The organism is Myceligenerans crystallogenes (assembly GCF_039529775.1).
Classification (GTDB): Bacteria; Actinomycetota; Actinomycetes; order Actinomycetales; family Cellulomonadaceae; genus Myceligenerans; species Myceligenerans crystallogenes.
In genome coordinates, this window is sequence record NZ_BAAANL010000004.1 from 114,983 (window position 1) to 230,325 (window position 115,343).

100 protein-coding genes and 2 tRNA genes (2 of these 102 running past the window's edge) are annotated in these 115,343 nt (G+C 71.2%); 51 read left to right on the plus strand and 51 right to left on the minus strand.

The features are described 5' to 3' along the window. Positions 1–3,711: the 3' portion of a DUF3418 domain-containing protein gene (locus ABD208_RS10790; RefSeq protein WP_425561096.1), read on the plus strand. 876 nt of this gene lie to the left of the window's left edge; the window shows 3,711 of its 4,587 coding nt (coding positions 877–4,587); its start codon lies off the left edge, out of view; the stop codon is at positions 3,709–3,711. Positions 3,712–3,807: 96 nt separating this feature from the next. Here the strand turns inward: ABD208_RS10790 and ABD208_RS10795 are convergent, their stop codons facing one another. The 5 genes from ABD208_RS10795 to hutU all read right to left on the minus strand — a co-directional run bounded on the left by ABD208_RS10795 (position 3,808) and on the right by hutU (position 11,499). Then, on the minus strand, positions 3,808–3,996 hold the full coding sequence (locus ABD208_RS10795) for a PspC domain-containing protein (protein WP_344102509.1): 189 nt from the start codon (positions 3,994–3,996) through the stop codon (positions 3,808–3,810). A gap of 203 nt (positions 3,997–4,199) precedes the next feature. Then, positions 4,200–5,531, minus strand: coding sequence for a hypothetical protein (locus ABD208_RS10800; protein WP_344102512.1), 1,332 nt, complete (start codon positions 5,529–5,531; stop codon positions 4,200–4,202). 212 nt (positions 5,532–5,743) lie between these two features. After that, the gene (locus ABD208_RS10805; RefSeq protein WP_344102515.1) at positions 5,744–8,137 is read right to left on the minus strand and encodes an esterase-like activity of phytase family protein; all 2,394 of its coding nucleotides are present in this window, start codon (positions 8,135–8,137) and stop codon (positions 5,744–5,746) included. Positions 8,138–8,353: 216 nt separating this feature from the next. After that, positions 8,354–9,853 carry a formimidoylglutamate deiminase gene (locus ABD208_RS10810; RefSeq protein WP_344102517.1) on the minus strand — a complete coding sequence of 500 codons (1,500 nt, stop codon included), beginning with the start codon at positions 9,851–9,853 and terminating at the stop codon, positions 8,354–8,356. Further along, the gene (gene hutU / locus ABD208_RS10815; protein WP_344102519.1) at positions 9,850–11,499 is read right to left on the minus strand and encodes a urocanate hydratase; all 1,650 of its coding nucleotides are present in this window, start codon (positions 11,497–11,499) and stop codon (positions 9,850–9,852) included. The genes ABD208_RS10810 and hutU overlap by 4 nt, the downstream gene beginning before the upstream one ends. Before the next feature lie 216 nt (positions 11,500–11,715). Between hutU and ABD208_RS10820 the strand changes: the two genes are divergently transcribed. The 3 genes from ABD208_RS10820 to ABD208_RS10830 all read left to right on the plus strand — a co-directional run bounded on the left by ABD208_RS10820 (position 11,716) and on the right by ABD208_RS10830 (position 13,858). Then, entirely contained in the window at positions 11,716–12,000 is a 285-nt protein-coding gene (locus tag ABD208_RS10820) for a WXG100 family type VII secretion target (protein ID WP_344098895.1), read from the plus strand. Positions 12,001–12,318: 318 nt separating this feature from the next. Further along, positions 12,319–13,407, plus strand: a complete 1,089-nt coding sequence (locus tag ABD208_RS10825) for a DNA/RNA non-specific endonuclease (RefSeq protein ID WP_344102521.1) — start codon at positions 12,319–12,321, stop codon at positions 13,405–13,407. Then, the gene (locus tag ABD208_RS10830) at positions 13,400–13,858 is read left to right on the plus strand and encodes a hypothetical protein (RefSeq protein WP_344102523.1); all 459 of its coding nucleotides are present in this window, start codon (positions 13,400–13,402) and stop codon (positions 13,856–13,858) included. The genes ABD208_RS10825 and ABD208_RS10830 overlap by 8 nt, the downstream gene beginning before the upstream one ends. Before the next feature lie 73 nt (positions 13,859–13,931). Here the strand turns inward: ABD208_RS10830 and ABD208_RS10835 are convergent, their stop codons facing one another. Together ABD208_RS10835 and ABD208_RS10840 are read right to left on the minus strand one after the other, a co-directional pair. Then, positions 13,932–14,813 carry an LLM class flavin-dependent oxidoreductase gene (locus ABD208_RS10835; RefSeq protein WP_344102525.1) on the minus strand — a complete coding sequence of 294 codons (882 nt, stop codon included), beginning with the start codon at positions 14,811–14,813 and terminating at the stop codon, positions 13,932–13,934. A 69-nt stretch (positions 14,814–14,882) separates the two neighbouring features. Next, a complete protein-coding gene (locus tag ABD208_RS10840) occupies positions 14,883–15,005 on the minus strand; it encodes a hypothetical protein (RefSeq protein ID WP_344102527.1) in 123 nt (40 codons plus the stop codon). Positions 15,006–15,144: 139 nt separating this feature from the next. Here ABD208_RS10840 and ABD208_RS10845 point away from each other — a divergent pair, with 139 nt between their 5' ends. The 7 genes from ABD208_RS10845 to ABD208_RS10875 all read left to right on the plus strand — a co-directional run bounded on the left by ABD208_RS10845 (position 15,145) and on the right by ABD208_RS10875 (position 24,523). Next, entirely contained in the window at positions 15,145–15,639 is a 495-nt protein-coding gene (locus ABD208_RS10845; RefSeq protein ID WP_344102529.1) for a nitroreductase/quinone reductase family protein, read from the plus strand. Positions 15,640–15,747: 108 nt separating this feature from the next. Continuing rightward, positions 15,748–16,914: an imidazolonepropionase gene (gene hutI, locus ABD208_RS10850; protein ID WP_344102531.1), complete on the plus strand. Its 1,167-nt coding sequence runs from the start codon at positions 15,748–15,750 to the stop codon at positions 16,912–16,914. Positions 16,915–16,978: 64 nt separating this feature from the next. Next, entirely contained in the window at positions 16,979–18,457 is a 1,479-nt protein-coding gene (locus ABD208_RS10855; RefSeq protein WP_344102533.1) for a hypothetical protein, read from the plus strand. Between the two features lie 110 nt (positions 18,458–18,567). Beyond that, a complete protein-coding gene (locus tag ABD208_RS10860) occupies positions 18,568–20,253 on the plus strand; it encodes a hypothetical protein (RefSeq protein ID WP_344102536.1) in 1,686 nt (561 codons plus the stop codon). A gap of 143 nt (positions 20,254–20,396) precedes the next feature. Beyond that, the gene (locus tag ABD208_RS10865) at positions 20,397–22,139 is read left to right on the plus strand and encodes a lysyl oxidase family protein (protein WP_344102538.1); all 1,743 of its coding nucleotides are present in this window, start codon (positions 20,397–20,399) and stop codon (positions 22,137–22,139) included. A gap of 129 nt (positions 22,140–22,268) precedes the next feature. Continuing rightward, positions 22,269–23,834, plus strand: coding sequence for a hypothetical protein (locus tag ABD208_RS10870; protein ID WP_344102540.1), 1,566 nt, complete (start codon positions 22,269–22,271; stop codon positions 23,832–23,834). Between the two features lie 98 nt (positions 23,835–23,932). After that, positions 23,933–24,523 (plus strand): GNAT family N-acetyltransferase, encoded by a 591-nt coding sequence (locus tag ABD208_RS10875; RefSeq protein WP_344102542.1) that lies wholly within the window; start codon positions 23,933–23,935, stop codon positions 24,521–24,523. A 103-nt stretch (positions 24,524–24,626) separates the two neighbouring features. Here ABD208_RS10875 and ABD208_RS10880 read toward each other — a convergent pair whose 3' ends face one another. Both ABD208_RS10880 and ABD208_RS10885 read right to left on the minus strand, forming a co-directional pair. Next, positions 24,627–25,013: a 6-pyruvoyl trahydropterin synthase family protein gene (locus ABD208_RS10880; RefSeq protein WP_344102545.1), complete on the minus strand. Its 387-nt coding sequence runs from the start codon at positions 25,011–25,013 to the stop codon at positions 24,627–24,629. A gap of 7 nt (positions 25,014–25,020) precedes the next feature. Next, a complete protein-coding gene (locus tag ABD208_RS10885) occupies positions 25,021–27,789 on the minus strand; it encodes an AAA family ATPase (protein WP_344102548.1) in 2,769 nt (922 codons plus the stop codon). A gap of 408 nt (positions 27,790–28,197) precedes the next feature. On the opposite strand from ABD208_RS10885, the gene ABD208_RS10890 reads away from it, so the two are divergent. Next, positions 28,198–28,950, plus strand: coding sequence for a sulfite exporter TauE/SafE family protein (locus tag ABD208_RS10890; RefSeq protein WP_344102552.1), 753 nt, complete (start codon positions 28,198–28,200; stop codon positions 28,948–28,950). Positions 28,951–28,996: 46 nt separating this feature from the next. Here ABD208_RS10890 and ABD208_RS10895 read toward each other — a convergent pair whose 3' ends face one another. Both ABD208_RS10895 and ABD208_RS10900 read right to left on the minus strand, forming a co-directional pair. Next, positions 28,997–29,575, minus strand: coding sequence for a DinB family protein (locus ABD208_RS10895; RefSeq protein ID WP_344102554.1), 579 nt, complete (start codon positions 29,573–29,575; stop codon positions 28,997–28,999). A 72-nt stretch (positions 29,576–29,647) separates the two neighbouring features. Continuing rightward, positions 29,648–30,022, minus strand: a complete 375-nt coding sequence (locus tag ABD208_RS10900) for a winged helix-turn-helix transcriptional regulator (RefSeq protein ID WP_344102556.1) — start codon at positions 30,020–30,022, stop codon at positions 29,648–29,650. Positions 30,023–30,110: 88 nt separating this feature from the next. Between ABD208_RS10900 and ABD208_RS10905 the strand changes: the two genes are divergently transcribed. Further along, positions 30,111–31,037 carry an NAD(P)-dependent oxidoreductase gene (locus ABD208_RS10905; RefSeq protein ID WP_344102558.1) on the plus strand — a complete coding sequence of 309 codons (927 nt, stop codon included), beginning with the start codon at positions 30,111–30,113 and terminating at the stop codon, positions 31,035–31,037. Positions 31,038–31,117: 80 nt separating this feature from the next. Here the strand turns inward: ABD208_RS10905 and ABD208_RS10910 are convergent, their stop codons facing one another. The 16 genes from ABD208_RS10910 to ABD208_RS10985 all read right to left on the minus strand — a co-directional run bounded on the left by ABD208_RS10910 (position 31,118) and on the right by ABD208_RS10985 (position 48,480). Next, positions 31,118–31,579: a hypothetical protein gene (locus tag ABD208_RS10910; RefSeq protein ID WP_344102560.1), complete on the minus strand. Its 462-nt coding sequence runs from the start codon at positions 31,577–31,579 to the stop codon at positions 31,118–31,120. 497 nt (positions 31,580–32,076) lie between these two features. After that, a complete protein-coding gene (locus ABD208_RS10915) occupies positions 32,077–32,748 on the minus strand; it encodes a hypothetical protein (protein ID WP_344102562.1) in 672 nt (223 codons plus the stop codon). Between the two features lie 197 nt (positions 32,749–32,945). Further along, positions 32,946–33,710, minus strand: coding sequence for a hypothetical protein (locus tag ABD208_RS10920; RefSeq protein ID WP_344102563.1), 765 nt, complete (start codon positions 33,708–33,710; stop codon positions 32,946–32,948). A gap of 356 nt (positions 33,711–34,066) precedes the next feature. Beyond that, on the minus strand, positions 34,067–34,576 hold the full coding sequence (locus tag ABD208_RS10925) for a DUF1016 N-terminal domain-containing protein (protein ID WP_425561098.1): 510 nt from the start codon (positions 34,574–34,576) through the stop codon (positions 34,067–34,069). Continuing rightward, positions 34,573–35,115: a DUF1016 N-terminal domain-containing protein gene (locus tag ABD208_RS10930; RefSeq protein ID WP_344102565.1), complete on the minus strand. Its 543-nt coding sequence runs from the start codon at positions 35,113–35,115 to the stop codon at positions 34,573–34,575. The genes ABD208_RS10925 and ABD208_RS10930 overlap by 4 nt, the downstream gene beginning before the upstream one ends. Before the next feature lie 304 nt (positions 35,116–35,419). Beyond that, positions 35,420–39,991 carry a LysM peptidoglycan-binding domain-containing protein gene (locus ABD208_RS10935; RefSeq protein WP_344102568.1) on the minus strand — a complete coding sequence of 1,524 codons (4,572 nt, stop codon included), beginning with the start codon at positions 39,989–39,991 and terminating at the stop codon, positions 35,420–35,422. Then, entirely contained in the window at positions 39,991–40,467 is a 477-nt protein-coding gene (locus ABD208_RS10940; RefSeq protein WP_344102570.1) for a pilus assembly protein TadG-related protein, read from the minus strand. Before ABD208_RS10940 ends, ABD208_RS10935 begins: the two co-directional genes overlap by 1 nt. 1 nt (position 40,468) lies before the next feature. Further along, complete coding sequence (locus ABD208_RS10945; RefSeq protein WP_344102572.1) at positions 40,469–40,918, minus strand: TadE/TadG family type IV pilus assembly protein; 450 nt, start codon at positions 40,916–40,918, stop codon at positions 40,469–40,471. Next, a complete protein-coding gene (locus ABD208_RS10950; RefSeq protein WP_344102574.1) occupies positions 40,915–41,352 on the minus strand; it encodes a TadE/TadG family type IV pilus assembly protein in 438 nt (145 codons plus the stop codon). The genes ABD208_RS10945 and ABD208_RS10950 overlap by 4 nt, the downstream gene beginning before the upstream one ends. Continuing rightward, entirely contained in the window at positions 41,349–41,660 is a 312-nt protein-coding gene (locus ABD208_RS10955; protein ID WP_344102576.1) for a hypothetical protein, read from the minus strand. The genes ABD208_RS10950 and ABD208_RS10955 overlap by 4 nt, the downstream gene beginning before the upstream one ends. Before the next feature lie 203 nt (positions 41,661–41,863). Next, on the minus strand, positions 41,864–42,799 hold the full coding sequence (locus ABD208_RS10960; RefSeq protein WP_344102578.1) for a hypothetical protein: 936 nt from the start codon (positions 42,797–42,799) through the stop codon (positions 41,864–41,866). Next, on the minus strand, positions 42,799–43,698 hold the full coding sequence (locus ABD208_RS10965; protein ID WP_344102580.1) for a type II secretion system F family protein: 900 nt from the start codon (positions 43,696–43,698) through the stop codon (positions 42,799–42,801). Before ABD208_RS10965 ends, ABD208_RS10960 begins: the two co-directional genes overlap by 1 nt. Next, positions 43,695–45,629, minus strand: a complete 1,935-nt coding sequence (locus tag ABD208_RS10970) for a TadA family conjugal transfer-associated ATPase (RefSeq protein WP_344102582.1) — start codon at positions 45,627–45,629, stop codon at positions 43,695–43,697. The genes ABD208_RS10965 and ABD208_RS10970 overlap by 4 nt, the downstream gene beginning before the upstream one ends. Further along, positions 45,626–46,501, minus strand: a complete 876-nt coding sequence (locus tag ABD208_RS10975) for a CpaE/TadZ family protein (protein ID WP_344102585.1) — start codon at positions 46,499–46,501, stop codon at positions 45,626–45,628. The genes ABD208_RS10970 and ABD208_RS10975 overlap by 4 nt, the downstream gene beginning before the upstream one ends. 4 nt (positions 46,502–46,505) lie before the next feature. Further along, positions 46,506–47,240, minus strand: coding sequence for an SAF domain-containing protein (locus ABD208_RS10980; protein WP_344102587.1), 735 nt, complete (start codon positions 47,238–47,240; stop codon positions 46,506–46,508). Between the two features lie 328 nt (positions 47,241–47,568). Continuing rightward, complete coding sequence (locus ABD208_RS10985; RefSeq protein WP_344102589.1) at positions 47,569–48,480, minus strand: sigma factor; 912 nt, start codon at positions 48,478–48,480, stop codon at positions 47,569–47,571. Positions 48,481–48,764: 284 nt separating this feature from the next. Here ABD208_RS10985 and ABD208_RS10990 point away from each other — a divergent pair, with 284 nt between their 5' ends. The 10 genes from ABD208_RS10990 (at position 48,765) to ABD208_RS11035 (ending at position 60,434) form a co-directional block, all read left to right on the plus strand. After that, positions 48,765–49,052: a hypothetical protein gene (locus ABD208_RS10990; protein WP_344102591.1), complete on the plus strand. Its 288-nt coding sequence runs from the start codon at positions 48,765–48,767 to the stop codon at positions 49,050–49,052. Further along, the gene (locus tag ABD208_RS10995) at positions 49,049–50,236 is read left to right on the plus strand and encodes a conjugal transfer protein (protein WP_344102593.1); all 1,188 of its coding nucleotides are present in this window, start codon (positions 49,049–49,051) and stop codon (positions 50,234–50,236) included. The genes ABD208_RS10990 and ABD208_RS10995 overlap by 4 nt, the downstream gene beginning before the upstream one ends. Before the next feature lie 20 nt (positions 50,237–50,256). Beyond that, a complete protein-coding gene (locus tag ABD208_RS11000) occupies positions 50,257–50,574 on the plus strand; it encodes a hypothetical protein (RefSeq protein ID WP_344102595.1) in 318 nt (105 codons plus the stop codon). Positions 50,575–50,629: 55 nt separating this feature from the next. Continuing rightward, on the plus strand, positions 50,630–51,244 hold the full coding sequence (locus ABD208_RS11005; protein ID WP_344102598.1) for a hypothetical protein: 615 nt from the start codon (positions 50,630–50,632) through the stop codon (positions 51,242–51,244). Further along, entirely contained in the window at positions 51,244–53,775 is a 2,532-nt protein-coding gene (locus ABD208_RS11010; RefSeq protein ID WP_344102600.1) for an ATP-binding protein, read from the plus strand. Before ABD208_RS11005 ends, ABD208_RS11010 begins: the two co-directional genes overlap by 1 nt. Next, positions 53,772–55,832, plus strand: coding sequence for a hypothetical protein (locus ABD208_RS11015; RefSeq protein WP_344102602.1), 2,061 nt, complete (start codon positions 53,772–53,774; stop codon positions 55,830–55,832). The genes ABD208_RS11010 and ABD208_RS11015 overlap by 4 nt, the downstream gene beginning before the upstream one ends. Then, complete coding sequence (locus tag ABD208_RS11020; RefSeq protein ID WP_344102604.1) at positions 55,832–56,452, plus strand: hypothetical protein; 621 nt, start codon at positions 55,832–55,834, stop codon at positions 56,450–56,452. Before ABD208_RS11015 ends, ABD208_RS11020 begins: the two co-directional genes overlap by 1 nt. Then, complete coding sequence (locus ABD208_RS11025; RefSeq protein ID WP_344102606.1) at positions 56,449–57,747, plus strand: M23 family metallopeptidase; 1,299 nt, start codon at positions 56,449–56,451, stop codon at positions 57,745–57,747. Before ABD208_RS11020 ends, ABD208_RS11025 begins: the two co-directional genes overlap by 4 nt. A gap of 147 nt (positions 57,748–57,894) precedes the next feature. Beyond that, positions 57,895–59,421, plus strand: a complete 1,527-nt coding sequence (locus tag ABD208_RS11030) for an MDR family MFS transporter (protein ID WP_344102608.1) — start codon at positions 57,895–57,897, stop codon at positions 59,419–59,421. Positions 59,422–59,486: 65 nt separating this feature from the next. Continuing rightward, a complete protein-coding gene (locus tag ABD208_RS11035; protein ID WP_344102610.1) occupies positions 59,487–60,434 on the plus strand; it encodes a ribose-phosphate diphosphokinase in 948 nt (315 codons plus the stop codon). Positions 60,435–60,474: 40 nt separating this feature from the next. On the opposite strand, the gene ABD208_RS11040 is transcribed toward ABD208_RS11035, so the two are convergent. After that, positions 60,475–61,932, minus strand: a complete 1,458-nt coding sequence (locus ABD208_RS11040; RefSeq protein ID WP_344102612.1) for a CCA tRNA nucleotidyltransferase — start codon at positions 61,930–61,932, stop codon at positions 60,475–60,477. Positions 61,933–62,073: 141 nt separating this feature from the next. Here ABD208_RS11040 and ABD208_RS11045 point away from each other — a divergent pair, with 141 nt between their 5' ends. From ABD208_RS11045 to trxA, 6 genes are all read left to right on the plus strand, one after another. Continuing rightward, a complete protein-coding gene (locus ABD208_RS11045; RefSeq protein ID WP_344102614.1) occupies positions 62,074–62,718 on the plus strand; it encodes an NUDIX hydrolase in 645 nt (214 codons plus the stop codon). After that, a complete protein-coding gene (locus tag ABD208_RS11050) occupies positions 62,715–65,042 on the plus strand; it encodes a DUF6049 family protein (protein WP_344102616.1) in 2,328 nt (775 codons plus the stop codon). Before ABD208_RS11045 ends, ABD208_RS11050 begins: the two co-directional genes overlap by 4 nt. Before the next feature lie 38 nt (positions 65,043–65,080). Further along, positions 65,081–66,727 carry a murein biosynthesis integral membrane protein MurJ gene (gene murJ / locus ABD208_RS11055; RefSeq protein ID WP_344102618.1) on the plus strand — a complete coding sequence of 549 codons (1,647 nt, stop codon included), beginning with the start codon at positions 65,081–65,083 and terminating at the stop codon, positions 66,725–66,727. Between the two features lie 180 nt (positions 66,728–66,907). After that, positions 66,908–68,779, plus strand: coding sequence for a hypothetical protein (locus ABD208_RS11060; RefSeq protein ID WP_344103232.1), 1,872 nt, complete (start codon positions 66,908–66,910; stop codon positions 68,777–68,779). 258 nt (positions 68,780–69,037) lie between these two features. Further along, complete coding sequence (gene trxB, locus ABD208_RS11065) at positions 69,038–70,000, plus strand: thioredoxin-disulfide reductase (RefSeq protein WP_344102620.1); 963 nt, start codon at positions 69,038–69,040, stop codon at positions 69,998–70,000. A gap of 43 nt (positions 70,001–70,043) precedes the next feature. Continuing rightward, positions 70,044–70,391, plus strand: coding sequence for a thioredoxin (trxA, locus tag ABD208_RS11070; protein WP_344102622.1), 348 nt, complete (start codon positions 70,044–70,046; stop codon positions 70,389–70,391). Between the two features lie 108 nt (positions 70,392–70,499). Here the strand turns inward: trxA and ABD208_RS11075 are convergent, their stop codons facing one another. The 8 genes from ABD208_RS11075 to rpmH all read right to left on the minus strand — a co-directional run bounded on the left by ABD208_RS11075 (position 70,500) and on the right by rpmH (position 77,738). Further along, on the minus strand, positions 70,500–71,801 hold the full coding sequence (locus ABD208_RS11075; protein WP_344102624.1) for a ParB/RepB/Spo0J family partition protein: 1,302 nt from the start codon (positions 71,799–71,801) through the stop codon (positions 70,500–70,502). Positions 71,802–71,897: 96 nt separating this feature from the next. Continuing rightward, complete coding sequence (locus ABD208_RS11080; RefSeq protein ID WP_344102626.1) at positions 71,898–73,601, minus strand: AAA family ATPase; 1,704 nt, start codon at positions 73,599–73,601, stop codon at positions 71,898–71,900. 334 nt (positions 73,602–73,935) lie between these two features. Next, positions 73,936–74,592: a 16S rRNA (guanine(527)-N(7))-methyltransferase RsmG gene (gene rsmG / locus ABD208_RS11085; RefSeq protein ID WP_344102628.1), complete on the minus strand. Its 657-nt coding sequence runs from the start codon at positions 74,590–74,592 to the stop codon at positions 73,936–73,938. Positions 74,593–74,833: 241 nt separating this feature from the next. Then, positions 74,834–75,457: a Jag family protein gene (locus tag ABD208_RS11090; protein WP_344102630.1), complete on the minus strand. Its 624-nt coding sequence runs from the start codon at positions 75,455–75,457 to the stop codon at positions 74,834–74,836. A 10-nt stretch (positions 75,458–75,467) separates the two neighbouring features. Continuing rightward, complete coding sequence (yidC, locus tag ABD208_RS11095) at positions 75,468–76,646, minus strand: membrane protein insertase YidC (protein ID WP_344102633.1); 1,179 nt, start codon at positions 76,644–76,646, stop codon at positions 75,468–75,470. A 125-nt stretch (positions 76,647–76,771) separates the two neighbouring features. After that, complete coding sequence (yidD, locus tag ABD208_RS11100; RefSeq protein ID WP_344103234.1) at positions 76,772–77,035, minus strand: membrane protein insertion efficiency factor YidD; 264 nt, start codon at positions 77,033–77,035, stop codon at positions 76,772–76,774. Positions 77,036–77,127: 92 nt separating this feature from the next. Continuing rightward, on the minus strand, positions 77,128–77,598 hold the full coding sequence (gene rnpA / locus ABD208_RS11105) for a ribonuclease P protein component (RefSeq protein ID WP_344102635.1): 471 nt from the start codon (positions 77,596–77,598) through the stop codon (positions 77,128–77,130). Positions 77,599–77,600: 2 nt separating this feature from the next. Further along, positions 77,601–77,738: a 50S ribosomal protein L34 gene (rpmH, locus tag ABD208_RS11110; RefSeq protein WP_046908686.1), complete on the minus strand. Its 138-nt coding sequence runs from the start codon at positions 77,736–77,738 to the stop codon at positions 77,601–77,603. A gap of 491 nt (positions 77,739–78,229) precedes the next feature. Between rpmH and dnaA the strand changes: the two genes are divergently transcribed. The 5 genes from dnaA (at position 78,230) to ABD208_RS11135 (ending at position 84,512) form a co-directional block, all read left to right on the plus strand. After that, complete coding sequence (dnaA, locus tag ABD208_RS11115) at positions 78,230–79,672, plus strand: chromosomal replication initiator protein DnaA (protein ID WP_344102640.1); 1,443 nt, start codon at positions 78,230–78,232, stop codon at positions 79,670–79,672. A gap of 746 nt (positions 79,673–80,418) precedes the next feature. After that, positions 80,419–81,552, plus strand: a complete 1,134-nt coding sequence (dnaN, locus tag ABD208_RS11120; protein WP_344102642.1) for a DNA polymerase III subunit beta — start codon at positions 80,419–80,421, stop codon at positions 81,550–81,552. Between the two features lie 96 nt (positions 81,553–81,648). Beyond that, a complete protein-coding gene (gene gnd / locus ABD208_RS11125; RefSeq protein WP_344102644.1) occupies positions 81,649–82,542 on the plus strand; it encodes a phosphogluconate dehydrogenase (NAD(+)-dependent, decarboxylating) in 894 nt (297 codons plus the stop codon). Positions 82,543–82,546: 4 nt separating this feature from the next. Next, entirely contained in the window at positions 82,547–83,878 is a 1,332-nt protein-coding gene (recF, locus tag ABD208_RS11130; protein WP_344103236.1) for a DNA replication/repair protein RecF, read from the plus strand. A gap of 88 nt (positions 83,879–83,966) precedes the next feature. Beyond that, on the plus strand, positions 83,967–84,512 hold the full coding sequence (locus tag ABD208_RS11135) for a DciA family protein (RefSeq protein ID WP_344102646.1): 546 nt from the start codon (positions 83,967–83,969) through the stop codon (positions 84,510–84,512). Positions 84,513–84,626: 114 nt separating this feature from the next. Here the strand turns inward: ABD208_RS11135 and ABD208_RS11140 are convergent, their stop codons facing one another. After that, positions 84,627–85,538 (minus strand): hypothetical protein, encoded by a 912-nt coding sequence (locus ABD208_RS11140; protein WP_344102648.1) that lies wholly within the window; start codon positions 85,536–85,538, stop codon positions 84,627–84,629. 353 nt (positions 85,539–85,891) lie between these two features. On the opposite strand from ABD208_RS11140, the gene gyrB reads away from it, so the two are divergent. From gyrB to ABD208_RS11160, 4 genes are all read left to right on the plus strand, one after another. After that, complete coding sequence (gene gyrB / locus ABD208_RS11145; protein ID WP_344102650.1) at positions 85,892–87,982, plus strand: DNA topoisomerase (ATP-hydrolyzing) subunit B; 2,091 nt, start codon at positions 85,892–85,894, stop codon at positions 87,980–87,982. Positions 87,983–88,111: 129 nt separating this feature from the next. Beyond that, the gene (gene gyrA, locus ABD208_RS11150) at positions 88,112–90,793 is read left to right on the plus strand and encodes a DNA gyrase subunit A (RefSeq protein ID WP_344102652.1); all 2,682 of its coding nucleotides are present in this window, start codon (positions 88,112–88,114) and stop codon (positions 90,791–90,793) included. Continuing rightward, on the plus strand, positions 90,793–92,208 hold the full coding sequence (locus ABD208_RS11155) for a DUF3566 domain-containing protein (RefSeq protein ID WP_344102654.1): 1,416 nt from the start codon (positions 90,793–90,795) through the stop codon (positions 92,206–92,208). The genes gyrA and ABD208_RS11155 overlap by 1 nt, the downstream gene beginning before the upstream one ends. A 123-nt stretch (positions 92,209–92,331) precedes the next feature. After that, a tRNA-Ile gene (locus tag ABD208_RS11160) sits at positions 92,332–92,405 on the plus strand. Between the two features lie 62 nt (positions 92,406–92,467). Here the strand turns inward: ABD208_RS11160 and ABD208_RS11165 are convergent. From ABD208_RS11165 to ABD208_RS11210, 10 genes are all read right to left on the minus strand, one after another. Beyond that, complete coding sequence (locus ABD208_RS11165) at positions 92,468–93,574, minus strand: tyrosine-type recombinase/integrase (RefSeq protein ID WP_344102657.1); 1,107 nt, start codon at positions 93,572–93,574, stop codon at positions 92,468–92,470. Next, positions 93,574–93,810, minus strand: coding sequence for a helix-turn-helix transcriptional regulator (locus ABD208_RS11170; RefSeq protein WP_344102659.1), 237 nt, complete (start codon positions 93,808–93,810; stop codon positions 93,574–93,576). The genes ABD208_RS11165 and ABD208_RS11170 overlap by 1 nt, the downstream gene beginning before the upstream one ends. 148 nt (positions 93,811–93,958) lie before the next feature. Further along, positions 93,959–95,995 (minus strand): hypothetical protein, encoded by a 2,037-nt coding sequence (locus tag ABD208_RS11175; RefSeq protein ID WP_344102661.1) that lies wholly within the window; start codon positions 95,993–95,995, stop codon positions 93,959–93,961. After that, positions 95,992–96,363, minus strand: a complete 372-nt coding sequence (locus ABD208_RS11180) for a WhiB family transcriptional regulator (protein ID WP_344102663.1) — start codon at positions 96,361–96,363, stop codon at positions 95,992–95,994. Before ABD208_RS11180 ends, ABD208_RS11175 begins: the two co-directional genes overlap by 4 nt. 73 nt (positions 96,364–96,436) lie before the next feature. After that, positions 96,437–96,850, minus strand: coding sequence for a hypothetical protein (locus ABD208_RS11185; RefSeq protein ID WP_344102665.1), 414 nt, complete (start codon positions 96,848–96,850; stop codon positions 96,437–96,439). A gap of 144 nt (positions 96,851–96,994) precedes the next feature. Next, positions 96,995–97,426, minus strand: coding sequence for a hypothetical protein (locus tag ABD208_RS11190; protein ID WP_344102667.1), 432 nt, complete (start codon positions 97,424–97,426; stop codon positions 96,995–96,997). 2 nt (positions 97,427–97,428) lie between these two features. Next, the gene (locus ABD208_RS11195) at positions 97,429–98,532 is read right to left on the minus strand and encodes a helix-turn-helix domain-containing protein (RefSeq protein ID WP_344102670.1); all 1,104 of its coding nucleotides are present in this window, start codon (positions 98,530–98,532) and stop codon (positions 97,429–97,431) included. Positions 98,533–98,535: 3 nt separating this feature from the next. Next, positions 98,536–100,806, minus strand: a complete 2,271-nt coding sequence (locus ABD208_RS11200) for an FtsK/SpoIIIE domain-containing protein (RefSeq protein WP_344102672.1) — start codon at positions 100,804–100,806, stop codon at positions 98,536–98,538. Next, positions 100,806–101,012: a hypothetical protein gene (locus ABD208_RS11205; protein ID WP_344102674.1), complete on the minus strand. Its 207-nt coding sequence runs from the start codon at positions 101,010–101,012 to the stop codon at positions 100,806–100,808. The genes ABD208_RS11200 and ABD208_RS11205 overlap by 1 nt, the downstream gene beginning before the upstream one ends. Before the next feature lie 13 nt (positions 101,013–101,025). Further along, positions 101,026–101,355 carry a DUF6284 family protein gene (locus ABD208_RS11210; protein ID WP_344103238.1) on the minus strand — a complete coding sequence of 110 codons (330 nt, stop codon included), beginning with the start codon at positions 101,353–101,355 and terminating at the stop codon, positions 101,026–101,028. Positions 101,356–101,450: 95 nt separating this feature from the next. Here ABD208_RS11210 and ABD208_RS11215 point away from each other — a divergent pair, with 95 nt between their 5' ends. The 7 genes from ABD208_RS11215 to ABD208_RS11245 all read left to right on the plus strand — a co-directional run bounded on the left by ABD208_RS11215 (position 101,451) and on the right by ABD208_RS11245 (position 107,264). After that, positions 101,451–102,299 (plus strand): GntR family transcriptional regulator, encoded by an 849-nt coding sequence (locus ABD208_RS11215; protein ID WP_344102676.1) that lies wholly within the window; start codon positions 101,451–101,453, stop codon positions 102,297–102,299. Then, the gene (locus ABD208_RS11220; protein ID WP_344102678.1) at positions 102,296–102,967 is read left to right on the plus strand and encodes an HAD family hydrolase; all 672 of its coding nucleotides are present in this window, start codon (positions 102,296–102,298) and stop codon (positions 102,965–102,967) included. Before ABD208_RS11215 ends, ABD208_RS11220 begins: the two co-directional genes overlap by 4 nt. A 446-nt stretch (positions 102,968–103,413) precedes the next feature. Beyond that, positions 103,414–105,057 (plus strand): beta-1,3-glucanase family protein, encoded by a 1,644-nt coding sequence (locus tag ABD208_RS11225; RefSeq protein WP_344102681.1) that lies wholly within the window; start codon positions 103,414–103,416, stop codon positions 105,055–105,057. A gap of 201 nt (positions 105,058–105,258) precedes the next feature. After that, positions 105,259–105,378, plus strand: a complete 120-nt coding sequence (locus ABD208_RS11230) for a DLW-39 family protein (RefSeq protein ID WP_211341653.1) — start codon at positions 105,259–105,261, stop codon at positions 105,376–105,378. A 35-nt stretch (positions 105,379–105,413) separates the two neighbouring features. Next, positions 105,414–105,486, plus strand: a tRNA-Ala gene (locus ABD208_RS11235). 74 nt (positions 105,487–105,560) lie between these two features. Further along, positions 105,561–105,941, plus strand: a complete 381-nt coding sequence (locus ABD208_RS11240) for a helix-turn-helix transcriptional regulator (protein WP_344102686.1) — start codon at positions 105,561–105,563, stop codon at positions 105,939–105,941. 3 nt (positions 105,942–105,944) lie between these two features. Next, positions 105,945–107,264, plus strand: a complete 1,320-nt coding sequence (locus ABD208_RS11245; RefSeq protein WP_344102688.1) for a tyrosine-type recombinase/integrase — start codon at positions 105,945–105,947, stop codon at positions 107,262–107,264. Here ABD208_RS11245 and ABD208_RS11250 read toward each other — a convergent pair. Together ABD208_RS11250 and ABD208_RS11255 are read right to left on the minus strand one after the other, a co-directional pair. Then, positions 107,236–108,342 carry a ParB N-terminal domain-containing protein gene (locus ABD208_RS11250; RefSeq protein ID WP_344102690.1) on the minus strand — a complete coding sequence of 369 codons (1,107 nt, stop codon included), beginning with the start codon at positions 108,340–108,342 and terminating at the stop codon, positions 107,236–107,238. The genes ABD208_RS11245 and ABD208_RS11250 overlap by 29 nt on opposite strands. Then, a complete protein-coding gene (locus ABD208_RS11255) occupies positions 108,332–109,195 on the minus strand; it encodes a hypothetical protein (protein ID WP_344102692.1) in 864 nt (287 codons plus the stop codon). Before ABD208_RS11255 ends, ABD208_RS11250 begins: the two co-directional genes overlap by 11 nt. A 244-nt stretch (positions 109,196–109,439) precedes the next feature. Here ABD208_RS11255 and ABD208_RS11260 point away from each other — a divergent pair, with 244 nt between their 5' ends. After that, positions 109,440–110,528 carry a helix-turn-helix domain-containing protein gene (locus ABD208_RS11260; protein WP_344102694.1) on the plus strand — a complete coding sequence of 363 codons (1,089 nt, stop codon included), beginning with the start codon at positions 109,440–109,442 and terminating at the stop codon, positions 110,526–110,528. A 24-nt stretch (positions 110,529–110,552) separates the two neighbouring features. Here ABD208_RS11260 and ABD208_RS11265 read toward each other — a convergent pair whose 3' ends face one another. Further along, positions 110,553–110,804: a toxin gene (locus ABD208_RS11265; RefSeq protein ID WP_425561099.1), complete on the minus strand. Its 252-nt coding sequence runs from the start codon at positions 110,802–110,804 to the stop codon at positions 110,553–110,555. After that, complete coding sequence (locus tag ABD208_RS11270; protein ID WP_344102696.1) at positions 110,801–111,064, minus strand: ribbon-helix-helix domain-containing protein; 264 nt, start codon at positions 111,062–111,064, stop codon at positions 110,801–110,803. The genes ABD208_RS11265 and ABD208_RS11270 overlap by 4 nt, the downstream gene beginning before the upstream one ends. Before the next feature lie 245 nt (positions 111,065–111,309). On the opposite strand from ABD208_RS11270, the gene ABD208_RS11275 reads away from it, so the two are divergent. From ABD208_RS11275 to ABD208_RS11295, 5 genes are all read left to right on the plus strand, one after another. Then, positions 111,310–112,056 (plus strand): hypothetical protein, encoded by a 747-nt coding sequence (locus ABD208_RS11275; protein ID WP_344102698.1) that lies wholly within the window; start codon positions 111,310–111,312, stop codon positions 112,054–112,056. A gap of 27 nt (positions 112,057–112,083) precedes the next feature. Further along, a complete protein-coding gene (locus ABD208_RS11280; protein ID WP_344102700.1) occupies positions 112,084–112,977 on the plus strand; it encodes an aminoglycoside phosphotransferase family protein in 894 nt (297 codons plus the stop codon). Continuing rightward, positions 112,974–113,420, plus strand: a complete 447-nt coding sequence (locus ABD208_RS11285) for a class I SAM-dependent methyltransferase (RefSeq protein ID WP_344102702.1) — start codon at positions 112,974–112,976, stop codon at positions 113,418–113,420. Before ABD208_RS11280 ends, ABD208_RS11285 begins: the two co-directional genes overlap by 4 nt. Before the next feature lie 82 nt (positions 113,421–113,502). Beyond that, positions 113,503–114,324, plus strand: coding sequence for an alpha/beta hydrolase (locus tag ABD208_RS11290; protein WP_344102704.1), 822 nt, complete (start codon positions 113,503–113,505; stop codon positions 114,322–114,324). Between the two features lie 58 nt (positions 114,325–114,382). Then, positions 114,383–115,343 carry the 5' portion of a helix-turn-helix domain-containing protein gene (locus ABD208_RS11295; protein ID WP_344102706.1) on the plus strand. It continues 266 nt past the right edge of the window, so the window shows 961 of its 1,227 coding nt (coding positions 1–961); the start codon lies at positions 114,383–114,385; its stop codon lies off the right edge, out of view.

Below are 115,343 nucleotides of genomic sequence, written 5' to 3' on the forward strand. Positions count from 1 at the left end.
TACCGGCCGCTCGCGCCGGACGCCGCGCCCGCCGACGACGACGCCGGGGAGGCCGGCGCTGCCCGGAGCGCCCGGCGGCCGCCGTCGAAGACGGACCGCGCCGAGGAGAAGGACCTCGTCACGGGGATCATCGAGGCGTGCGACGAGCTCACCCGCGAGGGCCCGGGCGACATCCTCGTGTTCCTCTCCGGCGAGCGCGAGATCCACGATGCCGCCGACGCCCTGGAGGGCCACCTCAAGGACCGCGCCCGCGACCCGAAGCACCCGCAGTACACCGAGATCCTGCCGCTGTACGCGCGCCTCTCCAGCGCCGAGCAGCACCGCGTCTTCCAGACGCACTCGCACCGGCGGATCGTGCTGTCGACCAACGTGGCCGAGACGTCGCTGACGGTGCCGGGGATCCGGTACGTCGTCGACCCGGGGACCGCGCGCATCTCGCGCTGGTCCAAGACGACCAAGGTGCAGCGCCTCCCGATCGAACCCGTCTCCCAGGCCAGCGCCAACCAGCGCGCCGGGCGCTGCGGGCGCGTCGCGGACGGGATCGCGATCCGGCTCTACTCGCAAGGTGACTTCGAGAGCCGGCCGGAGTTCACCGAGCCGGAGATCCTGCGGACGTCGCTGGCGAGCGTCCTCCTGCAGATGGTGTCGGTAGGCGTCGCCGGTTCGCCCGACGACGTCGCCCGCTTCCCCTTCGTCGAGCCGCCCGACACCCGGGCCATCCGCGACGGCGTGCAGCTCCTGACGGAGCTGGGCGCGCTGGAGACGGTCACGACGGGGGTTCGCGGGGACGACGCCGCCGAGAGCCAGGACGAGCGGAGGCGCGCCGTCACACGTCTCACCCGGATCGGCCGGATGATCGCGCAGCTGCCGATGGACCCGCGGCTGGCGCGGATGGTGGTCGAGGGCGACCGGCTCAAGGTCGCCCGTGAGGTCGCGATCATCGCCGCCGCCCTGTCCATCCAGGACCCCCGCGAGCGCCCCGCCGAGGAACGCGAGCAGGCGGATCAGCTGCACGCGCGGTTCCGCGACCCGTCGTCGGACTTCCTGACGTACCTGAACCTGTGGGAGTACGTCCGCGAGCAGCAGCACGAGCTGTCGAGCTCGGCGTTCCGGCGCCTGTGCAAGCGGGAGTACCTCAACTTCCTCCGCATCCGCGAGTGGCAGGACGTCGTCGCGCAGCTGCGCGAGATGTCACGTCCCCTGGGGATCGAGATGGCTTACCGGCAGCCGGCGCCGGACCTCCTGGGCCCCGGCGAGTCCCCTGACGACGCGGAGGTGCGGCGGGTCTGGGACGCGGACACGATTCACCGGGCCCTGCTGGCCGGGCTGCTGTCGCACCTCGGGATGCAGGACACCGGGGAGGTCAAGGCTTCCGCCGTCGCGCATCTGAAGGGGGAGGCCCGGGAGCGGGCCATCCGGCAGGCGAAGAAGCGGGCCCGGAACGAGTACATCGGGGCCCGGGGGGCGCGGTTCGCGATCTTCCCCGGGTCGCCGCTGAGCAAGAAGCCGCCGGCCTGGATCATGGCCGGCGAGCTGGTGGAGACGTCGCGCCTGTGGGCGCGGGACGTGGCGCGGATCAAGCCGGAGTGGGCCGAGGAACTGGCCGGGCCGATCGCGCGGCGCACCTACTCGGATCCGCACTGGTCCTCGCGGCAGGGCGCCGCGATGTGCACGGAGAAGGTGCTGCTGTACGGGGTGCCGATCGTCGCCGACCGCAAGGTGCTCTACTCGAAGGTGGATGCTGCCGCCGCGCGGGAGATGTTCCTGCGCCACGCGCTGGTCGAGGGGCAGTGGACGACGCACCACACGTTCTTCGCGGAGAACCGCCGCCTGCTCGACGAGGCCGGTGAGCTGGAGGCGCGCACGCGGCAGCGCGGGATCGTGGCCTCCGAGGACGATCTGCTCGCGTTCTACGACGAGCGGGTCCCGGAAGACGTCGTGTCGGCCGCGAACTTCGACAAGTGGTGGAACGCGGCCCGGCGCGAGCAGCCCGATCTGCTGACGTTCACGATGGACCTGCTGGTCGGGGACGCCTCCGTGGACACCGAGGGCTTCCCCGAGACGTGGCCGCAGGGCGACCTGAAGCTGCCGCTGACCTACCAGTTCGCGCCTGGATCCGGGGCCGACGGCGTCACGGTGCACATCCCCGTCTCGGTGCTGCCGCGCGTGGTGCCGGACGGGTTCGACTGGATGGTGCCCGGACTCCTCGAGGAGCTGTGCACCGCCACGATCAAGTCCCTCCCCAAGGCGGTGCGGCGCGACCTGGTCCCCGCGCCGGACTGCGCCCGCGAGGTCGCCGCCTGGCTCCGCGCCGAGTCCCCCGCCTGGGAGGACATGGCCCGAGCCGGCGACATGGCCGAGCCGTTCACCGTCGCCTTCACCCGCGCCGTGCGCGCCACCCGAGACGTCCTCGTCCCGGACGAGGTCTGGGACGACGCCCGCGTCGAACGCCTCCCGCACCACCTCCGCATGACGTTCCGCGTCTTCGAGCCGCACCGGAACCGCGGCAACGAACCGGTGGTCCTCGACGAGTCGAAGGATCTGGTGCTGCTGCAGCGGAAGCTGGCCAAGCGGTCGGAGTCGGCGGTTCGCTCGGCCGTGCGGGGCGCGGTCGGTCAGGCCCTTGCCGAAGCCCAGGCCGCGGCGGGAGCGAGAACGCCGGCCGATGTCCCCGCCGGGGCGGAGCGGGCCACGCCCAAGGCCGTGGCGCGGCCCCAGAGCAACGGGAAGCCGGCGGGCGGCGTCGTCGGGGAACGCGACCGGGTCTCCGGATGGCCCGAGGGCCTGCCCGGCGGGGAGTTGCCCGCCGTCGTGTCCACCGACGTGGGGGCGGGCGTCGTCGTGCGCGGGTATCCGGCGCTCGTGGCGGAGCGCGCGGCGAAGGTGCAGGGGAAGGCGCGGGAGACCGTCGTGAGCTTGCGGATCCTCGCCGACGAGTCCGCGCGGGACGCCGCGCATGCGGCCGGGGTGCGGCGGTTGCTGCTGCAGGCGACGGCGCTGCCGACGGCGCGGATCACGTCGCGCTGGACCGCGGCGCAGTCGCTCACGATGGCCGCGAGCCCGTACCCGGACACGGGGTCGCTGGTGACGGACCTGCAGCTGGCCGCCGTCGTCGGGCTGACGACGCCGGACGCCGCGCGGCGCTACGACACGCCTACGGGCGGGCCCGACGCCGCCGCGATCCGCAGCGCCGGGGAGTTCGAGGCGGCGCGGGAGCACGTGCGGCGGCACCTGGAGGACGAGGTGTACCGGGTGGCCGGGCACGTGGTGGCGGCGCTCGCCGCCTACCGGACGCTGGAGGGCGAGATCCGGGGGTCGAGCAGCCTGGCGCTGCTGCAGGTGCTCCAGGACCTGCGCGAGCACGCGGCGTCGCTGATCGACGACGGGTTCGTCACCGCGACCCCGCCGCAGAAGCTGCCGCACCTGGTGCGGTACCTGCGCGCGTCGTCGCACCGGCTGGCGAAGGCGAACGAGAACCCGAACCGGGACGCGGACCTCGCCTGGCGGGTCGGGGATGTCACCCAGGCCTGGGAGAAGGCCCGCACGGCCTACGAGGCGGGCGCGCCCGACGTGGCCCGGGCGGGTCAGCTCGCGGAGGTCCGCTGGATGCTGGAGGAGTTCCGGGTCTCCCTCTTCGCCCAGCAGCTGGGCACGGACGGCCCGATCAGCGAGAAGCGCATCCGCAAGGTCCTGGCCCCGGGCGGCTGGTGAGGACCACGAGGTTTCGTGTGCGAGAACGAGGTTCCCGGGCATCGCCCAGGAGGGCGCGACGGAAACCTCGTTCTCGTACGGAGACCTCGTGATCGATCAGTCGTCGTTGGGCATGACGACCCAGAGGACGATGTAGGCCAGGACCTGCGGCCCCGGGATGAGGACCGAGAGTGCGGTCAGCACCCGGACCGTGGTGGTGCCCCACCCGAATCGGCGTGCCACCCCCGCGCAGACCCCGGCGATCATGCGGCCCTGACGAGGACGAGAAAGTGTCGATGCGCTCATGCGGCCACACTATGCGCCCCCGACCCGACCCGGTATCGGGCACTCCCCCGATCTCACCCCGGGTCCGCCTCGCCCCGAGGAAGTACTGCCGGCCGGTGCATGTACTCCCCGGACCGACAAGTAGCCATGATCCGCCGCAGCCTGGTCCTACGCTGCGGCGCATCATGGCCACTCCTCGGTGCCGGCCCGATGACCCGAACCGATCAGCTGATGACCGAGGTCCGGTAGCTCGTGACGTTCTTCGTCGTGTAGCCAGACCTGGAACCGACCACCGTGACCGTGAGCCGCTTGCCGCGGGCGCTCGATGGAATCACGAAGGTCTTCGTGGTCTTCGTAGCGATCTTCACGCCGTTCGCCTTCCACACGTACTTGACCGACGACGGCGACGGCGTCCACGTCCCCCGGTCCACCGTCAACGTGGCTCCTACCCGCTTCGTCCCGGAAATCGTCGGACGCGGGGCCGAGAACGTCCCACGCGCGACATCGCTGGTCGCGGCGCTGGTGGCGGAAGCTGTCGCGTAGTACTGGCGGGAGCCCTTGACCGTCACCTTGATCTTCTTGCCCGCCGCCGACGCCGGGACCGTCAGCGTCCTCGACGTGGCACCGTCGATGACGACGCCGTCCGCCCTCCACACGTACGTGAAGCCCGTGGCAGCGGGCGACCAGGCACCCGGCGACGCCGTGAGCGTCGAACCCACCTTCGCGGTCCCCGTGATCGCCGGAACGGGCTTCGTGGCAAAGACACCAGAATCGACGGTGACTGTCTTCACCTGCCGAGACGGCAGGAATCCGTAGCCTCCGCCGAACACGACCGAGATCTGGTAAATGCCGGGGACAGGTTCATCCACCGGCCAGAGCTCGATCACATTGCGATTTGAGTCGCTTAAGCTCGAGCCGTGCCCGAACTGACTCCCGTCCGAGAACTCAAGGTGAAGATCACCGGCCCATGTGGTCTCGACCCCTTCGTGAGTCACCTCGACCATGGTCTCGCGAGGCATCGCACCGTAGTTCCACGACGACGTCAGATCACTGTCGACATGCGTGACGGCCGGAGGAAGGACATCGAACTGCCCGTCCCACGAGACGGAATCCACCTCACTCTGGCCCTCGTAGTCGAGATGCACCTTGTAGTGGCCTGGCTCGAGTTCGGTTTCCAAGGGATCCAGGCACACCTGGGGAATACCGTAGGGAGGCCCGATCATGTAATGCGTCCAGGTGGAACCATCCTCACCTGTCACCTGCACGACAGCCGGATTGCTGCCCTCCGGCCACCAGAACGTCGCGTCGGGTTCCGTCGGCACGATTTTCAGGCAAAGGCTTGTTTTCGCACCCTCGTGCCAAGTCGTCGGGCCGGACTGCAGCACGATGACCGGACTGGGTTCGCTCGCGGTCGCCAGAGAAACGGCTGACGAGTCGACCTCGGACGGCGCGGCACCGGCAGGCGCTACACCCAGTCCGAGTGCAAGACCGGAGGCGAACAGCACCGCGCCCGGCCGAACGGCAGCCAGACGTTGTAGTGAAACCGTGGTCGGCATCGAAAGCTCCAGTCGAAAATGGCGCATGCTCGTGCGCAAGAAAGAACCAGCGCGAATCTATCCGGGCGGTGGCCGTGCCTCTAAACAAAAATGAGGGCTGGCCAGTGATTTCACCCTCTCGCTCTGGACACCGAGCAACACTGCGGCCCGCACGCGCCGTGCGTGCGGGCCGCAGTTGTCTACCGCCGCGGAACGATCGGATCAGGTGATGGTCAGCGGAAGTACCGGTCCGCCGGGCCCAGGTCGAGGAAGACCGTCTCGCCCGTGGCGTCGTCGACGCCGTCGTTGTCCGTGACCGCGTAGGCGCGGCCGTCGGTGCCGATCGTGAAGCCTTCCAGCTTCTCCTGCGTCCAGCCGTTCGTGGCCCGGAGCCTCGGCAGGACGTCGATCGCGAGCTGCTTCCGCAGCGGCGCCACCGTGCCCGCGGCCGGGTCGCGCTTCGGCAGGTTCACCGTGTACACGCCCTTCAGCGCCGCGGCCGGCCCGTTGAGCTTGTCGCGCTCGATCACCGCGAGGGTGTCGCGGTCGACGACCGTCACCTCGGACAGCCCGATCCAGTCGCCCGACGCCGTCGGCGCGGACAGCGGGTACGCGAACCAGGTCCACGCGCCGGTGGCGACGTCGTAGCGCCCGATCCGCGCGGACCCGCCGAGCCCGCCCGCGTCCGTGGTCAGCCCGCGCTGCAGCGCGACGAACAGGTGCTCGCCCTTGCGGTCGACGACGCCGGCGACGCCCTCGATACCCCACTTGCCGAGCCCCGCGGCCACGTCGGCCGGCAGCGCCACGCGCTCCTGCACGACGCCGTCCGCCGAGACCCGCACCAGCGCGTTGCCCGCACCGGTCGCACCCTCGGAGCCCAGCCAGAACCCACCGGTGCGACCCGGCCGCGCCCACAGGCCCTCGACGTCGAACGAGGCCGGGGCCCCGCCCTCGGTCACCGCGATCTCGCGGTCGATCACCGCCGGCCGGCCCTTGCCCGCCAGGCGCAGCGAGTACAGCGAGGTCGGCGTCCTCGCGGCGTCGGACGCGGTCCAGAGCCGGCGCTCGTCCCGCGGGTCGGCCGACAGCGCGCCGAGCGCCGTCCAGCCGATCGGCGCCCCGGCGCCGTCGTCGGCGGAAACCACCGACGGGAACCGCGGCGTGCCCGCGGAGCGTGCGAACGCGTCGCCGCGGCCGAACACGCTGACCGTGGCGCGCACGCCGTCCTTGGCGGCGTCCTCCTCGGAGGACACGACGAGCAGGTCGCGCTGCGGCACGGGCAGGATGCCCTCGGGGCCGTTGGTCGTGGCCAGGACCTGCGTGAACCTGGGCGAGGCCGGGTCGCTCAGATCGTAGACCGCGACGAAGTTGGAGCGCTCCGAGCCGACGAACGCGTACCGCACGCCGCCGAGCTCCCCGACCGAGAGGCCCTCGATCTCGACGCCCTTCTTCTCCACGCGGCCCTCGTTGTGCAGGCCCACGCGCGCGGCGAGGTGCTCGAGCGTGTTCCCCGCGTCCCACACGACGTCGCCGTCGGTGTCGAAGATCGTCCAGCCGCGCGTGCCGCCCTTCCAGTCGCCCTCGTTGGCGGTGGCGAACCGGGTGTCGTCGATCCAGGCGACGGAGTCGGGCTCGCGCGGGGCGGCCTCGAGCGAGCCGGTGAGGGTGATGTCGCCGTCCTCGACCGTGTCGACGCCGGTCAGCGCGACCTCGCCGGCGGAGAAGACGTCGGTGATCTCGCCCGAGGCGAGGTCGATCAGCGCGATGCCGTTGTTCTCCTGGAGGGTCACGACCGCAGTCGTGCCCGACGGGTTGACCGAGACGTACTCCGGCTCGACGTCCTGCGGCGTGTCGATACCGGCGTCCGCGACGACCGGCAGCGGGGTACCGTCCTCGGCCGCGAACGCGACCTTGCGGGTGCTCCAGGCGGCCGGGTCGGCGCCGGGCAGGTCGAGGAGCTGCACGAAGCCGCCGGGGGCCTGGGGCAGGTCGCCCTCGTCCCCTCCCTCCGGCGTGAACTCCTCGTCGCGCTCGTTCTCCATCGCGATGACGGCGCGCGAGCGGTCCTTCGAGAGGCTGATCGAGTCGGGCTGGCCGCCGAGGTCGATCGACCGCACGCGCGTGCGCGTCGCGAGGTCGACGACGTCGAGCCGGCCGCTCGGGTCGGCGTAGCTCTCCGAGGTGTTCACGACGACGAGCACGTAACCGCCCACGACGACGACCGACGTCGGCTCGTCCTCGGCGTTGCCCAGCTCGGCGAGGCTCAGCGAGCCCGCGCCCCGCGGGTTCGCGGGGTCCGTGATGTCGACGAAGCCGATGCGCTTGCCGGCGGCGTCCGTGTAGATCACCGTGTTGCCGTCTTCGCTGACGGTGGAGATCTCGGCGACGGTCTCGTCCGCCGGGTCGACGCCCGCGGGGACGTTCCCGAAGACGGGGTAGGTCGCGAGGCGGTGGAACGCGGCGCCGGGCTTCGGCTGCGTGTACGGGGTGGACTGTCCGGCGCCGGGCTTGCGGTGCTGGCCGAGTTCGTTGGCCACGACGGGCACGAGCGCCGTCAGGCTGAGTGCGAGCGCGGCACCGGTCGCGATGAACGCGCTGGTGCGGCGGGAGGGTTTCTGGGTGTGCACGAGGGGCAGGCTCCCGCCGGAGGGTTGACCGGGGGTCTCCGTGGGATGGCCGCCGGGTGTCGCGCGCGTGAACTGGCCCGTGAACCGGGCTTTCGGGTTTCGGCGGCGTCTCACCAGGTGAGGCGATCGGCCCCGCCGGGTGCCGCCGGCCGTGCCCGATCAGGCCGCGAGCGGGATCGGCACGGCCGGGTCGATCGGCCGGGTCAACCGGCCGGGTCAGTCGGCCAGGAGCGCCCGGATCGCCGTGTGCAGCGCCGCCGCGGGCTCCTCGATCGACCGGTGGGCGCCGTCGCGGACGATGCGGCGGCCCGCGACGATCACGTCGGTGACGTCCGACGCCGTCGCCGCGAACACCACCTGGTCGAGCAGGGCCCCGGGGGTCCACCCAGCCAGGCGGACCGACCCGAGGGACACGACGGTCAGGTCCACCAGGTCACCCACCCGGATCCCGCCGGCCCTCCCCCGGGACGGCGGCGCGGACGCCGGCGGCGCGGCGCCGTCGTGCCGCGGCCAGCCCAGGGAGGCGTACCCCTCGCGGGTCGCCGTCTCCAGGAGGGCCGACGACGCCAGGTGCCCGCGGCGCAGGGTCCGCACGCGCTCGTCGAGCTCCAGGGCCCGGGTCTCCTCGAACGGGTCGACGACGGCGTTGCTGTCCGACCCGATCGTGAGCCGGATCCCTGGCCGGCCCGGCGCCGCCGCCGGATCCGCCCGGCCGCCGTCCGCCGGATCCGCCGGGCCGTCGTCCGCGGGATCGGGTCGCGCGGATTCCGCCGCGACGAGGTCGCCGAGGCGGGGCGCACCGTCCGCCAGATCGCGCTCGGTCGTCCGCGTGACGCAGACGCGGGCGCCGGACCGCGCGAGGCGGTCGACGTCGTCGTCGGACAGATGCGTCGCGTGGACCGCCGTCGTCAGCGGTCCGAGCGCCCCGGACTCGTCGAGCAGCGCCGCCGGCGAGCGCCCGTGGGCGTCGAGGCAGTCCTGGTTCTCGCGCGGCTGCTCGGAGAGGTGGACGTGCAGCGGGGCCTCGTTCCGCCGCGACCACTCTGCGACGGCCCGGATGCCGGCGGGCGGTACGGCCCGCACCGAGTGCACGGCCGCGCCGATCCTGACCAGCTCGGATCCCCTCAGGGCGCCGGCTCTGCCCGCCCAGCCCGCCGCGTCGCCGTCGGAGAACCGCCGCTGCACGCCGCTCGGCGGTTCACCGCGAACCCCGGCCGCCAGATAGCACGTGTCCAGCAGCGTGAGCCGGATCCCGGCGTCGTCCGCCGCGGCGATCAGGGCCGCGCCCATCGCGTTCGGATCCGCGTACGGGCGGCCGCCGGACGCGTGGTGCAGGTAGTGGAACTCGCCGACGACGCCGTAGCCCGCCAGCACCATCTCCACGAACACCGCCCGGGCGAGCTGGTGGTACGTGTCCGGGTCGAGGCGCTCGGCGACCCGGTACATCTGCTCCCGCCAGGTCCAGAAGGAGCCGGAGCCGCGCGCGGCGGCGGCGTCGGGCACGAGATGCGTCCTGCCGCGCAGGGCGCGATGGAACGCGTGCGAGTGCCCGTTGGCGAACGCGGGCAGGGTGAGCCCGCGCAGCCGGGTCGCGCCGGCGGGCGGGCCGGCGACGCCGGGCTCGACCTGGGTCACCCGGCCGCCGTCGGCCCTGATCACGACGTCGGACGCGACCTCGCCGCCCGCCCACGCGAACTCGCAGAACCAGGTGCTCATGGCGCCGGGATGGTCACGCCCCGGGTCGCGGCGACCTCCGAGGCGCGGTCGTAGCCCGCGTCCGCGTGGCGCAGGACGCCCAGGGCCGGGTCGTTGGACAGGACCCTGGCCAGTTTCCGGGCCGCGAGCGGCGTGCCGTCCGCGACCGAGACCTGGCCCGCGTGGATCGAGCGGCCCATGCCGACGCCGCCGCCGTGGTGGATCGAGACCCAGGTGGCGCCCGAGCTCGCGGCCGTCAGGGCGTTCAGCAGGGGCCAGTCCGCGATCGCGTCCGAGCCGTCGGCCATGGACTCGGTCTCCCGGTACGGGGAGGCGACCGAGCCCGCGTCCAGGTGGTCGCGGCCGATCACGATCGGCGCGCTGACCTCGCCCGAGGCCACCAGGTCGTTGAACGCGAGCCCGGCACGGTCCCGCTCGCCGTAGCCGAGCCAGCAGATCCGGGCCGGAAGACCCTGGAACGCGATCCGCTCCTGGGCGCCGCGGATCCAGCGGTGCAGGCGGTCGTGGTCCGGGAAGAGGTCGAGGATCGCGCGGTCGGTCGCGGCGATGTCGGCCGGGTCGCCCGACAGCGCCGCCCAGCGGAACGGGCCCTTGCCCTCGCAGAACAGCGGCCGGATGTAGGCGGGCACGAAACCCGGGAAGTCGAAGGCCCGCGCGTACCCGCCCTGGCGCGCCTCGTCACGGATGGAGTTGCCGTAGTCGAACACCTCGGCGCCGCCGTCCTGGAAGCCGACCATCGCCTCGACGTGCCGCGCCATGGACTCCCGGGCCCGCTCGGTGAACCCGGCCGGGTCGCGCTCGGCGGCGCCGGCCCAGTCCTCGAGCGCCGTGCCCGCCGGCAGGTAGGACAGCGGATCGTGCGCCGACGTCTGGTCCGTCACGACGTCGAACTCCACGCCCCGCGCCAGCAGGTCCGGGAACACCTCCGCGGCGTTCCCCACCACCCCCACGGAGTACGCGCGCCCCTCCCGCTTCGCCGCGAGCGCCCGCGCGACGCCGTCGTCCACGGAATCCGCGACCTCGTCGAGGTACCGGAGCTCCGCCCGGCGCGCGAGCCGCGCGGGGTCGACGTCGACGATGAGGCAGACGCCCCCGTTGAGCGTGATCGCGAGCGGCTGCGCGCCGCCCATCCCGCCGCAGCCGGCGGTGAGGGTGAGGGTGCCGGCGAGACTCCCGCCGAACCGCTTCTCCGCGACGGCGGCGAACGTCTCGTACGTGCCCTGCACGATCCCCTGGGTGCCGATGTAGATCCAGGACCCGGCCGTCATCTGCCCGTACATGGTCAGGCCGAGCTTCTCGAGCCGCCGGAACTCGGGCCACGTCGCCCAGTCCCCCACCAGGTTCGAGTTGGCGATGAGCACGCGCGGCGCCCATTCGTGCGTGGTCAGCACGCCGACGGGCTTGCCGGACTGGACCAGCAGGGTCTCGTCCTCGCGCAGGTCGGTGAGGGTGGCCACGATGGCGTCGTAGGCGGGCCAGCTCCGGGCGGCGCGGCCCGTGCCGCCGTAGACCACGAGGTCGTCGGGTCGCTCGGCGACGTCGGGGTCGAGGTTGTTCATGAGCATCCGCAGCGGGGCCTCGGTCTGCCAGCTGCGGGCGGTGAGTGCGGTGCCGCGGGTCGCGCGGACCGTTCGTGCTCCATCCATGAACCGAGGTTACGGCCCTCGACGCCGGGCGAGCAGGAGGTGGGGGCCGACGACGCCGGGCCCGTGACGACGCCCGTGCGGTCGCCGGCATGGGTACTACCTCATGGGTAGCTCTGCCCATTCCGCGTTCGCCGGAGATTCTGGTTGAGTACGGGATGTCGAACCAATGAGGTGCTGCATGAGACGCATGTGGGGCCGTGAGATAAGGAGTTGAACATGGTCGCAGAAGGTGGCAACGTCTTCGGTCTCGATGTCGAGGCAGTCCGGCAGCTGGCGAACGTCCTGCGTGAGCAGGCCGAGCAGGTCCGCACGACGGTCCAGACGGTCACGTCGCAGATGGGCCAGACCGAGTGGAACGGCCCGGACGCCGTGCAGTTCCAGGAGGAGTGGGACGGCACCCACACCGTCAAGCTGAACGAGATCGCCTCCGCGCTCGACGAGTACGCCACGACGGCCGACAACAACGCCTCGATGCAGGAGGACACCTCGAACCAGTACTGATCCTCACCGATCGGTACGCGGTTCAGAGGTCCTCCCCGGCCGGGTCGAGGACGACTCCCCGGCCGGAACAGCCGAGGGTGCGGCATCCACGGATGCCGCACCCTCGGCTGTCGTCGTTCCTGCCGATGATCCCGCGATCTGTCGCGCCAAGGGGGCGCGACAGGTCGCGTTTCCTTCCTCCCGGCCGACGCCGCCGATGGGGAGGTCTGCCCATGTCGGGCGCGTGGTGCGGGCTGGTTGAGTCCTCCTCGGGAACGGGCCGCCGTTCCGGCCGATGCCGCCGACCGGTGGCACCCACAACTCGTCCGGGGGACAGCTGTGAGCGGAGGGATGTACGGCGCCGACGTCACGGCGCTGCGCACGCTTGCCGACCAGATCGACCGAGGAAGTGAGCTGCTCGACGGCACGGTGACGACCGTCGAGGCGGCGATGCCGGACCCGTTCGCCTGGAACGGACCGGACGCCGAGGGATTCCGCACCGCCTGGGAGGGCGGGCACGCCGCCCGCCTCCGCGCGACCGCGGCCGTGCTGGGCGAGGTCGCCGCCAGGGTCCGGGCGAACGCCGACGCGCAACAGGCCACGTCGGAGGACCTGAGCGGGACCGGCGGCTCGGGCGGCTTCCCGCGCGAGACCTCGCCCGCCGCCGAGGGAGCCGCGGAACTCCGGTTCCGCCCCGTCGCGTTCGTCGCCGGCCGGCAGGACCCGGGGGCCGGGGCCGGCGCGGCCGCCGACACCGCCGACATGGCCGGCACCGGCACCGCCGCCGAGCAGTATCCGCCGCCCGACGTCGAGCGGACCGTCCGGGTCGACGAGCCGCCCGAGCGGACGGCGTTCGGGGCGAGCACCGGCCTCGAACCGAACACCGCCTACGAGGTGACCGATCGCGGCACGTTCTACACCGACGGCTCCGGCCGCGTGGTGCACGTCGAGACCGGCTACGGCCGCACCGGCGACCTGAACCACGACCTCATCGAGCCGCAGCCGGACGCGACCTACGTCGTCGGCGACGATCACGTGTTCCGCACCGACGGCCAGGGGCGCACGGTCGAGGCCCACGCCACGGACCTGGGGTTCGGCGAGGCCGACCGGTCCTCGAGCATCCAGCAGCGCATCGGCGACCAGGGCGGCGACGGGTACGACGGCGGCCACCTGATCGGCAACCAGTTCGGCGGCGGGCCGGAGGACATCAACCTCGTGCCGATGCTCGAGGAGATCAACCGCGGCTCCGGCGACACCTTCTACGCCACGGAGATGCGCCTGCGGGAGGCGCTGGAGGGCGACCCGCCGTCCGACGTCGAGCTGCACGTCTACCCCGGGTACGGCGACGACGGGCCCGTACCGAGCACGATCGCCGTCGAATACAGCATCGACGGCGAGTCCGAGCGGAAGGAGTTCGACAATGACTGAGGTACCGCCGATGATCCGGCAGGGAGAACTCGTCGACGAGATCGGGCGGATGGTCGCGCGGAGCGCGTCGCTGGGCGGCGACTGGGAGTCGGCGACGCTGCACGTCCGCAGGCTCGCGCCCTACGGCGAGACCCAGATGGTCGTGCTGCGCCCGTCCGGCCGCGGCACGACCGAGGATCGCTCCGCGCTGCCGAACCGCTCCGTCGGGCGGCTGGTCAAGGAGCTCCGCGACGTCATGTACTGGCCCGGCGCCGGGACGTGGCTCTCGATGGAGCTCACGGTGTCCCGCACGAGCGGCAAGGACCAGGCCGACGCCCGCTTCAACTACGACGACCGGCCGGCCTGGACCGACGCGCCCGCCCCGGCGCTCTACTCCAAGGAGCTCCACCGGTACCCCCGCGACCCGGACCACATCCCCGCCTGGCTCCGGGACCAGCTGAACGCGGGGTAGCACCCGGCGAGCGGCCCCTGACCCGCCGCGGCCCCGGTGCCGCGGCGGATCGGAGCCCTCGACCGCGGGCCGGTCAGCGCAGCAGCGGGGCCACCTCGGTGCCGAGGACCCGGATCAGGCGCTCCGGGTCCGGCTCGTCGTCCAGGGGCTGCACCACCAGGGTGTCGGCACCCAGGCCGGCGAACCGCCGCAGGCCCTCGGCGATCTGCTCGGGGGTGTCGCCCCAGACGGCGTAGTCGGCGGGTTCGTCCGCCGGGAGCGGCCAGGTCGGGAGCCACGCACGCACGCGCTCCTCGGCGCCGGGGCCGATCGCCGTCGGCACGGTGACCGAGGTCAGGAAGGCGTCGGTGCGCCCGGCGTCGTCGTACGCCGCCCGGACGGTCTCCAGGGCCGCCTTCAGCCGGGTGTACCCGTTGCCGCCGTCCAGGGCGACGCCGTCGGCCAGCTCCCCGACCAGGCGCAGCGTCTTCGGCCCGGCCGCGGCGCTGATCACGGGCGGCGGCGTCACCGGCGGCCAGTCGAGCGCGACGTCGTCCAGCGACACGTAGCGACCCGACACCGTCAGCCGTTCGCCCGCGAGCAGCGCGCGCAGCGCGGTGAGGTACTCGCGCAGCAGCGTCAGCGGCGACGCCGGCTTCGCCCCGACCTGCGCCATCCAGCTCTGCACGCCGTGTCCCACGCCCGGGACGAGCCGCCCGGGGAACATTCCCTCCAGCGTCGCGATCTCCATCGCCGTCAGCGCCACGTTGCGCAGCGGCACCGGCAGCACGCCGAGCTGCACCCGCAGCCGCTGCGTGCGGCCGAGGATCGCGCCCGCCGCGGCGAGCGCGGACTCCTTGAAGCAGTCCTCCCAGAGGACGATCTCCGCCAGGCCGGCGTCGTCGGCCGCCCGGGCGAGCGTCAGGTACTGCTGCGGTGAGAAGGACGGCAGGAGCGCGCAGGCGAGGGTCGTCATGCCGTCGAGCGTACTGAGCGGCGGTTCCGTCGTCGCCGGGATATCCGGCGACGACGGACGGCCCGCGGTTCAGTCCTTCCGGATCTTCCTCGAAACGGCGGAGACCAGGGCCGTGACGCCGATCGCCACTCCGATCAGCACGATCGCGATCACCACGACGGCGATCACTGCGAAATTGTCAGGCGAGATCATCGACGAGCCTCCTTTGGCCGGACGGCCGGAATGCTACACCTTGACACCGGGGCCTCAGGAGGCTCTCGCTGGTGCAACCGCGCGGAAGTTCCGTCGTTGTTCTTCCCCGCGAAACTCCGGGCTGGTTGACTCGGGTGCCATGACCTCCTCAGATGCCACCCCAGCCGCGAACCGCCCCGGCGGGACGCTGCACCATCCGGCCGGTTTCCTCACCCGTAAGGTCATCAACCCGTTCGCGGTCGCGCTCTCCCGGCGGGGGATCAGCGTCCGGGGCAGCCTGATGATCGAGGTGGCCGGACGCAAGTCCGGCGAACCGCGGCAGACCGTCGTCAACCTCGTGGAGCTCGACGGCGTCCGCTACGTCGTCGCGCAGCGCGGCGTCACCCAGTGGGTCCGCAACCTGCGCGCGGCCGAGGGCGCCTGCGCCCTCGTGCTGGGCAGGCAGCGCGACGAGTACGCCGCCGAGGAGATCACCGGCACGCCGCAGACGGTGCCGGTGCTCCGCAAGACCCTCGCGGAGTGGGGTTTCGAGGTGAGCCAGTTCTTCCCGAAGGACATCGACAAGAGCTCGTCCGACGCCGAGCTCCAGGCGATCGCGGGCGACTACCCGGTGTTCCGCCTCACCCCGGGGTAACCCGCCCCTGCGGCGCGTACCGGGGATCGTGCGCGCGATCCGCCACGGCACCGGCCCGCCGGCCGCCGCGGATCGCGCGCACCCGACCGGCCCGGTCAGACTGGGGCCGTGAGCCTTCTTCTGCGGGGTATCGGGGAACTGGTGACCAACGACCCGGCCCGGGGCGCGGTGGGCCCGGGCGGGCTGGGGATCCTGCGGGACGCCGCCGTCGTCGTCGAGCACGGGCGGGTGGCCTGGACCGGGCCGGCCGCCGCGGCGCCCGCCGCCGACGAGGCCCAGGACCTGGGCGGGCGGGCCGTGATCCCGGGGTTCGTGGACTCGCACTCGCACCTGGTCTTCGCCGGCGACCGCGCCGCCGAGTTCGCGGCCCGGATGACCGGGCGCCCCTACTCGGCCGGGGGGATCCGCACCACGGTGTCGGCCACCCGGGCGGCGTCGGACGACGACCTGCGCGCCAACGCCCGCCGCCTCGTCGCCGAGATGCGCCGCCAGGGCACCACGACCGTGGAGATCAAGTCGGGCTACGGGCTCGACACCGCGCACGAGGAACGCTCGCTGCGGATCGCCCGGGAGTTCACGCCCGAGACGACCTACCTGGGCGCGCACGTCGTGCCGCAGGGCCATGACCCCGCCGGATACCTCGACCTCGTGACGGGCGCCATGCTCGCCGCCTGCGCCCCGCACGCACGGTGGATCGACGTGTTCTGCGAGCGCGGGGCGTTCGGCGCCGACGCCGCGCGGGCGGTCCTGCGCGCCGGGACCGCCGCCGGGCTCGCGCCGCGGATCCACGCCAACCAGCTCGGGCCCGGCCCCGGGATCGAGGTCGCCTGCGAGACGGGGGCGGCGTCGGCCGATCACTGCACGTTCGCGTCCGACGACGACGTCCGCAACCTCGCCGACTCCGGCGTCGTGGCGACCCTGCTGCCCACGATCGAGTTCTCGACCCGGCAGCCGTACCCCGACGCGCGGCGGTTCCTGGCCGCCGGCGTGACCGTGGCGCTCGCGACCGACTGCAACCCGGGGTCGGGGTTCTCGTCGTCGATGCCGTTCGCGCAGGCCCTCGCGGTGCGCGAGCTGGGGATGTCCCCGGCGGAGGCGCTGTGGGCGGCCACGGCCGGTGGCGCGGCGGCGCTGCGCCGGGACGACGTCGGCCGGCTCAGCCCCGGTTCCCGGGCGGACCTGGCGGTCCTCGACGCCCCCAGCCACCTCCACCTGACGTACCGCCCGGGCGTCCCGCTGATCAGGGCGGCGATGCTCGCCGGATCCTGGACCTGACCGGCGATCCCGCCCGGGGGGCGTGGTTGACACGGATCCCCCGGGGCGCGAGATGATCCCTGGCGTGACCACCGACTCCTTCGTCGCGGCCGGGCTCGAACGCTACCTCCGCTCGCGCGGGCGCGAGGGACTCGAGGAGTTCCTCGTGAACAACCCGCTGATGCACCTCAAGATGCACCAGTCGTACGGGGACCTCGTGCTGGACGCGCTCCAGCCCGCGACCGTGGAGTTCGGCATCCGGCGGCTCTCGACGCCGCACGTCCAGGTGCTCGCCGCGCTGCTCCGGCTGAACCCGTACGCCACCCGCGCCGCCGTCGTCGAGCATCTCGCCGAGCTGACCGACGCGCCGGCCGAGCAGGTCGAGGACAAGGTGGTCGAGTCGCTGAACGACCTCATCGGGTACGCGTACGCGTGGCCGCTGGACGTCGCGCAGGCCCGGTCCGATCCCGACGACGCGCTGCTCGCGGTCAACCCCGGGCTCGACATCGCGATGTTCGCCCGGGTCGACACGAGCCGGTTCGACGTCGAACCGCCGGAGTTCACGGAGCCCGCCGGTTCTCCCGTGGACGACGACGCCGCCGCGCTCGCCCTGGCCGCCGTGACCGACGCGGCCCTGTCCGTCTGCCGGCGGCTCGACCTGCGGCCCTTCCCGACCCGCGACACCTCGCCGGACCTACGGGAACAGGACGAGCTGTGCCGCGAGGCCGGCGTCGACCCGAGGATGGGCGAGCTCGTCACCGGCGTGCTCCAGCTGTACGGCGAGATCGTCTCGGAGGAGACGCCGATCGGGTGCCTGCTCAAGGCCAACCCGGCCGGGCTGTGGCTGCGGGTGTCGCGGGCGTCGTTCGCGAAGCATCTCGGGAGCCAGTGGTTCCGCGGGTTCGACGTGCCGGAGCTCCCGCTGAACGCGATCGTCGACGACGTCCCGGACGGCCTGCGGATCCGGTCGGCGGGCGCGCTGCAGCGCTACCTGGAGTGGGCCCACCCGTTCGACGCGTACTGGGAGGACGCCGACGGCGACGGCGCGCACCATCCGGAAGGGCCGCGCCGGCCGGGCGACGTCGGGCACGGCCCGACGGCGGCCGCGCGGTACCTCGAGATCGCGACCGCCGTCGGCATGATGCGCGACGGCGCGCTGACGACCTACGGCCGCGCCATGGTCCGGGACCGGGGACTGGCGGGGGTGGCGGTCTCCAGCATGCTCGGCGGGGACTCCGCGCCGCTGCTCCTGGGCGACGACCTCACGGCGACCGCGATCGCGGAGCTGCCCGCCGAACTCGTCAGGGTGCTCGACCTGGCCGCCGAACGCCGCCCCGGTGAGGAGACGCCCGTGTGGGTGTTCTCGGAGGACTCGCTGGTGCGGGCCGCCGAGCTCGACCTCCCCCCGCTGGAGGTGCGGCGCGCGCTGGAGCAGACCGTCCAGGACGAGGTCCCGACGCCGCTCGACGAGCTGATCAGCGCCGTCCACAACGGCGTCCCGGCCGACGACGAGCCGGAGACCCTGATGTGGGAGTACCAGATCTCCCGGATCCTCGCCTCGTGACGGGCGTGCCGGAAGCCCCCTGACCGGACCCCACAGGCTGGGGCCTCGAAGTTGTCGCATCCCTCCAAGGGGATTGCCGGATCAGCCCAGGTCACACTAGGTTTTTCGGGATGTCCGCCGCGCACACGTCCGTCTCGGCACCCACGTGGTGCGCCCACTTTCCCTGGCTCCGCCTCCTGGGCCCCGCGGGCGACCCGGACGGTCCCACGCGCTGGGACGAGCCGATCCCCGCCCAGCTGCCGCAGCTCGACGTCCCGCCGATCTCGGAGCTGGTCGACGTCGTCGTCGACGACCTGCGCGCCGTGCCCGTCGGCACCCTGTTCCCGCGGATCGACCGGGCGACCCCGCTCCTCGACTGCCACGTCCCGCCCAAGCGCGTCGCCCTCCTGGCCCCGCACGGCATCGAGCGCTTCGGCGACCTGGCCGACCGCACCGTCGGCGAGCTCGCCTTCATCCCGCGCATGGGGCCGAGCATCGCGCGCAAGACCATCGGCGCGTTCATCCGCACGTCACGGACGCTGCCGCTGACCTCCGCCGCGCCGTCGTCCGCCGCGCCGTCGTCCGCCGTACCGTCGTCGTCGTCGGCCGCCTCGCCCGACGACGCGGACGTGCCCCGCGCCCGCGCCGCCGTCGGGCACCTCGAGAAGCCGCTGGCCGCACGGCTCGACTCCGTGATCCGGGCGCTCGACGAGTACTCGCGCGACGTCTTCCTCGCGCGCCGCCTGCCCGCCGAGACGCCCACGTTCGGCGAGATCGCCGCCCGCTACGGCTACCCCGACACCCGGGTCGCCACGAGCGACGCCCGCACCGCCCGCCTCGTGCGCGACGCGGTCGTCAGCCCCGTGCTGCGGCAGGCCCTCGACGCCGTCATCCCCGAGCCGGGCGCCACGCTCCCCCTCGGCGACCTCCTCGCCGCGATCCCCGGCCTCACCGACCTCGTGCCCGCCTTCGACGGCCGGCCCGCCTGGACCCTGGTCGCGGACCTCACCGGCGCCTTCGTCGTCGAGGACGACGTCGTCCGGAACACCGTCCCGCCGCCGGCGCCGCCCCGGCCCGTCACCCGCCACGAACTCGTCGCCGCGGTCCTCGCCCGAGCGGCGGAACCCCTCGAACCGGGCGAGATCTACCGGTTGCTCACCGAGACCGGCACCCCGCTGCGCACGAGCGCCGTGAACAGCACCCTGACGAACTCGGACCTGTTCGTCCGCGTCGACCGGCGGCGCTGGGCGCTGGCGGCCTGGAAGCCGGAGCGCCTCTACACCGGCACGCGCGACGTGATGCGCCGCATCCTCCTCGAGTCCGGCGACGGCGAGCTGCCGCTCGCCCGCCTCGCGGCCCGCATCCAGGCCGAGTACGACGTCGCGCCCGCGACCGTGCGGCACTACGCGAAGCGCCCGCCGTTCGAGCTGGCCGACGGCGTCGTCCGGTTCACCGGCGGGACGTACCGCGGCGCCCGGCAGCCGCAGGGCATGTCGCTCGGCGCCTCGCGCCGGATGGTGCGGCGCGCCGACGGCTGGGCGTACCAGGTCGTCGTCTGGAATCCGGCGAAGCGGCAGCGCGGGCTCGCCGTGCCGAACGCCGTGCACACGATCCTGCCGCCGGTGGCGGAGGACGGGACGGTCGAGCTGCCGTCGCGGCTGGGGCCGCAGCGGGTGCTGGCGTCGTGGGACCGGCTGCGCCTCGCACCGATCGAGCGGTTCGTCGCGGACCTGGGGCTGCGTCAGGGCGACCGCGCCTGGGTGATCTTCAAGGACGACGGCACCTTCGACGTCGAACGCGCGGACGCACCGGGATGACCTGCGCAGCTGCGTGAAGGGACGCGCGCAGTTGAGAAGAAGCTGTGCAGTTCACAGGTATTTCCCCAGGCCCACAACCTTTCGGGGCGCAGTCTCGTCGTGAGTGGCGAATGCGTCATCACCCAACCCCCCGGAGGTTGTTCATGAACAAGCGAATGTCGTCCAGGAGCCGGCTCACAGCCGTCGGCCTGGCCGGCGTCATGGCGCTCGGGCTGTCCGCGGCCCAGCTGACCGGCGCCTCGGCGGCCGAGGATGCCGCGGCGCCCGCCGCAGCCCCGGAGAGCGACCTGAAGATCATGGGTCCCAAGAACGTCGACGCCTACGCCTACCCCGGCGAGAACTTCGCGTTCCTCGACTCGGCGCGCTATCTCGCGGCGCCCGAGCTCGGCTACGAGTTCGCCACCCAGCGCACCTCGTACGGCGCGACGCCCGTGATGACCGTGACGACCGTCGACGGCAAGCAGCGGGGCAAGACGGTCACCGTCCCGCAGGAGCTCGTCGACGGGATGAACGGCCTCAAGGACGGCCTGCGCGTCAAGATCGTCAACTCGCAGGGCAAGGTGCTCTTCGACGACAAGCGCACGCTCTGCACCGGCGGTTACGACACGCAGCGCGTGGCGCCGACCGGCCCGGGCGAGCCGAGCTACCCCACGTGGTGCGGCGGTGACTGGTTCACGCGGTCGGTGGTGTTCGGCATCGACCAGGGCTGGGCCGCGAACCTCGACGCGTTCGTCGACCTCAACGGCGTGAAGATCGGCCACAAGCTCACCATGACGACGGCGATCACCAAGCCGGTCGCCCAGTTCCTCGGGATTCCCGAGGACCAGCGGGTGCTCAAGCAGAAGGTCACCGTGCGCAACGCGTGCACGTCCTACGAGTGGGGCTGCGAAGGCATGGCCGGCGAGCCCCGGGAGGGCTTCAGCACCGTGGGTGCCGACGTCGCCGAGCTGATGCAGGACGTCTCCCCGGAGACCGCCGCCATGGGCGGCATCCAGGACCCGGGCGTCGCGGAGCGCACCCCGAACCTGTTCCTGGTGGACGAGCTCGAGGCCGAGGCCGACGCGAAGGCCAGCAGGGAACCCGGCACCAACGGCGCCGCCCCGAAGGTCGCGGCCCCGAAGGCCGACACGCTGCCTGACCTCGTCGCCGAGCCCGCCTGGTCCGTCGGCGCGGAGCGCCAGGGCGGCAAGGACCGCCTGACCTTCAACGCGCACGAGTGGAACGCCGGCCCGGCCCCGCTGGTCGTGGAGGGCTTCCGCCGGCCGAACAGCGCCGTCATGGACGCCTACCAGTTCTTCTACGAGGAGGGCGAGCAGGTCGCCAGCGCGAAGACCGGCACCATGAAGTTCCACGCGGCGCCGGGCCACAACCACTGGCACTTCCTCGACTTCGCCCAGTACGACCTGGTCAAGACCAACGGTGACCTCGTCACCTCCAGCGGCAAGCAGTCCTGGTGCCTGGTGCCGACCAACGCGGTCGACATGCTCGCCGAGGGCGCCGTGTGGCGGCCCGAGTCGATCGGCCTGGACAGCGCCTGCGGCGGGAAGGAAGCCACCTGGATGCGCGAGACCCTGCCCGTGGGCTGGGGCGACACGTACTCCCAGTACCAGACCGAGGCGTTCGACCTCACCGGTGTCCCCAACGGCACCTACAAGATCCGCATCACGGTGAACCCGAACGGCAACCTGCACGAGGTGACCGCGGACAACAACGTGAGCCACCGCAAGGTGATCCTCGGCGGCAAGCCGGGCGCCCGCACGGTCAAGGTCCCGAAGATCGACGGGGTCGACACCGAGCTGTACGCCGAGATGGCGTTCGAGGCGGACACGGCCCGCGCGGCCGTGGGGACGACGACGTCGTCCACCACGCTGTCGCACGACCACTGACGACAACCTCTGACCGGTAGTTCCACGGACGACGACGGTGCGGCTCACCCCGCGCCGTCGTCGTCCGTTGTCGTCGGTCCCGGGGACCTGGTGTGACAGCGGCACGCCGGCTCCCCTAACCTCACCCGCATGAGGAGAGCACTCGCGCTGGTCCCGGTCGTCGCCCTGCTCATGGCCGGTTGTTCCTGGTCCCTGGTGCCGGAAGTCACCGTCAGCGAGCCTCCCGAGGAGGAGCAGGTGGCGCCCGCCGAGATCCTGACGGGCGAGCCGGTGGAGCCGGTGTGGCGCCTGGAGGGCAAGCCCGTGGGGCAGCCGGTGGCGGTCGACGGCGTCGTCGTCGCGATCGTCGTGGCCCGGCAGGACGAGATGGACGTCGTCGGGATCGACGCGAAGTACGGCGACGAGCTGTGGCGCTTCCCGTACAGCCCCGGCAGGTTCGGGACCGGCGAGGTGCATCCGCTGGTGACGGCGTCGCGCGAGGAGAAGCAGTACGTCGTCTTCCAGCGGGCCGGGCAGGATCTCGGCAAGGGTTCCGGGTTCACGCTGCCGCTCGTGGCGGTGGATCCGGTCTCCGGCGAGAAGGTGGCGGAGTCGAGGCCGCTGGAGCTCCCGGCGCCGCTGCGCACCTGCCCGGACGGGATCGACGCGTGCGTGCCGATCGAGCACGAGCGGGACGAGAACGGGCTCGAGCTGCCCTCGAAGTACCTGCGGCTGGACCTGTCGGGGCTGGAGCTCCGGGAGGTCGGGCCGATCTCGGCGTCGTACCCGCCGGGGGCGTCCGAGCTCGCGCCGGGCGAGCTGTACTGGCGGCCGGAGGCGCAGGGCCCGGGCGTCGTCGGGCGGATGGACACCGCCGATCCGCTGTGGGAGGTCCCGGTCGCCGACGCGTTCGGCGAGGGGTTCTCGCCGCGGTTCGGCAGCAGCCTGCGGTACGACGAGGAGAACGCGCTCTTCTACGGCGGGCTCGCGCAGGGCACGCCGGCCGATCGGGCGGCGTACGACCAGGGGCGCACGCTCGACGTCGACCTCGGCAAGAACGTCGAGGCCGGGATCGACGCCGAGTCGGGCGAGGTGCTGTGGACGCAGGAGGGCGTGTCCTCGGCCTGCGGGCTGGGCGCGCGGCCGCTGGCCGCCGAGACGCTGGAGCCCGGCAAGCCGTGGATGCCGGCGCAGCCGGTGTGGTGCCGGCTGCTGGGCACGGAGCAGCGCAGCAAGGCGGACGGCTGGACGCGCTCGGTCACGAAGCTCTCGATCGAGCGCTTCGACCTGGGCACGGGCGTCGCGGAGTGGACCGTGGACGTGGACCTCGCCGAGGGCGACCGGCTCCTGAGCGGCGACGACCTCGGGCCCGGCGAGCACGAGGTCCTCGTCGCGGGCGGCCGCGTGGTCCGCACCCCGGCGCAGGAATGGCGCCTGGTCACGTTCGCGGACGGCACGCAGCACGAGATCCCGGAGGGCTTCGCCTTCCTCTGCAAGGGCCGCGGCGAGGACCTGCGGTACGGCTACGCCGTCCCCTTCGAGGGCGGATCCCCGACGACGACGGTCGCGCCGTTCCCCTACCCCTGCACGGCCGACGGCGAGCCGACGACGAACCAGCTCACCCGGGGTGCGGTCCAGGCGGGCGCCATCGACGCCGGGAGCGGGCGGTATGTCTACGCCACGGCGGACGGTCTGCTCGGCTACGACTTCGAGTGACGGGGATCCCGGGCGGTGGGCATCTCGGGGGACGGCACGGCGGCGGTGCGGCGCCACGGCGTCGTGACAATTCGGTCCGGGTCCGTGAGGCTGGGGGCATGAGGACCGACCGGGATCCGCTGGACTCCCTTGACTGGCCGTTTCGTACCGAGCGCCTGACGATTCGCCGCTGTGCCGCCGGGGATCTCCGCGAGATGTGGCGGTACCGGCACCTCGCGGAGACGACGAGGTGGACCCCTCTGGACCCCGTCGACGTGGACCACTGGGAGTCCTACATGAGCGACCCCGGCCGGCTCGCGCGCACGCTGGTGATCGAGCAGGACGGCGTCGTCGTCGGCGATCTCATGCTGACCGTGCAGGACTCGTGGGCACAGCGCGAGGTCGCCGAGCGGGCCCGTGGCACCATGGCCGAGCTCGGCTGGAGCCTGGACCCGGCCCGGTCCGGCCAGGGGATCGCGACCGAGGCCGTGCGCGAGCTGATCCGGATCTGCTTCGAGGACCTGGGCCTGCGCCGCGTCATCGCCCAGGCGTTCGCCGACAACGAGCGCTCGTGGCGGCTCATGGAACGCGTCGGCATGCGGCGCGAGCTGTACACCCGCAAGGATTCCCTGCACCGGGACCTCGGCTGGCTGGACGGCGTGTCCTACGGCTTGCTCGCCGAGGAATGGTCCGCGAATGACCAATGCTGACTGCGATTTACGTCGGCGGTGGCTCTGGCGCTACGGTGAGAGGGTAGCCCGCTGCCTCAGCATTCCCCCTTGCTACTGAGGCGGCGGGCTGCGTCTTCCGCATTCAGCGTTCCCCCGGGCGGTAGACCGCGGACGTCTTGGGCGTCTCGTCGACCCGGACGGCCGTCAACTCGGGCAGACGCGTTTTCCACAGGTCGAAGATCCATGTGCACAAGTTCTCGGCCGTGGGAGCAGACCCCCCCCCCATGGCCTCGTTCATCGCCTCATTGAGGTGACGGTGGTCGAGGGTGTCGTCGATCCAGCGCTTGAACGCGTCCAGCTCACGGTAGTCACGGACGAAGCCCGGCCCCTTCAGATCCTCCTTGCGGGCCGACAGCTCCAGCGCGACGACGTAGTTGTGCCCATGCATACGCGCACACGGATGCCAGGTCGGCAGGCCCTCGATGACGTGGCTGGCCGAGAAGTGGAATTCCTTGGTGATCCTCAGCATGGCGGATTCAGTGTCCCACTCCAGGGGCCGGCTCCAGGCCACCCGCAATGGCAGCGTTCAGCGGGACGCCGGTCCGGAACCGCTCGCGCAGGGCCGCGTCAGGGAGCGTCGCAGCCTTACGGCGCACCTCGATGCGCGCACGCTGGAGCAGGTCGGCGGCGTCGTCGGCAAACCCTGCAGCGTTCAGCACCACGGCCGCATGAAAGTAGACCTCCTCCGACCGCAGCGCCGGCATGTCCCCCACCTCGTCGAGGATCCGGACCGCGGTCCGGGCGTGCTCGACCGCCGCCCCCACGTTCCCTAGCCGCGTCTGTACCCGGCTGCGCAGGGAGAAGCCGGCGATCCGGCTGCGCACCATGCCGCTCCTGCCGGTTTCCTCACAGGTCTGGGCGGCCAGCCGCTCGGCCTGCTCCAGCCGCGCGGATGCCGGGGTCATCCGGTCGGATCCCAGCAGAAGCGTCTCGGCGTACAGGTTCCGCACGATCGGCACCAGGTTGACCAGCCATGTCCGTTGCGTCTCACCCCACGCTTCCGCGGCCAGGGCCAAGGCATCCTCCCCGTCACCGGACCCACGCTCCATCAGGAGCCGCGCCAGCAACGCCTGGTTACACGCGTGCCAGCCGCTGTCCCCGCCCCGGTCCTCCTCGAGAAGCAGCGCCTCGCGTAACGCCCGCTCGGCGTCGTCGTGCAGACCGAGACCCAGGTAGATCTGCGCGAGGTAGTTCAGTGCGATCGGGAGTTCCGCGCTGAAGCGCTCGCCACGCAGCCGGTCGACGCAGCTCCTCACACGCTCCAGCGACTCGCCGAGTTCACCGCTGTCGTAGAGGTTGATGCCGAGCTGCATCTCACCCAGGTTGCGGGCATGCTCGAGGATCGGGTCGCCGGGACCGGCCTCCCGCGTGATCGTCTCGTACAGCCGCTCTGCACGGCGGAGTTCGGCAAGGCCCGCGGCCAGGTTCTGCTTCGGCAGCTGCCGTCCGTGCTCGACACGGGCGATGTACTCGACGACGACGTCACCGTGTGCCTCCGCCATGTCGACCGCCTTGCCGAGCTTGGCCAGGGACGGTGCGACGCCCTGCGTCGCGAGCAGGGTCTTACCGCGCTGCAGGGTGGTGCGGATCAGCAGGCCCGGATCGGCAAGTCGCTCGGCCGCTTGTTCTGCCTCCTCCGCGAGACGGTCGACGTCGGCACCGCCCGCCGGCTGGTGCATGCCGCGCCAGCGCACCTCGGTCAGGGAGAGCAGGAGCTCGATGGCCTTGATCAGGCGAGCGTCCCTCAGGTCCTGCGGCTCCTGGCGGTTCGTGAGGGATCGGGCTGTGTCGATCGCTGTCGAGGCGTGATCCTCCGCCTCCGCGAACGACAGGCCGCCGACGACCTTCTCGCCGACCCGGCGGCCGACCGCGGCGTCGTACGCAAGGTCGTAGTGCGCCTGGGCGGCCTCGACCAGGCATTCCCTGCCCCCGGCGCGCAGGTGTCGCGCGATCTCGACGCGGCGCGCGAGCGGAAGGTCACGGACCGGGCCCCAGGTGAGAGCCTGTGCGATCTGGGCGTGGCGCCGCTTGCGCTGGGTATCGGTCTGCTTGGTGGCGACGAGCTGCCACAGAGCGCGGTGTTCGAACCTGTACACGTCGGAGGCCTCGGCGTCGTCGCCGTCCATCCAGGCGGGGAACTCGGCCTCGGGTGCCGGTTCGATGAGGTTGCCCTGGCGTGAGATCGCGGCCAGGCGGGCGAGGACGACGTCGTGCGAGACGCCTGCCGCCTGCGCGACGTGCGCGGACAGGAAGACCTGGCCCTGGATGGCCGCGGCGGCAAGGATCTCCAGGTCCTGCTCGCGGCCCTGCCCCTCGAACCGAGCGAGGCGTTCCGCGGCGAGGGCGCGAGTACCACCCTCGGGGAGCCGGAACTCGGCGCCGTGGACCGGCTCCCACGCCTCGAGAAACATGGTGACGAACGCAGGGTCGCCCTGAGTGTGCTGGTAGAGGGCCCGGGAAAGGTCGGCCGGGGCGTCCGCACGGCTGTGGCGGACCAGTTCGTCGACGGCCTCTGCGGGCAGGCCCGCCAGGTCACGGCGCCGGACATGAGGCCTGCCGTCGGCCCACATCCGCAGGACGGACGCCACCGCGGCCGACGCGGTCGCGGTGGATCCGCCGTCGACGGCGTGCGTGACGACGACGCCGAACCGCTCGCCGACGATGTGCCGCATGAGCTCGTCAAGCACCTCAAGGCTGGTGAGGTCGCATTCCTGGATGTCGTCGACGATGAGGACGACCGGCTTGCCGTCGCGGGCGGCCTTGACCAGGCCCTCGGCGAGGTACCGGGCCTGACCGAGAGCGAAGGGGCGGAGACTGTCGGCGGGCGTGACACCGGGACCGATCGAGGCCTGGACGATCGCTTTCCCCGCCGAGTACATGGCACCACCCGCGGGGATGAACATCGACATCACGTCGGGAGCAGCCTGGTCGGCGGCGCGGGTCAGCAGACCTCGCACCTTGCCGAACGCCGAGGGTTCCCGCTGGGGCGGAAGGAGCTTCTCCGCGATGCGACGGAACACGCCGCCGGGGATCCCGGGGCCGATCAGCGAGCTGCAGGTCACGAGGATCACGCGGCATTCCTGCTCCCGGCGCAGGAACTCACGGACCAGAGTGGTCTTTCCCATGCCCGAGACTCCGTCAACGATCAGCACGCGGCCCCGGCCGGCGACGGTGTCCGCCGCAAGCGCCCGGAGCTCCTCCATCAGGTCGACCCGATCGACGAACAGCTCCGGTCCGTCGCTCACGGAATCGTCGACAAGTCCGGTCCGGTCCACGGTTCCCCCAGGTGACAGTTGGTTTCCGACGTCTGCCTCTCCCGAGCGACCCTAGCCGAGCTCAGCCGAAGACGGATGATTGTCAGGGCGTTTTGCGAGGAGGGCGATGCGTGACACCGAAACCATCTGTGGACATCCCTGCAGTCGTGGACGTGCGGTGGCCTTGCGCAAGACGGAGAGATCCTGAGCGCCCTTGCTTCAGCCCCCGCATCGACGGGGGCTGATGTGGGTCTACGGTAGCCAGAGCCTGTCGTGAACAGGAACCTCGTCGAGAACTGACCAGAGCCGCAGGACAGCTCGAGCGTTCTTCGCCGTCGGCGCGCTGGACCAGATCGAGGCGCCGGCGCCGGTGGTCGCGTGGCCCCATAGGGTGAGGGCATGCTCCTCGGTCTGCTGGTTCTCGCGATTCTGGTCGGCGGGGCGTTGCAGCGGGTGACGGGGATGGGGTTCGGGCTGGTCGCCGGGCCGTTCGTGGTGCTGATGATCGGGCCGGTGCAGGGCGTTCTGCTCGTGAACGTGGTGGGCGCGATCATGGCGCTGATCCTGGTCGGGCGGCTGCTGCGCAGCGTGGACTGGTACCGGTACGCGATCCTCGCCGCGGCGTCCGTCGCCACCTCCGTTCCGGCCGCGCTGCTGCTGCGGGGTGTGAGCAGTTCGGCGCTGGACGTGATGGTCGGGCTGATCATCGTCGGGGCGATGACGCTCGCGCTGGTCGCCGGCCGGCTGCGGGCCTCGGGCGAGGGCTTCGGGCGTGCGCCGCTGCCGCTGGTGATCACCGGCGTGGCCAGCGGGTTCGGCAGTGTCGCGGCCGGCGTCGGCGGGCCCCCCGTCGCCGTCTACACGGTTCTCGACCGCTGGGACCCGCGCACGTTCGCCGCGACCGCGCAGCCGTTCTTCATGACCAACGCGCTCGCCGCCGCGACCGCCAAGATGACCGTCGGCAGGGCCACGCTGCCGACGCTGGCCTGGTGGCAGTGGGTGATCATCGCGGTCGCGGTGCTCGCGAGCCTCGGCCTCGGCGAACTGCTCGCGCCCCGGATCTCGCGCGAGGCGACCCGGCGCGTCCTGATCGTGCTCGCCTACGCGGGCGGCACCGCGACGCTGGTGCGGGGCGTCGTCGGGCTGGTCTGACCGGCCACGCCCGGACGACGCCGGGCCGCGGTGCGCGCCGGCGGCCTCACTGACCCACGCGGCCGTCGACGGCCTCCCGGAGCAGGTCCGCGTGGCCCAGGTGGCGGGCGTACTCCTCGATCATGTGGACCAGGATGTCCCGGATCGGGGACTGCTCACCGCGGTGCGTGACCGTCGCGCCGAGATCCTCCTCGGGGAGGGCGTCGAGCCAGGCGTCCGACGACGCGACGCGGTCACGCCAGGTCGCCCAGGCCTCGGCGACGACGGCGGGGTCCGCGACGGCACCGTTGAAGTCGCCGTCGTTGTCCTCGGGGGTGTCGTAGATCTGCTCGACGGCCGGCTGCTGCTTGAGCACGCGCTCGAACCAGTGGTTCTCCACCTGCGCCATGTGGCGGACGAGCCCGAGCAGCGACATCGTCGACGGCGGCACCGAGCGTCGCGCCAGCTGCTCGGCGTCGAGGCCCTCGCACTTCAGCTCCAGCGTCAGGCGGTAGTGCCGGAGGTAGTTGACGAGGGTCGCCTTCTCCCCGACCGGGTTGGCGAGCGACTGCCGCGGGTCCTGCTCCCTCGCCATCCAGTCGTAGGGATTGTCACTCCGCGTCCAGCGATCCGGCGTCGTCGTCATGGGGCCAGCCAACCGCCCCGACGCGGCCGGGGCAAGCCCATGCGGAGCCGCGCCGCGACGGGACACCGCGGGTCACGGAACGGCACGGCCCGCGGGCACGGGGGTGACCTCGAGGTCCTCCCGGCGGAGGCGTTCGCGGCCCCAGGCGCCCAGGGGGGCGAGGGCCTTGTTGAGGGAGGCGCCCGCCTCGGTGAGGGAGTACTCGACCCGCGGCGGGACCTCCGCGTAGACCTCCCGGTGGACGAGGCCGTCCGCCTCCATCTCGCGCAGGTGCTGGGTGAGCATCTTCTCGCTCACCCCCGGGAGGGCCCGGCGGAGCTGGGCGAACCGGAGCACCCCGTGGGTGTGCAGTTCCCAGAGGACAAGGCCCTTCCACTTGCCGCTGACGACGTCGAGCGCGGCGTCGATCCCGCAGATGTACGGCCCGGACCGCGATGCCTTCGCCACTGCCGACCCCTCTACCCCACTAAGAGGTAAGTACCCCAGTAAAGAGTGGGTACTTCCCGATGAGCTGATTCTTGCTCAGCATGGCCGTATGACATCCACGTCCGCAACCCCCGGCCCCAGCACCCCGCCCGTCACCGTGATCGGCCTCGGCCCCATGGGGCAGGCGATGGTCCGCACGCTGCTCGGCGCCGGCCATCCCGTCACCGTGTGGAACCGCACCGCGGCTCGCGCCGAGCAGGTGGTCTCGGCGGGGGCACGGCCAGCCGCCTCTCCCGCGGAGGCTGTCGAGGCAGGCGACCTCGTCATCCTCAGCCTGACCGACTATCAGGCGATGCACGACATCCTGGACGGCGCGGCAGCGTCACTGCCGGGGCGCACTCTCGTCAACCTCAGCTCCGACACGCCGTCGGCGACGCGGGACGCCGCGACCTGGGCGCGGGCCCACGGCGCAGCCTTCCTCACCGGCGGCATGATGGTGCCCGCGCCGATGGTCGGCACGGATCGCTCGTACCTGTACGTCAGCGGCGACGAGGAGGCGTTCGAGGCGCACCAGGCGACCCTGGGCCGCCTCGGCCAGGTCAGGTTCCTCGGCGAGGACCCGGGCCGCTCCCAGCTCATGTACCAGGCACATCTCGACGTGTTCCTCACGGCGCTGTCGGGATTCGCGCACGCGACGGCGCTGGTCGGCTCGGCGGGCATCACCGCGGAGGAGTTCCTCCCGGAGGTGGTCGAGCTGTTCCGCGCGATCCCGGACATGATCGCGGCCGACGGCATGGACGCGCTCGGCGCGCGGATCGACGCCGGCGACCACTCCGACCGGGGCAGCAACCTCACCATGATGGGCGCGACCGCCGACCACGTCCACGCGGCCAGCGAGGCGGTGGGCATCGACACCGCCCTGCCGCGAGCCGTGCAGGAGCACTACCACCGGCAGCTCGTGGAGGGCCGCGGCGCGGAGGGCTGGACCCGGATCATCGACGGCATCCGCGCGCCGCGGAAGAACGCCTCCCGGTAGGCCCGCGGGCCGCGATGTGTCGCCGTGGCGAACCGGCCATTGCGACACATCGCGGCCGCTCGTGGGTTCCCGTGCGGGGCTCAGTCGAGGATGGCCTGGGTCTCGCCGATGCGGATCTGCGTGGTGCTGGAGGGCGGGGTCACCGGGATCGTGCCCTGCTCGCCGTTGGTGGCGGTCCAGTTGACGACCCAGTGCGCCGTGGCCGTGATCGTCAGGGTGCCGACGTTCGTGTTGAAGCCGGCCGGGAAACCGCAGGGGGGCGGGAGCTCGGGGTCGCGGCCGTCGTAGGGGGTGCCGCCGGCGTTGGTGCCGCGGCAGGTGGTCATCGCCACGTCCTGGCCGTCGCGGCTGACGCGCCACTCGGTGCGGTCCAGACGCGCGGAGACGACGACGCGGAGGTTGCCCGCCTCCGCCTCCTTGTCGTTCGGACCGACCGTGTTCTCGTTCCGGTCCGTCACCCAGAGCCAGATCGGCAGGCCGAGCTGGCCCATCGCATCGGGGTTCGTGGACAACGACGGCGGTGTGGTGCCGATGTTTCCCATGGAGAGATTCATCTGGGCGAAGGCGCGGTCGGCCAGTTCCTGCGCCGAGACCTGGGGGGCGGCAGGTGCGTCGGGAGCCCACTCGAGGTGCTGGTCCGCGCACGCTGGGCCGGTTCCCCCAGCGATAGCACAGGCATATGGCGTTACCTCGACGATGACACCGTCGCCTGGCTCGTGGCCCTCCCAGTAACTCGAATCCGGCGGCGGCTGCGGGCTCGCAACACGAACATAGCTGCCGATACCATCCCACGATCCGAACTCCGTCGAGCAGGGGACTTCTTCTCCCTGAAACGTGCAGGTTGGATTACCACCACCCCCGCCTTCACCCCCACCACCGCCACCTTCGCCACCGCCTGGACCGCCCGGCCCATCGCAGTCGAGGAAGAAAGAGCCGTCGGGCATCGGGACCTCCGTGCAGTCCCCTTCGGCCGCTTGCACTGACGCGGCTGGTCCGCCAATAAGCAGCGCAACGCCGAGCAGCGCCCCAACGATCCGTCTCAGCATTCCCGCTCCCGATTCGGCTCCTCCGAAAGCACAGCCCAGTCGTTGCCCTCACCCTGGTTGCGCATTTCATAAATGAACATGTATTGGAGCGGGATTGAGGCGTCCCGCGGAATCATCTTTCCTTTACTGTCAAAGGTCTTGACATTGTTGAAGTCGATGCACGCCGTGAGCTCGACTTCCTCAGATCCAGGTTCGAACGGACGATAATCGGTCGCGTCCATGGACACGACCTCAGCCGCACCCTCGGTGCGGTTCCCGCTCTGCTTGGCGAGCTGGTAGGCCTCGCCCTTCGCGGCTCCCACCGACAGTTTTCCCCAGAAGGGGTAGAGCTTGCGTTCCCAGTCGCGGTAGCCGTCGTTGGCGACCTCGGCCGTCGTCGCGTAGTACTCGACCAGCCGCTCCTTCGCCTCGGCGATGTTCTTCTCCTTGAGGGACATCGACCTCGAGGCCGAGGGCGACGGGGAGGCGGCGTCCGGCGTCGTCGGCGAAGCACTCGGGGAGACGGACCGGGAGACCGAGGGGTCCGGGCCTGCGCCGAGGGCGCCCTGGATGCCCCAGCGGCCGTCCTCCGGGCCGTAGAGCACCACGATCCCGGCCGCGACGATCGCGAGCACGACCAGCACCGCCGCGCCGATGCGCAACGGGGTACTGAGGATGTTCGCCATGTACGTGGCCTCCGGCTTGGGGATCGGGCGGCATGTCGCTCGTTTCCTGCTTCCAGTGTCCAACCGGTGCGCAGATGCGCCAACCGAACACCGCCTACCAGGATGGATGTCCGACCGAAGTCGGGGCAATACCCAGCGGGTCACACTTCACAACATCTTGCCACCGGCGCAACCGGCGCATGACCTCAGCCGAGCGGCTACTGCCAGACGCGGAGGTGCAGGGTGAGGTTGTCGTCGGTTGCCTCGGCGAAGACGGCAGTGATGCCGCCCTGGTCGGTCACGCCGCAGACCCATTGGCCGCCCCGGAGGTCACGGCTCGCGATCGAGTCGACGACGAGCGTCTCGGACTCGCAGTCGGACTTCATCGGCTCGGCGTCGACCACCGTCATCGAATGCAGTTCCAGAAGATCGTCGCGGAAGCAGAGGTCCTGGCCGTCGAGCGCGTAGTAGAGCTCGCTCGCGTCGCTGCTGAGTCCCCAGTCCGCTGCGCCGCTGTCCAGGTCCAGGCAGTATCCGGGGGCGATCCCGACCGCGCTCTCCTCGCGGAGCACGCCGGTGGAGGCCGATGGAACCGTCGTGTCCGACGACGCGTCTGCAGGTACCTCCGAACCGGCGCCGAGCCGGGCGTTCTCCTCCTCGAGCACAGCGACCTGGCCGCGCAGCGCGTCTGCCTCGTCCTCGGACGCGGCCAACTGCCGCTGGAGGCGGTCGACGTCGTCGGACAACTCGCTCGACGACTTCTCGGTGACCGTCTGGCGGACCTCGAGCCAGTTCGTGGCGACGGCGCCCGCGATCGTCGACGCCACGGTGAGCGCGCCGACGATCAGAGCGGCGATCACCTCGCCGGAGGCGACGACGTCGCGGATCCGGCGGCGTGCCGGGCGGAGTGGTGCAGGTGAGTGCTCTGCTGCGGGCTGCGCCGAAGCGGGCTCTCTCAGGGCGGTGCGCTCGTCATCCTTCACGGACTACCTTCCGCGGTCACGTACCGGGCATCTCGATGCATCAAGCCTGGCACAGGCACCATGGCAACGGCAGCCGACCCACGGATACGGCCCCACCGGTTTCACGACCGGCACCCGATCACGGGTTCGACCGCCCGGCCGAGCCACGTCGGCTCGTCGCGCCGCACGGTCTCCAGGACGCGGTGGAGCGTCTCATTGTTTGGCTCGGTCGACAAAGGCGCTTCTGAAAGAAGAACGGCCCCGAAGAGTATCGCCGAAGATACTATCTCCGGTAATAGTATCTTGGCGTATACCCTTTGGCGGGGCCATCCGGCGGAACGCCGGCCTCCTGCAGAGACTCGTCCCAGGCGTGGTTCTCAGGGGCCCTGGGCATCGTGGTCCTTCGTCGGTGGTTCCAGGGCGTCCAGGAGTTCTCGGACGCAGTGGTCGTAGGCGTGGAAGCCGCTCAGGCGGAGCCCGTCGGGGGTGGTGTCGGCCGTGGCGCCGTCGAAGGTGGCCTGGATGGCCCTCAGTTCGTGGATCACCTCGGCGACGCGGGTGCTGTCGACGGGCAGGGCCGCCGTCGTGAGGTCTTCCACGAGCTGCCTGGCCAGGCGTTCCAAGGGCTCCAGCTCGCGGCGGACCCTGGCGGCGACGCGTTCCGTTTCCCGGGGGCTCCACCCGTGCTCGCGCTTTCGGACGAGCACGTCGCGCCCGGCCTGCCAGTAGAGCCGGATCATCTCGGCGTTGACCTGCCGCGCGGCCCGCTCGCGGGTCTCCTGGACCCGGGTCCGCAGATCCGCGCAGAACTCGTCGTACCCGGCCGGCACCGGGCTGCCGTCGCGGCCGGCCCGGCGCCGGACGTGCCTGACCGGCATCCTGCTCACTCGAGGTTCCCCTCGTCGTCCTCCAGGTTCTTCCCCTCGCGCCGCATGAGCAGGCATTCCGTCAGCCTTCCGCGCGGCTCCTGCTCGATCGCGTGCACGAGCGTCGTCACCGACCAGCCGTTCCTGACGGCCTTCTCCGCGAACCGCTCCCGCGCCTCCCGGCAGTCGAGCAGGTCGAGCAGGACGCCGACGTGCTGCCACGGCAGCTTCCCGACGTCGCCGTCGGCGATCGCGCCCGGATCCGGCCAGGACTCCGCGAACTGCCGCATCCGCACGATGTCCTCGACGGCCCAGCCCTTGGCGGTGAAGTCCCGGTGGACGTCCTGCGAGATGCGGCGGGCGGCCTTCGTGCCCCAGCCCGTCCTGCCCTCGCGCTCGATCAGGTCGGCGCCGGTGCGCCAGTAGACCATCAGCAGCTCGAGGTTCATGGCCTGGGCCGCGCGGTGGCGGCTGTCGCGCAGTCGGTTGCGGAGGTTGTCGTAGAACTCCTGGTATCCCACGGGCTCCTGGGTGGCCGGACGGGTCGTCGTCAGCGTCATACCTCCATACTGATAGCAATCTAGCCAGCTCGCATCCTAAGTACCGATCCGCAACGTTGACTGCCGCTAGGTAACGCTGCTCTGGTCGAGTGGCTAACTCTGTGACATGGAGGTTCGGCTGTGAGCGTACGCCGGCTCACGGGACCATCCTGATACCAGTCCGCCCGGCATGCAGCGAAAGTACCGATCCGCAACATTGTTCGCGGATTCCGGCCGGAAAAAGCCGACAGCGCCGCGCACGGCGAGCACCGCTGCGGCGGTGCATCGCTGGTGCGCGACGCTGCTCGTGATCTGCGGGAAAACCTCAGGAACGGTGCCGGTTGGCCGCGTCGATCTCGTTGATGAGGTCTTCCGTCTCGGGTTCCGGTTCCATGTCGAGCTGTTCGAGGTGGTCCCGGAGGCGGTCGATGAGGCGGCCGGCCGCGTCCATCCGGCCGCTCGCGTACTCCGTGCGGATCGAGTTGCGCCACGAGCGCTCGTCCGCCGGGTCGGCGATGCGGCCCACGCGGGAGGCCTCGCGGGCGGTCGCGAGGTCGCCCTCGGCGAGCGCCCGGCGCGACACCTCGTGGGCGACGTCGACCACACCCGCCGCCATGTCCTGCATCAGCACCTCGGCCCAGACGTACTTGCGCGCCGGGGTGTCCTGGAACGGCACCCCCCGCACCAGCTCCAGCGCCCGGCGCAGGTCCGCCAGCGGCGTCGTCGTGATGTCCGGGCCGACCAGCTCGTTGAACTGGTCCCAGTCCGTCGTCACGCCGCGCAGCCGGTAGCCGGCCTTCTCCTGGTCCACCTGCGATCCGTCGTCGGTGGACCAGTACCGCGGCAGGTACTCGAAGCCGTAGGCGTCCGTGCCGAGCCAGCGCCGCGCCCGCGACACCGCGCTGCGGCGCGTGGCCAGGTTCGGGTCGCGCGACGGCCACAGCGCCCGCGAGATGTCCGAGCCCCGGGCCCCCGGGTTGAACGCCAGGTACGCGACGAGCTCCATGGCCTGCCGCTGGTGGCTCGCGGGCAGCTCGACGCCGGCGCAGCCGGCCAGCTCGACCGTGCCCAGCACGCGCACGACGGGCGTCGCCGCGGGCTGCGGTTCCTCGGGAGCCTCCAGCGCCTCGTCGACGACGGCGGCCAGGGCCGGGTCGGATCCGGGGCCGTCGCCGGACGATCCCTCGTCGAGCGCGACCACCCACGGGTTGGAGCCCTCGTCGTCCCAGCCCCGGCCGCCACCCGGGGAACCCGGGGCACCCGGGCCGGCCGGGCCCGCGGGCCCGCCGGGCGCGGGCGCCGTCGTCGGCTCACCGACCAGATCGACCGACGCTCCCGCGGACCCCGACGGCGCCCGCAGTGCGGCGGGCCCGCCGACACCGGCGCCGACCTCGACCGCGACCTTCTCTCCCAGCGGAGCTTCCACGACATCCCCTGCTTCGACCGCTTGTGTGGTGGTGCTGGTGCCGGAGATCTGATTGAAGTCCGGCAGCAAGGCCGGCTCGATGAGTTCCGGCTCGGCGGCCGGGATGTTGCGGGCCCACTCCGGCCCGGCGACCGGCTCCGGGTCGCCGAGGAGCTCGAGCGCCTGGAGATAGGTCTCGGCGTCGAGCTGCTGCGGGCGGACGGCGATGTAGGCGGGGACCAGCACGCCACGCGACGTGTCGCCGCCGGTGAGCTCGCCGGTCAGGTCGAGCATCCACTCGCCGATCTCCGCGCGCGACGTCACCGCCGCGATCCCGACGCCCGGCACCCGCTCGACCAGGCTCTCCAGCCGTGAGCGCTCGGCGCCCGCGAGCGCCTCGCCGACCAGGAGGATCTCGGGCGTCCACGCGTCCATCGCGAGCCCACGGCCGCGGGCCTCGGCCAGGTTCGCGGCGCCGACCTGCGCGAGCGTCCGGTCGACGTCGGCGGCGCGGGCCTCCAGCTCGCGGACGATGCCCGCGACCGACGGCACGTGCCGGATGCGGCCGGTGTTGCACACGCCGGGCAGCTCGCTGAGCGCGCCCACCACGGTGACCTGCAGGTCGTCCGCCCACAGGGACGTCGCGAGCTCGACGGCGAGCGCCGCGAGCGTGGCCTGGGCGTCCTCGTCGGTGCCGCGGATGTCGAGGCAGCCGATGTTCTCCAGGTCGACCATGAGGTGCGCGTTCTCGTCGTCGTGCCCGAGGGTGACGAGCGACGGGTAGGGCGACTCCATGAGTTCCGGGGTGGCTCTGTCGCTGGCCACGGCGGGGTTCTCGCCCGCGGGCAGCTGCCAGACGTAGCGGTCCGTGGTGCTGATCCACGGGGCCGGGAGCTCGGCGGCGCGGTCTAGGTAGAGCTCCACGAACTCACCGGCCTTGAGCCGCGCGACGCGCACGCCCGGCAGGGCGAGCCCGCGTTCGCGGTGCCAGCCCGCGAGGGTGCGCAGCGCGATGTCGACCTGGGCGCGGCCGAGCTCGTCGGCGACGGCCCGCAGGTCCGTCTCGAGGAGGGCCGACGGCGAGCCCGGGTCGGGCATCCCGATCCGCTCGCCCGGCTTGCGGCGGCGGCGCGCCCGGTCGCGGCGGCCGGCGAGCAGCGCGAGGATGCCGGCGGCGAGCAGGCCGCCGATCCCGGCGGCGGTGCGCACGTCGAACGCCTCGAGCAGTTCGTCGGAGAGATCGGCGTCGGTCAGCGCGGCGCTGACGGCGGGAGCCGTCGGCTCCGCGGTGGGTGTCCCGGGGACGACGGCGTCCGGGCGGGCCGCGCCCTCCGCCGAGACGGCGCCCTCGGCGGAGGCGGCCCCGCCTGCCGGGACCTCCTCGGCGGCCTCGGTCGCCGTGCCCTCGTCCGCCAGGTCGGCCGGGCCGACCTCCTGGTAGGAGCCGGTGGGGGCGTCGGCGGACTCGGTCGGGTCGTCGGGCATGGACGGGCCGGAGCTGCCGCCGTCGGTGGCGGGACCGCCGCCGTCGATCGCGGGCGGGGCCGACTCGTCGATGTCGGGCGTCTGCGTGTCCGACTCCTCGACCGGGTCCAGCGGGGTGCCGGGGGCCGGCGTGTCGTCCGGCGCCTCGGTCGCGGTACCCGCCGGGGTGTCGCTCTCGGGCTTCTCCGCGCGCTGGGCGCCGCGCGTTATCGGGGCGGACTGCTCCTCGGCGGGTGGCTGTGCCGGTTCCGCCGGAGCCGGGTCCGCGTCCTTCTCGACGCGGTCACCCGCCGTCCGTTCGGGGGCCCGGTCGCCGGGCTGCTCGGCCGGGAGCTCGTCCGACGGGCCTCCGTCGGGAGTGTCCTCGACCGCGTCCCCGGGCGGGGTGCCGCCCGACGCCGGCTCGTCGCTCGGCCCGGCGGACGGTTCGTCGCCCGAGCCCGTGGGTTCCGCGGAAGGCACCTCGGAGGGGGCCTCGGCCGGAGCTTCGGTCGGGACGTCGGTCGCGGTGTCGTCCGGCGCGGCGGTGCCGCTCGCGTCGTTCCCCGGCTCGGCCGGGCTCTCGCCGCCGGGCGCCTCGGCGCCGGCCGCGTCGTCGTCCCCCGCGTCGCCGCCGGGAGCGCCGGATTCCTTGCCGTCGCCACCGGGAGCCGGCCGCGAGCCCGCGGCGTCGTCGGATCCCTGGTCGCCGGCCGACGGCGCCTCCGCGCCCGGGACCGTCACCTCCCAGCCCGGGTGGATGAGGTCCGGGTCGGTGAGGCGGCGCCCGTCCGGCTGCGTCGTGCTCTTCGTGGCCTCGTACAGCTCGGGGTAGCGCGTACCGTCGCCGAGCTCGTCCTCGGCGATCTCCCACAGCGTGTCGCCCGGGACGACCGTCACGTCGTGCTCCGGGCCGCCGGGAGCGGCGACGTCGGCCGCGGCACGCTCGACCACGCCGGGCCCCGACGCGTCGTCGGGCAGCGTCAGCACCCATCCCGGCCGCACCCAGTGCGACCCGTCGAGCGACTGGCCGTCGGGCTGCGGCACGCCGTAGTTGAGGTGGGCGATCTCCTTGAACCGCGTCCCGTCCCCGAGCGTCGCCTGCGCGATCCGCCACAGCGAGTCGCCGGGCATCACGTCGTAGGACTTGTTCGTGTCCGACGCCGCCTGCCGCACGCGGTCCGCCTTGGCGTCGGCACGGGTGCGCGTGGACCGGCTCGCGCCGCTCTCCGCGCCGGCCTCCGCCGAGCCGGCGGTGCTGTTCCCGGTGAGCGCGCTCCCCCGGGTGTCGGCTCCCGCCGAGGTGGTCGTCGCGGTCCCGCTCGGGCCGCCACCTGCCCCGGCCGGGCCGGAGCGGCCGGTCGCGGGGGTGCCCCGGCGTTCGCCGTCCGGCGACGTCGTCGTGCCGTCCGGCGTACCCGGCGACGTCGGAGCCGACGACGACCCGCCCGCCGGCGACGCCGTCGCCCCCGGCGACGCGGCACCGCCCGGCACGGATTCCAGCACGCTCGTCGCGGCCGGGTCCGTGCCCTGGCCGTCGACCGGATCCACGGCCTGGCCCGCGGCGGCCGCCTCGCCCGCGCCCGGCGTGCTCAGCGCCATCGCCACGACCGCGCCGACCAGCGCCGCCGCGACCCGCTGCTGCAGCCCGAGGCCCGCCAGGTGCGGCGCCCGCACCCCGCGCAGCGCCGAGACCAGCTCGACCACGACGGCGACCGCGAACGTCGCCCACGCGAGCCAGCCCACCACGGTCATCAGGCTGAGGAACACCTCGCCGGTGACGTCCGGTGCGGACATCACCGAGAGGAACTTCTCCCACGACAGATCGCCGCCGAGCGGCATCACGCCGAAGGTCCACAAACCGATGGGGATCCCGACGACGAGCACCACGAGCAGGAGCGCCGCGGACAGGCCGCGCAGGATGCGCCCCGCCGTGCTCCCGGACGCGTCCGCGGCGCCGGTGCCTGGTGCCCCGCCGGAGGATGTGGCGGATGGTGCCGTTGCCTTGCGTTCGGTCGAGGTGCTCATCAGGATCCCTCCTCGGTGATGCCGCGCACGGCCCGGGCGTCGGCTGATCCCTCAGCGGACAGTGAGCTGATGCCGATCAGGGCAAGGAACTTCGTCTCGTGGGTGACCGTCGTGCTGACGCCGATGGTGGCGCCCTCGACGTAGTCGACCCGGCCGGTCACGCCCGCCGCGGCCAGGTGGGCCTCGGCGGCCGCCGCTGCCGCCTCCGGGACCAGCGCCGGCGGGAGGCCGTACTGCGCGGCCCGGTTGTCCTGCTCCTGGGCGCCGGCGCGCGCGGCCTGCTCGGCGGCGTACTGCGCCTCGTCCGCGGCCTGGAGCTGCCCGCCGCCGTCGACCACCAGCCCGATGGCGATGATCAGGGCGGGAACCAGCCCGGCCACGAGGATGTTGACCTCCCCGCGCTCCGCCGCGGGGCGGCGCCGCCCGCGCGACGTCCGCGGGGCGCCGCCCGGTGCAATCAGGGCAGGGAGGCTCATGTCAGGACCTTCCTCGGTAGGCGTCCAGGACGCTCGTGCCGGTCGCGGTCATCTCGACCGCACCGGGCGCACCGGGCAGGCCCAGGTCCGCCAGCGGCACCGTGCAGAGCACCTCGATGCGCACCTCGCCGACCGTGCCGAGCGGCAGGAGGAACGCGTCGAGCAGCGGCGTGACCTTGGTCGAGGCGCAGAAGACGCCCGAGTTCTCGAGCGTGCTGACGGCCGTCTGCGACGCCGAGACCTCCGCGGTGGAGGCGGTCCGGCTGATCGACGCCGATCGCGCCGCCTCGTTGGCCGCCGCCTGGACCGCCCCCTGGGCCAGGACCATGCGGCCGGCCATGATCAGCAGGGCGCCGATGAGCAGGAGCATCGGGAGGATCACGGCGGTGTTGATCGCCATGTTGCCCCGTTCTCCCGGGCCGGGCGCCGTCGTCACAGGTATGCCGGTCATGGGCCCACCGCCGGGGTGAAGCGCTCGACCGGGCCGGTGGCGGTCTGTTCGATGCGCAGCCCGCGGAAGCCGGGGACCAGTGACGGCGCCAGGCCGACCACGGTCGCGGTCGCGACCTCGGGGCCGCGTTCCACGACGACGTCGACGGTCGTGAAGGCGTCACGTACCCGGTCGAGCCGGTCGCCGGCGGCGGCGTAGCCCGCCGCCTCGGTGCCGGATTCGAGGCGGGCGGCCTGGACCGCCCCGTTCGCGACCGACCGCGCGATGTTCTGCGCGTGGAAGTAGAGCACGCCCTGCACCATCGCGAAGACGAGCAGGAGCACCACGGGATACACGATGACCGTCTGGATGGAGGCAACGCCACGCTCCCCGTCGGCCACCGGCCGTGCCGGTGCCCGCAGGGAGACGGGTCGAGGCGTGCGCTCCCGCATCATCCGCCGCGATGCAGATCGGCCATGTAGCTGTCGACGAGGCCCTTGATCGCCAGCCCGAGGCCGGCCGCGATGCCGAGGCCGACCACCGACAGCACGACAACCTCGATCGACTCGAGGCCGGCGTCCTCGGGCAGGCCCTGGCGGCGCGCGTCGAGGCGCGCCCGCAGCTCGGCGGTGCGCTCCGTGAGGCGCGACGTGGTGCGGTCCATCAGGCCGCGCACGGCGACGCCGCGCAGGTGGGTTCGGACGACGACGCCCGACGCCGCGGCGCCGAACCCTCGCCGTGACTGGTGCTGCTCTGTGGACATGGCGACTCCTGGGGTGCTCTCGATACCAACAAATGGACAACGTCGGGTTCGTGTGACACGTGCGACACGAGTCTTCGCGGAAATTCCGCTGCTGGGAAGTCCCGCCGACGATCTTTCGCCGGATGTTCGCCGACGGCGGTCACGTCAGACGGCGCCCGGCCCCGCCGCCGGCCGGTGGCGGGGCCGCCCGCCGGCCCGGGGAATCACGGCAGCTGCTCGAACATCGTGACGCCGATCGGGAAGATCAGCATGAGGAAGTAGACGAACACCGTCATCGTCCCGGGCACCGTCATCCGGACCGTGGCGTCGTGCGCGATCTGCTGCTCGACGTCGAGCTGCGCGTCGCGCATCGCGGCGGCCTTGGACTGGAGCTGGTCGTGGATCGCGGACCCCTGCGTCCCGGCGAGCTCCACGATCGACGCGACCTCGCCCAGCGCGTCCACCTGGACCTCGCGCCCGAGGTCCCGCAGCGCCGTCCAGGGCGGCTCGCCCTCCCAGCGCCCGCGTTCCAGCGCCTCCGAGATCCGCCGGAACGGCCACGAGTGCGCGACCTGCGCGGCGGCGAACGTCGCCTGCGTCGCCCCCGCACCCGAGATCCGCTCGATCGCCAGCAGCTCCAGGTACGTCGAGACGGCGCGCGTGAACTCCTGCCGCGCCTTCTTCGCCTTGCCGCGCGCCTCGAGGTCCGGGAGGAACCACGCGCCCACGGCCAGGAGCAGCCCGGCCCCGAACGGCAGGCCGAAGGGCAGCCCGAGCTGCATCAGGTTCACCATCAGCCCGATGAACGGGACGCCGATCAGCACCACCACCGCCCCCAGCGCCTTCGCGCCGTAGTGCTCGGTCGCGGTCTTGCCGATGAGGTCCAGATCCGCCGCGGTCGGCCCGGCCCGCACGAGCAGCGCCACCGGCAGGCGCCGCTGCGCCCAGGCCCCGAACCGCTGGGTCAGCTGTTCGGTGCGGCTGCGCCCCGCGCCGTCGTCGTCGGAGATCTCGATCGTCTCGAGACGGTCGTCGCCGCTGAGCCTGTCGAGCGCGGACTGCAGGCCGGGCTGCACGGGGACGAGCGCCCGGATGACGAGCCACAGCCCGAGCCCCGCGACCGCGCCGGCGATCACCGACGGCCAGATGCCGTAGAACATCAGGAGCCTCCCGACGGGTGTCCGTGCGAGACCGGCAGGAACCGCGGGATCGGCTGCCCCATCGAGATGCGGCGCATCCACAGCAGGCAGACGCAGTACGCGGCGAACAGCGCCACCGCCACGATCTGGCCGAACGGCGACGCGTAGCCGTCGAGATAGCCGGTCATCGCGGTGGCGCCCAGCACGACCAGGGTCACGATCGTCACCCAGCGGACCGTCGCGCGGCCCGTCGAACGCTCGGTCTCGATCTCGCGGCGGGCGCGCGCCTGCGCCGACAGCGACTCGGCGAGCTGCTTGAGGGCGGGCGCGATGGCGCCGGTGCGGTTGTCGGACTCCAGGATCAGCGCGGAGGCGATCATGTCCGACGAGTAGTCGTTCATCTCGTCCGCCCAGCGGTACAGCGCGGGCTTGATGGGCTGACGCGCCTCGAGCCGGGCGACCAGCCGCGCCAGCGACGGCCGCACCGACGGCGCCGCCGACGGCAGCGTCGCCGCGATCCCCTGCTCCAGCCCGACCGCGCCGCCGCTCAGCACGCCGATCAGCGAACGCACCCAGGCCGTGAGGTCGATGAGCTTCTCGACCTCGCTCGACGTCGTCGTCGTCCGGAACAGGGCCGGCAGGCCGACCAGCATGACCGGCACGATCACGGTCAGCGACCACCATCCCGTGAAGATCCCGACCACGAGCCCGATCCCCGCGCTGACCAGCACGGTGCGCCGCTTCTCGTGGAGCGGCCCGCCCTCGTCCAGCCCGAACAGCCGCAGCACGCCCTCGAACGGTCTCGCCGACGACGCCGGCCGCGGGCGCGGGTTCTCGTCGCGCCGCAGCGTGCCGACGATCACGCACCAGATCCCGACCCCCACGCAAAGGCCGGCGAGCACCGCGATGAAGGTGGTCATTCCGGCACCTCCCACAGGCCCTCGGGGAAGTTGAGCAGGTTGATGTCGAAGCCGGCGCGCTCCAGGTCCTCCAGGAACGACGGCGAGTGCGCGGGGACCGCGCGGCCGTGGCGCCCGGGCCGGAAGACGTCGGTGATCGCCACCGGGTTGCCTGCCTCGCCGCGGGTCACCTCGATGATCTCGGAGACGTACCGGGTGCGCAGGCCGGTGGCGGGGTTGATGTCGACCCGCAGGAACACGATCAGGTCGATCGACTGCGCGACCTGCCGGTACGCGTAGGTCTCCGACAGGGTGCTGTCCTGGACGGCCATGCCGACGAGGCGTTCGACGACGTCGCGCGCGCCGTCGGCGTGCACCGTGGACAGCGAGCCGTTACCCATCTGCATCGCCTGGAACATCGAGACGATCTCGGGGCCGCGGACCTCACCCACGATGACGCGGGAGATGTTGTGCCGCAGGGACTCGTAGACGTTGATGTTCGTGTCGATCTCGCCGACCCGGCGGCCCGACGTGTTCATCTCGCCGGAGCCCTCGCGGGTGCGCAGGGCGACGACGCGGCGGTGCTTCTCGGGCTCGAGGTGCAGGTAGAGCTCGTAGTCCGTCTCGATCGTGGCGACGGACTCCCAGGGGTCCAGCGCCGCGCAGAGCGAGCGGAGCAGCGTGGTCTTGCCGGACCCCTGCCCCTGACCGGACACGACGACGGACTTGCGGGCGCGGACCGCGGCCGAGAGGAACTCCTCCAGGACCGTGTCCACCGTGCCGTTCTCGCGCAGGACGCCCAGGTCGACCGACTGCAGGCGCTGGAGACGGATCGTGACGCGGGGGCTGGGCACCACCCAGCCGACCGCCGCGAGACGCACGCGGCCCGGGAGGTCCAGGTTGAGGAACGGGTTGGCGCGCGTGAACGAGCGCTCGTTCGCGGGGTCGCGGGCGGCCAGGAACTGCAGGAAGTCGATCAGCTCGGCGTCGGAGTCGGCGATCGGCTCCGTGTAGACGGTGCGGCCGTCGCCCATCAGCAGCAGGACCGGCTGCGTGCCCGTGATCTCGATGTTCTCGATGTCGGGCGTGTCGATCAGCGGCTGCAGGCGGCCCAGGCGGAACAGGGCGTCGAACAGCGCCCGGGTGATCTCGACCTGGTACTCGGGGGTCCACGGCCGCTCGCCGCCCGACAGCATCGCGTCGTTGTGGTCGCGGACCACCTGCTGGATGAGCTCCTGGCCGAGGGCCTCGCGCTCCTCCTCGTCGAGCTCCCGGGCCGCGAGCGCGTTGGTGAGCCGGGAGGAGACCTCGCCGCGCAGGCTGTTGACCTGGCGCCAGAACTCGGCGTCGCGCATGCCGCGGCGCTGGACGCCCCGGGCGGGGCGCGGGGCGCGGTTGCCGGCGCCCACCCAGGCGGCCGCGCCACCACCGGGGTCGCCGGGGGCCGCACCCGGGCCGGCGGATTCGCCGCCCCAGGTGTCCGCCGGGCCGCGGGGGTCCACGTGACCGGGAAGGGCGGCGGGGCCGTGGCTGTCCACCAGGGCCTGGGCGTCGAGACGGGCGTCGGCGCCAGCCGGGGCCTCCGCTTCCGCCACCGTGCGGGCCACCGGGATGGCGCCGGTCCACGGACCGGCGTTGGGACGGCGCTCGCCCGGCTGGATCTCGGCGGGGCGGGCGGCGGCGGGGGCCGGCCGGCGCGCCGCCCCGCCCGCGGCCACCGCACCGACGGCGCCGCTCAGGCTGCCCGGCGCGGCAGGCCCGCCGGGGCGGACCACGCCGACCGTGGCGCCGCGGTTGTCGCGCGGCCGGCGCTGCGGGGCGTCGTCGGACGCCGGACGGCGCGGGGCGGCGCCGTCGTCGGGCACCGGACGACGCGGGACGCGCCCCTGCGCGGACCGGTCGCCGTCGTCGTTGAAGATGGGCAGGCCCTCCAGGCCCGTGGGATTGCTCATCGCCGCCCTCCCGACGCGCCGACGCGGCCCGGGGCCGCGGCACCCGGCTGCTGCCCGGGACCCGGCCGGCCCGTGCCGCCCGCGGGCGCGCCGGTCGAGAAGCGCTCGCGCCGCGCGGCCGTGCGCTCCTGGATCGCGGTGATCACCGGACCCGCGCTGCGGACCAGGGCCGACGACGTCCACTTGCGGCCCGACGGCGACCCGACCGACAGCACCTCGGCACCCGGCGGGTCCCACGCGATCGAGCCCGCCGAGCCGAGGCCCAGCGTCCGGGCGATCTCCCTCGCGTCGTACGGCCGGCCGGGGCCGATCGTCAGCGCGGTGAGGTTCGTCAGGTCCCGCGCGGCGGCCTCGACCGCCGACGTGCGGGACTTGACCAGTTCGCGGGTCACCGCGATGTCCGGCAGCCGGGAGCCCGTGGTGACGAGCACCTGGTCGGCCAGGCGGATGAGCGGCTCGCGGTCGTCGCGCCCGCCCGGGCTCATGCGGCCGAGGTCCACGAGCACGTCCATGCCCCCGCGTTCCATGGCGACGAGCTGGTTCGCCAGCGCGCCCCACAGGTTCGCGACGGACGGCGCCAGGTGCGGCGACACGATTCCCGGCAGCAGTTTCTTGTCCTGGTTGTGCTGGACGAGCGTGAGGGTCTGGTCCCACAGCGAGGTCTCGAGCTCACCGTGGTTGTGGGCGATGGCGAGCTTGCCGAGCCCGCGGTCGTGGGCGAGCTGTCCCCGGAAATATCCCGCGAGGATCGAGCCCCCGGCCAGGTCCGCCTCGACGAGGAGGACCGGCCGCGGCCAGGAGATCGCGAGCACGAGCGCTGTCGTGGTGGTTCCCGGCGAGCCCTTCGCGTTCGCGAGTGCGACGAGGGCCACGGGATCACCCTTCCCCGGTGGGGAGGGCCGGGTCGATGACGAGCGCCACCCGCCCCGTCGCCGCACGCGCCGCGAGCGCCGCCGCCTTGTCCTTGGCCACCTCGACGTCGACGACGGTCTGGTCGCCGATCGTGGCGGCCTGTGACGTGACGACGACGGCGGGGATGCTGAGCGGCTCCTCGGGCGGCGCGTCACCGCCCGTGACCGGGGTCTCGACGATGCGGACCACGTCCCCGGCGTTCAGGGCCGTGCGGGGCATCTGGTTCGGGGCGAGCGCGATGCCGACGATGGACCGGCCGACGGCGGGCTGCAGCGCGTCCTGGAAGGAACCGGGGGTGAGCAGCGAACCTGCGGGCAGATCGGCGGCGGCGACCTTCTTGCCGCCGATCTCGCGGATCAGCTCCGCGTCGACCGGCTTGAGCAGGGTGGGGCCGGTCGGGAGGTCGACGGCCGTGAGGTCGCCCGACGTGATCGTCTCGCCGCGCGCGACGTCGTTGGTGACGGCCAGGACCTGGTGCGTCTGCCCGAGCGTCGTCGTCAGGTAGACCGACGCGAGGACGCCGAGCGCGACGAGCGCGAGCCCGAGCGCGATGACGGCGGGCCTTCGGCGTGCGCGGGTGGGTTTGGCGGGCGCCGGCACCGTGGCACCGGTGATGCGTGGCTTGGTGCCGGCGGACGGCGGGTTCACGCCTCCGCCCACGCCGGTGCGTCTCGCACCCACGCTCGTGTCACTGCTCACTGACGTCCCCTCCCGGTCGGTTGCTCCCGCAGCAATCCTCATGCACGCGGGCGAACCCGGCAGCATGAACGGTAGCTGGACAACTCCGGGCAAGGGAAGGTCAACGGCGGCCACAGAAGTTCACATGCTGTGGAGATGCCTTGGATGACAGGTAAACATCAGCAGGGTTCTGACCTGCGATGACGTACCGGGTGAAAGTATCGCCCGCGCCCTGGGGCGGGTGGCACGGATGAGCACCGGCCCGTGCGGATGAGCACGGGGGGCCGCCGACTGGAGGCGGACGACCCCCCGCGCCATGGAGAGGGTTGAAAGTGGAAACCCCCGAGAGTCACGCACCCCCCAGTGGTTCTCCCGATGTCGTTCCACGACCCTCTTCCTTCCGCCCGTCCGGCGATCCCCCAGACAGACCCCCGGTGCGGACGGCTTCAGCCAAGCGGCGAACAGCGCGGCTCGCTCGCTGGCGAAGTGTGGCGTGCGGGATGCCCAGTTCCAGGGCAACCCGCTTCTGATATGTACCCCGCCCGGTGCCGAGCTCGGCATACTCGGGCAGCTCTGGATCTGGAGCGTAGACGCGAGTGAGCAAGCTCGCCTCCTGGGCTGTGATAACGCCCCTGTCGAGGCCCCAGGCGATGACGTCGAGCACCTCGCCGGTGGCGCCGAGCGACGCGCTGGCCAGCGAGTACACCGCCGTCGTGCCCGGTTCCTCCGGCTCGGGGCGCTCGAGGTGCGGCAGCACGGCGGCGTCGGTCGGGATCTCCTCGACCCGGGGCGCGCGGCTGGCGCGCGTCCCCTGCGCGAACGGGGCGCGATCGCCCACGACCCGCGTGAGGGTGTGCCCCTGCAGCCGCATCGCGACCTTCTCCGTGCGGCTCAGGTCGAAGCGGCAGATCGCGTCCCACATGGCCGCGGCCGCCTCCTGCTCCAGGTCCTGCACGTCGCGGTAGTGGCGGCGCGACCGGCGCACGATGGCGCGGACGGCCGGCAGCATGCACTGCAGCACCACCCGGCCCGCGGCGAAGTTCCCCCCGGCGTACTCGACGAGGAGGGCGTGCAGCACGGTGTCGGCGTCGTCCGCCGTGAAGCGCACCGGCTGGCCGTCCGCCAGCCCCGAGAGCTGCGGGAAGCGGCGGGAGAAGCGGTCGATCTCCTCGGCGAAGGATCGCGTCGCGACGAGCTCGGCCCAGTCCTGGTCGAGCTCGGTCATGAGCGTGCCCGAGGCGGACGGCGACATGCCTGGCATGGACGTTGCTCCTCAGGTCTGGGACGGGACGGGTCCTGCGCGGCAGCCGCAAGGCATGTTGCCGGAGCGCCGCGTGAGCGCCTGATGCCCAAGTTCAGCCGGGGAGTGTTGCCCGCTACTGTTGCCCGTCGATTTACCCTTGGTGTGATCTGGGTCACATTGGCGACTTGACGGGCCATCGGAAGGTCACACGAAGCCCTGCCCGGCCATTTGTTCGGGGTGACGAAGCAAAGAGAGAAGCAGTGGGACACAGACAACCCGTACCGGTGACTGGGAGAAGCGAGATGAGCCAAGAACCAGCCCCTGAGCTCCACCACCAGCTCCACCACGACGACGTGACAGTGGAGCTGCTGCGGGACACCGCCGAGGTGCACGCCGTTCGTGGTGAGGTCAGACCGGTCATCGACGCCCTGGTGGCGGCCCTGAAGCAGGACCCGCTGGGCGACGACGACACCGCGCACCGCCTCGCCGACGCGCTGGAGAGCCCCCGGACCCGCAGTGCCCGGGCCGCCCGCGCGCGGCTCGCACGTGATCTGTCGAACGACCTGTCGGACGAGGTGCGCACCAGATGAGCTCCATCCTGACCGGGCGCAACAAGAAGCACCCGGACTCCCCCTCGGCCCTCCCGGCGCATCCCCAGCGCGCCGCGGACGCCACCGGCGCGCCGTCGGACAACCCCTGGCAGCTCGCCGGGGGCGCGGCGCAGGGGGACGCGGACACGGGATCGTCGTCGTACGGCGACACCCCGCCGCCGCAGGTGGTCGAGTGGTCGCAGGGCCCGGCGCTGGCCTCGAAGGCGTGGACGATACTGCTGGTGCTCGCGCTGCTGGCCGGGCCCGCCGCGCTCGTGTGGACGGCGCTGCGGCCCGAGGCCGAGCCGGTCACGGCGGGTATCTCCGCCGCGGACCAGGCCGCCGGGACGGCCGCGACCGAGCGCGCGATCGAGCTGACCGAGACGTGGCTGCGGGCCGACCGGAACGACCAGGCCCTGGTCGAGTCGCTCACGGACGCCCCGGTCGGCACGCTGCCCGCGACGGGCATGACGATCCGGGACAGCTCCGTGGCGCAGGTGGTGCCGGGCGAGCCCAGCCCGTTCGGCACGACGTGGATGATCACCGTCGGCGTCGACGTCGCCGAGCCCGTGCCGGGCACCGGGGCACCCGCGGAGGAGGACGGCGGGACCGCCCCGTCGCCGGGCTCCGGCAGCTCCGGGAAGGAGGCGGAGGAGCCTCTCCTGGTCTGGGTGCGCCGCTACTTCCAGGTGCCGGTGACGGTCCAGCAGCCCGCGGACGAGGACGAGCCGATCGGCGTCGCCGCGCCGGCCTTGCCCGCGCCCGTCGCGGGCCCGGCCGCCGCGGACGCCCCCGAGCTCGACTACCCGCAGACGATCGCCGTCACCTCCGACGCCGGCGAGTCGATCCGGGCGTTCCTCGCCGCCTACGCCACCGGCGACGGCGAGATCGCGCGCTACCTGAGCCCGGGAACGAACATCGGGGCGATCGTCCCGGCGCCGTACACCGAGGTCACCGTCACGGCGATCGGTGGCTCGCACGAGATCACCGACGCTCCCGCCGACGGCGCGGGCACGCACGCCCTCGTCACCGCTGAGTTCACCCGTCCCGACGGGGAGAAGACCACCGCCCAGTACCTCCTGACGCTTGTCGCGCGGGACGGCCGCTGGGAGGTGTCCGGCCTGGACCAGGCCGTTCGTACCGAGAGCCCGGTCGCCGGTTCCGGCGAGTCCGGCACCGAGTAACCGATACGCAAGGAGAGATCATGCTCACCGAGATCATCACCGCCGCGCCGGAACTGGCCGCGACCGCGCAGACCGTCCGCGCCGAGGGGTTCCTGGACCTCATCACCGTGAAGTCCGAGGAGGTCAAGGTCGCGATCGAATCCGTGACCTTTGTGATCGTCATCCTCATGGTCGTCATCACCGCGGTGAAGACCAAGATGTCGATCGCCGCGATCCTGATGTCGGCCATCGTGGGCGGCGTCGTCCTCTGGCTGGTCAACGGCGGTATCAATGTCACCAAGGACCTCACCGACGACGAGTTCAGCATGCCCGCCGTCGTCAGTACGACAAGCGTCTGACGCCTGCTGACGCGTGCTGCGCGCGCAGCACGGCAACAAGGAGGGGGTAGGCCCGGTGGACGAACCGGAGCTGGAGACCGCGAAGTTCTACACCCGCGCACGGCGCATCCCCATGCTCGTGGGGAAGATGCCGAGCGGCGGGCGGATCTGGGGCGGTCCCTACACGATCACGCAGATCGGCGCAGGATTCCTGGTGGGATTCGTGCTGTGGCAGACGGCCCCCTTGTGGGCCCGCCTCGGCGGGTTCATGGACGTGGTCGTGGCCGCGGGGATCGTGATCGGCACGGTGTGGATCACCGGCAAGATCCCCAGCACCGGGCGCAACCCGGCCACCTGGGTGATGGACGCGCTCAACCTGACCTCGAGCCCGGGGCGCCTGTCCGGCGGCCGGCTCGCGGTCGCTCGCCCGCGCGCGGTCAGCCACCGCGTGATGGTGCTGCTGCCCGACGGCGACCCCGCGGCGCGGGCCGAGCGCACGCGCGGCTGGTCGGGCGCCGACCTGGTGCCGGTGGACGACGTCGACCGGCGTGAGGTCGCCACCGGCACCGGCGAGGTACCCCTTCCCCCGCTCACCCCGACCGATCTGGTACGCCCCGACGACAGGGACACCGCGTCCCTCACGGGCGTCGGTGAACTTCTGGCAGGCAAGCTCCGCAGGAAGGACGGCTGATGCTCAGCCACATCTCCGCCCTGACCGACGGCCTCATGTGGACCCGCTCCGGGACCGTGTGGGCCGTCTGGCGGGTGTCGCCCATTCCCTACGCGTACCAGCCGGACGACAAGAAGCATGCGGCGCGGCGCCACCACACCGCGCTCTACCGCGCGTTGCGCGGCGAGTCCCTGCACCTGGGCCTCGTCGCCGCGACCGACCCGGTCTCGGTGGTGGAGGCGATGGTCGACGGCGTCGACCTGGCCGCCCACGAGGCCTGGGCCGCGGAGTGCAACGCCACCCTGGACTTCCTCGAGAACATCGAGATCGGGCGCCGCGTGTACTGGATCGCGGCTCCCCTGCCCAACCCGGGCGCGAAGGCGGTGCTCGAACCGTTGCAGGCGAGCTGGGCCGGGCTGAAGGACCAGCTGATGCTGCCGCGCGCGGTCCCGTCGCGGCACGCCATCGGCGAGCGCGCCGCCCAGGCCGAGGCGCTGCGCAAGGAGATGCCGGGCGCGTTCGACCCGAGGCCGGCGTCGGTGGCGGAGATGGCGTGGATGTTCGGGCACGCGATGCAGCGCGGCCTGGGCCTGGACACCGACGTGCCCGTGCACGGGTCGCTGGACGCGGAACTGCACCTGACCGGGGCGTCCGTGCTCCCGGCGGTGCTCGTGGACCCGGCCGGGCAGACGGACTCGGCCAAGCGGCTCACCCCGATGCAGATCCTGCAGCGCCCGTACGTCAAGGTGATCGACGCGGAGTCGCCCGAGCGGGCCTCGTACCAGTCGACGCTGGTGGTCAGCGACACGCCGTCGGGCGGGATCGTCTACCCCGGCTGCGAGTGGATCGGCCGCGTGGACGAGTCGAGCGTGCCGTGCGACTGGGCGATCCGCATGACCGTGCGCTCCCGGGAAGAGGTCACCGGCCGCAACCGGCGCGCCGTGCGCACCCTGAACGACCAGTTCGACCAGCGCTCCGAGGAGGAGCGCGCCGGGTCGTCGCTGGACGGCACCGCCCGCGCCCTCGGTGAGTACCAGGCGGTGATGGACGCCGACGAGCTCGAGGTCGAGGTCGACGCCACCACGATGTTCACGGTCTCGGGGCCGACGGCGGAGCGCGTGCTCGACGACGCCCGCGACCTCACCAAGTACTTCGCGGCGATGCAGTTCAAGCTCCGCACCGACCCGACGGTCCAGCCGCAGCTGTTCGACGCCACCCTGCCCGGCATGCCGACGCCGCGCGCGGTGCGCGAGTACTCGCAGATCACCACGGCCCGCTACTTCGCCGCGGCCGTCCCGTTCGCGACGACGGACCTGGGCGACACCTCGGGATCGCTGTTCGCGCTGGAGATCAGCAACGGCGCCTCGCGCCCGAACCCGGTCTTCGTCAACCTGGGCGGCGCCTCCGACAAGCTCGACGTGGCCCTGGCGATGGGCTTCGTCGGCGAGCTCGGGTCCGGGAAGTCCGTGTCCATGAAGAGCGTGGCCATGGACAACGTGGACCGGGGCGCGACCCTCATGGCCGTGGACCACACGGAGATGGGCGAGTGGTGCATCGCGGTCTCCGAGATCCCCGGGTCCCAGGTCGTGGAGATCTCGGAGAACGCCGAGCGCTCCCTCGACCCGTTGCGGATCCTGCCGCCGGCGCAGGCGCCACGGGTGACGCGGGCGTTCCTGTCCGTGCTGCTCAGCGTGCAGACCAAGTCCGAGCAGAACGTGCTGTTGTCCAAGGTGCTGCAGCAGAACTACATGACGCGGTACGGCATCACGTCCCTGGGATCCCTCGCCCGGCACCTCGAGGCCGAGTGCGAGCTTCCCGGTGCGGGAGTGCTCGCCGACGAGATGCGGATCTTCTCCGAGCTCGACTTCGGCAGCGCGATCTTCGACGACGCCGTCCCGCCCGTCGACCTCACGGCGCCCGCGATCGTGCTGCACACGCACAAGATGCAGCTCCCGTCGAAGGCCGACATGGAGCACGGGCACCTGTTCGCCGAGCTCAAGGCGGAGAAGGTGTTCGGGCGCGCGGCGTTCGCGCTGATCGCCGCGCTGGCGCGGTACCGGTGCTTCGCGGACCGCACCCGGCTCGACATCTTCGCCGCCGACGAGGCGTCGAAGACGATGTCCTCTCCGGAGGCCGCCGAGGAGATCGGCATGTTCATCCGCGACGGCCGCAAGCACAAGGCCGCGCTCCTGCTCGGCAGCCACGACGCCGAGGAGGACTTCGGCAACGAGGTCGTGCGCGGCCTCATCCCGTTCCGGGTCCTGCTGCGCCACCGCGACGAGAACCTCGCCCGCCGCGGCCTGCGCTGGCTGCACGGCCTGCCGCAGAACGCGCCGGTGGATCCCCTGCTCGTCAAGCTGGTCACCGAGGGCACCGCCCCGGTCGTCGACGCCACCGTCGGCGTGCCCGAGGAGCGCCGCGGCGAATGCCTCGTGCGCGACTTCCAGGCTCGCTACGGCCGCGCCAAGGTCATGGCACCGCTCGTCGAGACGCGGGCCGTGACGGTCAAGACGACACCCACCAGCTCGACGGGAACGGTGGTCCACTCATGAACACCTCGCTCATCGACCAGGTCGTCCACAGATCCGCCGAGCTCCTGTACGCCGCGGGCGGCGGCCTCGGCTCCGCCGTGCGAACCGCCGACGAGACCGGCGGCTCCCCGACGGGCACGGCGAGCCTGCAGCTGGAGGACACCAGCGGCGTCTCGACCGAGCGCTTCGTGCTGCAGTGGGACACCGGTTCGGCGTGGAACCCCATGAACGTGGACTCGGAGATCTTCTCCACGCTCGCCGGCATGTTCTGGTCCTGGTACCGCGACATCGTCGCGGTGCAGATCTGGGTGCTCGACTGGGTGCTCGGCATGGACTGGCTGGACTACATCCTGTCGCCGCTGGCCGGACTCGGCCTCGTGGTGCAGTCGATGGTCGCCCAGATCGGCCTGCTCAACCTGACCCTCATCATCCTGGCGTTCGTGGTCGGGTTCTGGCTGCTCAAGGGCCGCTACGCGGGCGGCTTCATGGAGCTGCTGATCGGCTGCGTCATCGCGGCGCTGGCGACCGGCTTCCTCGCCGACCCCATGGGCGTGATCGGCGGCGACCGCGGCGTCATCATGTCCTCGCGCGACGCCGGGATGGACATCGCCACCGGCTTCGCGACCGAGGGCGCCTCGTTCGAACGCGACGCCGTCGTGATCCGGGAGGGCCTGAAGGGCCAGCTCGTGGACACCCTCATCCGCACGCCGCACCAGATCATCAACTACGGCTCGATGATCGACGGCACCGGCTGCGAGGGCACCTACACCGACACGGTCGGCACCGACGACGCCGTCGAGCGGATCGGCGGTTGCGACGACCGGTACGCGGAGGCCGTGAAGCAGATCGACGCGCCCAAGGTGGTCTCCACCCTCAGCCTGCTGAGCACGGGCTTCGTGTTCCTGCTGCTGAGCGTGGTGATCGTGGGCGGCACGCTGTTCGCCGTCGTGCTGCTCGGCTGGTCCGCGATCAAGCTGCTGTGGCAGCTGCCGGTCGGCGTGGTCTCCAGCGGCACGCGCGCGCAGCTGTTCCGCACGTTCGCGAGCATCGGCCTCGGCTGCATCCTCGTGGCGATGGCGACGATGTTCCTCGTCGCGTGGATGAAGATGCTCCTCGGCTTCTACGACGCGACCGACGGCATGCCGTTCCTGGTGCGCCTGTACCTGTTCAACACGCTGGTCGTGGCGGGTGCGGTCTTCTACGTGCTGATGGGCACGAGCGTGCGCGCCGGCCTGCGCGGCCTCGCCGACAAGCTCGCCGCGGCGGGCGTGCCGTCGCAGGTGGGCGAGCCGCAGGCGATGCCGTGGGCCAACGGCGCCCGGTGGACCGAGCGGTACGACAAGGCGAAGGACTGGGCCGGCATCGGCCTGGGCCCGGCGCCCGCGGAGGCCCCGGCCGGCGGATCCGGCGGCGGATCCGGCGATTCCGGCGCGGCCGACGCCGCCGCGGCGGCGCCGAACCCGGCCGCGCTGGACCAGGCCAGCCGGGTGGCCGACGCCGGCGGCACGGGGGCGGGCGCGGGCATCGCCCTGGGCGCTGCTGGCGCGGCGGCGGGCGCCGCGGCAGGCGCCCTCGCCGGGAACGGGGACGACGACGCCGGGCGTGCCGCGACCGGTGGCCGGCCGGCGGGCGAGTGGACCGACGCCGCCAACACCCTGCGCGAGCAGGACCGGGACGAGGTCCCCGCGGTCGTGGGCGAGCAGGCCGCGGCCGGTTCGGACGCCAACCTGCACGACAAGCACACCGACCAGGTCCCGCCGCGCTCCGAGTCGGAGAAGCTCCGGGAACGCATGACCAACGCGGCACGCAGCGTCACCCGCACGGGCCTGCAGATGGGGGCCGCCGCGGCGACGGGCGGCACCTCGGCCGCGGCGGTCGGCGGCTCGCGCGCGCTCGGCTTCGTCCGCAAGGCCCGCAAGGTGACCGGCGCGGTGCGCGGCGGCGCCCGCGCGCTCGCCCAGCAGCGGCGTCGTGCCGAGCTGAAGCGGCGCCTCGACGAGGGCGCCCGCCAGGCGGGCGGCGCGCCGGGGATCGTCCACAACCCGAGCGCCGGTGATCTGAGGAGGCTGGGTCGCTGATGCGCAGGTGGGTGGTGGGCGTGCTGACCGCCGTCGTGCTCGTCGTCGCGGCGTGGATCGGCTGGCCGCGAGAGGACACGGCGACCGACGACGCCGCCGGGACGGTGCAGGACGGCGTGACACAGGGCGAGGACGGGGACGACGGCGGGGTGGCGGCTCCGGCCACGAGTACGCCCGCACCGCCGTCGGACGTCGTGGAGGACGGTGACGTCGACCCGGGCGAGCCCGCCCGGGAGGTGGTCGAGGAGCCCGAGTTCGACGCGGACGAGAAGCCGGCCCAGCAGGTCGAGGCGACCTGGGACGACGACGTGCGGCTGGCCGCCCGCGAGGCCGCTGTCGCCGCGGTGGCCGCGTTCGCCGCCGTCGACAAGTCGGCCGAGGCGTGGTGGGACGACCTCTCGCCGCTGCTCACGCCGCAGGCGCGGGCCGTGTACGAGGACGTCGACCCGCGCAACGTGCCCGTGCGTGACGTGACCGGCGCGGCGAAGATCACCGACGAGTCGTCGACGCTGCTCACCGAGGTCCAGGTGCCCACCGACGCCGGGGACTACACGGTGCTGCTGGTGCGCGCCGACGGCGGTTCGCCCTGGCTGGCGGAGCAGATCAGGCCGTCGTCGTGAGCACGTCGCAGCTGGCAAGGCAGGGTGGCCGGCTCGCGGCGAAGGCGCTGGGAAACGCGGCGCGGCGGGCGGCGTCGGGCAAGGGCCCGAAGAAGGACGACCACACCCGGCGGGCCACGCTCGTCCTGGTGGTGCTGGCCGTGGCGACGCTGGCGCTGCCTGCGGCGCTCGTCGGCATGGTGGTGCTGATCGGCGGGATGATCGGCGGGCAGCAGACCCTGACCGCGAGCAACTGCGGGGCGGGCACGGGTGCGGTGCAGGCGGGCGGTGCGGGCGCGGAGGTCGCGGCGGGCGGCTTCACCGCGGAGCAGCTGCAGAACGCGACGGTGATCGTGCAGGTCGGGGCGGAGCGCGGGGTGCCGGCGAAGGCGCAGGCGATCGCGATCATGACGGCGCTCGGCGAATCGGGGATGCGGAACCTGAACTACGGCGACGACCGCTTCGGGGTGCGGAACCCGGACGGGACGCTGACCAGCTCGATCGGGATGTTCCAGGAGCAGAAGTGGTTCGGGTCGGTCGCGACGCGGCTGGACCCGGTGGCGTCGTCGGGCCGCTTCTACGACCGGCTGCTCGCCGTGACGGGCTGGGAGGCGATGGAGCCGACCATCGCCGCGCACAAGGCCCAGCGGAACGCGGATCCCTACCACTACGCGCCCTTCTGGGAGCGGGCGCTGCGGGCGATGCAGCTGGTGAGCGGGGCCGAGAAGCAGGATCTCGAGGCCCTGTCCGCGGCGGCCCAGGGCGGCTCGGCCGCCGCGCCGTGCATGACCGGGACGGCCGCGCAGGCGGCGGTGAGCGCGGGCGGCTGGGCGAACCCGGCGGTGGGGACGAAGGCATCCGGGTTCGGGCCGCGCAGCACCGGGATCGCGGGCGCCTCGCGCTACCACCTGGGGCAGGACATCGCGGCGTCGTGCGGCACGCCGGTGTACGCGGCCGCGGCCGGGCGCGTGGTGATCTCCGGCGGGACCGGCTGGGGCACCGGGAACACCGTCCGGATCGAGCACGGCCTGGGGCTGGACTCGACCTACGGGCACCTGCTGACCGGGACCAACCTCGTACGGGTCGGCGACGTCGTCCGGGCAGGGCAGCAGATCGCGCAGATGGGCGGCGACTCGCGGATCGACCCGGCGGGCGCCGGGACGTCGTCGGGCTGCCACCTGCACTACGAGGTGCGGATGAACGGGACCGCGATCGACCCGGAGCCGTTCATGGCGGGGCAGGGGGTGACGCTCGGGGTGGCGGCCACGGCGGGCCGGCCGGAACCCGCGAGCAGTTCGGTGGGCGCGGAGCGATGAGTTCTGCCGTCGGCAGACGTCTCAATAAACAGGTCGCGCCCGGGGCAAGGAATATTCGATCATGGGCGTGCGTCGTATGACGTAGGTCGTGTGCAAGGAAGCTCGCGGTCTCGACCCCCGTCTTGACTCCTTGGGAGGGACCCCGGCATGCCCGCACGCACCGACACCATCGAAGATCATCCCTACGGACCGCCGGGCGGCGTCGCCGCCGTCGAGCACCCGGATCACGTCGACCCGGAGCCGTCGGAGGCCGAGGCCGCGACCAAGCTCGCGCCCGGTCACTTCCGGGTGATCGCCCTGCTGATGGCCTCGGCCTTCACCGTGATCCTCAACGAGACCACGATGACGATCGCCCTGCCGTCGATCATGACGGACCTCCGGGTCAGCGAGACCGTCGGCCAGTGGCTCACCACGGCGTTCATGCTGACCATGGCCGTGGTCATCCCGGCCACCGGCTATCTGATCAACCGGCTTGGTACGCGGAACGCCTACATCCTGGCGATGGCGGTGTTCTCCGCCGGCACGCTGCTCGGGGCGATCGCGCCGAACTTCGGGGTGCTGGTCGGGGCGCGTGTGGTGCAGGCGATGGGTACGGGCATCATGATGCCGCTGCTCATGACCACGATCATGACGATCGTGCCGCCGCAGATCCGCGGCCGGGTCATGGGCAACATCACCCTGGTCATCGCGCTGGCGCCCGCGAGCGGGCCGGCGATCTCCGGGTTCGTCACCGACCTGTTCGGGTGGCGCGCGGTGTTCGCCGTCGTCGTCCCCGTGGCCCTGCTCGCGCTGACCGCGGGCATCGTGTGGATCCGCGACGTCGCCGCGAAGGACGAGCACCCGATCGACCCGCTGTCGATGGTGCTCTCGCTGGTCGCGTTCGGCGGGATCGTCTGGGGGCTGTCCGGCCTGGGCGAGTCCGCCAAGGGGACGGCGATCGTGAGCCCGTACGTTCCGCTCGTCGTCGGCGTGCTCGTGCTCGGGCTGTTCGTCTGGCGGCAGCTCGCCCGGCAGCGCACCGACTCGGCCCTGCTCGACCTGCGGACCTTCCTGTCGAGCAACTTCCGGCTGGCGGTCGCCGTCATGGCGATCTCGATGATCGCGATGTTCGGCGCGATGATCCTGCTCCCGCTGGTCCTGCAGAACGCGATGGGCTACACGCCGACGGAGGCCGGCCTGGTCGGGGTTCCCGGTGGCGTGGCGATGGGCCTGCTCGGGCCGCTCGTCGGCCGGCTCTACGACCGGTACGGTCCGCGGCCCCTGATGATGCCGGGGCTCGCCGCGGTCACCCTGTCGGTCGCGCTCCTCGCGACGATCAACGTGGCCACCCCGCTGTGGCTGATCGTGGTCTCGCAGTTCGTGCTGATGGTCGGGCTGAGCTTCACGTTCACGCCGCTGTTCAGCGCGGCGATGGCGGAGCTCGCGCCGCACCTCTACTCGCACGGATCGGCCACGATCAACACGGTGCAGCAGGTGGCCGGCGCGGCGGGCACGGCGCTGTTCGTCGCGCTCATGACGATCCGCTCGACGGCGCTGTCCGACGACGGCGCCGGGGAGGCCGAGTCGCTGACGGGCGGGGCGCGGCTCGCCTTCCTGGTGGGTGCCGTGGTGGTCGCGACGGCGATCTTCCTGGCGAGCCGCATCAAGCGGGTCGAGGGCTCGACGGCTCACTGAACTCGTGCCCGCGAGGGTCCCCGGGACCCTCGCGGGCACGGATCGCGGTGCATATACTCCTGTGCATGGCCGAGGTACGGGTCTTTGCCGGCACCGCGGGGCAGCGCTTCGCGCAGAAGATGTGTGCTGACCTTGACGTGCCTCTGAGTCCCGTCAAGATCAGCCGGTTCGCGAACGACTGCCTGCAGGCGCAGTTGCTGGACAACTGCCGGGAGCGGGACGTCTACCTGGTTCAGCCCATCATCACTCCCACGCAGGAGAACCTGATGGAGCTGCTGATGATGATCGATGCGGCCAAAGGGGCCTCGGCGCAGCGGATCACCGCGGTCATGCCGCACTTCGCCTACGCACGGTCGGACAAGAAGGACGCGCCGCGGATCTCGATCGGCGGGCGTCTGGTCGCGGATCTGCTGGAGACGGCCGGGGCCAACCGGATCCTGACGATGACGCTGCACGCGCCGCAGGTCCATGCGTTCTTCCGGGTGCCGACCGATCAGCTCAACGCGCTCCGCGAGCTGGCCTCGCACTTCACGTTGAACGACCTGTCGAAGACCACGGTGGTCTCCCCCGACCTGGGCAACGCGAAGCCTGCCAGTGCGTTCGCCAAGATGCTCGGGGTGCCGGTGGCGGCCGCCGCCAAGGAACGGTTCAACGACCACGTCGAGATCACGTCGCTGATCGGCGATGTCGCCGGGCGGGACATCATCGTGCTGGACGACGAGATCGCGAGCGGCGGGACGATCATCGCGATCCTGGACCTGCTGCGGGAGCACGGTGCACGGGCGGTCCGGGTGGTGTGCACGCACGGGATCTTCGCGGGTGACGGGCTCTACCGGATCGCCGCCGATCCCGACGTGGTGGAGATCGTCACCACGGACACGATCCCGTCGACCGAGATGATGGCGCACGACAAGCTGACGGTGATCAGCGTCGCGCCCGCGTTCGCGGAGGCGGTACGGCGCATTCACTCCGGGGAGTCGGTCAGCGCGTTGTTCGACCCGACGCACGTCTGACTCCCGGGCGCCCGCCCGCACTGGGTTCCCCGCCCCGACCTCAGGCGTCGCGGGCGGCCCACCACTTCCGGAGCTCGTCCGTCGCGCGATCCTCGCCGAGTGGGCCGTGTTCCATGCGGAGGGCCAGCAGGTGCTGGTAGGCCTGGCCGATCTCCCGGCCCGGGCCGATGCCCAGGATCCGCATGATCTGGTTGCCGTCGAGGTCAGGGCGGATCGCGTCGATCTCCTCCTGCTGCCGGAGGGCCGCGATCCGTTCTTCCAGGTGGGTGTAGGCGTCGGAGAGCCGCTGGGCCTTGCGGCGGTTGCGGGTGGTGCAGTCGGCGCGGGTCAGCCGGTGGAGGCGTTCGAGCAGCGGGCCGGCGTCCGTCACGTAGCGGCGTACCGCGGAGTCGGTCCAGGCGCCCTCGCCGTAGCCGTGGAAGCGCAGGTGGAGTTCGACGAGGCGGGCGACGTCCTTGATCACGTGCTTCTCGTACTTGAGGGCGCGCAGTCGCTTCGTCGTCAGCTTGGCGCCGACCATCTCGTGGTGGTGGAACGAGACTCCCCCGCCCGCCTCGAACTTGCGGGTGGCCGGCTTGCCGATGTCGTGCAGCAGGGAGGCGAGCCGCAGCACGAGGTCGGGACCCGGGACCGCCCCGTCCGGCCCGGTCTCCTGGGCGATCGCCTGGTCCAGGACGATGAGGGAGTGCTCGTAGACGTCCTTGTGCCGGTGGTGCTCGTCGATCTCGAGCTGCAGGGCGGGCAGCTCGGGGATCACGTGGTCGGCGAGACCGGTGTCGACCAGGACCTCCAGGCCCGCACGCGGGTTCGGCGCGAGGACGAGCTTGCTGAACTCCGCCTGGACGCGCTCCGCGGACACGATCTCGATGCGCGAGGCGAGCGCCACCACCGCCGCGAGCGTTCCTGGTTCCACGTGAAACGAAAGCTGGGCGGCGAAGCGCGCGGCCCGCATCATGCGCAGCGGGTCGTCGTCGAACGAGCGCTCCGGCGCGATCGGGGTGCGCAGCACCTTGCGCGCGAGGTCGGCCAGTCCGTCGAACGGGTCCACGAACACGAGCTCCGGCAGCCGCACCGCCATCGCGTTCACCGTGAAGTCGCGCCGCGACAGGTCGCCGTCGAGCGACTTCCCGAACTCCACGAGGGGCTTGCGCGACTCCGGGTCGTACTTGTCCGTGCGGTAGGTCGTCACCTCGACGACGACGTCGCCACGGCGCGCACCGATCGTGCCGAACTCCTTGCCGATGTCCCAGTGCGCGTCGCCCCAGGCGGCCAGGATCCGCTCCGTCTCGTCGGGCGTGGCCGACGTCGCGAAGTCGAGGTCGTTGCTCGGGCGCCCGAGGAACGCGTCCCGCACCGGACCGCCCACCAGCGCGAGCTCGTGGCCGGCGGCGCGGAACGCCTCGCCGAGCTCGGTCGCGGCCGGGGCCATCTCGGTGAGCACGCCGAGCGCACGGCGCAGCAGTTCCAGCTCGGGCTTGGCAGCAGAAGGGGTCGACACGGGAACCGATTCTCCCAGACGCGCCGCCGGACCTGCCTGTCGTCGACGGTCATCGGGCGGCGGCGGGGACATCGGGTGAAAAATTTTCGACCGCCGGTGCGTGTGATCGGTGCCCCGTCCGGCAGTCGGTAATGTTGGGGCATGTCCACCCCCGCGCCGGCAGGCGACCACTCGGTCGGTCGCCCCGACGTGCCCACGCCGCCCGGCGGCGCGCCTCTGAGGGTGGATCCCGCACGTATCACCGCAGCTCCGCCGGCCGCCGCCCACCTGCCGGTGGTCGACGAGACCTCCGCCGGCGGGCTCGTGCTGCGCCCCACCCCGGAGGCCGCACCCGGCGCCATGGGGTTCGACGTCGCCGTCCTGCTGCGCCGCAACCGCAACGGCAGGCTCGAGTGGTGCCTCCCGAAGGGACACCTCGAGGGCCAGGAGACCCCGGAGGAGGCCGCGATCCGCGAGATCCGCGAGGAGACCGGGATCCGCGGCACCATCCAGGTGGACCTCGGCGTCATCGACTACTGGTTCACCGGTGAGGACCGCCGCGTGCACAAAGTGGTGCACCACTACCTGCTGCGTGCCGAGAGCGGCTCCCTCACGGTCGAGCACGATCCCGACGGCGAGGCGGAGGACGCCGTCTGGGTCGGCATCGACGACCTGCCCGACAAGCTTTCCTACCCCAATGAGCAGCGGCTGGCCGCAGCCGCCGCCGAGCGCCTCGACGCCTCACCCGAGCTGCTCACGGCCCTGCGATCCGGACCGCCCCACCGGGAGACACCAGACCACCCATGAAGCAGCAGCACGGTGCCCCGCGGCGTTCCGCCCGGCCAGGCGCGGTCGTCCTCACCACCCTCGCGCTCCTCGGCAGTCTGTTGCCCGGGAACCCGGCCTCTGCCTCGCCTCCCGCGGCGGCCGCCGAGCGCCCCGCCGGCACCGTCGCCGGAGCCGCGCCCTCCGCCGGCGCCGTCGTCGGGCACAACACGACCGGCGCCGTCGGGCGGGGCGGGGCCGGCACGGTCGCTGATCGGGCGGGCAGCCCCGTCGCCGTCGCCCTGGCCGGCATCTCCCCCACCGTCGCCCGCCCGGGCGACGACGTGAAGGTGAAGGCCACGATCACCAACACAACGGGAAAGCCGCTGGAGGGGCTGAAGGCCAAGCTCGCGATCAACGCCGTCGCGCTGACGCAGCGTGCCTCGCTCGCCGCCTGGGAGTCCCTGCCGCTCACCGAGCGCGTCGCGTCGGCCGGCCCGGGCGCGAAGGACCTCGGCCGGCTCGCCGCCGGGCAGTCTCGCACCGTCGATCTCACCTTCCCGACGGCCACCTACACGCTGCAGGGCTGGGGCCCGCGCGAGCTGTCGCTCGAGGTCACGGGATCGCAGGGCCGCGTCGGCGTGCTCCGCACGTTCCTGATGTACGACGACGGCGTCGCGTCGGCCGGCCGCAAGTCGATGCGCCTGACGATCGCGGCCCCGGTGACGGCCGGGATCGTGGACCCCGCGGACATCGAGGGCGCGCAGCTGCAGCTCGCGCAGGAGGCCGCGGACGAGGGCCGGCTCGACCAGCTGCTCGAGGTCGCCCGGTCAGGCAAGGTCTCGCTCGCCGTGGACCCGAACGTCGTGGGGCTCGCCCGCGCCGCGGACAGCGAGGACCTCCGGGCATGGGGCGAGTCGTTCCTGACGGCGACCCACCGCACCAGCACCTATGCCCTGCCGGCGTGGGACCCGGACCTGGGCGCGCTGGCCCACGCCGACGTGTCGCAGGGCCGGATCAACGGGATCCTCAACACGCCCGCCGTCGGCAAGTGGACCGTTCCCCCGTCCTGGAACGAGGGCCTGGCCTGGCCCGCGAACGGTGCCACCGATCGCGTGACGGTCGCCGCCGCCACCTACGCGGACCGGCCCTTCGTGATCCTCTCGCAGGGGACCCTCGCCCCCACTTCCCCGGATGTCGCCACGAGTCGCGCCGACCTGGAGCTCGAGCGCGGTCTCGCGCGCACGGCCGTCGCGGACGCGGTGCTGAGCGCGGCGTTCGTACAGGGCACCGACGTCACGCGGGCGACGAGCGTCGGCGTCGCCGTAGCCGAGAGCGCTCCGGGGCAGACCGACGGGGCGGAACCGATCGGCGCCGTGGTGCCGTCGGCGACCGGCGCGGCGGCCGCCCAGCGGCTGCTGGCCGAGACGGCGGCGGTGGTCGCCCAGGCGACGTCGTCGGACACGCACGCGCTGATCGCGACGGACCGCGCCTGGTATCCCGACGCCGACGCCGTCGGCACGATCCTCGGCACCCTGGGGAACGCCCCGTGGGTCGAGATCGCGCCGTTGAAGCGGCTGCTCGGCTCGGGCCCGCACACCGTCGGGCGCAAGCCCTTGCCGCAGGAGCAACCCACGGAGCGCGAGCTCGACGACAGCCAGGTGGACCGCATCGACGAGAGCCGCACGCGGATCATCGACTTCTCCTCGATCGCCGCCGATCCCGAGGAGCTGCGACGCAACTCGCTGATGCGGCTCGTCGCCCCGCTGTCGGTCGGGTACCGCCGCGACCCGGACCAGCGGCAGGCCGCGGTCGACGCGGGCGTGCAGTACGCGCAGGAGGTGCGTGAGGCCGTGGAGGTCATTCCCCGCGAGGGCGTGAACCTCATCTCCGACCGCGGTGACCTGCCGATCCGCGTCCGCAACAACCTCGACACCGACATCACGGTCACGGTGGTGCTGAAGCCCGACAACCCGCGCCTGACGGTCACGCGCCAGGTCACCGGGACGATCCCCTCGTTCAAGGAGATGAACCTCTCGATCCCCGTCGAGGCGATCGGCTCCGGCGACGTCACCGTGACGTCCCAGCTCTTCGCGCCGTCCGGGGTGCAGCTCGGTTCCGAGTCCTCGTTCGAGGTGCGGGTCCGGGCGGGTTGGGAAGAAGTCGGTACATGGATCGTGGCGGGACTGGTCGGGCTGCTGTTCGCGGTCGGGATCTGGCGTACCGTACGGCGCGGGCGCTCCCCGAACCGGGCAACGGTCGAGGACGTCGCGGCCGCGACCGGTGAGTTCGCCGTGACGGAGCCCCCGGCGGATGTCGCCGCTGCCTCCGGGACGACGACGGACGCGCCGCACCGGACCCATTGAGCGGGGGAAACCCCGGACCGAACGGGAGAGAACCCCTCATGACCTCACAGGCCACGGGTAACCGCGGGCTCGGGCGCAACTCGCTGGTGATGGCCGCCGGGACGGCGGTGTCACGGCTGGGCGGGCTGGTGCGGAACCTGCTGCTCGTCGGGATCATCGGCACGATCGGCTCGGTGGCCAACGCCTTCGACGTCGCGAACAAGCTGCCGAACGTCATGTTCGCGATCCTGGCCGGTGGCATGCTCAACGCCGTCCTGGTGCCGGCGATCGTGAAGGCCTTCCGGGCGGAGAACAGCCAGGAACGGCTCGACAAGCTGCTGACCACCTCCGGCGTGGCGATCCTGGTGCTCACCACGATCCTGACCGCGTCGTCGTCGGTCATCGTGCTGCTGTACACCGGCACGAGCTGGACGGAGGAGCAGCGGGCGCTCGCCACGATCTTCGCGTTCTGGTGCATCCCCCAGCTGTTCTTCTACGGGCTGTACACGCTGCTCGGGCAGGTGCTCAACGCCCGCGAGCAGTTCGGGCCGTTCATGTGGGCGCCGGTCGCGAACAACGTCGTCTCGATCCTCGGCTTCGGCGCCTTCTGGCTGATCTACGGCGGCGCGCCGGAACTCGGCATCAGGGACCCCGGCGACTGGGACACGCCCCGGACGCTCCTGCTCGCCGGCACCGCGACCCTCGGGATCGCCGCGCAGGCCCTCGTGCTCCTGGTGCCGCTGATGCGCTCTGGTTTCACGTGGAACTTTCGTCTGGGGGTGCGCGGGATCGGTCTGCGGGCCGCGGGTTCCGTCGCCGGGTGGACCCTGGCCGCCGTCGTCCTCGAGCAGCTCGGCGTCATGTACCTGACCCGCGTCGCGTCCGACGCCGCCGAGTCGGGCAACGCGGCGTACTCCAACGCCCTGCTCATCTACCTGCTGCCGCATTCGCTGGTCACGGTCTCGATCGCGACCGCGCTGTTCACGGGGCTGAGCAAGGCGGCCCAGGACGGCGCCACGGACACGGTGCGCACCGACCTCTCCCTGGGCATCCGGACCGTCGGCGTCTTCACGGTCTTCGCGACCGCCGCCTTCACCGTGCTCGCCGCGCCGCTGACCGCCCTGATCGTGCCGACGGCCGGCGAGGCCGGTACGGCGGCGATCGCCCCGGTGCTGGTCGCGCTGTCGCTCGGTCTGGTCCCGCTCGGAGCGATGGTGCTGATGAAGTGGGTCTACTACGCGTACGAGGACGGCCGGAGCGTCTTCTGGATCACCGTTCCCTCGACGCTCTCCCTCGTCCTGGGCCTGCTCGCGGCGCAGCTGTGGCTGCCCCGCGAGTACTGGGTGGTCGCCGCGGGTGCGTCGTACGCGCTGGCCAACTGGGTGACGGTCGTGCTGCGCACCCGTGGTCTGCGCGCCATGCTCGGCGGCCGGATGGACGGTGGCCGGATCCTCGGCCTGCACGCGCGCGCCCTGGTCGCCGCGGTCGTGTCCGGGGGCCTCGGCTGGGGTCTCTACCAGCTGCTCGGCGGGTTCGGCGTGCTCGACTTCGCGCACGGCATGTGGGCCACGCTGCTCAGCGGGCTCTGGGTGAGCGCGCTGTGCGGCGTCGTGATGCTGATCGTGTACGTCGGCCTGCTCCGGCTGCTGCGGGTGCGCGAGCTCGACACCCTCCTCGTGCCGCTCCGCCGGCGCCTGCGCAGGTAGCCGCCGTCCGCCGGTAGCACGGCAGGCGATCCGCACGACGCCGCCTGGTGGCCGCGTGCACAGGCTGTGGACAAACGCCGCAGCATCACACGGGTTGCCGGTGTCTCCACGTAGCATGGGCGGGCAGTCGCAGGCGCCGTCGGTGACCGCCCGTCCATCGGTAAGGAGGCTTCCGTGAGCATGCCAGGACCCGGCGACGTCGTCGTCGACCGTTACCGGCTGGACTCGCACCTCCGGACCGACCTCGCCGACGCCGCCGCCTTCGAGGCCTATGACCAGGTGCTCGACCGCGCGGTCCGGCTGACCCTGGTCGCCGGGGCGCGTGCCGCGGAGGTCGCCGACGCCGCGCGGCGCGCGGCGCTCGTGACCGGCAGGCGGATCAGCCGCGTGCTCGACGTCGGCGCGGCCGAGGCCGGGACGTACGTCGTGACGGAGCCGTACCCGGGCGAGACCCTCACCGCGATCGTCTCGCAGGGACTCGTCGACGAGCAGCAGGCCCGCGCGATCGCGGGCGAGGTCGCGACGGCCCTCGCCGCGGCCGACGAGCGCGGGGTGCACCACGGCGTCGTACGGCCGGACGCCGTGCGCGTCGAGCGGGATCGCGTGGTGCTGACCGGGCTGGGGCTCGACGCGGGCGTGGTGGGTGACGACGTCGTCGGCCCGGATCCGGCCGCCGCGGATGCCCGCAGCGTGCTCGCGCTGCTCTACTACGCGATGACGGCGCGCTGGCCCGGCGTCGAGCTCGACGCCGGGTGGATCACCAAGGACACGATCATCCCGCTCCCCGCCCGCCGGGACGACGCCGGAGCGGTGACCCCGCTGTCCACGCTCGTGCCGCACATCGATCCCGCGATCGACACGCTGGTCACGGAGACCTTCGACCCGGAGGCGGCCGAGCGCGCACCCCGGACCCCGGGTGACGTCGTCGCCGCGCTGAGGCGCTGGGGCGAGGTCTCCGTCCTGGCCTCGCTGCCCGCGTTCGTCCAGCAGGACCCCGAATCGACCGGACCGCAGGCGGGGCCACCCGCGCCGCCGGTCCGCAGGCCGGTCGTGACCGGCCGCATCGCCAGAGCCGAGGAGGCACCTGTCATGTCATCCGTCCCGCCCGAGGGCGTTCCCCTGGGGCAGCCGGCCCACCCGCCGGTGCCGCCGCCCCCACCGGGTTTCCAGCCCCGGTCGCAGCAGCAGACAGCCCAGCAGACGGCGTACCAGCAGCCGCCGCAGTACGCGCCCCAGGGCTATCAGCAGCAGTACCCGCCGCAGTCGTACGACCCCCAGTACCAGGCGCAGCCCCAGTACGCGGCGCAGCAGGGTTACCCGCAGCAACCGCAGTACTACGACCAGAACGCGGGTTTCGCGACCCAGCCGGCGCCGCGCCGCGGCGGGGTCAACCCGACGCCGATCGTGCTCGGCGTCGTCGCCGTGGCCGTGATCGCGGGGCTGGTCTGGGCGATCAGCGCCGTGCTCTCGCCCAACGAACGGCCGGTGGACGTCGTCGGCGCCGACACGTCCGCGAGCAGCGCGGGCGAGGAGTCCAGCGGCGACGGGGACTCCTCCGCGCCGAAGCAGTCGGCGACCCCGGCCACCGAGGCCCGGCCCGTGATCACCACCTCGGAGCTCGTCTCTCCCGAGGGTCCCGCGCCGACGAGCGAGGAGGACCACCCGGAGGCCGCGGCCCTGGTGTTCGACGCCGATCCGACGACGTTCTGGTACACCAGCACGTACACCGACCCGAGCTTCGGCGGCACGAAGGCCGGCAGCGGCGTGGCGCTCACGCTGCAGGCGGAGGCCGCGGTGTCCACGATCGATCTGGCCACGAACAGCGAGGGCGGCAACATCCAGATCCGCGCGACGACGCCTGACGATCCCGCAGGGGGAACCGTCCTGGCCGAGGGCCCGGTGAAGCAGGGGACGACGACGTTCACCCTGGAGGAGCCCGTCGTGGGGAAGTCGTTCGTCGTGTGGATCACCGCGCTGCCGGAGTCGGCGCCGCTGGAGGGCCAGCCCGAGCTGAAGTACCGGCTCGAGCTGAACGAGGTCACGCTGAGCTGATGCTCGACGCGGCCGTCCCGGTCACATCTCGCCTCGGAGGGCTGTCACACGAGTGGCAGCCCTCCGGCGCGTCCTGGCCGTGTCACGGGCGTGATCGGTGAGCCGCCGCCCCGGGTTCCGCCCGCAGGCTTATATTGATAAACTTCGATGCAGACCGTGTGCCGAGCCTCACTCGCCTGGGAGACCGGATCATGCGGTGGGCTGGAACACTGGGACCAGCATCCGTGTTGACCCGGGCGAGACCCTGAGGAGAAGACGTTGACCGAAGAGCAGAACATTCACGACGTGGTGATCATCGGCTCCGGCCCCGCCGGTTACACCGCCGCCGTCTACGCCGCCCGGGCGGGCTTCGCCCCGGTGGTGCTCGCTGGTTCGGTGACCGCGGGTGGTGCCCTGATGAACACCACCGAGGTCGAGAACTTCCCCGGGTTCCCCGAGACCGTCATGGGCCCGGATCTCATGGACAAGATGCGTGAGCAGGCCGAACGGTTCGGTGCCAAGGTCGTCTGGGACGACGTCGAGCAGGCCGAGCTCTCCGGCGACGTCAAGGTGCTCACCACCGGGGCCGGCGATGTCTACCGCGCGCGAGCCGTGATCCTCGCGACCGGTTCCGCGTACCGCGAGCTCGGGCTGCCCGACGAGAAGCGCCTGTCCGGCCGCGGCGTCTCCTGGTGCGCCACGTGCGACGGGTTCTTCTTCCGCGACCAGAACATCGTCGTCGTCGGTGGCGGGGACTCCGCGATGGAGGAGGCCACGTTCCTCACCCGGTTCGCCTCGAAGGTGACGGTGGTGCACCGCCGCGACCACCTGCGCGCGTCCAAGATCATGGCCGACCGCGCGATGAACGACCCGAAGATCGAGTTCGCCTGGAACAGCGAGGTCACCGGGATCGCGGGCGAGGAGAAGGTCCAGTCCCTCAGCGTCCGTGACACGGTAACGGGCGACGTGCGCGAGCTCGACGTGACCGGCCTGTTCATCGCCATCGGCCACGAGCCGCGCACCGACCTGGTCAAGGGGCAGGTCGACCTGGACGAGAACGGCTACATCCTCGTCGAGGGCAGGTCCACCCGCACCAACCTGCCCGGGGTCTTCGCCTGCGGCGACGCCGTCGACCACACCTACCGGCAGGCGATCACGGCCGCCGGCTCCGGCTGCGCCGCGGCGCTCGACGCGCAGAACTACATCGACGAGCTGAACGACGCGGCCAAGTCTGCCGCCTGATCCATCCCACCGAACCGCAGTACCGAACCCTGAGGAGCAGACCATGAGCACGATCAAGGTCACCGACGACACCTTCAAGACCGAGGTCCTCGAATCCGATGTCCCCGTGCTGGTGGACTTCTGGGCCACGTGGTGCCCCCCGTGCCGCATGGTCGCGCCGATCCTCGAGGAGCTCTCGGAGGAGTACGAGGGCAAGATCAAGATCGTCAAGCTCGACACCGACGAGAACCAGGCCACGGCGATGGCCTACAACGTGGTCTCGATCCCCACGCTCAACGTCTACCAGGGCGGACAGGTCGTGAAGTCCATCGTGGGCGCCCGTCCGAAGCGCGCGCTCACGGAGGAGATCGAGGGCGTGCTCGCGACGAGCGACGCCTCCGGTGCCGCCTGAGCCCACGCGCTGGTACCGGTGCGTGCGCCACCGGTGAAGCGAAGGCCCGGTTCCGATCCCTTGCGGATCGGAACCGGGCCTTCGTCGTCGGACGGTGTCGCCCTGCGGCTACTCCGGGGTGCCGGTGCCGTTCTTCAGGAGGCCCGGATCCTCCGGGGACATCACCGCGAGGATGCGGTTCAGGTCGCCCACGTCCGAGAACTCGATCGTCATCCTGCCCTTGTTCTTGCCGAGCGCGACCTTGACGCGGGTCTCGAACCGGTCCGAGAGACGGGTGGAGAGCTCGTCCATCGCCTCCGTGCGTCCGCCGGCGCGCGGTGTCTTCCGGGACTTGCTCGCCTTGTCCGCGCCGTCGGACATCATGACGATCTCCTCGGTGGCGCGTACCGAGAGTCCCTCCGAGACGATCCGCTGTGCGAGCCGCTCGATCTCGGCGCCGTCGGCGAGCCCGAGCAGGGCACGCGCGTGACCGGCGCTGAGGACCCCGGCCGCGACCCGGCGCTGCACGAGCGGGGGCAGCTTGAGCAGGCGGAGGGTGTTCGAGATCTGCGGGCGGCTCCGCGCGATCCGGGCGGCGAGTTGCTCGTGCGTGCAGCCGAAGTCGTCGAGCAGCTGGCGGTACGCGGCCGCCTCCTCCAGCGGGTTCAGCGCGGCGCGGTGCAGGTTCTCCAGGAGCGCGTCCCGGAGCATGTCGCCGTCCTCGGTGTCACGGATGATCGCCGGCACGGTGTCCAGGCCGGCCGCCTGAGTCGCCCGCCAGCGACGTTCGCCCATGATGAGTTCGTACTTGCCGACGTCCTGCGGGTCCGGCCGCACGACGATGGGCTGGAGAACGCCGATTTCCTTGATGGAGTCGATCAGCTCGTCGAGCTCCCCCTCGTCGAAGACCGTGCGCGGCTGCCAGGAGTTCGGGCGGATGGCGCCGGGGTCGATCTCGGCGAACCGCGCGCCCGGGACCGGGAGCAGTTCCGTTCCACGTGAAACATTCGCGTCGCCGTTCCCGAAGAACGCGCTGTCGAGGGCCGAGTCGCTGGATCCGTTCTCGCCCGCGACGTTCAGCCTGCCGCTGGCCATCGCCGCGTCCCAGTTGCCTGAGCTGTGGCGGCTCGTGCTTCCGCGTGGCTTCGTGTCGCCGGTCGTCGCGGCCGAGCCGCTGGTCGCGCCCGATGCCTCGGGGATGACCGCCAGGGCCGTCGGTGCCTCGGTGGTCGCCGGAGCCGCCGTGTTCGACGGCGTCGCGTCGGCTGTGACGGGGTCGGGGAATGCCACCGTGTCTGCCGCGACCGAGGGCTCCTCTGCCGGCAAGGTCGCGACGGCAGAGGTCCCGCCGGGCGCCTCCTCGTCCGGTTCAGGTCCCGTGGGAATCAGGGCACCGAGACCCCGGCCCAGCCCTCGCCTCTTCGCGCTCATTACTTCTCCTCGTTCATCTCGGCCGTCCCGTGGCAGTCATCAGCTCGGCAGGCAGATCGGTTGGCACCAGCGTGGTTGACACAGCGGCGGCTCCGCTCAGGGCTGCGCCTCTTGCATCTGCGCCTGCTTGCGCGGGCTGGACGCCCCCTGCCCTCGCTCGGCGAGTTCGCGTGCTGCCTCAAGGTACGCGAGCGCGCCCGTCGACGTCGCGTCGTAGGTCATCACCGTCTGACCGTAGCTCGGCGCCTCCGAGATCCGGACCGAACGCGGGATGGTCGTCCGGAACGTCTCGGACGGGAAGTGGGAACGAACCTCGCCGGCCACCTGCTGGGCCAGGTTGGTCCGTCCGTCGTACATGGTCAGCAGGATCGACGAGACCTTGAGCTCCGGATTCAGGTGCGACCTGATGAGATCGATGGTCTTGAGCAGCTGGCTCAGGCCCTCGAGCGCGTAGTACTCGCACTGGATCGGGATGAAGACCTCGCGACCGCCCACGAAGGCGTTCACCGTCAGGAGGCCAAGGCTCGGCGGGCAATCGATGAGCACGTAGTCCATCTGAGGCTCGCCTGCCGCCAGACGATCGGCCAAGAACTTGTCGATCGCCTTACGGAGGCGTGTTTCACGTGAAACGAGCGAGACGAGTTCGATCTCCGAACCGGAGAGGTCGATCGTCGCCGGCACGCCCCAGAGGTTCTCGACATCCGGGCACTTCTGGATGGTGTTCGCCACGAGCTCGTCCTCGACGAGAATCTCGTAGACGGACGGCGTCCCCGCCCTGTGCTCGATCCCAAGTGCGGTAGAGGCATTCCCCTGCGGGTCGTTGTCGATCACCAGGACGTTCAGGCCGGAGAGTGCCAGGCCCGCCGCGAGGTTCACCGTGGTGGTCGTCTTTCCGACTCCGCCCTTCTGGTTCGCGACGGTGATGATGCGCGTCTTCGCCGGCCGCGGGAAAGTGCGCCCCTGCAGTTCGATGCGGCGTCGGGCATCCATCGCCAGTTGCGCGGCAAGGGGTGTGGTTTCGTCGACGGCGGGCACCGACGCGATCAGGGCCTCTCGGCGCTCTTCATCGCCGCCGTACCCGCCATCCGTGGACTCTGGATTCGAGGGCACGCCGTTGCCGGGTGTTTCACGTGAAACACCCGGAACCTGGAGCCCTTGCACGAAGATCGGATCGGTCACGCTGCCACTGTAATCCGTGGACGTGTCCCTGTGACCGGGCTCGCGTGAAGTTTCCACAACTTCGCCTGATGTCATGAGGTGGTCGTCGCTCTCCGGAGCCACGTCCTCCGGGGGCAGTTCGGCAGATGCCGAGTGAACACCAGCGGCCTCCTCGAGCGCCGCCACCATGTTCGCGCGATTGTTGGCGGGGGCTCCGGCAGGCGGGTCTCCCGCGGCCAGGTCTCCCGCAGGCGCGTCTCCCAGAGGCGCGCCTCCCGCAACTGGGTCCCCCGCAGGTGAGTCTCCGGTAGGCGCCGCGTCGGCCGCCGGCTCCCCGGCGCTCGACGCGGCGCCGGCGGACCGCGGACCCGCCCGATCCGCGGCGGGCGGATCGCTCACCATTGCCATGCCATCCGCCTCCTCCTCCGCCCTGCCGGCCGACGTGTACTTGCTCAGCTCGGCCGAACCCGGAAGCGGCTGCCCGAGGAGCGAGCGCCCGGCCATCCCAGGCGGCTCTCCGTACAGTGAGGCATCGTCCGTTTCACGTGAAACCTGCAGACCCGAAGCCGACTCCTCGACCCCCGTCGTTCCTGGCGCCTCGGAAGGTGTGCCGTCAGCAGATGCCGGCAGCTCGACGTTCACGGGCGCTGTCCTGCCACCTGAGTTCACCGCGTCACCTGGGTTCGCCACATCGCCCGCACCGGTCGGCTGGGATTCGACATCAGCCGAGGTCGTGCGCGGCCGAGCACTCTCCTGAGCTGCGGCAACCGCAGCGGCACCAGGCCTGCCCGCCCCCCGTCGCCCGAACAGGTTCCTCAACCATCCCCAGAATGAAAGCACAGCACTCACGCTAGGTGGCGCTCGTCCCGCCTCCCCATCGAAACGCCGACGAGCACAAAGGCCGATAACGCGGGCGCCTCAGTTTCACGTGAAACACGGCACCCGCCGCTCGGCCCGTTTCACGTGAAACGAAGCCCTACTTCCCGCGCACCAGGCGAACGATCGTCGTCGGCTCGACACCCTCGACGGTCTCCCCCGGGAACACCTCCGGCTCGCCCGCCCCGTAGCGCCGGAGCACCTTGCGGGCGTCGTCGAACTCGTCCCGCACGTTCCGCCCCTTGAGCAGCACCATCTCTCCCCCGGTCCGCACGAGCGGCATCGCCACCCGGACCAGCTTCGACAACGCACCCACCGCGCGCGACGTCACCACGTCGACCTCGAAAGCGCCCTCGTACTCCTCCGCGCGCCCTCGCTTGACCTCGACGTTCCGCAGGCCCAGCTCGTCCACCACCTCGCCGAGCCAGGTCGTCCGTCGTTCCATCGGCTCGACGAGGAACACCTCGGCGTCCGGCCGCATGATCGCGACGACGACCCCGGGCAGCCCCGCACCGGACCCGATGTCGGCCACCGATCGCGCACCCGCCAGATGCGGTACCACCGCAGCGGAGTTGAGGATGTGCCGCTCCCAGAGCCTCGGGACCTCCCGCGGGCCGATCAGCCCGCGGAGCTCCCCTTGTTCCATCAGCATCTGGGCATAGGCCCGCACCGTGTCGTAGTGCTCGCCGAAGTACTCCCGCACCGCATCGCTCGTCCCCAGCGTCTGGGCATCCACCGTCTGCTCCGTGTCATCCACGCCCACAGTCTCCCTCACGAGCCTGCCCGCCGTGGCCCGGGAGCCTGGACGAGCCCGCCCGAGGGGACCTGGGCGAGCCGATCCGAGCCTCAGACCACCCGCTACGACGTCGGCGCGGTGCCGAACGGACGCCGGAACGAGAACGATGGGCCCGAGACTCTGGACAAGGAAGGGCCGGTGCGCGTTGCGCACCGCCCCTCTCCGTACTCGGCGGCCGGGATCACCCGCCGCCCCGATCGCGTCAGTCCGTGTGCCCCGGCTCCACCGGGTCCGCGACCGCCGTCTCGTCCGCCACCGCGCCCTCAGCCCCGCCGGCGCCGGCCAGTGTCCCGTTCCCCGCGGCTGCCTCCCCGGCCGCGGCCGGGTGGATCACCACGTAGCGGCTCGGCTCCTCCCCCTCCGAGTCGCTCACCAGCCCCGCGGCCGCCACGACGTCGTGCACCACCTTGCGCTCGAACGCGTTGAGCGGGTCCAGCGCCACACGCTGCCCGGTCTCCCGCACCTGCGCGACCGCCGCCTCGCCGAGCTTCGTCAGCTCCGCCCTGCGCGCCGCGCGGAAACCGGCGATGTCGAGCATCAGCCGCGACCGTTCGCCGGTCTTCACCTGCACCGCGAGACGCGTCAGCTCCTGGAGCGCGTCCAGCACCTCGCCGTCGCGCCCCACCAGGCTGTCGAGTTCGTCGCCGCCCTCTTCCGCCAGGACCTCGACGGCGGCACGCCCGAACCTGATGTCCAGGTCGATGTCGCCGTCGAGGTCGGCGATGTCGAGGAGTTCCTCAAGGTAGTCAGCGGCGATCTCGCCCTCCTCCTCGAGGCCTGCGGTACGGACGTCGACGTCGGACGCCCCGGCAGTGGACTCGCTCATCGCACTCCTCCTACTTCTTCTTGCGCTTGCCCGACGGCGAACCGGCGGGCCTGGTCTTCGCCTTGGCCTTGCTCCCCGCGGAGGCGGCGTTGCGCGACGCGGCGCTGCCCGTCGTCGTCCCCGAACCGGAACCCGGGGCCTCGGCCGGAGACTTCGCGGACTCCGCCGCCCCGTCATTCTCCGGCGACTCGTCCGACGGCGCCGCCTGGGCCGTCGCCGGCACCGGCATGCGCGGCGCGCCCTTGCGGCGGTCCTTGCGCTTCGGCTGCACGCGCTGGCCGCGCGGCTTCGGCTCGAGCACCTCGGCGGCCTCCTCCGGAATCGGCTCGCCCTTGCGGAGCGCCCGCTCCTTCGCCTTGCGGGCCTGCTTCTCCTTGAACTCGCGCTCGGCCTGGGAGCCCGGCGCCGGCATGCGCTTGATCGTGTAGAACTGCTGGCCCATGGACCAGAGGTTCGTCACCGTCCAGTAGATCAGGACACCGACGGGGAAGTTCACGCCGGAGATCGCGAACACGATCGGCAGCATGTACAGCATCATCTTCTGCGTCTGCGCCATCGGGCCCTCGAGCGCCGCCGGCGGCATGTTCTTCATGGTCAGCTGACGCTGGGTGAAGAACGTCGTGGCCGACATCGCGATGATGAGCGCGACGATCACGACCTTCGAGGTGACCGAGCTGTCCTGCATGAACACGTCGGACAGGTGCGCACCGAACAGCGACGACGACTCGATGTCGGCCGCGACCTGCTGCGAGATCGGCGTCAGCGGCTCGGCGGTGCCCTCGGCGATGCCCTTGACCCCCTGCAGCACGCTGAACAGCGCGAAGAAGATCGGCGACTGCAGCAGCAGCGGCATGCACGACGCGAACGGGTTGGTCCCGTGCTTCCGGTACAGCTCCATCGTCTCGCGGGTCATGGCCTCGCGGGACGCCGGATCGGTCTTGCCCTTGTACTTCTTCTGCACCGCCTGCAGCTCGGGCTGCATCATCTGCATCCCGCGGGACGCCTTGATCTGGCGGAAGAACAGCGGGATGAGCAGGATGCGGATCGCGATCACCAGCAGCACGATCGCGAGCACCCAGGCAATGCCTGGCCCGTCCGGCATGCCCAGGAACATGAGCAGCTCGTGCGAGCCGTACATGATCCAGGACACGCCTTGCTTCAGCCAGACCCAGGGGAGGAAGTTGTCCATCGGTCTCGGTCACTCCAGAATGGTTTGCGGAAGTCGGGGGTACGCCGGGTGCCGCAGCCCGGCAGCCGCACAGGATCGGGCGACAGCCCGTCGCCGTCCTGCGCGAGCATTCTGCACGAGGAAGCTCAGTGTGCGTGCGGCGCGTCGCAGGCGAGGTCGTCGTCGTGACGCTCAGATGTCCGACGACGACGGTCGCGCGCGGGCGGGACGTCGTCGACGCCCCCCAGGCTCCACGGGTTGCAGCGGAGCAGCCGCCAGAGTGCGAGCCCGAGCCCACGCAGCGCGCCGTGACGGCGCAGCGCGATCACCGCGTAACGCGAGCAGGACGGGTAGTACTTGCAGGTAGGCCCGGTCATCGGCGAGATGAAGGCCTGGTAGACCCGGATCATCCCCACCAGGACGATCACGGGAAGATCCCCGAGCGCACCGCTCGACGACTCGCGGCGCAGTGCCGCGAGCCGGAAACCGTCGGTCCAGGACGTCATGCTGCGGTTCCGCCGTTCGAGGTGTACCCCGGCGTCGTCGTCGGACGACGGGCGGAGCCGGCGTCCACGCCGTGCTCCGTACCTGCCAACGGCTGCCCGCCGTCGCGGGTTCCCCGCACCGCCTTCTTCACGGCGCGCGCCAGGGAGGAGCCCAGGTCGGTGTCGAGGTCCTGGTACGACGCCGTCGCCGACGGCGCGAGCGCCCGCACCACCACGCAGGCACCGCTCGGGACCTGCCCGAGGTGGCCGGCCGCCGACGCGCGGAGGCGGCGCTTGACCAGGTTGCGGCGCACCGCGTTGCCCACGGCCTTGGAAACGACGAAACCGACCTGTGGCGGCTCGTTCCCGGCCTCACCGGATGTGGTGAGCAGGTGAACCACCAAGGTCGGTCGTCCCGCACGCGTGCCGCGGCGCACCGTCCGTTCGAAATCGACGGAACGGCGCAATCGGTGCGCCGTCGGCAGCACGATCAGGCGGAGAGTTCGGCGCGGCCCTTGGCTCGCCGGTTGGCGAGGATGGCGCGGCCGGCGCGCGTACGCATGCGCAGACGGAAGCCGTGCGTCTTGGCACGACGGCGGTTGTTCGGCTGGAAGGTCCGCTTGCTCACGAGGTACTCCTGGAAGACGTCGGGAAGGCACAGCCTGTCCTCGACGAACGAGTCGATGCAGGGGCGAGTGCCGATGCAGGGTTGGTTCTTGCGGACGGATCCGAGGCAACTCGGTCCCGTCCGGGCTGCCGACCCGGGGCCTGGCCCGCGACCCGGCGTGTCACCGGCGGCGGGCGCGCGAAAGTACCTGGAACGGCTGTCTGACGTTACGCTTCCGGGCACCCTTCGGTCAAACGCGCAAGGCGTTCCGCAGGTGTCGGAATGCCCACACCCCGGGCGAGGACCGGCCTCCGGGGCGGGTTGGCACGGCCCGCTTCCATAACCCTCGGCAGAGATATCCACAACCTGTGGACAACTGTGTGGACAGTGCCTCATCATGGCAGACTCCAGGGAGTCCCCGCGCTCGGCGCGGCACCCGGACGGCCGGGCTCCCACCCTGAACAGATGTGCTGTCTCGCGGCCCCGCGTGACCGAACCCGTAAGGAACGACCGTGGCTGACCCGGACGACAACTCCCCCGAGGTCTGGGGGAAGGTGCTCACGACGCTGGCGTCGCGTCCGGACATGAGCTCGAGGCAGCTGGCGTTCATCCGGCTCGCCAGACCGATGGCGATCGTCCAGGACATGATGTTCATCGCCGTCCCCCACGAGCAGACCCGCAACTACCTCGAGTCCCAGGTCCGGGACGAGCTGTCGTCGGCCGCGGCCGAGGTGCTCGGGCGTGAGGTGCGGTTCGGGATCACCGTCGACCCGGAGCTCGCGAACACGAGCGCGGCCCTCGCCGGGCCGTCGCAGATCTCCCGCACACCCACCAGCCTGACCGACGACGCGCCGGAGCCGGTCGAGGCGCAGATGCCCGTCGCCCCGCAGCCGGCGCCGAAACCGTCCGGCGAGCCGACCCGGCTGAACCCCAAGTACATCTTCGAGACGTTCGTCATCGGCTCCTCCAACAGGTTCGCGCACGCCGCGGCGGTCGCGGTCGCCGAGGCGCCGGCCAAGGCGTACAACCCCCTGTTCATCTACGGCGACTCCGGGCTGGGCAAGACCCACCTGCTGCACGCGATCGGGCACTACGTCCACAACCTGTACCCGCACATCCGCGTGCGGTACGTGAACTCGGAGGAGTTCACCAACGACTTCATCAACAGCATCGGCGAGGGCAAGTCCGGCTCGTTCCAGCGCCGGTACCGCGACGTCGACGTCCTCCTCATCGACGACATCCAGTTCCTGCAGGGCAAGGAGCAGACGATGGAGGAGTTCTTCCACACCTTCAACGCGCTGCACAACGCCAACAAGCAGGTCGTGATCACCTCCGACGTCCCGCCCAAGCAGCTGAGCGGTTTCGAGGACCGGCTGCGGTCCCGCTTCGAGTGGGGCCTGATCACGGACGTCCAGCCCCCCGACCTCGAGACGCGGATCGCGATCCTCCGCAAGAAGGCGGCGTCGGAGCACCTGGACGTGAACGACGCCGTCCTCTCCTACATCGCCTCGCGGATCTCGACGAACATCCGCGAGCTCGAGGGCGCGCTCATCCGGGTCACGGCGTTCGCGAACCTGAACCGCCAGGCCGTTGACATCGCTCTCACCGAGATCGTCCTGAAGGACCTGATCACCGACGACGACGACACGGCCGAGATCACGCCCGCGGTCGTCATCGCCCAGACCGCCGCGTACTTCGGGCTACCGATCGAGGACCTCTGCGGCACCTCCCGGTCGCGGGTGCTCGTGACCGCGCGGCAGATCGCCATGTACCTGTGCCGGGAGCTGACCGAGCTGTCGCTCCCGAAGATCGGCCAGCAGTTCGGCGGCCGCGACCACACCACGGTGATGCACGCGAACAAGAAGATCGCGGGTCAGATGGCCGAACGCCGATCGACCTACAACCAGGTCACGGAACTCACCGCGCGGATCAAGCAGCAGCATCGCGTCTCCTGACGCCTTCACCGGTGCCGTCCGGCCGGACCGGCTGTCCTGTCACGTCTTCCGGGTCCAGGGACCCTGCGTCATGCCGCGCACGGCTCTGGCCTGCGCGGATGCCGGCGAGAGCCGGGTCTTTCCACATCTCCACAGGCCTGTGGACAAGGCTGTGGATAACTTTCCGGGCGTCCGCGAGCTTCTTTCCACAGAGTTGTGCACAGCCTGAACGGCGTGATCCCACGGATGTCCGCATCGTATCCACAGCCCTGTGGACAAAATCTGTGGACAACAACCCTTGGTGACCCCGGATCGGACAAAACACCTGTGGATCAACCTGTGGAAACCGTGTGGATAACCCCCGTTTTTCTGTGGGTAACTCGCCCCTGCCTGTGGACGCATTGTGGACAAAAAATCGGAATCCACAGTGACCCCTAGTTTTCCCACAGCTGGATCCACAGGTTGTCCACACCCCGACAACCCGTCTGACCTGCAAAAAGACGCGTTTTCCACAGTATCCACAGCCCCTACTACTACGACTACAGATATCTTAGAAGGGGAAATTTCACGCCTTCATAGGGCCGAGGAGCCCGAATCACCGCGCTCGAACATTAGTACGAATCCCGGGCTCGGCACAAGCTCGGGGAGCCGCTGCCGGAAATCCCGGGCCCTTCGCGGTGAGGCTCCGCTCCCCGTCGTCAACGTCAGTCACCTCGCGTAGGCTCTGGGCAGGTACGAACGAGGAACTCCGAGGGAGATGGAACGCGATGAAGTTCAGGGTCGAGCGTGACGTGCTCGCTGACGCCGTCACCTGGACGGCTCGCACGCTTCCTACCCGGCCCCCGGCACCGGTGCTCGCGGGCGTGCGGATGGAAGCCGATCCGTCAGGTGTCCTCAACCTCGCCAGCTTCGACTACGAGACCTCGGCGCGGTCCGAGGTTCCCGCCGAGGTCGCCGAGCCGGGCACCGTCCTGGTGTCCGGGCGGCTGCTCGCCGAGATCTCGCGCGCGCTCCCGAGCAAGCCCGTGGACGTCACACTGGAGGGCAACAAGGTCGTCCTCACGTGCGGGGCGAGCCGCTTCACGCTGCTCACGATGCCCGTCGAGGAGTACCCCGCCCTCCCGGCCATGCCGGAGCTGAGCGGTACCGTCCCGGGCGAGGCCCTCACCGCGGCCGTGACCCAGGTGACGGTCGCAGCCAGCCGCGACGACACGCTGCCCCTCCTGACCGGCGTCCGGGTCGAGATCGAGGGCGAGAAGATCACGCTGCTCGCCACCGACCGTTACCGGCTCGCGCTGCGCGAGCTCACCTGGACCCCTGCCACTCCGGGCTTCTCCGCGGTCGCGCTGGTGCGCGCCCGCACGCTGAACGACGTCGCGCGCTCCCTCGGCGGGGGCGGCGGCGCGGTGCAGGTCGGCCTGTCCACCGGCAGCGGCGTGGAACTGGTCGGGTTCGAGGCCGGCGGCCGCCACACGACGTCGCAGCTGGTCGACGGCGACTACCCCCCGGTCCGGCGGCTCTTCCCGGACAGCTCCCCGATCCATGCCGTGGTCGCCACCGCCCCGCTCATCGACGCGGCCAAGCGAGTGAGCCTCGTGGCCGAGCGCAACACGCCGATCCGGCTGTCGTTCAGCGACGGCCAGGTGGTCCTCGACGCCGGCCAGGGCGACGACGCGCAGGCGTCGGAGGCCCTGGAGGCCGTGCTCGAGGGCGAGGACATCGCCGTCGCGTTCAACCCGCAGTACCTGCTCGACGGGCTCGGGGCGCTCGGCACGGACTTCGTCCGCCTCTCGTTCACGCACCCGAACAAGCCCGTCGAGTTCACCGGCCAGGACTCGCTCGACGGCGAGGACGACTCCACCTACCGTTACCTGCTGGTGCCGATCCGCTTCACCGGCTGATCGGCCGGCCCGCACGCGGGATCCCGGGCCGCGCGACCGAAGCCGCGCGGCCCAGCCATGCGCCACGCGGCGTGGACAATTTTCTGGAGGAATCACATGGTCAGCCACATCGGCCTGGTCGGCCTCGGCAAGATGGGCAACAACATGCGGGAGCGGCTGCGCCGTTCCAGCATCGAGGTCACCGGCTTCGACCCCCGCCCCGAGGTGTCCGATGTCCCCACGCTCGCCGACCTGGTGGCAGCGCTTCCGGCGCCGCGGGTCGTGTGGGTGATGGTCCCGGCCGGCGAGCCGACCCGCGGCGTGATCCAGGAGCTCGGGGGCTTGCTCTCCGAGGGGGACATCGTCGTCGAGGGCGGTAACTCGCACTACGTCGAGGATCAGGAGCGCGCGGCCGAGCTGGCCCAGCGCGGCATCGGTTACGTGGACTGCGGCGTCTCCGGCGGTGTCTGGGGCCTGGACAACGGGTACGGGCTGATGTGCGGCGGCTCCGCCGCCCACGTCGAGACGCTCCTGCCCGTCTTCGACGCGCTGCGGCCCGAGGGCCCGCGCGAGGAGGGCTTCGTGCACGCGGGCCCGGTCGGGGCCGGCCACTTCGCCAAGATGGTGCACAACGGCATCGAGTACGGCCTGATGCAGGCCTACGCCGAGGGCTACGAGCTGCTGGCGGCGAAGAAGGACGTCGTCACCGACGTGCACGGCACGATGAAGGCGTGGCAGCGCGGCACCGTGGTGCGCTCGTGGCTGCTCGACCTCATGGTGCGCGCGCTCGACGAGGACCCGGACCTGTCCGAGCTCGACGACTGGGTCGACGACTCCGGCGAGGGCCGCTGGACCATCGACGAGGGTGTGGACAACGCGGTGCCGCTGCCGGTGATCTCCGCGGCCCTGTTCGCACGGTTCGCCTCACGTCAGGAGTCCTCCCCCGCGATGCGGGCCGTCGCCGCCCTGCGCCAGCAGTTCGGCGGCCACGCGGTGAAGAAGGCCGAGTAGAACGCTGTACGTCTCGCACCTGAGCCTGGTCGACTTCCGCTCGTACGCGGAGGTCGACGTGGAGCTCGAACCCGGGGTCAACGCGTTCGTCGGGGCCAACGGCCAGGGAAAGACCAACCTGGTCGAGGCCATCGGGTACGTCGCGACCCTGGGTTCGCACCGCGTCGCGACCGACACCCCGCTGATCCGGGCGGGTGCGTCCCGGGCGGTGGTGCGGACGCGGATCGTCCGGGGAGACCGTGCGAGCACCGTCGAGCTGGAGATCACGCAGGGCAAGGCCAACCGCGCGCGCATCAACCGGGGTCAGCCCGGCCGGGCGCGCGACGTGCTGGGGATCCTGCGCACGGTGCTCTTCGCGCCGGAGGATCTCGCCCTGGTGAAGGGCGATCCCGACGGCCGGCGCCGGTTCCTCGACCAGCTCGTCGTGCAGATGGTTCCCCGGCTCTCGGGCGTCTTCGCCGACTACGAACGGGTGCTCAAGCAGCGTTCGGCGCTGCTCAAGTCGGCTCGTGCGGTCCGGCGGTCCGGCGGTACCGACCCCGCCGCGCTGGCGACCCTCGACGTCTGGGACGGGCGGCTGGTCGAGCTCGGCGCGGAGATCGTCTCGCTGCGGCTGCAGCTCGTCGACGCGCTCCGGCCCGTCGTGGCGGCCGCCTACGAATCCGTCTCCGAGGGCAAGGGCGAGGCGCGGCTGGAGTACCGTTCGTCATCCACAGCCCCTGTGGATAACTCGTCGCACGGCTGGGGAAAAGTCGGCGCGGAGGTCGGGATCGCGACACCCGCTCCCCCCGTTCCCCACGTGAACACTTCCTCCCTCGATCCGACCCCGCAGGGGGATCCGGAACCCTCGTCGGACGACGCCGGGGCCCGGTCTCCGGTGCTGCGGATCCAGGAGGAGATGGCGGCCGCGCTGGCCGCCGTCCGGCAGCAGGAGCTCGACCGCGGGGTGAGCCTGGTCGGCCCGCACCGGGACGATCTGCTGCTCTCGCTCGGCGGCCTTCCGGTGAAGGGTTACGCCAGTCACGGGGAGTCGTGGTCGTTCGCCCTCGCCCTGAGATTGGCGTCGTTCTGGCTGTTGGGGGGGTCGACGGAACTCGGGACGACGCCGCCCGAGGCGCCCGCGTTCTGGGACCCGGACCATGGCACGGACGCCGATCCGGTGCTCATTCTGGACGACGTGTTCGCCGAGCTGGACACCCGCCGGCGGGAGCGCCTCGCCGCGTTGGTCGCGCCCGCGCGCCAGGTGCTCGTGACCGCCGCGGTGCCCGAGGATGTGCCGGCCGCACTCAGCGGAGCAAGGTTTCACGTGGAACCAGGAGTGGTGACCCGTGAGTGAATCGAACGTGTCGGACGGGCCAACCGGGGGGCGACCGGACCGGCGTCGTCCGGGTGTGGACAACCCCGAAAGTTATCCACAGGCGGTTGTGGACAACGACGACGCCTCCGCGGCTCCGGAGTCCACCGCCGACCTGTCCGGCACTCCCGCCGAGGAGGTCGCCCGGGCCGCCCTGAACCGGGCGAAGGCGGCCGCACGCGCGAAGGGCCTCCGGCCCGGGTCACCGGCACGGCGCTCCCCGCTGGCCGAGCCGCGAACCGAGAGCAAGGGCTCGAACGCCCGCGATCCCCAGCTCCTGGGGGCGGCCGTGGGGCGGCTGCTGCGCGAGAAGGGCTGGACCCAGGACGTGTCGGTCGGCGGGGTGATCGGACGCTGGCGGCAGATCGTCGGGGACGACGTCGCCGAGCACTGCACCCCCGTCACCTTCGAGGACAAGGTGCTCGTGGTGCGGACGGACTCGACGGCCTGGGCGACGCAGCTGCGCATGCTGGTCCCGAGCCTGCTGCGGCGCATGGCCGAGGAGATCGGCGACGGCGTCGTCGAGAACGTCTCGGTGCTCGGCCCGGCCGGCCCGGGCTTCAAGCGGGGCCCCCGGTCCGTCCGCGGCCCCGGCCCGCGCGACACCTTCGGCTGACCGGCCGGCCCCCGGCTGACCGGCCCGCCGCGATCGAAGGCACCCGAGCACGGCGAAGGCCCGGCCGGTTGTTCACCGGCCGGGCCTTCGGTCACGTCAGACTGTCGTCAGGACTCAGCTCCGCGCCATGCGCCTGCGGGCGATGACGAGGGCGGCGCCGCCGCCGACCAGGAGGAGAGCGAAGGCGATCACGCCGCCGACCTGGGCACCCGTGGCCGCGAGCTGGCCGTCCTCAGCGGTGACCGGCGCGGACGGCGACGGAGCAGAGGACGGCTCCTGCGTCGGCGCGGGCTCCGACGAGGCGGGCGCGGGCTCCGTGGGGGCCGGCTCGGACGGGGTCTCGGCGGGCTCGGTCGGGCTCGGGGCGGGCTCCGACGGAGCCGGCTCGGACGGGGAGGGAACCGGCGTCGGCTCCTCGCACGGCTCCTCGACCAGCAGGAGCTCGGCGGGGAACAGCACCGAGCCGTCGGCCTGCTCGGCCCAGGCGCCGAGGTCCTCGGGCCAGATGTACTTGTCCGAGGTCAGCGCGGCGGTCACGCCGGCGTCGCTCTTGGAGTAGCTGATCGCGTCGGTGTTCGCCGGGAGCACGATGTCGGCCATCGTCACGGCGCAGCCGGTGACGGCGTCCGGCGTCGCCGGGGTGGCGAGCTCCTTGGCGGGCGGCGTCGCGCACGAGCTGACCTCACCGGTCGCGGCGAAGTCGTAGCCCGCCGGGTGCAGCTTGTCGCTGTCGGGCGAGTCGACGTTCACCGCCCAGGTGTGGGCGACCGTCTGGTCGGTGAAGGGGTAGGTCTTGATGTGGTCGTTGTTGCCGCCGCGGCCGGAGAGGGTGACCGACTCGACGGACGCGCCGTCGATCTGGACGTCGACCGTCGTGCCGTCGGGGTACCAGCGCAGGTCCACGTAGAGACCCGTGGAACAGTCGGCGGTGACGTTCGGGGTGTGGGCGGAGGCCGCGGGCGCCGTCGCGACCAGCCCGGCGAGCGCTACGGCGGTGAGAGCACCGCCGGCGAGGATCTTCTTCACGGTGTCATCCTTCTGAGGAGGATCATGGTGTGAGAGCGTGCTCACACGGGTGCATGTCGGATTAGACCAGAAACCGCGCCAAAGGCGAAATAGTTTCCGTCGCAGGGTCCGCCGGTGACCATAGCGGGGCCGGGACATTGCGGTAAATGGGTCCTGGTACCCAGTTCCACGCCGAGGTCGCCGCCTCCGGATCGCCGGGCCCCGCGAAGACCCTGTGGCGAGTTGTCCACAGACCCCGCCGGAATCCCAGGTTTTCGCTGTTCTGGCGGTAGACTGACGGGGACAATCACGCCGGGTCAGGACCACTCCTCCTTGCCCGGCGTGCGCCTGAAAGACGAGGAGCTACACGGCCCGTGACAGAGCGAATCGACGGCGGCTACGACGCCGGGAACATCACCGTGCTGGAAGGTCTCGAGGCCGTTCGTAAGCGACCGGGGATGTATATCGGCTCCACCGGGGAACGCGGGCTTCACCACCTCGTCTACGAGATCGTGGACAACGCGGTCGACGAGGCCCTTGCCGGCCACGCCACGACCATCGACGTCACCCTGCTGGCCGACGGCGGCGTGCGGGTCAAGGACGACGGCCGCGGCATCCCCGTGGCCATGCACCCCACCGAGGGCAAGCCGACGCTCGAGGTCGTCATGACGATTCTGCACGCGGGCGGCAAGTTCGGTGGCGGCGGATACGCGGTCTCGGGCGGTCTGCACGGCGTGGGCATGTCCGTGGTTAATGCGCTGAGCACGCGCTTCGTCTCCGAGGTCGTCCGCGACGGCTTCCACTGGACGCAGGAGTACCGCGACGGCGGTGAGCCGACCAGCGACATCCAGCGCCTCGCCCCCATGGCCGAGGGCGAGGGCACGGGCACGGTCCAGACGTTCTGGGCGGACCCCTCGATCTTCGAGACGACCGAGTACGACTTCGAGACGCTGCGGTCGCGCTTCCAGCAGACGGCCTTCCTGAACAAGGGCCTGCAGATCACCCTGACCGACGAGCGCGCCGGCCACGCCGCGAACGACGACGAGGTCACGGGCCAGATCCCGAAGGTCACCCCGGAGATGCTCGAGGGCGACGTCGCCGGGAACATCACCGTCACGGACGCGGACGGCCAGGGCACGGCGCAGGCCGCCCACCCGGGCGCGCGCACGGTCACCTACCGCTACGACGGCGGCCTCGTCGACTACGTGACGCACCTCAACACGGCGAAGAAGGTCGACCTGGTGCACGCCGAGGTCATCGCCTTCGAGTCGGAGGACACCGAGAAGCGCGTGTCGGCCGAGATCGCGATGCAGTGGACCAGCGCCTACAGCGAGTCGGTGCACACGTTCGCGAACATGATCTCCACCCCCGAGGGCGGCACCCACGAGGAGGGCTTCCGCGCGGCACTGACCACGCTGGTCAACACGTACGCCCGCGACAAGGCGATCCTCAAGGAGAAGGACGACAACCTCACGGGCGACGACATCCGCGAGGGGCTCACGGCGGTCATCTCCATGAAGCTCGGCGAGCCGCAGTTCGAGGGCCAGACGAAGGCGAAGCTCGGCAACACCGAGGCCAAGACCTTCGTCCAGCGCGTCGTCCGGGAGCAGCTCACCGACTGGTTCGACGCCCACCCGTACGAGGCGAAGGACATCATCCGCAAGGCGCTCCAGGCGAGCCAGGCCCGGATCGCGGCGCGCAAGGCCCGCGAGGCCACGCGCCGCAAGGGCATCCTGAGCAGCGGCGGCATGCCCGGCAAGCTGAAGGACTGCCAGTCGCGCAACCCGGCGGAGTGCGAGGTCTACGTCGTCGAGGGCGACTCCGCGGGCGGTTCGGCGGTGCGCGGGCGCAACCCGCACAACCAGGCGATCCTCCCGATCCGCGGCAAGATCCTGAACGTCGAGCGTGCGCGCCTGGACAAGGCCCTGTCGAACCAGGAGGTGCAGTCGCTGATCACGGCGTTCGGCACCGGGATCGGCGAGGACTTCGACCTCGGCAAGCTGCGCTACCACAAGATCGTGCTCATGGCCGATGCCGACGTGGACGGCCAGCACATCAACACGTTGCTGCTCACGCTCCTGTTCCGGTACATGCGCCCGCTCATCGAGCACGGCCACGTGTACCTCGCGCAGCCCCCGCTGTACCGGCTGAAGTGGTCGAACGCCCCGCACGACTACGTCTACTCCGACCGGGAGCGCGACGCCTTCCTGCAGGCCGGCCTGGCGTCCGGCAAGCGGATCCCGAAGGACAACGGCATCCAGCGGTACAAGGGCCTCGGCGAGATGGACTACTCCGAGCTCTGGGACACCACCATGGATCCGGAGCACCGGACCCTGCTCCAGGTGACCATGGACGATGCGGCCGCGGCGGACGAGATCTTCGCGGTGCTGATGGGCGAGGACGTCGAGAGCCGCCGCAGTTTCATCCAGCGCAACGCCAAGGATGTGCGGTTCCTCGACATCTGAGCGAGCTCGCGAGCCCCGCCCGGCGTCGTCGTACGTCGTCGGACGGGGTGAGCGCGCGGCCCGGCATCCGCGTGACGCGGGGCCGGGGAGACAACAGCGCGCCGTGAAACGGCGTGGGAAGGAAGAGACGTGACGGACGAGACCCCCGGTGTGGAGGACCTCCCCGACGGCGTCGGCGACGCCGCGCTGGCCGTGCACCACGGCCGCGTGGAACAGGTGGACCTGCAGCTCGAGATGCAGCGGAGCTACCTCGACTACGCGATGAGCGTGATCGTGGGGCGCGCCCTGCCCGACGTGCGGGACGGGCTCAAGCCCGTGCACCGCCGCGTGCTGTACGCGATGTACGACGGCGGCTACCGGCCGGACCGTTCCTTCAGCAAGTGTTCCCGCGTGGTCGGCGACGTGATGGGCAAGTACCACCCGCACGGCGACACGGCGATCTACGACACCCTGGTCCGCCTCGTCCAGGACTGGGTGCTGCGCTATCCGCTCGTCGCGGGGCAGGGCAACTTCGGCTCCCCCGGCAACGACCCGGCGGCCGCGCCCCGGTACACCGAGTGCCGCATGGCCCCGCTCGCGCTCGAGATGGTGCGCGACATCGAGAAGAACACCGTCGACTTCCAGGACAACTACGACGGCCGCACGCAGGAGCCCGTCGTCCTGCCGGCGCGCTTCCCGAACCTCCTGGTCAACGGGTCCGCCGGCATCGCCGTCGGCATGGCGACGAACATCCCGCCGCACAACCTGCGCGAGGTGGCCGACGGCGCCAAGTGGTACCTCGACAACCCGGAGGCCTCCCGCGAGGAGCTTCTCGAGGCGCTGCTGCAGCGCATCAAGGGCCCGGACTTCCCCACCGGCGCGACGATCCTGGGCCACCAGGGCATCGAGGACGCCTACCGGACCGGGCGCGGGTCGATCACGATGCGCGCGGTGGTCAACGTCGAGGAGATCCAGAACCGGATCTGCCTCGTCATCACCGAGCTGCCGTACATGGTGAACCCGGACAACCTGGCCGCGAAGATCGCGGACCTGGTCAACGACGGGAAGATCCAGGGGATCGCCGACATCCGCGACGAGACGTCCGGTCGCACCGGCCAGCGGCTCGTGATCGTCCTCAAGCGGGACGCCGTCGCCAAGGTCGTCCTGAACAACCTGTACAAGCACACGTCGCTGCAGGAGAACTTCAGCGCGAACATGCTCGCGCTGGTCGACGAGGTCCCGCGGACGCTCAGTCTGGACGCGTTCATCCGGCACTGGGTGACGCACCAGATCGAGGTCGTGCGGCGTCGTACCGAGTACCTCCTGAAGGAGGCCGAGGACCAGATCCACATCTACGTGGGTTACCTCAAGGCCCTCGACGCGCTCGACGACGTCATCGCGCTGATCCGCCGCTCGCCCGACGTCGACGAGGCGCGGACCGGGCTGATGGAGCTGCTCGGCGTCGACGAGGTGCAGGCCAACGCGATCCTCGCGATGCAGCTGCGCCGGCTCGCGGCCCTCGAGCGGCAGAAGATCCTCGACGAGCACGCCAAGCTCGAGGCCCTCATCACCAACTACCGCGACATCATCGCGAAGCCGGAGCGGCAGCGGTCGATCGTCGGCGAGGAGCTGGACGAGATCGTCGCGCGGTACGGCGACGAGCGCCGCACGACGATCCTCCCCCACCTGGGCGACATGTCCGTCGAGGACCTGATCCCCGAGGAGGAGATGGTCGTCACGATCACGCGCGGCGGGTACGCCAAGCGGACCCGCAGCGACAACTACCGCCAGCAGAAGCGCGGCGGCAAGGGGATCCGCGGGACGCAGCTGCGCGAGGACGACATCGTCGACCACTTCTTCGTCACGACGACGCACCACTGGCTGCTCTTCTTCACGAACCTCGGCCGGGTGTACCGGGCCAAGGCGTACGAGCTCCCGGAGGGCGGTCGCGACTCGAAGGGCCAGCACGTCGCGAACCTCCTGGCGTTCCAGCCGGGCGAGCACATCGCCCAGGTGCTGGACATCCCGGACTACGACGCCGCGGACTACCTGGTCCTGGCCACGCGCCGCGGCATCGTCAAGAAGACGCGGCTCGTGGAGTACAACTCGCCGCGGTCCGGCGGGCTCATCGCGATCAACCTGCGCGAGGACGAGGAGGGCCGCGCCGACGAGCTCGTCGCGGCGCGCCTGGTGAACGCCGACGAGGACCTCATCCTCGTCTCGCGCAAGGGCCAGTCCATCCGCTTCCACGCGTCGGACGACACGATCCGGTCGCTCGGCCGCGCCACGTCCGGCGTCACGGGCATGAAGTTCCGCCAGGACGACGAACTGCTCGCGGCCGACGTCGTCACGCCCGGTACCGCCATGTTCGTCGTGACCGAGGGCGGCTTCGCCAAGCGCACCCGCATCGAGGAGTACCGGGTGCAGGGTCGCGGCGGACTCGGCATCAAGGTGGCGAACCTGGTGGAGGCCCGGGGAGACCTTGTGGGGGCGCTCGTCACGGACGCCGACGACGAGGTCCTGGTGATCATGGAGCGTGGGAAGATCGTCCGGACCACGGTCGCGGAAGTGAACCTGACCGGCCGGAACACCCAGGGCGTGACCTTCGCGAAGCCTGACAAGGGCGACCGGATCATTGCCGTCGCGCGCAACGCGGAACGCAACCTCGAGCAGGAGACCGGTGAGGACGACGCCGAGCCCGACGGGGGCGCCGCGGAGCCCACGGACGGCGCGAACGAGGCAGGCGGCGTTACGGTGGACGGTGAGCGAGCCGCCCCCGAGGACGTTTCGAGCACCCCAGAGCAAGAAAGCACCGGACGCGAGGACAGCTGATGACGAGCAGCAACCACACCGGACAGGGCCCCGGTTCGACGACGGCCGAGATCGGCGGCGGGCAGGATCCAGCCCGCCCAGCCGACGCCGCGCGGGATTCCGCCTCCGCGGATGACGCCGCCTCGGCCTCCGGGATCCCGGTCGGCGTCGTGTCGGCCGATCCCTCCGGCGTGGCTGCTGCCCGGAACGAACCCGTGCCCAACCGATCCGGCGTGCCGGACGTCGTAACAGGTGACAGCACCGAAGAGGTAGAGAAGCCGGCAGGGGGAACGGTGAGCGAGAAGGTTGCGGAGCCCGTGCGTGAGGTGTCGTCGGCGATTCCGGTAGTCGAAGCCGGCGGGAACGGTGCCTCGAAGGCAGCTCCGCCGTCGTCCTCCGGCGACGGGGCGCCCAAGCCCATCCCGGGTGGTTTCTGGAAGTCGGCCTACGAGGCCGGCGCGGCGGCGCCGTCGTCGCGATACACGTCGAGCGCCGCGGAGGCCGAGGTGAAGGACCCGTCCGGGAAGGCCGAATCGACGCCGTCGCTGGGTTCGGCGATCGTCAATGCCACCAATCCTGTGGGGACGACGCCGGGAGCCGCCGAGGTGGACGACACCACGAAGCCGCGGCGCGACGCGGCGCCGGCCGGCAAGCCGAGCGACGAGTGGCAGCGGGTTCCGGCCGCGGAGGCGGACAAGCCCGCGGGTGCCGGAGCTGCTGCCGCGGGTGCCGCGGCGGGAGCGGCGGTTGCGGGCGCGGGTGCCGCGGCGGCGTCGGACACGGCGGCGAACGTGAAGCAGGGCGCGGTGAAGGCCGCGCAAGCGGCACTGGCCGCGGCGCGGAACGCGGCGAAGAAGGTCTCCTCCGCGATGCCGGACGCGACGACGGCGACCGCGCCGAGCGAGACGCCCGCCGCTCCCCCGGCCCCGCCCGAGATGCATTACACGGCGGGCGCGGTGCGCGGAAAGGCGTCGGTTGCCGACGAGGCGGCCTCGCCCGTGACCGCCGGCACGACACCGAAGGCCGACGCGGGATCCGATCCTGCCTCGGGCGCCACGCCCCGGCCGGCCTCGGGACCGCGCAGGGTCCGCCTCGCGATCTCGCGGATCGACCCGTGGTCGGTCATGAAGCTGGCCTTCCTGCTGTCCGTGGCGATCGCGATCATGACCGTCGTCGCGACGGCGGTGTTCTGGTCGGTCATCGACAGCCTGGGCGTGTTCAAGGAGATCGAGACCTTCGTGAACGACGCGATCGGCACGGAGACCGAGGTCAACTTCATGCAGTACGTCGAGTTCGAGCGGGTCGTGTCCCTGGCCACGCTGATCGCGATCTGCAACGTCGTCCTGCTGACGGCGCTGGCGACCATCATGACCTTCCTGTACAACATCACGGCCGCCCTGGTGGGCGGCGTGCACATGACGCTGACGGACGACTGACGTACGTCACACCAGGAAGTGGGCCCGATCCACGATTTCGGTTTGGGACCGGGCCCTCTCCTGGGGTAATGTCTGGGTGCTGCCAGAGAACACGGCCATCGGCCGGAGTTCCTGGATCGGCTCGGGGGTATAGCTCAGGCGGTTAGAGCGCATCGCTGATAACGATGAGGTCCGAGGTTCAAGTCCTCGTACCCCCACAGAACGAAAATCCCGCCTGACCAGGCGTTTCACACTTGGTCAGGCGGGATTTTCGCATCTCTCAGACGCCGGTACGTCCTTCTCGTGCCCCGCGGATGCCCCCCGGGTCGTCGTTGAGGCGGTTCAAGCCCGCTCGATCGGCGCTCGTCCCGAGGAAGTGCAGGTACCTGTTCGTCGTCGCGATGGACTCGTGTCCGCACCACGCCTGCACGGTTCCGGGCTCAACGCCGCGGGTGAGCCAGAGGCACGCGGCGGTGTGGCGCAGGTCGTGCAGCCGGCGGCCGCGGCCGGTGCCGATGTTGTTCCCGGCGTCGTCCTTCACCGACCATCCGAGTGTGCGGAGCGTGTGAGCGCGCCAGAGCTGACCACCACCGGCCGGCGTGAACAAGAGGGCGTGCGGCTCCTTCCCCGCCGCGAGTTCCCGAACGATCGGCAGTACCCGGTTGGCCAGAGGTACGCGCCGGCCGCGGCGGCTCTTGGTGGCCTTGAGCGGGTGCCCCTCGGACTGACTCCGGCGGACCATCAGGCCGGGCGTGGGTACCTCGACCAGGTCGGCCACCTGCATTACGCGGGCCTCGCCCCAGCGCAGGCCCGTCCACGCCAGCACGAGCAGGATGTCCGCGAGGCGCTCGTCCTTCATCCGCCACGCCTGGTAGGCAGTCTCGAGTTCGCCTTCCTCGAACGGGTCCATCTCCTCGACCTCGTCGGAGCCCTTCGGCACCTTCACGCCGATGACCGGGTTCGCACGGATCAACTTCTCGCGGACGCACCACGAGAAGAACGGTGACAGGCTCGCGCGGAACCGCTTGACCGACGACTCCTTGAGTCCGCTCGCCAGCAACTTCTCGAACGCTCGCGCGACCTCGCGGTCAGAGACGGCCGACAGGTGCACGTTCTTCATGCTCGCCGGCATGAGCCGGATCATGTTCTTGTCGGACTCGTACGTCGTTGAGGCGACGGTCGTCTTCCTGATCACGATCCAGCGTTCGAGTGCCGACTTCACGAGTTCCTTGCCCGCGCGGGGATCGATACCTCCCAGCAGCGCGGCCCGCTCGCGACGCAGCCACTCCTGAGCCTCGGTCTTGGTGTCGAACACCTGGGAGTCAACGTCGATGCGGCCGTTCTTCAACTTCGCCCGCCACCGATTGCCGTGCTTGACCACGCTCATCAGGCAGCCACCTCCATCAGCCAGCCCTCGACGTCGGAGCGGCGGTAGCGCGGGATCGACGGCGAGAGCCAGGTCACGCGCGGTCCCTTCCTGGCGAGGCGCCAGCGGCACACGGTCGACGGTGCGACCTTGAGCCAGGCGGCGACCTCCTCGGAGGTGAGGAACTCGTCGGGCATGGTGTCCTCCTTCGGTACGGCGGTTCGAGCGGTCTTGGCTGCGCGGATATCGGTGGCCATCGTGGTGTTCCTCCGGGTCGTGCTGGGTGTCTGGCGGGGTCTGAGCCCTGGCATTTGCCAGGGCTCGTTGCCAGGGCTGGAAATGGCGTCTGACGTGGGGTTTTAGCCCTGGCATGTGAGCCCTGGCAGCCCTGGCATGTGCCAGGGCTCAGCCCTGGCCGGGGCGCCGGTAGAGGGTTCTTGGTCGGCCGTGGTACTCGTTGTCTATCCGAATCGCGAGGCCGCGGCGGGTGAGGTCGTCGATCGCGGGTTCGAAGTTCTCCCGGAGGTTCTTGCCCAGGGACGCGCGCAGACTGCTGGCCGAGGTGGGTTCGGTGGTGAGGCGGGCCAGGATCTTGCGGGCGGTTCGCTGGACCGTGATGTCGTCCTGGTGCTCGTCGAACGCGGCGCGGGCCTCGGCACGCTGCCGGGAAGCGCGGGCGGCGTCGGCGGCGAGGGTCTCGCGCATCCGGTCCCGGGTGCGGTTGCTGATGGTCATGACGTAGTCCGCGAGGTGCCAGTCGGATTCGGTGACCTCCAGGCGCCCGTTGAGCAGCGCGAGCAGGGCGGCGACCTTGAGCCGGACGATGGACTGTTGTCCGTTGTTGTCGGCGATCTCCTCGCGCAGCCGAGCGCGGCGTTCGGCCTGTAACTGCTGCTTGATCGGGCGGGCGACCTTGAGCATGAGGCGGTCGAGGGTGAGCGGGGAGGCCGGGCACGTCCATCGGATCGGTTCCGGCGCGTCGGGGGTGACGTCGGGGGCGCCGGGGTCGGTGGCGGGGAGCCAGATGAACCGTTGCGGGGTGCCTCCGCCGGCGTCGTCGAGCAGGGGGCCGGCCTTCTCGGGCTGGACGCCGGCCACGAGCGCGGCGCGGTAGGAGTGCGCGGGGGTGATCTTGCGGCGCTGGACATCGGCGTTCTGGAATCCGAGCCCTTCCCCGGAGAACATCTTGCGCATCTCTGAGGCCGTGGTGGATGCCTTGCGGCCCACGAGCGCGGTGAGGGTGTCGACCTCGGGCACGTCGAACCAGACCGAGTAGGCCGCGGGCATGGTGTCGCCGTGTTCGTCGGTCTCAACGAACATGTGGGAGATGCCTTCCCCGGATCCGAGGGGGCGTTCCTCGATCGCGCGCCCACCTCCGGGCGGCACGTCGAGGAATCCCTTGGCCGCGGCGGTCGCCACGCCCTTGCCGACGCCGGATGGTCCGACCAGGCCGACGAAGAAGTTGAGCGAGGCCACGGCGTTGCGGTCGTTCCCGAGGGGCGGGATGACCACGGTCGGCGGCGTGGACAGCGCGACGCGGGCGAGCACGCAGCCGAGTACGGCCCACGGGGAAGCCATGGCGGCGCGGGCGTAGTGCCGGATGGTGGCGAGTTCGGGGCGTGCTTCCCAGAACGTGTCGTCGACGTCGACCTCGCCGGCCGGGGCGAGCTGGTGAGGTTCGAGCGCGGCCAGGTCGTGACCGGCGGCGAGGTGGTCGGAGATGTCCTTCCCGGCGGCGGCGTGCATGAACACCAGCTCGCTCGCCGCGGCGGCGAGCTGGGCGTGGACCTGGGCAGCCCATGCGTCCCCGGCCGTGTCGCGGTCGGGCACGGCGATCACGTTCGCGCCGTGCAGGGGCGCCAGGTCGGTCTTGGCGATGTTGGTCGCACCGCCGCGGCCTGTGGTGCCGACGACGTCGGGCCCACACAGCGCGGTGACCTGGTCGGCGTCCTTCTCCCCCTCACACAGGACCACCCACCGCCCCGCCTTGACGGCGGCGAGGACCTCGGGGAGCTGGTAGAGCGTCCACGGGACCTCGCGCGGCTTGAGGCGGGCATCGGCCGAGGTCTGCCGGAACTTCTTGTCCGGGGTGCGGGTGACCGTGACCAGGTCGCGGCCGTGCCGGTCGCGGTAGGTGTACTGGCGCCCGGCGCGGTCGTCGTACAGGTCGGCCATGGTCAGGCCGAGGGCGGCGATCACGTCGGCGGCGTCGTCTCCGGCGTGGCAGTACACGAGCACCTGACCCTCACCTGCACGCAGGGACAGGGACGGGTTCCGGTCGCCGTGGGCGTGCACCGGGCCGGGGCAGTTCGCCACGGCCTGCCGGTCGCCCTTCTCGGTCACCCGAGAACCGTGCGCGCGCAGCGCGTCCACGAGACGCTCGTACGCGGACCGTGCCGAGGTCGCCGCGCCGGTAGCCGGGTTCAGGGCCTCGATGGTCATGCCACCTCCCCAAGGTCCGCGTCGTCGGCCACGAGCGCGGCCGTCGCGGCCTGGCGCCGGGCCTCGCGGTTGCGCGCGGCCAGGATCCGGGCGCGGTCGTGCTCGGTGGTGCCGGCCCAGATCCCCTCCACACGCGGGCGCGAGGCCAGGGCGATAGCGAGGCAGCGGGCGGCGATCGGGCAGGCCGCGCAGATCCGCTTGGCCTCGCGGGCGGGCTGCCCGACCTCGGGGAACCACACCTCGGGGTCCGTCTGCGAGCACAGCGACAGCGCGGCCTCGTCGATCGTGAGGGGGCGGGAGTCGTCGGCCGGCGTCGGGATCCGCAGCACGGGCGCGGGGGCGGCGGGCAGGGCGTGAGCGATACGCATCGGGTTTTCCTTCCAGGTCAGGCGGCGGGTGTGAGGTCCGGCGGCCGCGGTGCGCGACCGCCGGACCGGTGGTTCAGCGCTTGCGGCGGATGGTGACCAGGTCGTCGACCGTGATGCGGTCGTGGCTGATCTCGACGTGGATGTGCAGTGGGGAGACCAGGCGGCCAGTCGCGTCGTGCTCTGCGCGGCGCCAGTCGTTCCCGGCCTCGTACGCCTTGCGGGCGGCCTGGTTAAGGCCCTTGGCTGCCAGGTTCCACGCGCGGGCGTGGACCTGGTCGGCGGTCTTGGTGGCCTCGGCGAGCTTGGCTGCGGCGCGCGCCTTGTCGGCCTCGGTGCGGGCCCGGTCCGCGGTGGCCTTGGCGTCGGCCTCCTTCTGGTTGGCCTTGGCCAGGTCCTCCAGGACCAGACGGGAGAACTCGCTGCACAGGCCCGCGGCCTGCTTGAACAGAGACTCGTACTTGGCCTTGAGGCGGGCAGTGTTCGACATTGCGGCTGACTCCTCTTGGTGGGTGTGGCGGGTTTCGGGCATGGGCCGAGCTGGGGGCCGGGCGGTAGGGGTAGTGCTCCGCCGGTCCCCTGGCGGGTGGGTTTTCGGGGTAGGTGCGCGGTCAGCGGGCGGGCCGCTACCTGGCTACTTCCGCAGGACCATGCGGTTTTCGGGGGTAGTGGTGGCACTACCGGTAGCGGGGGCTCTGCTACCTCGGGCCAGACCTGGGACAGGTCCGGGAGGGGGGTTGCCCGCTGCCCGGGCACGTGCTGGGAGTCGCGGGTCGGCCGGTTCGAGGGCGGGCAGCTCTGGGGCCGGGCCGAGGGCGATCAGCGCGACCGCCCCGGCCAGGCCGGCGAGGTGCGCACCGGCGCCGATCAGGAGGATCACGGTCGCGAGGTTCGGCCGGTCGGCGAGCATCGCGGCGGCGAACCCGGCCACCGACAGCAGCACGGCGAGGCCCGCGGCCTGGGTGATGGCCTCCAGGCGTTCGATGACACGCCGAGCGGCACGGGCGAGGTCGGCGTCGCCGTGGTCGAGTTGGCCGACCGCGGGTCGGGTGGACGAGCCGGTCATGATCAGTTCACCTCCGCGAGCACGGCGGGCGCCGGCGTCGTCGTGTCCGTGGTGGTGGCGGGCGTTGTGTCCGGCGTGGTCTCGTTCTTGAGGACCTTGTAGACGGTGGAGCGGCCCAGACCGAGCGCGGCGGCGATGTCCACGGGGCGGTCCCCGGCCGCGCGTCGGGTCACGATCTCGTTCGCCATGGTGGCGTCCAGCGTGCGGGTGCTTGTGGTGCGCGTGGACTGTCCACGACGGTTCCGCCCGGTCCGGCGCGGGGGGTCCACGGGCTTGTCCATGGACGAACCGGTGGACTCGTTCGTGGACACGATCTGGGCTACCTCGGTGGACACCGCCTTGGCGGCCTGGACTGCGTACGGGGACTGCGTGTCCGCGCTGGTCGTGGACACCGGAGCCTGTCCACCCAGGACGCCGGCGAGCCGGGCGCGGTGTGCGACGTGGAGGGCGGCGAGTTCGGCGTCGGCGTCGGCCTGGGCCTTGACGGCGTCCACGTGGGCGGCGCAGTGCGCCCGCATGTCCTGCGGTGCGACCGAGCGCAGGGCGATTGCGCGGGCCTTGCGGCGTCGTCGTGCCGCGATGGCCAGGCGGCGTCGCGAGGCCCACGACCCGTCGACGTCGGCCTGGATCCGGTACAGGTCCTCGGTGGCCAGGAACAGCACGTGCATGCGGGCCGTGGTGCGCATCCCGGACCACGAGGCCCCGGTGGCGAGGTGCCGGTCACCGATCAGCGCCAGGTGCCACATGAGCGCCGCGAGCAGCGGCGTGAGGAACCGGAACAGGGCGGCACCGATCGCCTCGGTGAACGGCAGGGACACGAACTCGTGCCAGGCCGCGAACACGCCCGACGTTGCGCTGAGGGCCCAGGTCAGCATGAGAAGAATCCCGCTGGGACGGTTGTCCCGGGCGGCCTCGCGGGCCAGCAGTGCGACGGTGACCAGGGACAGTTCGAACACGCCGGAGCAGACGAACGCGAGCCAGGCCGGCATGTGCAGGACATCGGTTCCGAACGCGACCATGGCCAGGTACGCGGTCACCGTGCTGATCACGGCGACGGCCACGGCGGCGACGAGGCCGGGGCGGGGCTTGCTGGCGGTGGCGTTCATCGGTCAGTCCTCCTCGGACTCGTCGGGGCGGGCGAGCGTGTCGAACTCGGGCAGCGCGGCCTCGTCCGCCGCGGCGGCGGCGAGGTCGGTGCGGGTGAGGCCGGCACGGTTGCGGGGGATGCCGCCGGCGTCCTTGTGCTTGACGCCCTTGGCCTCGATGCCGTGGTTCTTGACCGCGGCGTTGACCTGAGGGCCGGTCCATCCGTCGTAGAGAGCGGGCTTGTGCTCGGCCAGGCGGGCGGCGAGTTCGTCGGACCAGACCTTGCCGTTGGGCCAGTCCGGGTCGTTCTCGGGCCACACCGCCAGCAGGTGATCGAGGATCGTGGAGTGGTCGACGTCGGCGGGTTCCTCGCCCGCGGCGGCGCCGGTGAGCAGGCCGAGTTCTTCCCGGTGGGCGCGGGCGCGCTCCACGATTTGGTCGGTCGTGGCGCCGTCGATGTAGGCGCCGCGCACGAGCTGCGGGTCGGACTTCTCCCCGGCCAGCAGCGCCACGCCCTTGTCCTCCCCGGAGAACTCGGTCGCCCGGTGCCCGGCCTGATACATCGAGGTGCCGAGGACCATGTCGTTGGTGGTCTGGTCGCCCACGCGCAGGCACAGGCGCAGGCTGATGAGTGCGGAGATGCTGGTGGGGATGGCGTCCTTGTTGGGTCGCTGGGTGGCCAGCCACACCATGATCGCCAGGGCCCGGCCGCGGCGTTCGATGTCCTCGACCAGTGCGGTGATCTCCTTGCCGTGGGTCGGGTCGTTGAACGCGAGCTGGCTCTCGTCGATCACGAGCATGAGTGGCTTGAACCCGTGCGGGTTCCCGACCGCGGCGAGTTCGTCGGTGACCTTGGACTCGGTGACGACCGAGCGGGGCAGGGTGCGGATGATCTTGGCGCGGCGGCGCATCTCGGCCTGAATGCCCTTGAGGTCGGTCAGCAGGGCGGCGATGTCGTCCGGGTCGTCCCCCGATCGGCACACGTGCGCGATCGGCTCGAACGGCAACAGGTCGCCCGTGCCCTTGAGTTCGTGGATGTGGAGTTCGGTGCGCGGGTCGAGGGCGGCGCCCACCATGAACACGCGCAGGACGAACGTCTTGCCCATGCCCGGCAGGCCCCCGACGAGGCCGTTGTTGTACATCAGGGACACCGACACGCCCCGGCCGCGCTGGTCGTGCCCGATCTCGAACTCCTCGAACACGTTCGTCACGCCCCGGCGGCGGTACTTGAACGGCACCACGCCCCGCTCACTGAGTGCCTTGTCCGCGATGTAGAGGTTCAACCGCGACGGGTGCGCCTTGGGGTTCCCCTCGGGCCACACGCAGTCGATCGGTCGCCGCAGCGCGCCGGCGAGCTTGTCCTTGGACTTCACGACGTCGGCCGCGGTCGCGCCGGCGGGAAGGTCGACGTGGATCTCGGTGCCGCCGGTGGCCGGGAAGATCCGCAGCACCTTGATCTCGGCGTTGCCGCGCTTGACCTCACCACGCTGCCCCGACAGTTCCAGGCGCATGAGCGCATCGGTGACCACGTCGACCGTGAGCGCGGGGACCTTGGTCGAGTGCTCCGACGCGATCGGCTTGTCGACCTTGCGCGTCCCGACGATCCCGAACGCGGTGAGGGCCGCGGCGCCCGCGCCGGCGGCGGCGAGCTGGAACCCGTCCGGGCCGAGCGCGCCGTACAGGGTCACGCCGGCAACGCCGAGCAGGACCCCGCCGGCCGTGAGCCCGGCCAGACGGGCGCGGACCTGCTCGCGGTACTCCTTGCGCAACGCCCGGTATTCCGCGGTGCCGCGCACGCCCTCGACCAGCAGCTTGCGCGTGGCCTTCTGGTCCGAGTCCAGCACCCACCGCACCAGGCCACGCGTGCACACGGCCAGGCCCACCATCGACCGGCCCAGGAACTTCGGGGCGTAGTCGAACGGCAGCCGCAGACCGTGGTGCGCCGTCCACGACGCGAGGTAGGCGGTGTGCCGGCGCATCGCCGGGAGGAACACGTCCCACGACGTCGCCCACTCCGGCAGCACCCGCAACGGCTCACCCGTGCCGCGCTGCCGGATCACCCGCGGCGCCCGGGCCTCAACCTCGGCCGGCCCGGCCGGGGCGGGGATGACCTCGCCCGACAAGGCGTTGTCCTCCCCCGCCACGGCATCCGCGCCGGGCATCCCGTCGTCCGACGACGGGACTCCGGCACCGCCCGAGGCCGGGCGGGCATCGCGCCCGACCTCGGCGGCGCCGTACACCATCGCGAACAACTCCCCGTCGTCCGGGAGCCGCTTCTCGTTGCCGTTGCTCATCACGCACCCGCCACGGACGACGTGGCGGACACCAGACCGTTCAGAACGGCCTGGAACGCCTCCAGCAGCGGCGCCCCGAACGGCGTCGCGGCCAGGGACAGGCCGAACAGGATCCCCAGGATGAGGGAGCCGTTCGACAGCTTCTTGAGCCACACGCCCGCGACGACGGCGACCAGCAGGACGAAGAACAGTGACATCGTGACCATGGTGATTTCTCCTTCAGGCAGCGGCCGGCGTCGTCGGGACGACGGCCAGGAACGGGGAACGGAGACGGACCGCGACCACAGGGACGCGACCCGGAACGGACTTACGGCGCGCCTCACGACGCAGCCGGACCACAGCGTTCAGGCGAGCGACTGCACGCCGATGCGACCGCACGGTCACCTCGCACGGCAGCGCCAGCAGACGACACTCCGCGTCCACCACCGACAGCTCAGCCGCGAGCAGCGGCCACTCCGCCTCGATCGCCTCCAGGTCCGACGACGTCGGCTCTGCTTCCTCGCTCATTGCACGGACATCCCTTCCGATTTGGCTGGCCTGGCTAGTCAGCTTGGCCTAGACCAAGGATGCACAACCTGATTAGCCATGTCAACACTGAGCGCGAACTTGGCTAACTTGGATGCGCAGGCGGGTACCGTGGAGCTATGAATTCGCTTGATCTCGATGACCCACGTGCGCCATACCTCCAGATCGCGGCGGCCCTTCGCGCGGCGATCCTCACCCGCAAGATCCAGCCCGGAGAGAAGCTCCCCAGCCAGACGGAGCTCGCCAAGCGCTATGGCGTCGTGCGCGCCACGGTTCAGACGGCGCTACGCATGCTCAAAGATGAAGGGCTCATCGTGTCGCGACAGGGCAGCGGCATGTACGCCCGGGAGCGCACTGCCAAGCCTGTCGGCCTCAGGCCGCACCTTGAGAAGGCGTTCGAGACCGACGACGTCCGCATCGACTTCGTCGGCTACACCTCGGAGACCCTCCACGGGGCCATCGTCGAACCGCTCGACAAGATCCGATCCGGCCGCCTGACACCGCAGTCGATTCGGATCCGCATGCTGCTCTCGGACATGACTAAGCCGCTCGGCCTTCCGGTCGCCACGAGCGGAGACGATGTTGAAAGCGAGCGATCGCGCGCACGCATGGCGGGCATTGGCGCCCGCAACCTGGGTGCGATCACGGACTCGATCCTCGAACTCGGCGACCTGGGCCTCGTCCCGAATGTCGACGTCGAGGCTCGCGTCTTCACCTCGGCACCTGTCTTCAAGGCCTACGTCATCAACGACTCCGAGGCGTTCTTTGGCTTCTACCCGGTCGTTGAGCACGACGTCCGCGCCAATGGCGACTTGATCCGGATCTACGACCCGATGGGGAAGGACGCGATCCTGTTCCACCACGCCGACGACGGCGACCCGGAGTCGATCGACGCGAGGTTCGTCGCGCAGGTGAGTACCTGGTTCGAGAGCGTGTGGAACAGCGTTGCAACGGTGGTGCCCCGGTGAGCGACGCTCGTAAGCTCCTGGCGACAGCGGATGTCGTTCTGCTCGACTTCGACGGCCCAGTCACGCCGTTGATGCCGCCACCAGCCAACATCGCCACGGCCGACGCCGGCCGGGCCGTGCTCCGGCGGCACGACGTCGAGATGCCGGATGAAATCCAGACAACATCGGACCACCTTGCAGTGATCCGGTGGGTCGCGGACCTCGGTGCTGACGTGCTCTCTGAAGTCGAAGACGCCTGTATCCATGCTGAAGTCAAGGCTGCACGAACTGCCGTTCCGACGGATGGGGCACACGAACTGCTTGCAGAGTTGCATCGCCAGAACGTCCCTGTGGTGATCGTCAGCAATAACGCAGCGGAGGCAATCGACGTCTACCTCACACGCCACAGGCTGACGAACTACGTCACGGCCGTGGTCGGCCGGCCGGCACGGCGACCGGACCTCATGAAACCCAATCCGTTCGAGGTCACCGAGGCTCTACGCCAAGTGAGCGGCGGGTCAGCGAGAGCTGTTCTCATCGGTGACTCGGTCTCGGATGTGGAAGTCGCTCGTGCAACCGCCGTTCGCTCAATCGGCTACGCGAAGACCGAGAAGCGCGGCGAAGAACTCGAAGAGGCTGGCGCCGACGCCATCACGACGACCATTGCCGCCCTCCTTGAAGCTTTCTGAGCGTGCCCCCCGGGTGCCCCCCGAGGATGCAGCGGGAGGTCTGCCGTGCACTCAATGCACTCAGAATTTGGCGGCACTGCATGGCGAGCTGGTAGAACGCGCGTTTGAGATCTGCTGAGGGAATTACTGATAACGATGAGGTCCGAGGTTCAAGTCCTCGTACCCCCACTCGACGGATAGGCGGAGTGTGTCTGGTGAGACCAGACCACTCCGCCTCGTCATTTCTTGCGGGGGCGGAGCCCCCGCGCCCCGCCCCGGGGGACTTCGTCCCCCGGACCCCCTGATGGGTGGGCTCGTGAATCAGGCCGAGCAGCTTCCTGGGATCCACAGTGTTGCCGGGCTCTGGAGGGCTTGTACGGGGTTTCCCCACGGAGCTCTGGGAAAGGGTGACAACCAAGTAACCTCTGCGTAGCTTTGAGAGCGTTCTCAACCTATGGAGGTGCTTGATGTCGCCGTCGAAGAAGATGATCGGCATGGTGGCAATGGTCGCTTGTCTTGTGGTGCCGTGGGCGACGGCCGCGCACGGGGCGCCGGAGGCCGAGGCGGCCGCCGCTGCGGTGCCGGCCACCATCCCGCTGACCGTCACCAACAACTCGGACCGGGGTGACCAGGTCTACCTGTACATCCTCGGCGAGCGCAACGGGGACATGGGGTACTCCGACGCGTCGGGGACCTTCCACCCGTGGCCCGACGCCGGAACGACTCCCAGCCCGGCCCCCGATGCCTCGATCGCGGGCCCGGCACGCGGGCAGTCCAAGACGATCCAGCTGCCGAAGCTGTCCGGCCGCGTGTACTTCAGCTACGGCCAGAAGATGACGTTCCAGGTCGTGCTCGACGGGCGCCTGGTGCAGCCGGCGGTGCAGAACCCGTCGGACCCCAACCGGAACATCATGTTCAACTGGACCGAGTACACGCTCAACGACTCGGGCCTGTGGATCAACAGCACCCAGGTCGACTTCTTCTCGGCCCCGTACCAGACCGGCCTGAAGACGTCGTCGGGCGAGGTGCGAAGCACCGGCATGCTCAAGCCGAACGGCTTCCAGAACGTCGTGAACAGCCTGAACGGCCAGTCCGGCTGGAGCGATCTGGAGCACACCGCGTCCAACGGCTCGGTGCTGCGTGTCATGTCTCCCGGCCACGCGATCGGCGAGGGCAAGATCTCCGCCGGCGTGATGCAGGCCTACGTCGACGCCGTCTGGTCGAAGTACAGCTCCGCGACGATGACCGTCGTCCCGTACGCCAACGAGCCCGCGCGGAAGTTCTTCGGCAGGGTGTCGGGCAACACCATGACCTTCACGAACACCTCCGGTGCGCAGGTGGCGAGCTTCAACAAGCCGTCCGCGGCCTCGATCTTCGGGTGCGCGGGTGACCTCCCGGCCCCGAACAACGACATCGGCGCCATCTCCCGCACGCTCTGCGCCGGGCTCAACCGCTCGACGCTGCTGCTCGGCGAGACCCACCCGGGCCCGTCGAAGGACACGTTCTACCAGGACTCGCGCACGAACTACTACGCGAAGTACGTGCACCAGCAGATGGCCGACGGCAAGGCGTACGCGTTCGCGTTCGACGACGTCGAGGCCCAGGAGTCCCTGGTCCACGACGGCAACCCCACGGCCGCGTACATCCAGCTCGACCCGTTCGCGGGGACGGCGACGCCGATCAGCGGCAGCGGCGGCGGTACGACGACGCCGCCCGCCACGTCCCTGCCGCAGGGTACGGGCGCCATCAAGGCGGCCAACGGGATGTGCGTGGACGTGCCGTGGGCCGACGCGACGGACGGCAACCAGGTCCAGATCGTGAACTGCACGTACAACACCGCGCAGACGTGGACGCGGTCGGGGAACACCATCTCGGCGCTCGGGAAGTGCCTCGACGTGGCCGGTGCCGGCACGGCGGACGGCACCAAGGTCCAGCTGTGGACGTGCAACGGCACGGGCGCGCAGAAGTGGACCTACGACAGCGGGTCGCAGCAGCTGAAGAACTCGGGCTCGGGCAAGTGCCTGGCGGTTGTCGGCGGCACGCTCCAGGACGGCCAGAAGCTGGAGATCCGCACCTGCTCCACGGCCCAGGCGCAGCGCTGGACCTTCTGAGCTGAGCCGTACCGATGAGCGGTCGTGATCCGTGCCGGCAGCCAGAGCCTGGCTGCGGCGGATCACGGCCGCTCGCTCGTGTCCCCGGGTGTCTCCGGTGAGTCCCACTCCGACAACTGGTCCGAATGCGCCCCCGTGTGCGATTGTGGGTGACACGAGGACCGGAGAGCTCGGTCCGTCGTTCCGACCACGGAGGAACTCGTGAAGAAGTTGCTCGTCCTGATCCTGGCTGCCGGCGCGGGCTACGTCCTGTGGCGCAAGCTCAACGAGGACGCCGAGGGACGTGACCTCTGGTCCGAGGTCACCGACACCGTCGAGTAATATATGCGGGGCGTCGCCCAGCGACGCTTCCGTGCGGGGCCATGGCGCAATTGGTAGCGCACCTGCTTTGCAAGCAGGGGGTTAGGGGTTCGAGTCCCCTTGGCTCCACCTGGTGAGGCCGTCGATCCGCAGATCAGCGGCCTTTCGCGTTCCTCGCAAGGCATCGACGAAGAGAGCGATGCATGAGGATGACACGGTTCCTGACACGATTGCGGCGCCCGTGGGTGCCCATGGACGACGACGGTTGCGCGCGTGAGGTGGTCGCGGCCGTACTCGTGAACGACATGAGCACGACACCCGACGACGAACAGCGCCCCCGGCTGGACCGCACTCCGATGTGGACCCTGGAAGAGCTGTGTGCCCTGGTGCGCACGACGCCGGCCACCGTCCACACGTGGCGCAAGCGCGGCACCGGGCCGCGGGCGTACAAGGTCGGGCGGCACCTGCTGTTCGCGGAGTCGGACGTGGCCGAGTGGCTGGAGTCGTGCGCGGCGGCGGCCGAGGCGGACACGGACCGGCCGGACCGCGAACCGGGCTCCGCACGTGACGGGTCGGGGTGGTGACTCGTGGGCAAGCAGAAGCTGGCACCGGGCGAGCACGGCGAGATCTTCCTGCAGCAGACCGCACCCGACAAGTGGCGGGCCCGGACGCGGCTCTGTCTGTGGGATGGCTCAGAGACGTGGGTGTCCCGCAACGCGTCGTCGAGCGACGTGGCGCGGCTCAAGGTGCAGCGAGGTGTGACGGAGCGGCTGAGCGCCGCGCGCGGCTCGGAGGATCTGAAGCCGACGTCGAAGGTCGGGCTTGCGTGTCGGCAGTGGATCGACGAGATGCGGGTGCGGACGTCGTGGCCGAACCCGCCGATGCGCGCTCAGACCGTGGACGAGTACGAGCGGGTGATCGACAGGCACGTGATCCCGGCGATGGGCAACACGAAGCTGAACCAGCTGACCCCGGCGTCGTGCCAGTCGTTCCTGGACTCGCTGCTGAAGAAGGGCGAGGGCGGGAAGAACAGCATGATCGTGACGACCAGGCAGGCGCGCAACGCGATGAACCAGGTGCTCGACCGTGCCGTCATCCATGACGCGCTGCGGGACAACCCGATGCGCAAGACGATCGCTCCGGCGAAGACGAAGCCGACGCCGCGCGCGATCACCGCGCTGGAGGTGGGACGACTGCGGGCAGCGGTCCGGGCCTGGGAGAAGTGGCGGCAGGACAGGTCCGGTCCGAAGCCGACGGGTCACTTGCGGGTGGCGGTCGATGTGATGCTTGGCGCAGGCCTGCGGATCGGAGAGGTCATGGCGCTGTGCTGGGGCGAGGTGAACCTCTCCCCTGACGGGCTGCCGACGATCACGGTCGAGGCGACCCTGACCGACGTCAAGGGACAGGGCGTGGTGCGGCAGGCGATGCCGAAGACCTCCGCAGGGGAGCGAACCATCATCATCCCGCCGTTTGCCGCCGAGGCGCTGAACTCGATCCGTCCCGCCGAGACGACCGCGGAGATGCCGGTCTTCCCGGGTCGGCTGTACAAGGACGGCCGCAACGCCCGGCGCCCCGTCTCGACACACAACCTCCGCCGGATGCTGCGGAGCGCACTGGATCTGGCGGACATGAAGGGCGAGGTGCACCCCCACCTGCTGCGTTCGACGGTGGCGACCCAGGTCGCGCGGAAGATGAGCCCGGCCGACGCCGCTTCGCTGCTGGGGCATGCGATCGACGCCGGAGTAACGAGCAGGCACTACATCGAGCGGCTGCGGCTGGCGCCGGACACGTCGGCGGTGCTGCAGGCGATGGTCGAGATCGGTGACGGGGAAGCGCGCCGGGAGGCGGAGGAGGAAGCCGTCGGAACAACAGCGGTTCTTACCAGAGTCGGGGCCGGTCGTCACTGACGTCGTCACCCTGCGCTCCCACGGCCTTGCGTCGTCGGAGCGCGGGGTGACGCTTGTGGAGAGCGGCGTGGATCGCCGTGCACAGATGGTCGAGGCTCTCGGAGGCATGGTGCAGGCGAGCGAGGTCAATGGTGGTGGCGTGCTCGGCCAAGGCGTCGGGGTCTGCGGCTCTGATCCAGCTGTCGAGGTGGGTCAGGGCCTTGGAGAGCGGTCGGTGCGTGGCCGGAGCCGCAACGGGCTCGGCATCGTCGGATGGCTCATGCACCCGACGTCGCGGCCGGGGCTGTGCGAGTGCGGCGCGGGCGACGGCGGCCAGGTCGGCAGTGTCGATCTGGCCGTCGTCGGTCCCGAGCTCATCGTTCGTCGCGGCGTGTTCCGTGATCGCGGCGCTGATGCGCTTCCATTCCTTCTCCGGGGAGGTGTGACCGGCCGTGATCTCCTTCCAGGCGGCCGTTGCCATGGCGCGGATGTGGACGGGCAGCTCTGGGTCTTGGCGGGCGTCCTTGATCCGGCCGGCGTGTTCGAGGCGGGTGTAGGACTTCCTGCCCGTGACCATTTGGGCCGCCTTCGCACGCGAGTCGCCGTGCTGTCCCGGTGGGTGTTCGTCCTGCTGGCGCGGTACCGCCGATTCGGCGGAGCCCGCGGCGTCCCTTTTACGGCTGGCCTTCGTGCTGTTGCGCTCGGAGGCGTGGAAGCGGGTGGCGCGCTGTCGCTGGGCTGCTTGTTCTGCCTCGATGCTCTTGTACTCGCGGTACAGCGCCTCTTCGGCCGTCAGGTCGAGCGGCTCGCGGATCGTGTTCTCGTCTTGTTCGGCGATCAGGTCGCGCAGCCCGGCCGAGGCGCGCCGGACGAATACCGGCACGGTCTTCCATCCGAGCCCGCGGACGGCTTCCAGCCGTCGCCACCCGCACAGCAGGTGTCCGTCCGGGGTGACGGTGATCGGGCAGAGCAGTCCGATCCGTGCGATGGAGTCCTGCAGGGTTTCGAGGTCGCCGACCTCGCGGCGGTGCCGGTGCCCGACGGTGATGGAGTCCACGGCGCGGTCGAGCCGCGACCCGTCGGCGGTTTCATGCGGCATGGTCGACCTCCCGGGTATTGACGTTGCGTGGCGGGGTCAGGTCGTGGGCGTCCTCGATGATGATCCGCCGGGGCGCGTCGCCGGCCAGGAGCCGGTGGAGCAGCCCCGTGCGGGCAGAGCTTCCCAGCGTCACGGCCAGGAGACGTGACCAGGCACGCTGATCGAGATCGAGAGCGGCCAGGATCTGCCGGTCCTTGCGCAGTCGCTGCCGCGCGGCGGACATCGACCCGGCCTCGGTGAGGGCCGCGATGATGTGGTCCAGACCGAGGCGCACGACGTCGTCGGGCCAGCCGACAGCGGCGAGCACGGCGACGGCCGCCCGCGTCGCGGTCCGGACCCGGTGGACGGCGGCGGCGGTGGCGGGGTCGGGTTCGGGCGCGAAGACCGTTGCGGTGCTCGATGTCGAGAGAGCGGATTCGAGCCAGGGGGATGGTTCGGAGCTGGTCGGCGATGTCGGAGCGGACGGGTCTCCGATCCGCCACGCTGCCGGCAGGTCGGTGCGAGCCAGCAGGCGGCGGGCCCGGTCGCGAGAGCAGAGCAGATCGTTGGCACGGGCCTCGGCTCGAAGTGTTCGGGCCACGGCGGTCGTCACCATGGCCCAGGGGTTCCGTGCGCGTCGCACGGCCGGGGTGCGGAGTACCTCGAACGCCGCGACGGCCGCGTCATGCGGGGTCAGGTGGTGCTTACGTGCGAGGTGCTCGTACCGGGTGGCGCAGAAGGCGAGCAGATTCGCAGCCTCCTGGGACGTCGCCCACGCATCAGGGCCTCCCGCTGCCATGTGTTCGAGAAGCGCGCGGAGCCCGTCTGACGTGGCGAAATCCGGGTCGGTGCCGGAGGCTGCGAGCCCGGTCATGAGCCGTGCTCGTTCGTCGTCGGAGCAGCGGAAAGTGCCGGCGGGCTGCTGATCGGGATGGCGGTCCGGCCCAGCCGTCCGGTCCGCGCCCGTGACCTCGGTGCGCATCGCTGATCGATTCCACTCCAGGCCCTCTGGGAGGGCCTGATGCGCATTACAGTAGCCGGGCAGGGCGTGTTGCGCAATACCTGCGCAACTGCGTCGTGAGTGTTGATGATATGCGCGTTCGGCGTAGTGTGATCGCATGCGCATCCTTCCGAACGAGCGCGTGCCCGAGCCCGACGGGCCACAAGACTCGCCTCACCCGCAATCCGGCAGCGCAGCCGGAATCGTGAACGCTGCTGCCAGTAGTGACCCGTCGGACTGGTCACGCACCTGGACCGCGAGAATCGGCGAACGACTTCGCGCCGCCCGCCTGGCAGCTGGGCTCTCGACCCAGCAAGTTGCCGATCGGACCGCAGAACTTGGCTACCCCATGGCACGCGCGAGCATCGGGAACCTGGAGACCCGCCCCCGGGAGAAGATCTACCTCCAGGACATCACCGTCCTGGCCGCCGCACTCGGCGTCTCCCCGATGGAGATCCTGTACCCGCTCGACGTCGACGTCTCGCGCAGTGCCACTCCTACCCCGGTGGGTGTCGTCCGCCGCGGTGTGCTGAGGAACAGCAGCATGGAGATGCTCCCCGGGCGCGTCGAGCGAGCACCGGCAGCGGCTGGCTGGTTCACCGGCGGCTACGGTCGCATCCTGGAAGCCCGCCTCGCGGCCATCACCGCCTATGGAAAGTTCGAAGCCCGCTTCGCGCTGCTGTCGATGCTCAACGAGGAAAGCAAGGCCGGCACTCTGGCTGCACGCCTCCACGGTCCGGACGCCCCATCACCTGCCGCCCTCCTGAACGTGCTGTGGATGGAGGTCTACGACCTCGCCCGCTGGGCACTCGACGCGATCGAAGCCCACGACAACCTTGCGGCAACAGCTGGCGACCCGCGCGCCGCCGTCGATGACCGGGAGCGCGCACTGATCGACCGGAGCGTGTCTTCCCGGCCACCCGGATACATCGCCGACCCACATAAGCGCCCCTTCCTCCAGGGCGCACTGACCGTCGGCGTCCCCGAACCAGGCGGCACGCCCTACTACCTCCAGGACGCACCCGACGACCGCTGGACCCCGGCCGACCTCACCCGCCCGGCGACAGCCTACGGAGCGACTGAGCCCGACCGCGGGCGATCACGTCCTGCCCCGACCGGGCATGAATCCCGGCGTAATCAGCCCCCGCCCTCGTTCGACTGGCCGACGGGACCCAGCGCACCCGAATACCACGGACCCGATCTGTAGGCAGCGAATTGCCTCGTCGAGGATCTACAGCAGATCAAGGTACTGTCGTCGGGCCTTCATCGCGTGGATGATCAGTTCTTCGCCGGAGTCGAAGACCAGGACGACGAGTTCGAGCGCGCGTCCGGAGTCGTCAAACCCGATCCAGAGCCACCGGCGTGGATCGTCCTCGTCGTCCAACGGAGCCTTGTACGCCGGGCTCCGAGCCGCGCTCAGGACAGCGGCCTCGTTGAGCCGGTCACGGGAGAAGTGCTTGCGTGCGGAGTTGTGAAGCCTCACGCGACGTGCGCCCAGGCACGTACCGCGGCGCGAATCGCCTCCGACCGGTTCGCCAGCCCTTCCTCCTCGGCCCTCTTCATCAGCGCCGCCAGCGTCGGGCCGTCCAGGCGCACCGGAACCACCGTCCCGGGACCCTCTCCGGCGGTCGGGCGCCCACGACGACGCAGCGTGGCGGTGTCATACCCGGCTTCCGCCTCGTCGGCCCACGCCTGGATCTGCTCGTCGCTCACGGGCTTGCCGTGGATCTTCCGCTGACTCATACCCAATACCGTATACGTAAATGTCGTTGCGGGGAAGCCTGGACGCGAGTTGCGGATGGCGTACCTGGCGGGGGCGCACGCGATGGTGAGAGGTCTCACGAGACATCGATGCGACAGGGATGCTGCGCTCGCGCTGTGTTCGGGCTGGTGGTGGCGGGATTGGATGGAGGGGTTCGATGGACAGGCTCTGAGTCGCCGGTTGGCGGCCGGAGCCTGAAGTTCAACCCGAGCTAGGGAGTGCACGCATGACCGTCATCACCCCGTCGGCGCTGATCCGCGTCGACCTGCCCGAGGCGTTCGACCCGCGTTGGTCGCGCCTTCCCGGCATTGAGGTCGAGGGGACCCGGATCACCCTCGACCCCGCGCAGTACTTCTTCCGGTTCGACGAGGCGTCGTGGCTCGTCGTGGATTGGGACCTGGTCCGTGACGAGTTGCTGCCCGTCACGGAGACGGTTGACGAGGCGCTGGAGCAGACCGCTTTGCGGTTCATCAAGGCCCACGCCCGCACGACGACGGACGCCGCGGAGGTGCTGCGGATCGCCTGGGAGGTGTACTCGTACGTGTTCCGGGACGAGCTCCTGCCGGTCGCGGGCCTGGAGGAGATCGGGCCCGACGAGCTCGCGATGCTTCGTCAGGCGGCCACGCTGATGGCGCTGAACAAGGTGAGGGAGGACGGGTCGATCGTGAACGTGGGCCCGTGTTGGTTCTTCCCCGCTGCGACGCAGGTCGTGTTCGACGTGTCCGAGGCGAAGGGCAACCTGATCGACGAGGTGTACCACTCGACGTGGTTCAACGAGTCGCGGCGGGTGGAGTCGGTCAAGGCGCATGCTGCGCTCGGTGGCCGGCTGGTGCACGGCTGCCAGTCCTCGCCGAACCAGTCCGGCGGCGCGCTGGTGCCGTACGGGGCGTCGATCGACCGGTTCCGCGACGAGCTGGCTGGCTTCCGGGACGGCTGGCTGCAGGCTGTCTACGATTGCCGCGTCGGCGGCTGACCTGACCTGGACGAACGGAGCGATCCCTTGAATCCCACGGACGCGACCGCCGTGCTGCCCGACCTCCTGGCGACGGCGAGTTTGCCGGACCGGTATGCCCGCCGACCTATCCGGGTCTGGGCGCGGTCTGGGGTCGAGAGGCTGGTGTTCGACGGCGGCATGTCCGTGGTGTTCAAGTACGCGGAATACCCGTTCGACAACGAGGATCACGTTCTGGTGGAGGCCGCGGGGGCGGGGCTGCCCGTCCCTGCGGTCCACGCCTCGGCGCACCGGGACGGGCTGCTGGCCATGCTCATCGAGGACCTCGGCGACGCACGACGGCAGGCGGACCTGGACGACGGCGCCCGCGCCGCCGTCGAACTTCACGCCGTACCCACCCTGCCAGGCCTGTCCCGGCTCGGCCGTACCGAGCTGGCTGCACTCCCAACGTCGGCTGCCGGGATCCTGGGACGATTTGACCTGCCCGACGACGTCCGCGCCGGCCTGGACTCCCTGGTCGCTGCCGCGGACGCGCGAGCCGAGGGCGCCGAGCTGGCCCCGTTCGGCCTCGTTCACTCCGAGTTCCACCACACGTCCCTGCACGTCACGGACGAAGGGGTGCGGGTCCTGGACCTGGCCCGCGCGTTCGTCGGTCCGGGCCTGCTGGACCTGGCGTCTTGGCACGGCACCATTGACGCCCCCGACGTCGAACGCGTGCGGGAACTGATCGACCTGTACCGCGGTCAGGGCGGGGCGCCGTCGGCGGCCGAGGACCGCGGCGGTCTGGACGCGGCATCGTGGGCGCTGGGCTGGCATCGGGTCTGGGCAGCGGAGTGGTTCGCCCAGCAGCTTGACCTCGGCTGGGCCGACGGTGCCGAGGACGCATGGCTCACGGCAATTAGCCGGCACCTGATCGAGGCCGCTGGCCTCCTGAAGGTATGAGCCCGCCGGGACGACTCGAACTGACTCGCGTACCCGGCGTCGGCCCCGACGCGGCGATCCTCGGCGCGCTGCGTGGCGCGGTGGTCTTGGAGATCGGCTGCGGCAGCGGCCACAACCTGGCCCACCTCGTCGACCGGCACGGCGCCGTGGGGATCGGCATCGACCACGACCCGGCCAAGGTTGAACGTGCCCGCTCGCTCTACGGGCATGTCCCCGGTCTGCGGTTCGTGCTCGGCGACGCCGTCGACGAGCTGGGGCGTCTCGGACCAGATGCGGCCGACGTCGTCATCTCGATCTTCGGCGCCCTCTCGTTCACCGATGACCTGCGACCGCTGCTGGCCGCATGCGGTCGGGTATTGCGCCCAGAGGGACGGTTCCTGGTCACCATCCGTGCCGGTGAACACCACGATCAGGTGACCCTGCTCCGGCGGGACAGCAGTTGATCTGGCTGGTCCGTGGCGATGGGACGTCGCCCGCTGGGCCACACTGGTGTGCGGAAAGAAGCCGGATCGAAGGAGAAGACGGATGCCGACGGAGAGCCGCGTGGAGTTCCGGTCGCTGGACGGGTTGAAGCTGGTCGGCGACGTCGTCGTGCCCGACCAGGAACCCCGCATCGGAGTACTGCTCGCGCACGGCCGGGGCGTGACCAGGCACGAGTCGGGCTTCTTCGACCGGATCGCCGAAGGCCTCGCAGCCGCCGGGATCGCCTCGCTACGGTTCGACCTGCGCGGTCACGGAGAGTCGGAGGGAACACAGGAGGACGTCACGCTTGCGGGTCTGCTCAACGATCTCCGGTCGGGTTTCGAGGTGCTGCGAGCGAAGACCGGCGTGGGGACGACGTCGCTGGTGGGACAGTCGTTCTCCGGCGGGGTGTGTGCGTACTACGCCGCCAAGCGGGCGGCGGAGGTGGAGCGGCTGGTGATGCTGTGCCCGAGGATCGACTACAAGGCACGAACGATCGACGGACGCCCGTACTGGATCGATGACCACCTCGACCAGGAGCACGCCGACCTGCTGTCTCGCGACGGATTCCTCCAGTATTCGGCGTCGTTCCGGCACGGCCGCGCGTTCCTGAACGAGGTGTTCTGGCTCCGCACGGAAACCGCACTCGGCGAGGTGACCGCGCCGACCCTCCTGGTCCACGGCGACGCCGACACCCAGGTGCCGATCGGCCCATCGAGGGACGCGATCAAGGAACTCAACGAGCAGTCCCGCATCCTGGAGATCCCGGGCGCCGGGCACGGCTTCTCCGTCGCCGGTGACAAGGCATACGTCCAGCCGCAGACGCTGGCCTGGCAGGCAGAGGTGATCGACACGATCACCGACTGGGTCTCCAAGAAGCCCTGACCGACGGCGCTTGGCCGTCGCTACGCTGTGACATGTCCACTCGCGGAGGGAGTCCGGAATGACCGGCAGCGATGAGACGACCGGGTCGCGCATCGCGACCTACCGCAAGCTCGCCGGCTACACCCAGCGCGAGTTCGCCGAGCACACGCACCTATCGCTCGGTGCGATCCGCAAGGTAGAACAGGGCGAACGACTCCCGACCTACGGATTCCTCAATACCGTCGCCCGTACCCTCGCGGTCAGCGTCGAGGAACTCACCGGGCAGCCGTACCGCGGCAAGGAACGCGCCGACGCCCGCGTCCACGCCCCGATCGCCGCGATCCGCGCGATCGCCCGGGCCTACGACCTGCCGCCACAATGGCGCCAGCAACCACGGCCGCTGGACCTGATCGCCCGCGACGTCGACCAGGCCGCCGTGTATCGCGCGGCAGCCCGGTATACGGCTCTGGGTGAGATGCTCCCGGCGCTCCTGGAGGAACTCACCGCGTGCGTGCACCAGCTCGACGGCAAGCTCCGGCGCCGCGCCGCCCGGCTCTTGGCGTCCTGCTACTACATGGCGTACTGCCTCGCGTACCGGCTGGGATACGTCGACCTCGCATCCCTCCTGGAAGACCGGCTCCACTGGGCATCCACGCTGGCCGACGACCCGCTGTCGATCGGCCTGTCGCGGTGGACCCGCGCCAACGGGTTCCAGGTCGCCAAGGACTACGACACCGGCCTGCTCGTCCTCGAACGGGCCTACGAGCAGCTCAGCGCCGACGTCGGAACCGACCCGTCCGCGGCCGCCGTCACCCTGCTGGGCAGCATCCGCCTGCGCCAGGTCACCCAGGCATCCCGCGCCCGCGACGAGAACGCCACCACCCACTACCTCGACGCCGCCCGCCAGCTCGCCACCCTCGTACCCGACGGTGTCGACCGCGTCCATTACCACTTGACCTTCGGCCCCGTGAACACCACGGTCCACGAGATCGCCGCGCAGATCGAACTCAAGCATCCCGAGGCCGCCGCCGAGCGAGCCA

Coding starts and splice junctions, on each gene's coding strand:
- ABD208_RS11000 (WP_344102595.1), top strand. CDS start 50,257: ATGCTCACCGAGATCATCACCGCCGCGCCGGAACTGGCCGCGACCGCG.
- ABD208_RS11190 (WP_344102667.1), bottom strand. CDS start 97,426: ATGACCGGCTCGTCCACCCGACCCGCGGTCGGCCAACTCGACCACGGC.
- ABD208_RS10910 (WP_344102560.1), bottom strand. CDS start 31,579: ATGGGAAACATCGGCACCACACCGCCGTCGTTGTCCACGAACCCCGAT.
- ABD208_RS10945 (WP_344102572.1), bottom strand. CDS start 40,918: ATGACCGGCATACCTGTGACGACGGCGCCCGGCCCGGGAGAACGGGGC.
- ABD208_RS11240 (WP_344102686.1), top strand. CDS start 105,561: ATGAGGATGACACGGTTCCTGACACGATTGCGGCGCCCGTGGGTGCCC.
- ABD208_RS11270 (WP_344102696.1), bottom strand. CDS start 111,064: ATGAGTCAGCGGAAGATCCACGGCAAGCCCGTGAGCGACGAGCAGATC.
- yidC (WP_344102633.1), bottom strand. CDS start 76,646: ATGGACAACTTCCTCCCCTGGGTCTGGCTGAAGCAAGGCGTGTCCTGG.
- hutU (WP_344102519.1), bottom strand. CDS start 11,499: ATGGATGGAGCACGAACGGTCCGCGCGACCCGCGGCACCGCACTCACC.
- ABD208_RS10930 (WP_344102565.1), bottom strand. CDS start 35,115: ATGACGCTGACGACGACCCGTCCGGCCACCCAGGAGCCCGTGGGATAC.
- ABD208_RS10915 (WP_344102562.1), bottom strand. CDS start 32,748: ATGGCGAACATCCTCAGTACCCCGTTGCGCATCGGCGCGGCGGTGCTG.
- ABD208_RS10800 (WP_344102512.1), bottom strand. CDS start 5,531: ATGCCGACCACGGTTTCACTACAACGTCTGGCTGCCGTTCGGCCGGGC.
- ABD208_RS11075 (WP_344102624.1), bottom strand. CDS start 71,801: ATGAGCGCGAAGAGGCGAGGGCTGGGCCGGGGTCTCGGTGCCCTGATT.
- ABD208_RS10970 (WP_344102582.1), bottom strand. CDS start 45,629: ATGAGCAATCCCACGGGCCTGGAGGGCCTGCCCATCTTCAACGACGAC.
- ABD208_RS10840 (WP_344102527.1), bottom strand. CDS start 15,005: ATGATCTCGCCTGACAATTTCGCAGTGATCGCCGTCGTGGTGATCGCG.
- ABD208_RS10870 (WP_344102540.1), top strand. CDS start 22,269: ATGAGGAGAGCACTCGCGCTGGTCCCGGTCGTCGCCCTGCTCATGGCC.
- ABD208_RS11200 (WP_344102672.1), bottom strand. CDS start 100,806: ATGAGCAACGGCAACGAGAAGCGGCTCCCGGACGACGGGGAGTTGTTC.
- ABD208_RS10985 (WP_344102589.1), bottom strand. CDS start 48,480: ATGCCAGGCATGTCGCCGTCCGCCTCGGGCACGCTCATGACCGAGCTC.
- ABD208_RS11030 (WP_344102608.1), top strand. CDS start 57,895: ATGCCCGCACGCACCGACACCATCGAAGATCATCCCTACGGACCGCCG.
- ABD208_RS10890 (WP_344102552.1), top strand. CDS start 28,198: ATGCTCCTCGGTCTGCTGGTTCTCGCGATTCTGGTCGGCGGGGCGTTG.
- ABD208_RS10820 (WP_344098895.1), top strand. CDS start 11,716: ATGGTCGCAGAAGGTGGCAACGTCTTCGGTCTCGATGTCGAGGCAGTC.
- ABD208_RS11015 (WP_344102602.1), top strand. CDS start 53,772: ATGAACACCTCGCTCATCGACCAGGTCGTCCACAGATCCGCCGAGCTC.
- ABD208_RS11035 (WP_344102610.1), top strand. CDS start 59,487: ATGGCCGAGGTACGGGTCTTTGCCGGCACCGCGGGGCAGCGCTTCGCG.
- ABD208_RS11195 (WP_344102670.1), bottom strand. CDS start 98,532: ATGAACGCCACCGCCAGCAAGCCCCGCCCCGGCCTCGTCGCCGCCGTG.
- ABD208_RS10965 (WP_344102580.1), bottom strand. CDS start 43,698: ATGACCACCTTCATCGCGGTGCTCGCCGGCCTTTGCGTGGGGGTCGGG.
- yidD (WP_344103234.1), bottom strand. CDS start 77,035: ATGATCCGGGTCTACCAGGCCTTCATCTCGCCGATGACCGGGCCTACC.
- ABD208_RS10845 (WP_344102529.1), top strand. CDS start 15,145: ATGACCTCCTCAGATGCCACCCCAGCCGCGAACCGCCCCGGCGGGACG.
- ABD208_RS10990 (WP_344102591.1), top strand. CDS start 48,765: ATGAGCCAAGAACCAGCCCCTGAGCTCCACCACCAGCTCCACCACGAC.
- ABD208_RS11170 (WP_344102659.1), bottom strand. CDS start 93,810: ATGGCCACCGATATCCGCGCAGCCAAGACCGCTCGAACCGCCGTACCG.
- ABD208_RS10875 (WP_344102542.1), top strand. CDS start 23,933: ATGAGGACCGACCGGGATCCGCTGGACTCCCTTGACTGGCCGTTTCGT.
- ABD208_RS11175 (WP_344102661.1), bottom strand. CDS start 95,995: ATGACCATCGAGGCCCTGAACCCGGCTACCGGCGCGGCGACCTCGGCA.
- ABD208_RS10950 (WP_344102574.1), bottom strand. CDS start 41,352: ATGATGCGGGAGCGCACGCCTCGACCCGTCTCCCTGCGGGCACCGGCA.
- ABD208_RS10835 (WP_344102525.1), bottom strand. CDS start 14,813: ATGACGACCCTCGCCTGCGCGCTCCTGCCGTCCTTCTCACCGCAGCAG.
- ABD208_RS11045 (WP_344102614.1), top strand. CDS start 62,074: ATGTCCACCCCCGCGCCGGCAGGCGACCACTCGGTCGGTCGCCCCGAC.
- ABD208_RS11090 (WP_344102630.1), bottom strand. CDS start 75,457: ATGAGCGAGTCCACTGCCGGGGCGTCCGACGTCGACGTCCGTACCGCA.
- ABD208_RS11060 (WP_344103232.1), top strand. CDS start 66,908: ATGCCAGGACCCGGCGACGTCGTCGTCGACCGTTACCGGCTGGACTCG.
- ABD208_RS10860 (WP_344102536.1), top strand. CDS start 18,568: ATGTCCGCCGCGCACACGTCCGTCTCGGCACCCACGTGGTGCGCCCAC.
- ABD208_RS11290 (WP_344102704.1), top strand. CDS start 113,503: ATGCCGACGGAGAGCCGCGTGGAGTTCCGGTCGCTGGACGGGTTGAAG.
- ABD208_RS11165 (WP_344102657.1), bottom strand. CDS start 93,574: ATGAGCGTGGTCAAGCACGGCAATCGGTGGCGGGCGAAGTTGAAGAAC.
- ABD208_RS10810 (WP_344102517.1), bottom strand. CDS start 9,853: ATGAGCACCTGGTTCTGCGAGTTCGCGTGGGCGGGCGGCGAGGTCGCG.
- ABD208_RS11050 (WP_344102616.1), top strand. CDS start 62,715: ATGAAGCAGCAGCACGGTGCCCCGCGGCGTTCCGCCCGGCCAGGCGCG.
- ABD208_RS11185 (WP_344102665.1), bottom strand. CDS start 96,850: ATGTCGAACACTGCCCGCCTCAAGGCCAAGTACGAGTCTCTGTTCAAG.
- ABD208_RS10905 (WP_344102558.1), top strand. CDS start 30,111: ATGACATCCACGTCCGCAACCCCCGGCCCCAGCACCCCGCCCGTCACC.
- ABD208_RS10955 (WP_344102576.1), bottom strand. CDS start 41,660: ATGTCCACAGAGCAGCACCAGTCACGGCGAGGGTTCGGCGCCGCGGCG.
- ABD208_RS10880 (WP_344102545.1), bottom strand. CDS start 25,013: ATGCTGAGGATCACCAAGGAATTCCACTTCTCGGCCAGCCACGTCATC.
- ABD208_RS10865 (WP_344102538.1), top strand. CDS start 20,397: ATGAACAAGCGAATGTCGTCCAGGAGCCGGCTCACAGCCGTCGGCCTG.
- trxA (WP_344102622.1), top strand. CDS start 70,044: ATGAGCACGATCAAGGTCACCGACGACACCTTCAAGACCGAGGTCCTC.
- ABD208_RS11285 (WP_344102702.1), top strand. CDS start 112,974: ATGAGCCCGCCGGGACGACTCGAACTGACTCGCGTACCCGGCGTCGGC.
- ABD208_RS11010 (WP_344102600.1), top strand. CDS start 51,244: ATGCTCAGCCACATCTCCGCCCTGACCGACGGCCTCATGTGGACCCGC.
- gnd (WP_344102644.1), top strand. CDS start 81,649: ATGGTCAGCCACATCGGCCTGGTCGGCCTCGGCAAGATGGGCAACAAC.
- ABD208_RS11260 (WP_344102694.1), top strand. CDS start 109,440: ATGCGCATCCTTCCGAACGAGCGCGTGCCCGAGCCCGACGGGCCACAA.
- ABD208_RS10795 (WP_344102509.1), bottom strand. CDS start 3,996: ATGAGCGCATCGACACTTTCTCGTCCTCGTCAGGGCCGCATGATCGCC.
- ABD208_RS11250 (WP_344102690.1), bottom strand. CDS start 108,342: ATGCCGCATGAAACCGCCGACGGGTCGCGGCTCGACCGCGCCGTGGAC.
- ABD208_RS11275 (WP_344102698.1), top strand. CDS start 111,310: ATGACCGTCATCACCCCGTCGGCGCTGATCCGCGTCGACCTGCCCGAG.
- ABD208_RS10960 (WP_344102578.1), bottom strand. CDS start 42,799: ATGTTCTACGGCATCTGGCCGTCGGTGATCGCCGGCGCGGTCGCGGGG.
- ABD208_RS11255 (WP_344102692.1), bottom strand. CDS start 109,195: ATGACCGGGCTCGCAGCCTCCGGCACCGACCCGGATTTCGCCACGTCA.
- ABD208_RS11020 (WP_344102604.1), top strand. CDS start 55,832: ATGCGCAGGTGGGTGGTGGGCGTGCTGACCGCCGTCGTGCTCGTCGTC.
- dnaN (WP_344102642.1), top strand. CDS start 80,419: ATGAAGTTCAGGGTCGAGCGTGACGTGCTCGCTGACGCCGTCACCTGG.
- ABD208_RS11205 (WP_344102674.1), bottom strand. CDS start 101,012: ATGGTCACGATGTCACTGTTCTTCGTCCTGCTGGTCGCCGTCGTCGCG.
- ABD208_RS11225 (WP_344102681.1), top strand. CDS start 103,414: ATGTCGCCGTCGAAGAAGATGATCGGCATGGTGGCAATGGTCGCTTGT.
- ABD208_RS10940 (WP_344102570.1), bottom strand. CDS start 40,467: ATGAGCCTCCCTGCCCTGATTGCACCGGGCGGCGCCCCGCGGACGTCG.
- ABD208_RS10830 (WP_344102523.1), top strand. CDS start 13,400: ATGACTGAGGTACCGCCGATGATCCGGCAGGGAGAACTCGTCGACGAG.
- ABD208_RS11215 (WP_344102676.1), top strand. CDS start 101,451: ATGAATTCGCTTGATCTCGATGACCCACGTGCGCCATACCTCCAGATC.
- ABD208_RS11180 (WP_344102663.1), bottom strand. CDS start 96,363: ATGCGTATCGCTCACGCCCTGCCCGCCGCCCCCGCGCCCGTGCTGCGG.
- ABD208_RS11155 (WP_344102654.1), top strand. CDS start 90,793: ATGACGAGCAGCAACCACACCGGACAGGGCCCCGGTTCGACGACGGCC.
- ABD208_RS10935 (WP_344102568.1), bottom strand. CDS start 39,991: ATGAGCACCTCGACCGAACGCAAGGCAACGGCACCATCCGCCACATCC.
- murJ (WP_344102618.1), top strand. CDS start 65,081: ATGACCTCACAGGCCACGGGTAACCGCGGGCTCGGGCGCAACTCGCTG.
- ABD208_RS10895 (WP_344102554.1), bottom strand. CDS start 29,575: ATGACGACGACGCCGGATCGCTGGACGCGGAGTGACAATCCCTACGAC.
- ABD208_RS10995 (WP_344102593.1), top strand. CDS start 49,049: ATGAGCTCCATCCTGACCGGGCGCAACAAGAAGCACCCGGACTCCCCC.